Source organism: Bacillus sp. NPDC077411, assembly GCF_044543425.1.
GTDB classification, from domain to species: domain Bacteria; phylum Bacillota; class Bacilli; order Bacillales; family Bacillaceae_G; genus Bacillus_A; species Bacillus_A bruguierae.
On record NZ_JBITWA010000017.1, the window covers coordinates 1 to 97,551 of the forward strand.

Below are 97,551 nucleotides of genomic sequence, written 5' to 3' on the forward strand. Positions count from 1 at the left end.
ATTCAAGGCTTTGGACATGAGCCGCTAGGCTTGTGGATGAATTAGCAATAAAAGAGAAAGTCTTTTGACTTTTGAAGCCCCCACTTCAAACAGACAGTAAGGTCGTTAAGTGGTGGGTAGTTCACCAGATTAATACCAGCAAATCCTCCGCCTAAAATAACAATATGTTTCATCTTCATTCCCCCTTTACCCTTAAAACGATTTCACCTATTTACTTGTGACATATTGAAAGGAGAAATTTTTAAAAATGAAACAACCTGTCCCTTTTTCATGAAACAAAAAAACATCCCCTATACTAAGGGGATGTTACTATTTATTTTGCTTCTTTATACATAGCTTCTACTTGTTTCTGAAGCTCTTCGTTTTCTAAATACTCATCATATGTCGACTGTTTATCAACTAAACCGTTCGGTGTTACTTCAATAATGCGATTTGCAATTGTTTCAACAAACTGATGGTCATGTGATGTGAATAAAATTGTTCCTTTAAATGCGATTAAACCATTGTTTAATGCTGTAATAGACTCAAGGTCTAAGTGGTTCGTTGGATCATCAAATGTTATTACGTTTGCGCCGCTTAACATCATTTTGGAAAGCATACAACGTACTTTTTCTCCTCCAGAAAGAACAGAAACGTTCTTCTTCACTTCTTCACCAGAGAACAGCATGCGACCTAAGAATCCGCGTAAGAAACTTTCAGACTCATCTTGTGGCGAGAATTGACGTAACCACTCCACTAAGTTATATTCGCTATTTTTGAAGAACTCAGAGTTATCACGCGGGAAGTACGCCTGAGATGTTGTAACGCCCCATTTAAATGAACCGCTATCTGGCTCCATCTCACCTGCTAAAATTTTAAATAAAGTTGTAATTGCGATTTCATTACGACCAACGAATGCAATTTTATCACCTTTATTAACAGTGAAATACACGTTATCTAATACTTTCTCACCATCGATTGTTTTAGAAAGACCTTCCACTGATAATAAATCATTCCCTACTTCACGCTCTGGTGTAAAACCAACGAACGGATAACGACGAGAAGATGGTTTAATATCATCTAATGTAATTTTTTCTAATAATTTCTTACGAGAAGTTGCTTGTTTCGCTTTTGAAGCGTTCGAGCTGAAACGCGCAATAAAGTTTTGTAATTCTTTTACTTTCTCTTCTTTTTTCTTATTAGCATCTTGTGTTAACTTTAATGCTAATTGACTAGATTCATACCAGAAATCGTAGTTACCAACATAAAGTTGAATTTTACCAAAGTCAAGATCCGCCATATGCGTACATACTTTGTTTAAGAAGTGACGGTCATGGGATACAACGATAACTGTATTTTCAAAGTTCATTAAAAAGTTTTCTAACCATTGAATTGCTTTTAAGTCTAAATGGTTGGTAGGCTCATCCAGTAATAAAATATCTGGTTGACCAAATAGCGCTTGAGCAAGTAATACTTTTACTTTCTCTGCCCCTGTTAACTCAGACATTTTTTTCGCATGAAGGTCTTCACCAATGCCTAGACCTTTCAAAAGAATCGCAGCTTCTGATTCTGCTTCCCAACCGTTTAACTCAGCGAATTCGCCTTCTAACTCAGCTGCGCGCATACCGTCTTCATCGCTGAAATCTTCTTTCATGTAAATCGCATTCTTCTCTTGCATTACTGCATAAAGACGTGTGTGTCCCATAATAACTGTTTCTAAAACTGGGAATTCTTCATATTCAAAGTGGTTCTGTTTTAAAACAGCTAAACGCTCACCTGGTGTAATATGAACATCTCCTGTTGATGGATCAATTTCACCAGATAAAATTTTTAAAAATGTAGATTTACCAGCACCGTTTGCTCCGATTAAACCGTAACAGTTACCTGGTGTGAATTTTATGTTAACATCATCAAAAAGTTTACGATCTGCAAAACGTAAACTTACGTTACTTACTGTAATCATGTAGTTCCTCCTAATAATACCGCTGTTTTCAGCGTTTTCTCACACATTCATTCAAAAAGACAGATTACGATTCACGTATTTTAAACTGTATTCACATTATACAGTAGTAAATATAGGAAAGACAATAGATATATTAAACGCTTGACTTTACTGAATTATTAGCGAACTATTCATATCAATTACTACATACTAAATTCTATATCAATAGTTTACTAATCTCATATTTTCTGGGTATATTAAAGTTATAATATAGTAGGTTTTGCTAGTTTTATAAAAATATAGAAGGAATGATGGAGGCAGTTAATATATGAACGATGTTATACAGACTCTTCAAGAAAGAGTAAAATTACTTCAAAACGCTAAAAAAATTGAAGAATTAGCAAAAGGATACTCACCAGATAAAAAATATGTAGCTCATTTTGATAATGAAAAATTATTATTACGAGTAGGTGATATACAGGGCTATAAAAAGAAGAAAATAGAGTTCCGAATATTACAAAATATGAAAAATATTAGAATTAAATCTCCTCAGCCTATTGATATAGGTATGATTGAAGAATTCAACTCCTGCTATAATATATACTCTTTTATAGATGGCGTAGACGCAAAAGATATGATACAAACACTAACAAAGGAAGATCAATATAAAATTGGAATAGAAGCAGGAATACAACTATCTAGGATGCATTCGTATGAAGCTCCTTCAACAATTAATACCTGGTATGACCGCGCGATGGAAAAGCATTATAGATACCTAAGTGCTTACAAGTCTTGTGGTATAAAGATTAAAAATGATGAAAAAATTATTGATTTCATTGAGGAAAATAAACAGCATATAAAAAAACGTCCTAATCGATTTCAACATGATGATTTTCATCTAGAAAATATTATTGTGAAAGATAAAAAATTTGCTGGTGTCATTGATTTTAATAATTTTGATTGGGGAGATCCACTTCATGACTTTGTAAAAGTAGCTTTATTCCAAAGAGAACGAAGTGTCCCGTTTTCAATCGGACAAATTGATGGATATTTTAATAACAATGTTCCCGAAGATTTTTGGAGGCTTTATTCTATCTATTCTGGAATGGTTATCTTTTCATCGGTTGTATGGTCCTTACGTTTTGCACCAGAACAGTTAGAAGAAATGATAGGCCGATTATACGTTATACTGGAAGACCACAAAAATTTTGAAATTCTAAAACCTACATGGTACGAATCAAGTAGTTATTTAACTCATACATCAGTTATCCCAATAACATCCAAATAATGTTGTTGGGATAGATAAGGTTATTTGTAGTAAGAAGAGAATTTTCTTCTAATACGAAAGTTAAAAGGGTTGGTAACACGTAGCACCAACAATAAATGTACCCCAATACCAAACGCAATCAGACTGTGATTCTAAACTAAAATAATCGTTTAATTTTGTTAGCATTGTGTTACCCCTCATCTTGTACATTCATAGACAGTAACACGCTCAGTAAGCGTTCTTTTTATTGGAGAAATTTACCGTAATATTTGTTATCCTTAACGTAGATAAACTACGGGGAGATTTTCTGAATTATAAGTGGAAGCAAATTGTACGTAAAGGTACAGAAAAATTACTTGTAGTATCTGTAAAAAGTTAACTTGTATTGAATGACGATAGTGAATTGTAGCTATATTATTATCTATAAAGTAGGTGCATTATTATGATGATTTTGGATGACACGAATACGATAGGAGCTCTTGCTTTTCTATTTTTTATGATTTATCTTGCAACTGATCCGAGAGACATGAGCTTACTAGCAATTCCGGCTTACTTCGGTGGAATGTTAGTCACTCACTGGCTTATTGAAAATGGATTTCAAGATACATATATTTATACGAGTTGGATTGTAGCCTATTCCATCACAATGATTTACCTTATCATTGCTTCAATTCTTCTAGGTATAAATAACGTAATTTATATTAAGGAAAAAATAAGAAAACGCAGCGCTTTAAAGAGATAATATATAAAACCGCCTAACATAGGCGGTTTTATATATTAAGGGGGACTAGACTAGTAATGAAAAACAATTTAATCAAAACAGTGACAGTTGGAGCACTAATGACTGGAGTTCTTAATGCTTGTTCAAATTCAATCAAATATTAAATCTATACAATAATTGTTGGTCTCATCGTTTTAGACAACTACCCAATTATGCAAAGACAATCATCTAATATATACAGAACTCAATACACTATAACGAAACTAAGATTAAAACAAGGAGTGATAAACGTGTTTCGTCGTCCAACTTGTATGGAATCTTGTTTAGCACACGGAAAACCGTACCAAGAATGTGAAATATGGTGTTATCCACCTACTGCGATCCCTACCGATTCCTACTTAGTGCCAACGGCTTATACAGTACCTATAGCACCTTATAATTTAAATCAAGCCGTCTCTAACATTCCAACTACACAGCCATATCCGTATTATACCTATGGTAGTCCAATGGCCAACCGTTGGGAATGTTATCGCCGATGTATCCGAAGCGGAGGAAGTCCTGCAAGCTGTTGCTATTATTGCGAATTATGTTAATAGACACGCCTCCTAGTTATACGGATGCCCACTGCCGTAATATACAATCGATTTCAAGTTGGCAAAAGCATCCGTCATAATCTCACAACTGCTGACCGGCTGCACTCCTAATTTTCGCATAATCTCGTCAAACTGATTATGGTCCCAACGTTATTAACCACGTAATCTACTTCGAATGCCTCGACGTATCGCCGCGTATCATACGTTAAATCTTCCCTGATAAATACATCGCCAGCTTTTTCAGCACGCTCAATACTCAAGTCAACTACATCTCTGAATTAATTAGCTTTAAAATTATAAATCGGTTTTATAATACGTTTGATATCAATTGTATCTTTAGTATTTGCTACAATTTCATCCATTGGTTTATATACCATTGGTGCTTCATCTAAAGTACTTTCGGCAACAGAAGTGGTCCAAACATCAGTCATTGTATTCTGAAAGTCTTCTAAGTTAAGTACCGCTTTAGCTTTCTTTCGGCTCATAATACGCCCTGCTCCATGTGGTCCAGAGAAGTTCCAATCAGGATTCCCTTTACCAAATGCGATAATTGAACCATCTCTCATATTGATTGGAATGATTACTCGTTCATCTTTCTGAGCGGAAATAGCTCCTTTTCGTAGAATCATATTTTCCATGTCTATATAGTTATGGATTGTAGTAAATTGATCAGTTACTTTCCAATCCATTCTAGTGACGATTTCATCAATCATTGCTTTACGATTTAATTCAGCATACTTTTGAGCAATCTTCATATCATTCATGTAATCTTTGAATCCTTGACCTTCTAAATAAGCTAGTTCTTTGCGAACATTAGGCTTTTTAACTTCTCGTAAGGCTTCATGTATTTCTTTTTGTCTACCCTCTTTTGTCAATCGTTCAATGATTTCGTCTTTAACAGATTTAACATCTATAAGTTGCTCATATGCGAAGTTTTGATAGTACTCTGCTACTTGTTTACCTAAATTACGGGAACCACTATGAATAACGATATATACATTACCTTTATCATCCTCGTTAAGTTCAATAAAATGGTTTCCTCCTCCAAGGGTACCAATACTCTTTTGAGCACGTTGTAATGTAAATGGTGCTCTCACGCCGTCAAAATGAATCATTTTTGAAAATCTATGTTCTTTATCTCGGATATTGAAGCCGCTTGGAACGTATTTACGAATCGTGTCATCTAATTGATCAAAGTTAATCTCTTCTTTTTTCTTATTAATTACAACGACTTCCATACCACAACCTATATCTACACCTACGAGATTTGGTACGATTTTATCTTGAATTGTCATTGTTGTTCCAATCGTACACCCAGCTCCGGCATGTGTATCTGGCATAATACGAATCTTACTGTCTTTGACGAACTCCTGGTTACAAAGGTCAATAATTTGCCCCATAGCACTCTCTTCAACATGATTAGTAAATACTTTTGCTTCATTGTATTTTCCTTGTAAATTTAACATCTCTCATTCCCCTTTTCTTATAACTATTAAATTGTATTAATTATACGACATTTTATACGTTTGGCCCGGATTAGCGCCTCTATGTAGATTTCTATCCTGTAGCCCTTCACGTAATTGCATTCGTTTGTTTATTCTCCTATTTTCGGCACAAGTCGCTTTTATTTTTCTCAATATGATACATATAGACCTCTACTGACAAAAATGTTAATATGTGGTTACCCTATTCTTCTGACCTAATATTATTAGGTCTTTTTTTTATGAATTAACTCTTATTATTTCGTTATTCACCGTTTGATTTACGTTATGCATCAGTTCCCATTTCTCTTTTATCCCGCTACTTTAGGGCAGTAAGATCCCCACCTCAAGATTCAGAGAAAGCGAAGAAGATAGGCGGGGAATAACTGCCCGTAAGAGCCCGATTGGTGAGGGCTGATAATCAATGGGGGATGAAGAAAACCTCCACTGATAGAAGTTTCACTTTATCTGACGATGGTAATTGCGGATTTCCTTAACATTGTAAATTCGTATTTTTTGTTTTAAATAAAACAAAAGATACCCCTGCCGAGATACAGATTAGTGCAGCTCCAAACATATACACCACTCTAATACCTAAATATTCAGCTATAACTCCGACTATAAAAATAGAAATACTTGAAACTGTTGATAATAGAACGTCACGAGATGCATATACTTTCGGAAGCAATGACACATCTATATTTGTTTGAAATGCAGTCTGCTGTGCTACATCCCGTATTTGATATGCTGGTCCCATGGCAATACAGAGTATAAGCGATAAGAGAGGCATACTACTAAGCCCGTATAACAAAGTAAGAACGCTGAATAAAAAAGAACCAGCTGCCATACTAAGTACAAGATTTTTTTGAATCTTTTTCGCTAGATATATCGTTATAATTCCTCCTACAATTGTACCGATATAATAACTCGCGTTAATGTAACCCCACCATTGTTCTCCTTTGTGAAGTATTTCTTTTACATAAACCAATGTAATCGCTCCAACCCATATTTGACCTGCAATCCCCTCAATTACATCCATTAATGTAACGAATCGCAAAGTTGCGTTATTCCAAAGATGAATCCAACCTTCCTTCATAAGAATAGATTTAGATGTTCCTTGATTTTCTGTTAACTGATTGTAAAGAGAACGAATTGCTATGTATAAACAAACAATAGAAATCCATAACAAAACAGCCGTTATTAGTAAAGTAGGGGTATATCCTATTTTTACGACAATAAATCCTGTCAGCGTATAGCCACCAATTTGTACCGCTTGATTGGAGATAGATAACAAACTATTAGCTTTTACAAGTTCTTCTTTTAAAACAATTTTAGGAACGATAGAATTTAATAAGGGACTGCCCCATCCTTCAACAAAAGAAAGTATCAATATGTAAGTGAATAAAATATAAATATGAGAAGTTAAGAATGTAAATCCTAATAATAATAAAGTAATCAAAATGGCCTTAGTAATTTGTAAATTTACAAGCACTTTTGCCATAGAAGTATTTTGTAGAATCAATGGTGCTGATAAACCAGCTATTAATCTTGTAACGGCTTTTAAAAAAGGAAATAATGAAGCGAATAATATGGATTCCGTTTTCTGATAAATGTACGTCGTAATAACCATGATATATACAACATCCGCTAACGAAATGCTTGTTTGAGCGATCCAAAATGAATAAAATCTATAATTTTTCATTGTCACCTCCAGATAAGAAATACAATTTAATTAAAATAATTATAAAATAAATATTATTAAAAGAAAACAGGAACTAAAATAATAATAAGAGTATTCAAAATATAAACCCGAGAAATTAATCCATGACACCTATTTGAGATAATTCCCCTGGACTTTTGTAACTGAAAAACGCTGTAGACAGTGCATTAGTGTTTAAATGAACTCGCTTTCTCCTTTTGTTTTAAACCTTGCACGTGGCAGAAAAAGTCCCTGACCGCTTCTGTGCATGGCCAGATGCTCAACTCCCCCCCTAAAAAGAAAGAGGGTTTTTATGTCGTTTTTTTATTTGTATTTATATAACACACCAGAATATCTTTTCATAAATGAAAACCCGATAGATCTTCTATCAATCTACCGGGTTTCTAACTTTAATTTCTCAATCTCTTCAAAAAAACGTGGATACGATACTCCAACAGCTTCCGCATCAACGATCAGCGTTTCTCCATTCGCAATACATCCAGCAATTGCTAGCATCATTCCAATCCGATGATCACCATGACTATTTACGGTATTTCCCTTTAATGATGTTTTCCCATAAATCATCATCCCATCATTTGTTGCTTCTATACGTGCCCCTAGTTTTGTTAGTTCTTCTACAACTGTATCAATTCGATTTGTTTCCTTTACCTTCAGCTCATGTGCATCTTTAATAATAGTAACTCCTTCTGCTTGCGTTGCTGCAAGAGCGATAATTGGAATTTCATCAATTAATCTTGGAATCATATCACCACCAATCTCAACTCCCTTTAACTTTGATGTTTCAATTGTAAGATTAGCAGCGGGTTCTACAGCATCTATATCATATTGTTCAATTGTTAATTTTGCTCCCATTTTTATAAGAACATCGATAATTCCTGTTCTTGTTGGATTCATTCCAACGTTTTGTAATGTAAGCTTGCTATTTGGAGTAATCGCTCCGCCTACTAAGAAAAATGCAGCCGATGAAATATCTCCTGGTACATGAATATTCGTTCCTATTAGTTGTTGTCCACCTCCTATTGAAACTTTTGTTCCATCTCGCTTCACTTGCACGCCAAATGCTTGAAGCATTCGCTCTGTATGATCCCTTGATACATGAGGTTCTGTGACACTTGTTACCCCCCGCGCTCCTAGACCTGCTAATAAAATAGCCGATTTCACTTGCGCACTTGCAATTGGTGAAATGTAATCAATTGCTTGAAGATTCCCTCCTCGTATCGTTAGCGGTGTATACGTCCCGTCTTCTCTTCCGTCAATTGCTGCGCCCATTAAGCTGAGCGGTTTTGTAACACGTTTCATTGGTCGTTTTCCAATCGAATGATCACCTTGCAAACAAAAATGAAGGTTCGTATTCGCTAATATGCCAAGTAATAAACGAATCGTTGTACCAGAATTCCCAACATCAAGTACGTGCTCCGCTTCTTGTAAACCTTCAATTCCTGTTCCAATTACTTCTACTTCATCTCCATTTTGCGTTATCGATACCCCCATCTCACGAAAACAAGAGATCGTACTTAAACAGTCTGCTCCTGGTAAAAAACCCTTAATCGTTGTTTTTCCGTGGGCGATTGCACCAAACATGACAGAACGATGCGAAATGGATTTATCACCTGGAATGACAATCGTTCCCTGTAACCCTTCTATAGCTGCCTGTACAGTTTTCATATTTATGACACCTTCTTTCCTTTATATATTTTCATACGTTTGATACCGTTCGTGCTGTAAAGATTGCGTTGCTTTCATACGATCTTCCTCTGTTTGAAAACTAATACGTAATACTCCGAGTAACCCTTCGCGTGCTTCTAGTATTTGTAGGTTTGTAATACTAATTTGGTGCCTTGCAAGTATGCTTGTAATATGCGCTAACGCACCGACTTTATCTAAAACATCAACGTATAAATCGTGATAAGCGGGAATTGCTCCGCTTTTGCGGACAGGCATAGAATCACGATATTCTTTTGCCTTTGCGAAATAAGTGTGTAATACTTCGGCATCTCCTTCTGCAACCGTATGCTGCAGTTGCTTCATTTCTGTAATCCATTCCTCTAATAATTGTAATAAATGAAAACGGTTTTGTTTTACAATATCACTCCACATTTTCGGACTACTAGAAGCGATGCGGGTAATGTCTTTAAAACCACCAGCTGCCAGCATATGAATTAACGGATTATCTCCGGCATGTTTCTCTACTTGCTTAACTAACCCTGCTGCAATTAAATGAGGAAAATGGCTGACAACACCTGTTACATAATCATGCTCCTCTGTATTTAATACAAGAAAATGCGAACGCGTTCCTTTTAACCAATCTTTTAATTGTTCAACCTTCTCTGTCTGAACATGACACATCGGTGTTAAAATGTAGTATGCATTTTCAAATAAATGCGCCTTTGCACTTTCTACTCCCGTTTTATGAGATCCCGCCATCGGGTGTCCGCCAATAAACGTAACACCGTTTGTCAGTAACATTTCTGCTTTTTTCATAATTGTGCCTTTTGTACTACCAACATCTGTCACAATGACATCTTCACGTAATTGGTACGAAGTAAACTTTTTTAGTAACTTAGTTGTTTCTTCGACAGGAGATGCAAAAATAATCAAATGCGCTTCTTCACATATTGTCTGTAAGTTCACTCCCACCTCATCGATTACGTTCAATCGTTTTGCCCGTTCCACTTGCTCACTTTGAATGTCATAACCAGTAATGATTACATTGTGTTCACGCTTTATTGCTAAAGCAAGTGAACCGCCAATTAATCCTGTTCCAATTAATACAACTTTTTTACACATGTACCTCATCTCGAGACCTACTATTATTAAAGTGTTGTTTTAACACTGCAATCACTCCTTCATTTTGCTTACTCGTACCGATTGTAATGCGAACACCATTTGAAAATGGGCGAACGATATATCCAGCCTGTGCACAAAGTTCGTAAATTTCCTCGGCATTGTCTAACGGTAAAAAGATAAAGTTCGTTTGAGATGAATAAAATCGAATCTCATTTTCTTTACAAAAGCTTTCATATTGCTGCAAGCCTTCACGGTTTGCACGAATTGTCCTTTGTAAAAATGATTCATCATTCCATGCAAGTACCGCAGCTTTTTGTGCCAGTGATGACACATTAAAGGGAAGACGAACGACATTTAGTTTCTCAATAATTGTTTCATTTCCAATTGCATAACCAACTCGAAATGCTGCTAATCCATAAGCCTTTGAAAATGTTCTTAAGATAAGAAGGTTCTTATACTCTTTCAAAAGTGAAGTGGTATCTGGAAAGTCACAAGCTGTGACATATTCATAATACGCTTCATCAATTACAACTAATGTTTCTTTATGAACTTGCTTCATAAATTCACGTAATTTTCGGTCATTCACATATGTGCCTGTTGGATTATTCGGATTACAAATCCAAATAATTTTTGTTTTTTCATTCATGACTGCCGCAATTTCATCTAAGTGATAGACTCCATTTTGAAGGGGAACTTCCTTTACCTCACACCCTTCGATTACTGCGTGATGGCAGTATTGCGGGAATGTTTCTCCAGCCGTCACAATATTATCACCTTGGCAAAGCAGTGTTCGGCTAATAATTTGAATGACTTCATCAAGACCGCTTCCACATAAAATTTCTTCTTTTTTAACATGCAATGTTTCCGCAATCGTTTCACGAAGTTCTACTGCTCCCCCGTCCGGGTATAAAGCATGTTCATTCCACTCTTTTCGTAATCCTTCCATCACACAAGGTGAACAGCCAAATGGATTTTCATTTGAAGCTAATTTTACAAATGAATGGACACCATAATCTGCTTGCATTTGTTTTGTTGATTTACCTGGTTTATAGGGATGCAGCGCATGCAATTGTTCTTTTACTTTCATGAAAATCCCCCCTCTTCAAAATTCTTTCGCGTACTTTTTATGCTGAGCAATATTTTGTTTAATAAGATCCATACGATCTTGCCCAAATTGTTCTACTAACGCCGTTGCCAGTTCCCAAGCGACAACTGCTTCTGCCACTACACTCGCTGCTGGTACTGCACAACTATCTGAACGTTCGATACTTGCTTGAAACACTTCCTTCGTATCAATATCTACACTTGCTAGTGGCTTATATAATGTAGGAATTGGTTTCATAACACCTCTGACAACAATCGGCATTCCTGTTGTCATTCCACCTTCCAATCCACCAGCGTTATTCGTTTTTCGCGTGTAACCCGTTTCTTCATCCCACAAAATCTCATCATGTACAGCACTTCCTGGTCGCCTCGCTGCCTCAAAACCAATGCCAATTTCAACACCTTTAAATGCATTAATACTCATGACAGCCGCCGCTAGCTTTGCATCTAGTTTCCGGTCATAATGAACGTAACTACCAACACCAATCGGCATTCCTTCTGCAACCACTTCAACAGTTCCACCAATAGAATCTCCATTACGTTTCGCTACATCAATTGCTTCCATCATCGCTTTCTCTGCTTCTTGATCTAAGCAGCGGACAGGCGAATGTTCTGAAATCAGCTGCATCTCTGCTAATGATTTGTCTAAAACTTGCTTAGCTTTTACACCACCAATTTCAAGGACATGCCCTGCAATATTTACTCCTAATTCTGTTAAAATCTTTTTCGCAACAGCACCTGCAGCTACTCTCACAGTTGTTTCTCTTGCAGAAGAACGTTCTAATACATTGCGTATATCACGATGACCATATTTAATTGCTCCATTTAAATCAGCATGCCCTGGACGTGGTTTTGTAATCGTTCGTTTCATTTCTTTACTTTCTTGCTCAGAAATCGGCTGTGCCCCCATTACGTTTGTCCAATGTTTGAAATCATCATTTTTCACAACCAATGTAATCGGTGAACCAAGGGTATAGCCATGTCGCACGCCGCTTACAATTTCCACAGTATCCGTTTCAATTTGCATACGTCTTCCGCGGCCATAGCCCTTTTGGCGTCTGAATAGCTCTATATTTATATCTTCTGCAGTTAAAGATAGCCCCGCAGGAACACCTTCCAAAATAACTGTCAACTGCGGACCATGTGATTCTCCAGCTGTTATATATCTCATTTCTATTTCCCCTTTACGATTTTATATAAAAAACCCCTACTGATTCTGTTCAGTAGGGGCGACAGTAATCGCGGTACCACCCTAGTTATCGACAAATGTGTCTACCTCTTTTTATTGTTAACGATCATATTGACCGTCTTTTCCTTCATAAAAACTTCTGTCTTTACTACGAAAAAGATGCTCCAGAGTTGTAATTCACATATATCTCTGTACTGATTTTCACCACCCATCAGCTCTCTGGAACAAGAAGATACATGCTACTGCTTCCCTATCAACGCAATGTTTATTTTATTATGATAACTTATTTTTAAACCCTTTTAACTCTTCCATGAAGGCATGAAACTGCGGAATATCCATTTGCTGTGCTGAATCTGATAAAGCAACCGCTGGGTCTGGATGCACTTCTGCCATAACGGCATCTGCACCGATTGCTAATGCTGCTTTCGCAGTTGGTAAAAGTAAATCTTTTCGCCCTGTTGAATGCGTTACATCTACAACAACCGGTAAATGTGTTTCTTTCTTTAAAATTGGAACTGCGGAAATATCAAGCGTATTACGCGTTGCTCTTTCATATGTGCGAATGCCTCGTTCACATAAAATAATTTGATCATTTCCTTGTGCAATAATGTATTCTGCTGCATTCACAAATTCATCAATTGTCGCTGCTAAACCACGTTTCAGTAATACTGGTTTATTCACTTTTCCAACTGCTCTTAATAAATCAAAGTTTTGCATATTACGAGCGCCAACTTGAATGACATCAACGTAATCAAGTGCTATTTCTACATCATTTGGATTTAAGATTTCACTAATAATCGCTAAATCAAATTCGTCTGCTACTTGGCGTAAAATTTGCAGTCCTTCTACTCCTAACCCTTGAAAATCATACGGAGATGTTCTCGGTTTGAACGCACCGCCGCGCATTAATTTGATTCCTTGTTCTTTCATCGCCTGAGCAACTTGACGAACTTGATCTAAACTTTCCACTGCACATGGCCCCATAATGAACGTTTGCACGCCGCTTCCTAACAATTCACCTTTTACATCAACAATCGTATTTTCTTGTTTCTTTTTACGTGAAACTAATAAGGCTTTACGATTATCATCTTCTTGCAGTTCTAAGCTGGCTTTAAAAATTGTTTTGAAAATATGTTGCACTGTAGATGTTTCAAATGGCCCTTCATTGTTCTCTGCAATCATATCGAGTACTTCACGCTCGCGAACAGGATCAAAGCGTTTCGTACCTTGCAATTTCTTTTGCTGTCCGATTTCTTGTACAACCTTTGCACGCTCATTCAATAAGTGCAGAAGTTGTAAGTTAATCTCATCCACCTGTTTACGTAATTGTTCTAATTCATGATTTCCCATTGAAAATTCCTCCTTGTATCTTTTTAAATTTATATAATAAGGGATTGAAAATTCCCTATTTTCTGAACTTAATACTTATAACAAAACAAGGTTGATAACGATTTCTCATATGAAATATATAAAAAATCCCTACTGATCCAATCAGTAGGGACGATAATTATCGCGGTACCACCCTAGTTGCAGACACATTTGTCTACCTCTCTTTATTGTTAACGATCATTTTGACCGTCTTTCCCTTCATAAAGACATCGGCCTTTACTACGAAAAAGATGCTCCAGGATTGTAATTCATGCTTGTTTATGTACTGGTTCACACCAACCACCAGTTCTCTGTTACAGGGAAACAACCACTACTCTATTTCCTATCATTGCGCTTATTATTTTATTATCATGTAGGTCCGCGTATATGCAAAAAATCCCTACTGATCCAATCAGTAGGGACGATGATTATCGCGGTACCACCCTAGTTGTAGACACATTTGTCTACCTCTCTTCATTGTTAACGATCATTTTGACCGTCTTTTCCTTCATAAAGATATCTGTCTTTACTACGAAAAAGATGCTCCAGGACTGTAATTCATGTTTACCTTTGTACTGATTTCCACCAACCATCAGCTCTCTATAACAGGGAGGATAAACACTACTTTGTTCCCTTCAATGCTTTGTTTTTATTAAGTATGATTTGTATTATAAAATGTCATTTCAAAATATGTCAACACTTTTTCATTATTTTTTATATTTTCATTCTCACTGCATCGTATGTTTCATAATAACAAATGTGAATCATTTGCATTTCGATTGATCATTCCAATGCGCATCATCTCATTTTGAATACGTTCCAATAACGTACTTTCAAGCTTTGTCTCATCAAACAATTGCCGGAGATGAATCACTTCATTTTCAATACAATCTGCATCATTTATCTTTGTTAATAAAACGAAAAATAATGTTGCATATACTGTAGGACTTTGATGAATCAACTCGTTTTTTTCCAACAACTGTTTAAATAAATACTTCAATGCTTGTTTTTCTTCTTGCAGTGAAGATATAGAAAAATACGATAAAACAGTTTCAATCCCTTTTTCAGCAATAACATCCATGTATAACACAAACCGCAAAAAGATAATATATTCTTTCTCTGATATTATACTCATTTTAGGACGTTCTATTAAAAAATCTGCAAGCCAATCTTGCCAAAATTTTTGTTGTTCTCTTATGCTCAACGTTTTTACATAATACGATACATTTTCTACAAACTTTACTTTCTCTATCTCTTCTCCCTGTATAAAAAGAGTGTACAACCAATCTATTTGTTCATCCCAATATAAAATACATTTTAAAAAGACGAGACTTAGCCATTTCATAAATACTTCTTGTGTTTGTCCATTCAACAAATGTAAATACCGAACAGCAAAAGCAATATGTTTCTTTGTTTGTATAAATAAAGGCAAATTGATTTGTGTATTTACAAATCCTGCCCATGCATACTTTGTTTCCTCTTCATTTTTCTGCAAATCTAAATACGGAATCATATGCTTTCTACACCAATGCTTTTCGATATGATAGAGAAATGTTAAATCAGCTGTTAACCTCGCAATCATAATATTTACGTAGTATGATTTTTTCCGCATTTGCTCTTCAAATACACACAAATAAGCATGTATATTTCGATCATATAAATGTTCATATGCAAGAAGTTTTAATAAAACTGCTGTTATTTTCCCTACTGGATGCAAAGCAGCTTCATTATAGTAATCCGTTTGCTCTTTACCTCTTCCTTGCTCTCCTTTCATAACATGAGGAAACAATGAAAATGCAAGCTGTTTTACTGCTCGAATTGTGTCTTCTTGAAATTCCTCTAACTGATTGCTCTTTTCATACAGAAAACTACTAATAAGCCAATGGTAAGTGGTATGCCTTACAAATTGATGCAGCAGTGGTAAAAGCTCTTGTATTTGCTTATCTGTTAATTGTCGATTATTGCGCCACTCTCTCATGAATATAAACCATACTTCTTTACTCACTTCTTTATATCTAATTAACTGATACGCAAGTGAAATACTCCATTGTACATTTGTTTTACAAGCCTTTGAAAGCATTTCTAAAAAATGATGTTTCTCAAACAATCCTTCTTGTGAATATTGAAGAACTTGTCTTATCATTTCTTCCTCTTTCATATGTAATAAACTATCTGTTGTTAAATTGCATGTAATTGGTTGTAATGTTCGCTCTTCTTGTAAATCTGGAAACTGCCTCGATAAAAAATGAGGGAATTTCTGTTTCATGGATTCATATGTTTGTTTCGTAGATTCATGATTTGGATTGCACATATAAATCCAGTCGATTAAGTTGCAAGCTACATAACATGTCTTTTCTTCAAACTGTTTCACTATGGTTGTCAGAACTTTTTCCTTCGTGTGTTCAGATGCATGCTCATAATGATTCTTTAACAGTTGGAACACTTCATGCTTACAAGTGTCTTCAGTAAGCAATTGATGTTGTAACACCCATTCTATTTTTTCATTTTGCTTTCGGAAAACAGTATGGTTCATACTATGCACGGCAATTCGCTTTTGCAGAGTATTTCCAAATTCAATCATAAAAGAAATATAAAAATTTGCTTTATCTTCAAAATGAGAACAAACATAGTCCATACAATCTCTAACAATATTAATTAAAAAAGAAAATTCACGCGGTTGACTATCTTGCTCATGCGGTTCAATTGCACTTCGCGACTCACTAACTGAATCGTAGATCTGAAGCGCCTGTTGTTTTAGCGTTAATCTCTGGAGTTTTTCTAATCCAATCTGTAAAATTGGGATCGAAAAATAAGAAAGATGCGGCTTTACTTTCGCTTCCCATATGTGCTGCATCTTTGAAAAGGTTGCAGCCGATAGATGGTTTGTTTCTGCTAACTCTACAACATCTTGCATCTCTTGTTCCCATTGCCGAAGTCGCTTCAATTTTAGTTTTCCATCTAATATACAGGTTAGTAAAAGAACCATAATTTCTTTATGCTCTGGATACGTACATTTATGAAGCAAAGAAGGCAGATTTTCAATGAAAAATTCATTTCTTTTTGCCTTTTCTAACAATAATAAAAGCCACTTCGCAAACGAAACTATATGTATCGGCTGTTCCATCTCTACTAAAAATGTACATATCGTATTCCATAACAAGGCAGATATTTCTGTATTATTTTTATACATTAACTGAAATAATTCATTTTGGTGGCTTACTAAAAAATGATCAACAATCCACTTTGCAAGCAACTGATCTTTCTCAGAAGTCTCAGCTTCCTCCGAAAATAAATTTCGCAATTGTCCCTCTTTTTCTAACCATTCCACCCATTCGTAGTCTCTTGCAAATTCTACAAAATAACGAAGTGTTTCAATCTTTTTTATAGATTGCTTAATGTAAGACAGCTGCTCTTGTTCTAAAGATGGCGGAACCGTTACGATATCACGAATTCGTGTTCTTTTTGTAATATAATTATCTCCCATTAACTCTGCCCATCGCTGCACTGCTTTTGCTAATGATTGATGATTTTGCGCCTTATTCGGATATACAATGGGCTTCACCCCTAAATGTTCCCAATGATATGTATTTTCCCCGTGAGCCACAAAAGCATACCGCCTCGTACTCGGTGGTAATCCAGTTGCTAAATATTTCATAACAGGGTCATTATGACTATATCCAATAAACAAAACTGTATAATTAGAAAATAGATCAACTAAAAACCGTCTAGCCCATCCTTCTGTTAAGTAAGCCCTTCCGAAATCACCATCTGTCAAAATTAAATTTTCTTCCTCTTGTTCCACATTACCGTGAATATATGCCAATCCTTTAAAAGCTCTTCCTGTTGGAAGTGCCGGAGCATAGTATATATTTACTTTACGTTTTGATTCCTCAAGTACCGTTGTAAAATGTTTATCAAAATTTGTAGTAACAATCCGAACATTCTCATCAACTGCAAATAATTGCAAAATAGAATAATGCAATGGATTTGGCGTTGAATATGCTACATGAACAAGATTCTTCGCAACTTGATGAACATCTTTCGTTTTTGCAATTTTTCCAAGATAATAATCGTGCGGTTCATTTTCCTCACGTTTTTCTACATATAGAGCGTTCGCAATATCATCCACTAAATCATCAAAATTTGGTAAGTTTGAATTACCTTTCATAGATACTCCAGCTCCAACAAATAAAACCAGTTTCCCTTGTTCAAGTTTATCAAATAGTTCATCTGGAATTTCTACTTCTGAAGTAATCCACACCCCGATCCCTCCTTACCTAAAAATGTTAATTTTCTCTTTCTAATATAACATTTTCTTTGTATTTTTTTAATATTTAGACAAGTAAAATATAATAAAAATTTTAAATTTTTTATAAGAAATTGCACATGAAATAACTGTTAATAAAGGAAACAGAATAAGTACTAAAAAATCAGATTGATTTAACGTATTCATCTTCCTTCTTAAAAAACACCTTGCAAGTTGCAATTTTAAATTCCCATGCATAAAGTCCCTTTTTTCATTCAAACTAAATAGAAAAAGAGAGGCTCAAATGATGAATCATATTACGATTATGCTGATCAAATTTATATCCTGTATGATTGCTTTTGCAATTGGTTTGGATTTATTCTTTGATGCAACAATTGTTGACATCTTTTCTTTTAGTTTATTTGTTACAATCGCTTCATATATGCTAGGGGATCAAATTATCTTACCGCGAGCGGGAAATACTGCTGCACTCATGATTGATTTTCTTTTTACTTATATGAGTGTATGGATTTTCGGCGGTGTGCTTTTAGATAATTATATGCAAATTGCTTGGGGGAGTATTTTATCAGCAATTATAATTACAGGAGCAGAAATTTTTGTTCATCGCTATTTAATGGATCGCATTGCTACTTATCAAACGATTGAAAGAAAACCATTCACTTTCAACAGATCATTAGCTTATGGAACAGAGTTTGCTGAGGAGCAAGATGTTACTGATACGAAAAAACGGAAATGATGTAACGAATATAAAGATGTGAGTTAAACAATACTAAACTCTCTTGAACGAAAAGAAAAATCCTGAGAATTACTATTTCTCAGGATTTTTTGTCAAATTGAGATCATTTGTTTATCAAACAACAATTCATTCACTTCACATGTCTTTTATGAAGAAGCTGGTAATGAACGAAATACAATAGTGAGATATTATTAAAGAAACATTTTAAAAAACTTTTCATTTCAACATTTGAGGTTTTCTCCAATACCCTCTATCTTTATGATACAAAATAAGAGCAATCACTAAAATTCCTGATGCAATCCAAATAGCTCTGTACCCTATATGAGTGGTAGTAAATGTGCCTAACAGTGCACCAATTATAAAAGAAAAAATAATAACAAAAAATTCATTAAATCGTTTTTTCTCTTCCTGATCATGTTTTATAAACGCTAAATATGCAGCCTGCGTCAAAGTTCGAAGATTTCCTGTTGTCATCGTTGAATTGTAGGCCCACTTATCAAGTTTATTAAAAGTAGAGATCTGTAAAGATGATACAAACGAAATGCATACTGTTACCACTATGTTAGGAATACTTTTTGGCAAGAACCCTACAATGATTAAAACGATACATTCTAGAATAAGAATAGAGCGCCTATAACTATGCAATGCATGTCTTATATGAGGAATCTTTACTACTTCTGATATTAAAACTCCTAACATAAAAGCTAAAATAGGCGGGATATAAAGCAAAGCATTATGCCATTCTCCATTAGCTGCTCTTATAGCGAGTAATACTACATTCCCTGTTTGTGCATTAGCAAATACTCCGTCCCTACTGATGAAAGTATACGCATCTAAGAAGCCTCCAACTCCAGCTAACAAAACACCCAAATAAACAGAGTTTGAAGATAATGAGGGGATTGTACCTAGTTTGTCTTTCATATTATTATCTCCTTGTACCTTATGTTACAGATATTATCCATTTATATAAAAACAACACCCTTATGAAATCCTTCACAAGATATTCGCAATTTATATCTTGATGTCGCTTCCTTATACTTTTTCCTAATATGATATAATACCATACCAAGATTTTCACCTACAATCAACACAATTATTTAACATATTATAATTGTTTAATTTCGTTCATATTTTTCAATATAACCTAAAATGCGTAAATCGTGATAAAGAAATAGAACAATTTATAAAAAATAACCCAAAAAGGATTCTTATACAGAATCCTTTTTGGGTTACTCACGCTCGCTTTCTCCCTTTGTTTTACATCTAGCACGTGGCAGGAAAAAGCCCTGACCGCTTCTATGCATGACCAGGTACACTCGCCCCTCGAAAAAGAAAAGGGTTTTATGTTGTTTTTTCAATTTGTATTTATATATACATTAGAAAAAGGTTGTTTATCCTTTTTGATAATATTCTTCCATAATTTGCGGTGGTACCATTCCGCCACCTGTTGCCCACATAATATGCGTTGCTTGTTTCATTTTCTCTTGCATTTGATTTTCTTGCATATATTGCTGTTGCTTAAAGAGTTGAACTGGTCCGTATACACTTGCCAATGCTGACGGCTCTAATTTTATTCCTTCTGTATCAGCCAAAGCCTTTAGTAATCTATATAACTCTTGATCACTAACTGTGTAACAACCACTTAATAACGGTTCCATCACTTTTCCTACAAATCCTGATGCTCTTCCTACCGCAAGACCGTCAGCTTCCGTCACATTATCAATGCCAAAATCTTGAACAGAAATTTTATCATGAAGACCTGTCAGCAAACCAATTAACATACAAGGAGAATGAGTTGGTTCCGCAAAGAAGCAATGTACATGATCACCAAACAATAATTTTAAACCGAACGCTACACCGCCAGGTCCGCCGCCGACACCACATGGTAAATAAACAAATAACGGATGATCAGCATCAACAATAACGTTTTGATCTTGCAGTTGCTTTTGCAAACGAGAAGCCGCTACAGCGTATCCAAGGAAAAGGTTTTTTGAATTCTCATCATCAACGAAATAACACATTGGATCCGCTTCTGCTTGCCTTCTTCCTTCCTCGACTGCCTTACTATAATCCGCCGCATATTCAATAACGGTAACATTTTTACTGCGAAGTAAATCTTTTTTCCACTGTTTTGCATCAGCAGACATATGAACCGTCACATTAAATCCTAGTTTCGCACTCATAATACCGATGCTAAGTCCTAAATTCCCCGTTGAACCTACCGCGATTGAATATTGTGAAAAGAACGCGCGGAATGTATCACTATCTAAAATGGAATAATCATCTTGTTTATTTAATAATTGATGTTCCAAAGCTAGATCTTCTGCATGTTTCAGAACTTCATAAATGCCGCCTCTTGCTTTAATAGATCCTGATATCGGCAAATGACTATCACATTTTAGTAATACATTACCTGTAATATGGTGATCATATTCTTGTTCTAAATGTTGTTTCAAAGAAGGAGTTGCGACTAAAGGAGATTCAATGATTCCATCTGTATCTTTTGTTTCAGGAAAGGCTTTCGCAATATATGTCGCAAAACGTTTTAATCTTTCCTCCGCATCCTTTACATCATCTTTAGTAAGAGGTGCTTTTTGAATTCCTGTTTCGAATTCTTCTTTATTGGAATTCACCCAAAATACTTCCTCTGTCAAAACGAGTTGATTTAATAAAGGATGCTTTTCTTTTAACGTTTGTATAGCTTTGCTGTCATATTTCTTCATTTGAATGTTCTCCCTTCTTCATTCCTACCATGTTATCATTTCAAAGTTTAAATTTATTTATTATAATTAAAATAAATTTAACACACAAACGAAAATAATTAAATATAAATTAATAAATTTTAATTAAATTTAATTTAAACTATATAAATACAAATTAAAAATCGACATAAAAACCCGCTTTCTTTTTAGATGGACGAGAACATCTGGCCATGCATAGAAGCGGTCAGAGCCTTTTTCTGCCACATGCAAGGTTTACAACAAAAAGAAAAAGTAAGTAGCAGTCATGTTGTATTCTGCATAGCAGCGACTTACAAAGAAAAACGGAGCCGACTGTTTAGGCCCGTTGGCTAAGGTTCTTTCACACAGAAGGTGTTTTTTACCTTCTTGTGTGGAAGGTTCTTAGACATGAGGGCCTAGAAGGCAGAGCTAGACAAAAATGTCGAAAAATTAAAATGGATTTGTATAGTAAAAGGAGAGTAAATATGAATGATATAAATGTTGGAGAGAAAATAGCAGAATACCGAAAAGCACAAGGATTAAGTAGTCGAGAACTGGCAACACTCGTCAATATCACTCCTTCTATGTTAAGCCAAATTGAAAAGGGATCAGCCAATCCATCTCTACAAACTCTTAAATTAATATCCAACGCATTAAATATTCCTATGTTTAATTTCTTTTTGGAAGATACGAATGCTCAAAGTTTAGTTGTAAGAGCTGACAGGCGAAAAAAAATTACCTTTCCTGAAAGTGAAAGCTTATCATATGAGTTACTATCTCCCGATTTAAACGGAGCCCTCGAGCTTGCTCTGATGACTTTATTGCCGCAATCCTCTTCTTCTGAAGAACCAATCGAGCATAAAGGTGAAGAAATCGCATTTGTTTTAGAGGGAACTGTGACACTACAGTTAAATCAAGAGACAGTAACTTTATACAAAGGAGATAGTGTCAAAATTCCTTCTTATATGAAACATAAATGGGAAAATCCCTATAAAAAGAAAGCGGTAGTCATCTTTGCGATTACCCCTCCTACTTTTTAAGTATTTATCAAATGCATGAATAAGACTATATGAAAATCCCATTAACAAATAAGCCAACATTTCTAGAAGTTTATCCTAAAAATGTTGGCTTCATTTTTCTTCTAACCGAAAACATACGTAGCATGTCTAGGCTAACTTTACTTCTTTTATATCGACTATATCCGCAAACCATCCTAATATTGTTTGATGATGTTGAATAATCTCTTCTGCACGTAGTTGCTTCGAATCAAACGTACTATGCGTCCCTTGAATCAACGTTACTTTATATCCTTCACTAAACGCACGGCGAACAGTTGTATCTACGCAATATTCTGTTTGCAATCCACAAATGAACAGATGTTCAATTCCTTTTTCTCGCAAAACTTCCCGAAGATTTGTTTTATAAAAAGAATCTGGCGTTTCTTTTTCCACTACAGCCTCATTTGACATTGGAGCAATTTTAGAATGAATGTACCAACCTGCTGTTCCTTTTTCTAACGGATGTCCCTCAGATCCATTATGCTGCACGTAAATAACCGGAATATCATGCGCGCGACATTTTTGAATGACTTCCTGTAAATTTTGCAATAAGTCAGAGCCATTATGTACAGGTATACCTGCTGTATACATTCCTTCTTGTACGTCAATTACTACAAGTGCTTGCTTCATTACACACCAGTCCCTTCATTTTTATATTCCATCATCCAGCAATCTTCCACTACCCCTTCATGCAATTCATGTTCTTTTAATACTTTCACTTTTTGAAACCCACACTTCTCATAACAACGAATTGCTCTTTCATTACTCACTCTTGGATCCATTGCGATTGCGAATGCTCCTAATTGATTCTTCATATATGTAATTGCAGCCTGCACAAGTTCTGTACCAATTCCTCGGTTCCAGTACGCTGTTTCTCCGACAAATTGATCCATTCCCCACACATTTTCTCTCTCATCATATCCATATAACGCTTTCCATTCTGGATCTAAAGGCAACATTTGTATATATCCAATAGGCTTGTTTTGATATTCTACAATACACTTCTTCTTTTTATCTTCTGAATTACTTATATAACACTCTCGAACTTGCTGCGGTGATTGTGGTTTATCTCGTCCTTCATAAAGTGAAACTTCCATCAGTGGAGAGTTTTTTCATCTCCTACTGATGGTTAGTTGAACCAATCGGGCTTTTATGGACAGTTAGCTATCCCCCACCTGTCTTCCTCGTTTCTCTCTGAATCTTGAGGTGGGGGTCTTCTCGCCAGATATGATAAAGATTCTACTAAAAATTATATTTGTCAATATTATCCTTCGTAAACACAACCCGCTCTGGCAATACGATAATTCCATTTCCTTCTGCCTCATATTCATATCCTTGAATCGAATTTGGTTCTACTTTAACTTTTCCAACGCCAGGAACTTCAAAAGTATCACCTACTTTTAACTTTTTACCCTTCACCACCATCTCATTTGCAACATAAGTTGCAAGTGCACCTTGTTGCTTTACATCCCATAAACCAAACTGTTGAACTGTCCCGCGTTTTACGTAATCACGCATAACATTAGGGGTTGAAAATCCAGTAACAGCAACTTTCTTATCCATTTTCAAATTTTCTACAGCCTGTGCCATTGCTGGTAATGCAGTTGCATCAGGACAAATAACTGCATGAATGTCTGGATACGTTTTTAAAATACTTTCGCCTACTGCTAATGATTTTTGAGCATTGTTTTCACCATACTGGGTCGTCACAATTTCCCAATTTGGATATTTTTCCTTTATTATCTCTTTCGCTTTTGAAACCCATTGATTTTGATCCGTTACTGTTGGACTAGAATAGAAGAATGCTACTTTTCCTTTATCTCCAATTTGTGAAGCTGTCATTTGAATAAGCAAGTTCGCCAATTGCTCAGGTGTTCCTTGACTAATATAGAAAGAACGATCTTTCGGGTTTACATCAGAATCCCACGTTAATACGGTAATCCCCTTTTTCTTTGCACGCTGCAAAGCTTGAGATAAACCATCAACAGAAGTGGATGAAACCATAATTGCATCATAATTTTGGTTAATAAAGTTATTAATATATTTTACCTGTCCTGATACACTTGCTTCAGAAGGTCCATCATACTTTAAATTTACACCGAGCTTATCAGCCATTTCTTTTGCACCTTCTCCGCCCGATGTAAAGAATCCGACTCCAGTTAATTTTGGAATAAAGGCTAATTTCACATCTTTTGATTTTTTACTATTTGATTTTGTATTTGTACATGCCATAATAGAAGCAACAAACAACAATAGAATGATAAATATACTTATCTTCTTTTTCATGTTGTTTCCTCCTTATGTGAGACACTTTTTTTAGTGAAGAAATATCTTATATTTGAATGGCGCATTATAACTGAAAGAATTAAAATAATGCCAATTACTACATTAGATTGCTCATTTGTTAACCCCGTCATCTGTAATCCATATTGCATGATTCCAATAACGATACTGGCAAGAACGGTTCCTACTATACTTCCTTTTCCACCAGTAATAAGGGCACCGCCTAATACAACTGCTGTAATGACTGGTAAAATTGCTTCATTTCCTAAATCTGCTCGAGCTGATCCAAAATAAGCAGTTAGGAATATTCCCCCTAATCCACCTCCTAACCCCGAAAGCATATAGGCAAAAATGACAATGCGCTTCGTTTGAATTCCAGAATATTTAGCTGTTTTTTCATTTATACCTGTTAAAACTACATATCGACCGTATTTTGTATGCCGCAAGAGAATGGAGAACAAAATTGTCATAATAAGAAGTAACCAAAATAAATTCGGAATCCCTAATAATGCTCCATTTGCAAGTTGAACATACGAATCTGGCAACCCACTAATCCCTTCATATCCGGTTGCTTTAGATCCTCCTGAAATGACAAGAGCAATACCAGAATATAAAAACATTGTTCCTAAAGTTACAACCAATGGTTCGACAGTTGTCATTTGAATAATAAGTCCGTTTAAAAAACCAGCTAGTATACTTATGACAAGAGCAATCATTACAGCAATAACAATAGATATCCCATTCATCCACAATACACCAATAAGAATAGATGTAAGTCCCATAATTGATCCAACCGAAACATCGATTCCGCCTGTCATAATGACAAGTGTCATCGGTATCGCAGCAATTGTAATAAAAATAAAATCGTTCATACTAAACAATAAATTTCCTATATTAAAAAAATCAGCATTTAATAGGCTAAAAGCGATAAACTCGGTGAATAACAAAAGAAGGAGTGCTCCCTCCCACTGAAAAATCCAGCGAAAAGATTTCATATTTCAACCTCCCTTTGCTCCTGTTTCCTCCATTTTTGCACTACACTATCTAGAATAATAATGAGTAATAATAAAAATCCTGAAATTGCGTTGTTCCAAAAGGCTGGGATTTTCAAATATACTAATGAACTACTAATCACCTCTAAAAACAATGCTCCTAAAGTTGCACCAAAAACTGATCCAGTACCACCTTTTAAACTAATACCTCCGAGCACTGCAGCAGCGATTACTTGCAGCTCAATTCCTGTTCCTGTTTGATTCGGTACAAATCCAATATTCATAACAAATAAGCATCCAGCAATCGCAGCGGTTATTCCTGAAATCATAAAGGCCAAAATTTGCACTAACGCTACTTGAATCCCAATCAATCTTGCACCTTCTTTATTATCTCCTACCGCATAAAAATATCTTCCAAACGATATCTTTGTTAAAAAAAGATAAGTGGCTATTAACAAAAGTCCAATGAACCAAACCGTTATAGGAATCTCTAACCATGTTACAGAAGACAATTTTTTATAGTCGTATGGAATATCTTCAATCCATTTCCCTTCTGTATATATAATCATCAAACCTCGAATAATACCGAGCATACCGAGAGTCATAATAATTGCCGGGACACGAAATTTTGTCACACCTACACCATTTACAATTCCAATAAACGCACCAAGTAAAAGTGTAATTATAATTGCATAAAAAGAGTTATTCCCACTCTTCAAAAACATTCCGCATGAAGCAGCACATAACCCCATTATCGATCCAACTGATACATCAATATTTTTTGTAAATAATACAAACGATTGACCAATTGCAAGAACAATTAAAATAAGGCTTGATTTTAAAATAATCGAAAAAGAATCGAATTGAAGAAAATCTCGATTTATCATACTAACAAATATAATATAAAGAACTAACAGCCCTACAATAGAGGTTTCACGCATTTTGAGTGCATATGTAACATATTTCATTCTTTTGAAACCTCCTCTCCACCATAAGCAGTACGTGTAATGCAGTCTAATGAAATTTCTTTCTGTTCTAAATGTGAAACGATATTACCATTTCTCATTACATACACACGATTTGCTAAATTCATAATTTCTTCTAAATCTGAGGAGATCAATAATACAGCTAATCCATTTTCTCTTAGTTTATTAATTGTTTCATATATTTCTAGCCTCGCCTTTGCATCTATACCGCGCGTTGGTTCATCTAAAATAATGAGTTTTGGCTCGCAAGCGAGGTATTTTCCTAACACTATTTTTTGTTGATTCCCTCCCGACAAAGATTCTATTCTTTGGTTTGTATCATGAACCGTAATTCGAAATTTTTTAATATACTCGTTCGTTAAAGCGCTTTCTTTTTCTTGTTTTAAAAAAAATGTACTTAAACGATATAAGAGGACAGAAGTCATATTTTGCTGAACAGAAGCAATTGAGAAAATTCCATGCCCCGCTCGGTCTTCAGGTACATAGATCATTCCTGCATCAATTCTCCTTTTTGTTGTCCACGCTGTAATTTCTGTCTTCTCCAATAGTATATTTCCTGCTGTTACAGATGTAATACCATATAATGCTTCAGCTAGTTCCGTTCTTCCCGCTCCCACAACGCCTGCAATTCCAACAATCTCTCCTGCTTTTACTTCTAGTGAAATATCTCGAAATTTATGACTAGATAAACCATTCACTTGAAGTACTCGTTTTAACGCTGCTTTTTCTCTGTACAGATTCTCTTCCTTTTGCATTTCCTGGTATCCTTCCGGTAATAATCCTTTTAACAACATATCGTAAGTAAATTCATTTACCTTACCTTGATTAGAAATTACCCCATCACGTAAAATAGCTACTTGATTTGCAATTGCAAAAATTTCTGGAAGCCTATGTGTAATATAAATTATTCCAATTCCTTGTTCACTCAAATTTTTCATTACAACAAATAGACTTTTAATTTCGTTTGCTGTTAACGTCGATGTAGGCTCATCTAAAATCAGAATCTCTGCCTCTCTTATTAATCCTCTAACTATTTCTACTAATTGCTGCTGGGCAATAGACAACAATGACGCATGTTTCTCTAGCTGTAAATTCCAGCCAAGTTTCCTCATAAGTACATCTAATTTCGTCCGAAGCTGTCTCTTATTTTGCTTCATACCTAATAAAATATTTTCCTCAATAGTCATATTCGGAAAAATAAGCGGTTCTTGCGGAACTAAATAAATACCATTTCGATGAGCTTCAGATGGATTAAAAAATGTAACAGGTCTCCCTTTTATTTTGATTTCTCCTTCATCATATGTGTACAATCCTGTCAATATCTTCATAAACGTTGACTTTCCAGCCCCGTTACCACCAACTAATGCAAAAATATCCCCTTTCTTTACTGTTAAATCGATTCCTTTTAGTACTGGTTGCTGTAAGAATGATTTTTTTACATTTTTAACTTCCAATAAAGGAAATGGTTCCAAACTTCTTTCACCTACCTTTAACACGAAACAATTTTTCAAGCTCTAATGTTTTTCTCTACTTGTTTTGTAGCATTGTATATCTTTTTCTTCATATCTAGAACTTATCTTTCTCAAGTAATTTCCAACTGCTGACGGTATAAATAAAAATTTATATACATATGTTGAAGAGATGGCAAGCATGATGTAGCTAAACTTTGAAGAAAATTTGTGAACGAAAGCTGCTTGGCATTATTACAAAGATCATCTGATCAAACAAGAAGTTGTCTCCTTACTACATATATCTAGAAATAAGGTTGTCCGTTTACTATACCATTTTACTTTTTCGACATATCAGTCACTGCTATGCAGAATACAGCATGACCCGTACTCGCTTTATCCTTTTGTTTTAAACCTTGCATGTGGCAAAAAAGGCCCTGACCGCTTCTATGCATGACCAGATGCTCTCGTCCGCTTAAAAAGAAAGAGGGTTTTTATGTCGATTTTTTAATTTGTATTTATATAAAGAAGGAACGGACTGAAGGAGCGTGGAATATAATGGCTGCTCTATTAGCTTATGATGCCGGAACTGGTAGTATCCGAGCTGTCTTATTTGATTTACAAGGTAATCAACTTGCTGTTAGTCAACGAGAATGGGTTCACATAGAAAACTCCCGATATCCGGGTTCAATGGATTTTGATGTAAAGGAAAATTGGAAACTTATTCAAGACTGCACAAGAGATGTACTACAAACCAGTGGGATTCCTCCTTCTTTTATTCAAGGAATTAGTGCAACAAGCATGCGCGAAGGATTTGTTTTATATGACAAGAATGGTACTGAAATTTGGGCGTGTGCCAATGTTGATAACCGTGCGGCGGCGGAAGTTACACAACTTAAACAAATACGATCTCACCTTGAACAAGATGTATATACAATATCAGGGCAAACATTCGCTCTAGGTGCATTACCAAGATTAAAATGGATTGCGAAACATCAACCTGACATTTATGAAAAAGCACATTCTATTACAATGCTAAACGATTGGATTTTATATAAGTTGTGCGGTGTATTACAAATGGATCCTTCCAATGGATGTACGACGGGAATTTTTAATTTACATACTAGAAATTGGGCTCCAGAATTAATAGAGAAATGCAACCTCTCATCAGTACTCTCACCGAAAATAAATGAAGCCGGAACTATTATTGGAAACGTAACAAAACAATGCGCAGCAGAAACTGGATTATTCGAAGGAACGCCTGTTGTTACTGGAGGCGGAGATGCACAAATGGCTTCTCTCGGTTCTGGAATTGTCAAGAGCGAGCAAACATTTATTTGCGGAGGAAGCTTTTGGCAACAAGAAGTAAATATAAGCAATCCTGTACTAGATCCAAACGCTCGCATTCGTGTAAATTGTCACGTTCTTCCTACTCTTTGGCAGTACGAAACAATTGCCTTTTTTCCCGGTCTTGTTATGCGCTGGTTTCGGGACGCTTTCTGTCAGGAAGAAAAGCAACGAGCAAAAGAACTAGGTATCGATGCTTACGAATTATTAGAGGAACAAGCAAAACATGTCCCAGTTGGATCACACGGTATCATTCCGATTTTTTCTAATGTTATGAACTATATTTCTTGGCGACATGCATCTCCCTCTTTTATAAATTTAAACTTAGATTCTGAAAAGTGCGGGAAGAAAGAAATGTTTCGGGCAATTGAAGAAAACGCAGCTTTCGTAACATATGGAAATTTAAAGTTAATTGAAGAATTAACGGGACAATTCCCGAAAGAAGTAACTTTTGCCGGAGGGGCTTCAAAGGGAAAACTATGGTGTCAAATTGTTGCTGATGTATTAGGCGTTCCTGTAAAAGTACCAGTGGTCAAGGAAGCAGCTGCTTTAGGAACAGCAATTGTGGCGGGGATTGGTGTCGGTATTTATCATTCAATGGAATCTATTTCCGAACAATTTGCAAAATGGGAAACAACTTATATACCGAACAATGAAAATCATAAACAATATCAAAAGCTATACAAAAACTGGAAGGATGTATATCAGCAGCAACTCCAATTAGCTGATCAAGGATTTACTTCTCATATGTGGATTGCACCCGGCGCTCTGTAAATTGTTACAAAAAGGAGTGAAAAGTATGTTAAAGGTGAATGAAGAAGATTTCTCCTATCGCTTCGGCGATAATGGACCAAAATATTTAGTAAAGGGCCCTAATATTGATATAGGTGTAGTTGTCATTAAACCTGGGCAAGATTTTCAAAATCATTATCATACAACTTGCGAAGAAGTTTTCTACGCATTAGAAGGTGAGATAGATTTCTATATTAATCACGTAAAAGTTCCTATTAAACAAGGCGACGTCTTACAAGTTCATCCTCATGAATCTCACTATCTCATCAATCGCTCTTCTCAAAATTTTAAAGCGCTCTTTATTAAATCGCCTCATTTACAAGAAAAAGATACTGTACAAACAGAAAATCCAAACTGTAATTAAGGAGTGATACCCTATGACTTGGGGATTTCAAAATCGCCTAAACACTATTTTGCCTGATGGAAAAGCAGTTATGTTAGCAATTGATCATGGTTACTTTTTAGGACCCATTCATGGATTGGAACAGCCTCATGAAACAGTAAAAAGCTTACTTCCATATACCGACTCCCTCTTTTTAACGAGAGGCGTTCTTAATTCTTGTATACCTGAAGATTGTAAAACCCCTATGGTTCTTCGTGTATCAGGTGGTGCGACTGTAGTTGGAAAAGATCTTGCGAATGAAACAATCGTTACACCAATAAAAGAAGCTTTGCGTCATAACGTAGCTGGCGTGGGCGTATCTGTCTTTATTGGATCTGATTATGAAACACAAACTGTAACAAACCTTGCTAATGTTGTATCTGAAGCGCATGATTACGGCTTACCTGTACTCGGAATCACCGCAGTAGCAAAAGAACTTCAAAAACGAGAAGCACGTTTTTTGGCGTTAGCTTCACGTGTATGTGTTGAAATGGGTGCCGATATCGTTAAAACGTATTACTGTGAAGGCTTTGAAAAAATCACAAGTACATGTCCGGCTCCAGTTGTGATTGCAGGTGGGCCAAAGTTAGACACAATTGAAGCGGTGCTTACGATTACATACAATGCACTGCAAGAAGGGGCAGTCGGTGTCGATATGGGGCGGAATATTTGGCAATCTGAACATCCGGCTGCGATGATTCAATCGATTCATGGTATCGTAAAAAATAGATTAAATGTAAAAGAAGCTCTAGAATTATATAATACGATTATAAGTTAACCATTCAGATAGCATTTATGTTCACAATATAAGAACAAGTAATTTGCTTTATCCAAATTACTTGTTCTTTTCTAATTTCATATATTTTCTTACTTGTTGTATCAATCCTGTTGTCAATTTTCCCCTTTCTCCTCCGACATCTCAATAACTCTATCTAATTTCTTCTCAATTTCAACTAAAGAAGCTCTTTGACTAGATTGATTGATGAGTCGTGATCATATAAACGCTCCCAACGAAACAAAAAATAATACAATTAAACCGAAAAAGAGAATAATAACAATGATATTTATGATTGAAAAATGGTCTACCATCCTATCTATCCTCCTATTTCTTCTTAATTATTAGGGTATGTTAGTTTTTATTATTAATATTCTACTTAAAAGATCATTAAGTTAAGAGGTTATTCCCTTACAAAACTTTAATGTTGAGTCTAATTTTTCTTTCTCTTTCAGCAAGTCCATTAATTGACAAGCAGCTACTGCAAACTCTGCAAATGCAGTACCTTTTGCGGTTATTATTGTGTCTTCCACTTCAATATCTGTTCCTGTATATACCGATGTTTCAAACAGGGCTTTGTTATTCTCATATGTATGCTGAAGACACGTAAATTTTCTATCGTTAAGTACTCCTGCTTTTCCCAACAAAATGGCGGAAGCACATATAGAAGCAATGGGAATATGTAAGTTAAAGGCGTTCATTAATGTCTCACTAACAATTCCCTTATCTACTATTTCATGAACACCATCTCCTCCAGAAATAAGGACTAGATCAAATTCATTTACTGTAATTTCAGATAAAGAAGCTTCGACTTGAGTCCATAACCCACCGATACTTTCTACTGGTTTACCATCTACAGAGACGGTAGTAATTTTTGCTTTACCCACTTTTCTAAGCAAAAATAATGCGTGAGCTATTTCGAAATCAGCATATTGTGGATAGGCAAGAAATAATACTTTTTTCATACGATAATCCTTCTCCTTTACACTTGTTATTCAATTACTTATAAAACCTTAAACATTCCTATCAAATACTTTCAGACTATTATCTGCTCTTAAATTGCGAAGGTTTTCATTATCAAATTATTAGAATAGTCAATATAAAATCTTGTATAATGAAAGCAGTAATAAAAATCTACTATATCGGACGGTGTTATATATGAATGAAACTCTTACCTTACAAGAATACTCTTTTAATTATCAATCTCAAATTTTAGATTTAATCCTTTCCATCCAACAAGATGAATACAATATTCCTATTTCAAAAGAGGATCAACCTGATTTACTTAACATAGAAAGCGTTTACCAATCTGGTAACGGTAACTTTTGGGTTGCACTTTATCAAGGAGAGGTTGTAGGCACTATCGCTCTTTTAGATATTGGCAATCGTCAAGTAGCATTGAGAAAAATGTTTGTGAAAAAAGAGTTTAGAGGCAAAATATTTCAAACAGCTAGTCTTTTATTACATAATGCGATTGCATGGGCAAAGACAAAAGAAGTGAAAGAAATATACTTAGGAACGACGTTACAATTTGTCGCGGCCCATAAGTTTTATGAGAAACATGGTTTCGAAAATATAGAACTTAACAAGTTACCTACCAATTTTCCTATCATGCAAGTAGACAAAAAGTTTTATAAATACATCGTTTCCTAACGAAAAGACAATCTAAGACCTGAAACTAAAGGTTTAGATTGTCTTTATTTTTATGTGTTTAACGTACTTTTTGAAGTAATGTCGCCCATTCTTCTTTTAACAAAGAATACATAATCGCATCGTGCATCACATCATTTTGAATCATATATTTTCGAAGTAACCCTTCTTCCGCAAAGCCTACTTTTTGTAATAATTTACGGGATAATTCATTTTCCGGGTACACAACTGCTGAAATTCTCTCAAAATAAAGTGTTTCAAACCCATATGTAAGAATTGCTTGTAGTGCTTCTGTCGCATATCCTTTTCCCCAATACGTTTCATCAAGTTCATAGCCGATTTCAGCTCGTTTATGTCTGTTATTAATAAGATGAAAACCGCACGTTCCAATTAGTTGATCTGTTCCTTTTAATACAATTCCCCAGCGAAATGCAGAACCTTCTTCATATCTGTTCCTAAAATTTTTGATGACGTTTTTTACTTCTTCAATATTTTGAAACGAATCCATTCCAAAATATCGAATAACAGGTTCTTTTATAAAATATTGAAACATTGTATCTGCATCAACTAACGTTAATTCTCTTAACTGCAAACGATCTGTTTCTAAACTAGGAAATCTTTCCATTCTCTTTCCCCCTTAATCTAATGAACTGCAAATTTCAATAAAATTCCCGTCTGGATCAGAAACGTAAGAAACGGTTTATCCCCATGGCTTTATAACAGGCTCTACTAATACTGTTACACCATGTTTTTTTAGCGTATGTATTGTTTCATTCACATCACCAACCACAAATCCAATCTCAAATGTAGATGATTTTGATAACGTCTTCGGAATTGATAATCCCGTTAACTGTTGAACACTTTCTCTACTATTGATTGCCAAAATTGTGGAACCTGTATCGAACTCAACATATGTACCGTGCTCCCCCTTTATTGGTAACTGTAAAATATCACGATAAAAACGGATGCACTCCTCATATTGCTTCGCATATAAAGTGAAACTTCCATCAGTGGAGAGTTTTTTCATCTCCCACTGATGGAAAGCCCGTCCAATCGGGCTTTTACGGGCAGTTATCCCCCACCTATCTTTTTTAGAAAAGCGGAAGCGGCACGCTCAGAAGCGCAGGACGCCCATGTCCCTGACAAAGAGGCGCTTTTTGCCTCGTCGGAGGGGGCGAAACGACCGGAGGTTCTAGCCGCTAGAGCTGGACAACGTTTCTCTCTGAATCTTGAGGTGGGAGTCTTACTGCCCACGAATAGCGGGATAAAATGATATATTTCATTTGAAGTTTCGCGTTTCTCCCCCTCCTTCACATCCTTTCTACATTTGACAAGAAATACAAAAATCCTTTAATTTTTTCATGAATAAACATCCCTATAGTTACAAATGCTAACAATGGAGGTGTGTTAAGATGGAACCAATGCTTTGTCCAAGTTGCAAAACGAACCGTACACGATTCAACATTATTGAACAATCAGTAAAACCGGTAAAATTAAATCCACAGACTGGTCAGATTGAAGAAGAATATACAAATGATAATATAAGTGCATTTCATATGGCTTACCAAGGTCCTACATACCGTGTACAATGCGCTGCGTGTGGATTAATTGAAAACCCAGAGCAATTTATTAAACCCGCACAAAATCAATCTTTTTAATTGTTAAAATAATGCTGCCCCCAAAGGTTATTATTACACAACTTTGGGGGCAACTTCTTTTATTCCTTCTCGATACGTACAAAAAATTGTTGTCATTTTTCTTGCAGTATTCACAGATAAATTATCTTTGCACATTCATTATTATTTAATGTGTAGAGATGAGTTGAATCTTTTCAAAGAATGCTTGTAATCGTATAAATTCTTCTTCATTTCCACGTGTTGTAAAAATTTCTTGTTCCTGATGAAAAACAACAATAGCAGGAAACGTTTTAAAAAGCGCAAATACATGCTTCGTTTCTTTTATTTTATTAATTTGATGAAAAGGTATTTGTAATGAAATCGGGAGCTTTCCAAATATTTCACCGTAAAATAATAACTGCTGTTCAGTATAAGCTAAAATACCTTTCACAGGAATAGGATTTGCATTTGGTGTTCCTACTAAACCAGACATTCCATTTTGCATTTCGTAATAAGCTGAGGTCATTCCTTGTATATTTTCAGTTGAAGATATCCTCTCTTGAAATTCTTTCATTGCTTGTTCTTTTAGACCCATGTTTATCACTCCATTAATTAAGATGTATATGAAATATTTTACTAGAAAAGAGAAAATAAATATGGATAAAAATGTTACTTATTGACTGAAAATTTTCATCCTATATATTTATCTAAAACATCCCTTCTTCTTCGAAAGCCAATCTTCCCATGCATCTTCATGCTGTTTCACAAAGAGCGGCGGGAATTGGTCAATTGGAAAATACTTAAGCTCTAACGTTTCATTACCATCTGTTTTTAACGTTCCGCCTACTGTCTTGCATTGAAAAAAGAACACAATCGTCTGCGCTTGATCTCCATTTGGGTATTCATCGTAATATTTCGTATACACGCCAATTAAATGTTCAACTGTTACTTTTAATCCTGTTTCTTCATATACTTCACGAATGGCTGTTTCTTCAGCAGATTCACCAAGTTCCATCGCACCACCAGGAAAACCCCACGCATTTCTATCTCCTCGTTTTTGCAGAAGCACTTCGCCTTCTTCGTTACAAATAAGTCCACCTGCAAAATTAAGAAAGATTCGTTCAGACCCAACTTTCTCTCGAATAAAACGAATATAATCCAGCTTTTTAGTCATATACATCCCCCTATATTACTCCATACATTTTTCTAAATCGTACCAAATAAACATGATATAATCATAATATACAGAAAGGACTGAATACAATGTTAACATTACGAGATACAGTAAAAAATCTACTCCATGAAAATGAAACGATCCTTTATCACACACAATGTTCTCTATCTTTATTTCTACATAAAGGACCATCTGTACCGGGAGTTATACTAACAACAAATAAAAGATTGTTGTTTATATATAAAGAAAAAGATACCTCTAATCCTACACGATATGAAGAATACATTTACAAACATATTGAGGAAGTAAAAGAACACCCTTATTTTTTCAGCTTTCACATCGCTATTTACTACAACAATGATTGGGTACAATTTCGAGATATCTATGATAAAAATGCAAGAAAGCAACTTTGTTCCATTATACAAAAGCAAGTTACAAGTAGCCCTATATCCTAAGGCTACTTATTTATGTATCTCTTCACTAAAACATGTTCTACATTGTAGTATAACGAAAAATAGTTTTATTTTTTAGAAAATTTTGTTAAAATATTCAAAAAGATTGTACCGGAAAGGAAGAAACAAATGATACATAAATTAAAAGAAAATATCTCTTCTGTTTTTGTCGGAAAAGAAAATGTGATTGATCTCCTCTTAGTTTCTTTATTAGCAGATGGACACGTCTTATTAGAGGATGTACCTGGAACAGGAAAAACATTGCTGGCAAAAACAATTGCGAAAAGTATTGGCGGGCAATTTTCACGTGTACAGTTCACACCTGATGTATTACCGAGTGATGTAACGGGTATTGAATACTTTAATCCGAAAACAAGTGAATTTGAACTGCGCCTTGGTCCTGTTATGACAAATTTATTATTAGCAGATGAAATTAACCGTGCGATGCCACGTACGCAATCGAGTTTATTAGAAGCGATGGAAGAAAGACAAGTAACACTTGAAAAGCAATCCACACTTCTTCCGAAACCATTTTTCGTAATCGCAACGCAAAATCCAATTGAATCACAAGGAACATTCCCTCTTCCAGATGCTCAGCTTGATCGCTTTTTAATGACCGTTTCGATTGGTTACCCTTCTCCAGAAGAAGAGCTACAAATGATGCGACGTTTTCGAAAGAATAAACCGTTAGACGCTCTTCATCCGGTCATCTCACTAGAAGATATAATCCAATTACAAAATAAAGTAAAAGATGTTCATGTATCGGAACCTTTGGAAGACTACATCATCAAACTCGCTAACGCAACTCGTAATCATGATTTTATTGCAAATGGAATTAGTCCGCGCGGAACACTCGCTTTAGTGAGGGCAATTCAAGCTCTTGCCTTTTTACGTAATCGCGAATTTTGTACACCAGAAGACGTACAATTTCTACTTCCTTACATTTGGAAGCATCGTATTATTTTATCTATGGAAGGCGCTCTTCGTGCGACAAAACAAGAGATGATAGAAGCAATTTTGAAAGAAGTTGATGTGCCGGTGGAGATTGAGCAAACATGAATGGTCAACGTCTCGTCTCCGTCCCATTAGTATTTCAAAAACATATCGTTCAATTAACGATTCCAATTGCCCTGTTGTTCACATTTTACTTACCGCAATCACTTATCATATATCCATTTCTGTTTTACTATATATTTTCTTTTTTTATTTATCGATATGTGACTTACATAGAGAATCACTTTCAAATTATCAATAAGAAACAAACAACAAGGCTATTTCCTGAAGAAAACGGACAACTATCCGTTATGTTACAAAATGAAGCAAAATTACCGCTAGTGAATGGAAAATGTTTTTTTCATATAAATCCATCGCTCGTTATGCAACCAAGCAACAGTCTAGATCAAATATCAAAAACGCTCTTTTCTTTCCCATTTTCACAACGCGCTCGCTCACAGAACATATGGGATTTAACGTTCACAGCGACAAGACGAGGCGTTTTCCAAATTGAACAGTTTGAATGCATCATTGGTGATCCCTTTAACATCATTCAAGTTCATTTACCAATTATGCATAAATTAAAAACAGAAATTATTGTCTATCCTACCCCGAAGCAAGTTGCAGGGCTACAAGAAATACAGCAACTAGTACTAGGCTCTTACAGAACAAATTTTTCTTTTTTTCATGATGAAACGTCCATTGTCGGAGTAAAACAGTATGAAAGGGAATCATTTCGTGCCATCCATTGGAAGGCATCAGCAAAAATGCAAAGTTTGCAAGCTAAGCAATATGAAGCAGTAAAAAATTACAGCTGGACAATTTGTATCTGCCTTGCCTCAGATCGAGGACTTGGATGGAGAGAAAATATGGAAGACTTGATTTCTTATGCAACATATATTTGTCAAATTGCAACAGAAAAGAAAATTCCCTTTGAATTATTTATTAGTATTTTAGTAGCAGATGGACCGCTGCACTTGACGTTGAATGATGGTCCCACGCATTATGCAAAAGTATTGGAAGAACTTGCACGTATTTCAGAAGATAGTACATTACTGCCGCGAGATGGTTTTCTGCATTATATGCTGCGAAAAAGAGCGAGGTCGTCTACACTATTTTTCCTTGGCGTCCCTAAGCACCATATCCCTCATACAATGCAGCCAACATATATTGTTCACGATGAAGGAGTGGTGGAACAACTTGAATACATGGCTACGGTACGTTAATAATTTTATTCTTCTTCTCCTCCTTTCCTTATTAACTGAAAAAGGAGAAGTTGTACACATAGTTTTGTTTCTTCTAGTCAGTCATATTTGCTTGCTGCCTATTATGAAAATTAGTAAAAAGAAAAATAGTTGGCTTACAGCACTATTTATTCTACAAGTCATTGTTTGCTATTGGTTGGCGTTATTTTCTTCTATAAGTTCCGTATTATTGCCGTTTTTCTTTTTTCTTATGTACGCAAAAGATGATGTTTCACCCTTCCATAAATTATTAGGAGCATTTCTATGGTCTTTTTGTTCCTTTCTCCTCCATATGCAATTTCCATCCATATGGGAAATAGGATTACTTATTTTGTATACACTTCTAACATTATGGATTACAAGTTTTAATCGAAACCAACAAATGTTGCGTTTGTTCTCAATTACAGCTATCGGGATTTTGGGTTTTTTATTCATCCCCATACTCTCTTACGTACGAACTGGTATCGCTTATGCTCTGCAATGGATTGCTTTAGGATTAGGATATATTTTAAACCCACTATTTCTATCGGCTGAACGGAAGCAGAAAGATGATTCTTTGAATCTTAATTTAGGTCAGGGTAATTCGCCGCCTCCACCGGTTCCAGAAAAAGAATATGATCCATTCATTTTACAATCTATTACCATCCTTATCATAGTAGTTGCTGCCATATATGTGATTCGGAAACTATATAAGAGGCGTCATGAAATCAAATTTGGGCGTATGTCTTCCTATGACCCTATCGTTGTTGGTCCAGAACAAGGAAATATACAAAAGCGAAACCGAAAGTTACGACCACCAAACAATGCAATTCGCAAAGAAATTTTTAAACTTGAAAAAAATTAAAACCGCCCTTAAATCGGCAACGTGGTGAAACAGTGGAACAGTGGATGGAAAGACTTGGCACTGAAGAAGACATATATATTCAGTCCAACATTATTATAGAAGCATATAGTACTGCCAGGTATGGAGAGAAAGAAGATAACACCCTTCTTCAGCAATTCAAAACAGAAGCGCATACATTATATAACTACAAAAAGGTAGCTAATAAGAAAAAATAATATAAAAAGCTTTCAAGACCTCCATGAAAGCAATGTAAAAAATAAAGGAGAGTATGCATTAGTCATTTACAACATGTGCTCTCCTTTATTTTATTAAGTGAAAACTACCATCATTATTTTTTTGTTTATTGCTGTCTAAATTTAGAAATTAAGATTTAATCAAAACATGCTCTAATTTATTATCTTTCTCCTTCTAAAATAACAGCCACTAAAAAAAGAATGAATTTCCCTACAATTCCTCTTGCGTAATTCCTTTCTTGTAGTTAGAATGAATTATAGTTAGGTAATCTAATTAAAGGAGTAGACATAAAGAAAATGCGTAAGAACGGAAAAGGAACATATTCAGATGATACCTTACCAAGATTGGGTATTCACCCTTATTTAGACCTTATTAATCACTCTGCATCATCAAGTACAAACCGTAATGATGCCTCTATGGGCTTAATCATGTTATGGTTAAGCGATAATATCTTAGATGTAATGGATCAAGAGTTAGCTCAATTCGGGATTACAGAAAGCAAACTTGATTTGCTAATCTTAATAACTCTGCATGATAACAAAGTGATAACTCCTTCAGCAATAGCTGAACGTTTAGGAATTAGGCGGGCATCTGCAACTTCTATGATTGATTGGTTGGAAAAAAGAAACCTTGTTACACGAAAACCCAGCTCGTTTGATCGTAGAAAAATCTATGTCAGTATTACCGAAGAAGGCCGTACGTTTGTTGAAAAAGTATTGCCAACATATTGGTCCGTTTGTGCCTCTATTTTTGATGAATTAGATCCTACTGAGCGCCAAGTATTTGAGAAAATCATCAAGAAATTAAATGAAAATATGCAAGTACGACTTGGAGTTGGGCGATAAATAACAATTAACAGCTACCTATCCAAAGCGATAGTAGCTCTTTTTCAACTATTTAATTAGGTTATCTAACTATAAGTTAATATAATTAAAATAAAGGTGAAGGTGATTTTATGATCGCGATCGATTTTGAAAAACAGCACAACTATAATCTTATGACACTCATATTATGTTGGACTGGAATGGTTGTTATGTCCAGTTTATATGTAAGTATCCCACTCATTACCATGTTTAGTGATAATTTTCATGTTTCTCTATCGCAAGCAGCTACAACTTCTAGTATATTTTCAATAGGTTTTGCTAGTGGATGTTTTATTTACGGTGCGATTTCTGAAAAATATGGCCGCAAAAACGTTATATGCATTGGACTAATTTCTTTAAGTGTCATTTCATTACTGCTTGGAATGGTTCATTCTTTCTCATATATTGTTATATTAAGAGGTCTACAAGGTTTAGCTGCTGCAACATTTTCACCAGTAGCGTTAGCGTACACACTAGAAGTATTCCCTAACGAAAGAAAGGTTGGTGCTGTTGGTTTTATTAGTACAGGATTCCTCGTTGCCGGAATCGTCGGTCAAGTGTTTAGTGCTTACGTAAGCCAACAATTTCATTGGCAATTTGTTTTTTACTCCCTTTCTGCAGTTTATATTCTTACTGCATCAATAGTGTTCTGGTTACTACCAACAAGTATAAGTCATAATCAAAAGAAAAATATTTGGGAGCCAATGAAGCAACTCGGCATTGTCTTTACTAATAAAAATCTAATATTTAGTTACGTAATAGCGTTTGTTCTACTCATGTCTTTCGTTAGTATGTACACCACCTTAGGACAATATTTAACTAATCTACCTTTCAAAATGAACAATCACGAACTTCTTTATATTCGTTCATTCGGGGTCCTAGGAATGATATTGTCTCCACTAGCAGGTAAATTAGCAAAACGTTTTAGCGTTCTGTTTGTACTTCGGTGGGCGCTACTTCTCTCCATTTTCGCCCTAGCTTCGATGGGCTTTCTTACAAACATATTCTTTTTAACAGTAATGAGTATAGTCTTTGTAAGTGGCATTGCACTCTCCGTACCTTCTTTAGTTTCTCTTGTTGGTCAATTAGGAGGTAAAGCTCGTAGTATTGCAATATCAATGTACACAGTCATTTTATTTGCTGGAACAAGTTTTGGTCCAATTATCTCTTTTACATTTATGAAAGCTTTCAGTTTCACTACGACGTTTATTCTATTTGCAGCCATACTCGGTCTAGGCTTACTTGCAGCTTGTCTCGTTAAGCATGAAAATTCACCAATAGTTGAAGTGAAATAAAGAGATTTCCGCTACTTTTAATATGTAATGATTCATTCCATCACATAAAAAAGAGGATACCTTTATATCCTCTTTTTTATCATACATTTCCCTATTTCTTTACGCTGTCACAATATGTTCCACACACTCAGGTAAATGTTTGAGCTTTGTTTTTAAAAAGGCCGGTTGTGTATTAAACAGATGTAATTCTTCTATTGATACCCACTGAAATTCAAACTCTCGACCACCATCTTCTCTTATAAAAGAACCCGTTTTCGGAATAACGCAATCTTCTAAATGAGTTTCATAGTAAAAACCAATTTCATGAAACTTATGATTATCATATGTAAAAAACTTCTCCACAATCCAGATTAATCGTTTTACATTTGCATTCGCTTCTAATTCTTCTTGAAGCTCTCTTTTCAAAGCAGACTCACTACTTTCCAGCATTTGAACTCGTCCGCCAGGTAAACACCAAAAATTATCTCCCTTCCCGCGATGAAGAAGAACCTGTCCATTCTCTATACATACTGCCACTACGCGATAATTAAAACGTTTCCCATCCTCTGTAAAAACAATATCCATCCCGATTTCCTCCTCATATCTATCTGATCAATAAAAAACCCACAAATTCCATTATAAGAAATTTGTGGGTTTTTTCCTAATTATTCCGCAAAATTTTTCGCAACTTCTCTCGCTTGTGCAATTGCTTTTTCTTTAATACTCTCTGCTTCATTCGGCATTTGATTCATACCTTCTACAAAAATAGATTGCACATCTGTAATTCCAACAAAGCTCATAATGGCCCGAAGATAACGATCTCCAAATTCCATTTCTTTTGCTGGTCCTTCTGAGTATATACCACCGCGTGCTTGAATATGAACGGTCTTTTTACCAGATAACAAACCAACAGGACCCTCTGCTGTATACTTGAATGTTTTTCCTGCAATACAAATTGTATCAATATACGCTTTCATAAGCGGTGGAAAACTAAAATTCCACATCGGTGTTACAAATACATATTTATCCGCTTCTACAAATTGATCTGTTAATTTATTAATTGCAGCGACCTTACTTTGTTCTTCAGCAGAAAGATTTTCAAACGCTGTCCCTTGTTGTAGCTTTCCCCATCCACTAAATACATCCGCATCAATGTACGGAATATTAGTTGTATATAAGTCAAGTTCAATAATTTCATCATTTGGAGCCTCGTTACGATATACTTCTAAAAAAGCTTGTCCAACTGATAGTCCATATGATTGATCTGGTGTTTTTGGATTTGCAGTAATGTATAAAACTTTGTTCAATTGCGATCTTTCCTTTCGAAATATAAATTCAACCCTCCTTATATTTCCTTTTATATTGATTTTTATTAAAAATTTTATATCGTTTTGCTATTTACATCATTTATATACTTTACAAATAACACGCGACTTCCACCTTTTCCGTCATAGTTTGTATGTACAGATACTCCATCCACTTCATCATCCCCTCTTTCAATTTCAAATCCAATCTCACGATGAAATTGAATAGACTTTTTGTTAGCTGGAGATGTTATTGCTTTAACAACGTGACAGCCATTGGAACGAACTGCATCAAAAAAGGAAGAATACAATGCCGATGCAATCCCTTGTCTTCTAAATTGCGGATTCACACCAATGAAATGAACATATGCCTCATCCTCAAAAGTTTGCGAGAAAAAGCCACATAAAAATCCCGCAATTTCACCATCCTTTTCAATAATAAAACTTGTTTCTTGAAAATGAACAAAAAAGAGCTTTGGCAGCATATCTGCCATCGGTCTCCCGCCCCACCAGTCATTCATAACAGAATGAATTGTAGTATAATCCTCAGGTCTAATTTTCCTAACGTGCATATGTCATACCTCTCTTTTTCCATCAATGTTTATATTATTAGATATTAAAATACATATTCCTTTTTAACTTCCAGATTCATATGAGATAATTAAATTAAAATAAATGAAATTAGGTGAAAAATATGTACAAAAAGCCTTCTTTTGGCGAGAAAAAGCAGCATATAGAATACATCTCACGCCCAAGCTCTTATGCAATTATTTTTAAAGAAGATACTAGTAAAATAGCCGTTATCCAAAATGGAGTAAGATACTTTTTACCTGGCAGTGGAATAGAAAATGGTGAAACAAAAGAAAGCTGCTTACATCGCGAACTATTAGAAGAATTAGGCTGGGAAATTGAGGTGCAGCAGTATATTGGAAATGCCGAGCGTTACTTTTATGCTGAAAAAGAAGATATACATTATTTAAATGATGGTCACTTTTACATATGTAGCAAAATACGAGATTATCATGTTCCTACAGAAGATAGCTACATTTTACATTGGGTATCTTCTTCTGAAGCACAGCAGTTGCTTGTTCACGATCATCAACAATGGGCTGTGAGGCAAGCAATGTTAGTACACAAACAAAAATAATTACCTTTTTCGACTCTTTTATTCCACAAAAAGTAAAATTAATCTTTAATCACCATATTTAACCAATACTTTTATTGGTTTTATTTTTTCTTCACTCAATTCTTGAAAACAATGAATTAATTCTCGATGTGTTATTTCATGTTCAAATAGCTGACTTATAAATCGAGTATGCTTCACATACTGTAAGAACCAGTTTGCATGTCTTTTATAATCTAATCCATCACTAGAACCAACTATACGTAGTTCCTTTTCATAGAACTCTGATGTTAAATAAAATTCTTCTTTTTTCCATTCAAGATGCCTTTTTCCGCATAAAACAAGCGAATGTTGTTCCATCTTTCCCCATCCTTTAATAACTATAACTGTCTTCAATTAACATAGTTCCTTTTTAAATAAGTGCATACCATTTCGTATATGATACAACTCGTATTCTCTCTGAAACTCAACAGAAAATAGAATTATATTCCACCCATTCCATTGTATTACTTTTTGCTTATTTTCTTCAATTCAAAAAATTAAAACTGTTTTTCATAACATTATTTACACAATCTGAACACAAAAAAAATGACCACACCTCTCTCGGTGTAGTCATTTCCATACTAACTTACCTTCTTTAAATTCAATACTGGCTTCTTCACTGTTCCTTTTTTCACAATATATAACCCAGCGAAAATAACAAATCCACCGAACAACTGCATAATGTTTACCTGTTCGCCAATCGTTACGGCCGCAAATATAACAGCAAATAACGGAACGAGATACATATAAACCATTACTTTCGTTGAACCAATTTTACTAATTCCAACGTACCACATTGCAAGTCCAAAAATTGTGGCAAAAACAATAGAGTAACCTAATGATCCCCAGCTTAACATGTCAGTTGGCCATGTTAACGATTCGACATTTATAAAGCAGTATAATACAAGTGGCACAATTCCTAACAAAGTCGACCAAGCAGTTACGCGCATTGCAGAATATTTCGTTATAAGCGGCTGAGCCAGAATCGGATACCAGCCCCATGCAATCGACGCGGCTAATCCAATAAGATTTCCAATCCATGCATATTCATATGCAGATTGATTCGTATGCCCTGTTAATAACACAAGTGCTGCACCGCTAAAAGATAGTATAGATCCGATTTGTATTTTTAGAGAAAAGCGTTCTTGTTTATGTAATACCGCTAAAATCCCCGTAAAAATTGGCGACATTGCAATTAATAATGATGCATTCGTCGCAGATGTGTATTTTACGGAAAGCATAAACAGTGTTTGATATAAAGTCGTCCCAACAATACCTACCACTAACAGTCTAAGCCAGTCTTTCTTCTCTATACGTAATGAGCGTTCCACAATAAAGGTAATAAGCAACAAAACTGGAGACGCCACTAAAAAGCGCATACTATTAAATTGAATGGATGACATATACGCCACTCCATATTTTCCTATCGTATAGTTTGCTCCCCATACTAAAGCAACTAACATCAGGAGCACTTCCATTTGCCTTTGTTTCATCAAAACCTCTCCTTCCCTCATTTAGCATAGTAAAATTGGCCCAATGTAACACCATCCAATTGGCTGTTTTTTTACCCAGCCAATTTGCTATAATGATGATAATGAAGTAACAAGGAGAGACGTTACAAATGAAATGGACATTAGATACTGATAGTAAAATCCCAATCTATCAACAAGTTGTTGATTATATTGAAAGACGTATTGTGTACGGAGAGCTTCCACCTGGCAGTTTTCTTCCGTCAGAACGCAAGCTAGCAAAGCAACTTCATGTGAATCGAAGTACAATTACAACAGCCTATAATGAACTACGTGCAATGGGAATTGTTAAAAGTACAACAGGAAAAGGAACGCGTGTAAGCACACATATGTGGGGCGTATCTCCGAAATTCACACCAAATTGGAGGGGGTTTGTAGAGGGCGGGACATTTTTACCTAATTTACCACTCCTTCGCTACATTCGTGAGCAAGTGCAGCAAAATGACAATATCATTGATTTTGCAAATGGGGAGCTTGGATGCGATTTGTTCCCGCACCAGCAATTACAAGCGATTTTACGCGAACAACCGTTAACACAATCGTTAAGTTATGATCATCCTCAAGGCTATCTTCCTTTACGACAAGCTGTAGCTACATATATGAAGGAGCACTTACAAATTGATGCAACTGAACAATCCATCATGATTACTTCCGGCGCCCAGCAAGCACTGCATCTTATTGTGCAATGTTTATTAAATCCAGGCGATGCTGTAGCATTTGAAAGTCCATCACATTGTTATTCCTTGCCTCTTTTTCAATCCGCAGGCATTCGAATTTTCCCATTACCAGTTGATGAACATGGGATTCATCCAGATGATGTACATGAGCTACACAGAAAGCATCGGATTAAAATGATTTTCTTAAATCCAAATTATCAAAACCCGACCGGAACGCTCCTTCATCCGAAGAGAAGAGAAACTCTTTTATCTTTATGTGCCGATTTACGTATTCCAATTGTTGAAGATGATCCGTCTAGCTTATTAACATTAGAAAAAAAAGAACAAGCATATTCAACCTTAAAATCAATTGATACAAATGGAACGGTCATTTATGTCCATTCTCTATCCAAAATGATAGCACCAGGATTACGAATTGGCTGGCTCGTTGCTCCGCAGTCCGTTGTTGAACGCTTATCAGATGCACGGCATCAAATGGAATTAGGCTTAAGCATTTTTCCGCAATGGCTTATGCAGCAATTTTTTGAAACAGTTCCATTTGAAGCACATTTACAACAGTTACGGTCTGAATTAGTACAAAAAAGAAATATGTTAGCAGATGCACTGCAACATTCACTCCAGAAAGAACTCTCATTTTCCTTGCCAACAGGAGGAATTTATATATGGGGAAAATTACAACAACCTATCAATGAAAAACAGTTCATAATGCAAAGTTTAAAACAACAAGTTGCCTTTATGCCCGGCAGTATTTTTGGCGCAAAAGATGGTTACATTCGTCTATCTTATGGAAAAGTAGATATAAACCACATTACTGAAGGGATCTCTCGTCTGCAACAAGCGATTAAGTTGTCTCATACATAAAATTATTTCTGACATCTCTCTAACCAACTACTAGCCACTAAACGCATGTAAGTTATTTGTATATATACAAGTTAAAAAAACGACATAAAAACCCATTTCCTTTTAGGGGAGACGAGAGCATCTGGCCGTGCATAGAAGCGGTCAGGGCCTTTTCCTGCCACATGCGAGATTTTAAAACAAAGAGAGCAAGTAGCGGTCATGTTGTATTCTGAATACCTATTATTTATATATCAGAATATCAAAATGTATTTATATATGAGATAATCTACCTTTTGTCCTTTTCCAAATTACTCAGAAGTACAGTAGGTTTCTGTACTTCTGGCAATTTTCATTCAGTTTAATTCTTCCTAAAATATGTACATACCATTCCGTATATGACATACATTCATATTTTCTTCCTTTCCTTGAAACTCTACAGCAAATGGGAATTCACCGTAATTCTTTAATTGATTTTGAACGACACCATTTCCAATCGGTTCGCAAAATTGAATCGTTATTTTCCCAAGAGAAAAACCTTGCGATATCGCATTCCATTCCTTATTTATTTTGGGCGGACTCATTTCTATATGCAGTAAATCTTTCCATCGTTTGCTTGTTTCATTTACATTAGTAACAGCATAGAACACTGTTTTCATTCCAATTATGTGATTATTATGGGGCGAGATTACTCCTTTTTTCTGTAAATCATCCCTTCTTTTTTCATCCGATTCACTCCACTCAATGAAAAATGGGAACCTGGGGCCGTCTCCCTCTTGTTCAATAAATAGCATTTTCCAGCTTAATAGAGTTCCATCATCCCTCATACGTTTCCCTTCCAATGGACCGTTTATATGAAATCCCTTTGCCACCAGTCTCTCAGTAAGCTCTTCCATCTGTTCTGTACGCAGTGCAATTTGAAGCATTCCTTCCTCTATTTGTAACTTATGAATAGATTGTTGAATAAGGGGATTCTCTGCTTCAATTGCAACCTCTTGATTTTGCACTGCTAAAAACTCAATGTATGCTAAATCAAAATAACATAAACTATTATGTGTCCCCCAATTCGTATGCTCTCCTCCTTGAACTACATGAAATCCATGTCGTTTCATTTGATTTATCACCTCAGCTGGAGAACACCTAACTACATGAACAAGATGATCAAACTGTAACATCTCCTCACCACCCTTACTTTTATTCTTTTAGTGTATTATCTTTCAATTATTTCTTGCAATTTAAATCTTCTGAAAATATGTTAATTCATGTTTATTATAACGAAAAAAATAAAGCTAATTGAAAGACTAAAGGATCTTTTCCACTAGAAAGAGGAGCCTTTAATTTTAATACGATTCTTCCTGGAAATAAGAATTTCATCTCAAATAGCTTTGTCGAAAAATATTTTTCTGAATTTTCTATTAATTTTGAAGGATTTTTTGAAACACAATGCGAAACCATTGTATAACCTTTTTTCAATAGGTTACCTATTACATACTTTTTAGGATCGGGATGAATTTTGAAAGCACTTTTCTTAAATAGCCATTTTTTTCTATAAAAAAATCCTTGCAATATTTTCAGAAAATCATTACAATTGCCATATATTAAAAATCATAGTAATAGAAAAATCCTCATCAATCCGATGAGGTAGAGGTCGCGGCTTTTATTAGTAATCTAGACGAGACGCAGAGAACGTCAATAACTCTGGATAAAAGGAAAAGCTGCCGAAGTTTATACTTCTTCTCTGGAAGTATATGCTGGGGCTGTTTTCGAATAGGAACAGAACTGTCACGTTTACAAAATTACCGTGTAAACGTGGGGCGCTATCTTAACGGAAGGTATGATGGGGTGGCTATTTTTGAAATGCTCCGCTAAAGTCCTTTGGCGGTTTTTTTTATTCCCCCCGCTCCTTCCTATCTTACAAGAAAAGGAGTGTTGAACATGAACGGCGCAACTACTAACGTTACCTCTACAGCTACAAATCAATCTGCACAAACAACTAACGAACTTCGACGCGGATTAAAATCTCGTCACCTTACAATGATTTCTCTCGGTGGTACAATCGGTACCGGACTATTTCTTGCTAGCGGTGGTGTCATTCATACAGCTGGCCCTGGTGGAGCTCTTGTAGCATACGCTGCAATTGGAATTATGGTTTATTTTTTAATGACAAGCTTAGCTGAATTAGCAGCGTACATGCCTGTTGCTGGATCTTTTAGCACATATGCGACAAAATTTGTTGATCCATCGCTTGGATTCGCATTAGGTTGGAATTACTGGTATAACTGGGCAATTACGATTGCTGCTGAACTTGCAGCCGTAACATTAATTATGAAGTTTTGGTTCCCAAATACACCTTCCCTTCTTTGGAGTGGCATTTGCTTAGTCATTATGTTTCTTTTAAATTACTTATCTGTTAAAGGATTTGGTGAAGCTGAATATTGGTTCGCACTTATTAAAGTAGTTACCGTTATTATCTTTTTAATTGTTGGATTTATGATGATTTTTGGTATTATGGGTGGCGAGCCTGTTGGATTTAAAAACTTTACTGTTGCAGACGCACCATTTAACGGTGGTATTATGGCAATCATCGGCGTATTTATGGCGGCTGGTTTTTCATTTCAAGGAACTGAATTATTAGGTGTAGCTGCTGGTGAAACTGCTGATCCAGAGCGTAGTATTCCAAAAGCAATTCGCTCAATCTTTTGGCGTATTCTATTATTTTACATCTTTGCAATTCTTGTTATCGGTCTATTGATCCCTTATACAACTGATAGTCTTGCAGCAAGTGACGTAACAGTAAGTCCATTTACACTTATATTTGAAAAAGCAGGGGTTGCATTTGCTGCTTCTGTTATGAACGCTGTTATTTTAACTGCAGTTTTATCTGCCGGTAATTCAGGAATGTACGCATCAACTCGTATGCTTTGGGATTTAGCAAGACAAGGAAAAGCACCGAAATTTTTAGGGAAATTAAATAGTCGCGGCGTACCTGTTAACGCGTTAATCGCAACTTCAGTAGTTGGTTGTGTCGCTTTCCTAGCTTCCTTATTTGGCGACGGTGTAGTATATATTTGGTTATTAAATGCATCTGGAATGTCTGGATTTATTGCATGGGTCGGAATCGCTATTAGTCATTATCGTTTCCGAAAAGCATATATTGCACAAGGAAAAGATTTAAATGCTTTACCGTATAAAGCAAAATGGTTCCCATTTGGTCCAATTTTCGCATTTGCACTTTGTGTCATTGTCATTTTAGGACAAAATTACGGAGCGTTTATGGGCGAGTCTATCGATTGGAACGGTGTACTTGTTTCCTATATCGGCCTACCTCTCTTCCTTGCGCTGTGGTTAGGATATAAATTTACAAAGAAAACAAAAGTAATTCCTCTTGATAAAGTAGAACTTTAATCCGGTGGAGATTCTTCATCCCCTGCTGATTATCGGCTCCTACTATCTGTTAATATAAGTGATAAAGGTTAACCAACACAATGGTGTTGGTTAACCTTTTTTTATCTGAACGAATCCTTGTTCAAAGGTTATAGTTACTTTATGTCGAATAGTGTACTATATATAAATTTTTCTAAAAAAGGATGAGATTAAAATGAATATCGCATTAGAAATTGTCTCCACAGAACAACTAGAAATATTAAAGAATTTTTATGCCCTATACTTACATGATTTATCCGAATTCTCACCTACCCTTCATCCAAATGAAAATGGATTTTTTGAATTTGATGCTTTTGAACTGATTTGTAATCGAGATGAGCTTTCTCCTTACTTTATTACATATGAAAGAAAATATGTCGGATTTCTCCTATTCGCAAAAACACCATTCACGGCACCAGAAACAGACTTCTGCATTAACGACCTTTTCTTATTAAAAGCGTACCGCGGAAAAAATATCGCAGATCAAGCAATCTTAGAACTGTTAAAACAAAACAAAGGAACTTATTATGTAATGCAATTAAAAAGCAATAAAACAGCGATTCATTTCTGGGAGAAATTTTACCAAAAGAATGGGTTTCAGTATCAAGCAGCTGAGAAAATGGATGGAGATGATTTATGCTTAACACAAACATTTACAGTACCATCATTACTTTCCAAGCTGTAATCCCTTTACTCTTATCATTCATCGAATCCCTTTACTTCCCTATTTCTCATGTTTTTACAATAATAGAATAAGAACTATAAACAAAGGTTGGGGTTTCATGAACATTCGTGTAACTGATGGAGCAAAAACAATACTACGGTGCGTTTATGAGAAAATCTATCGATTGGCGCGGTGTACGCGTTTCCTATATCGGCTACCTCTCTTCTTTGCGCTGTGGTTAGGATATAAATTTACAAAGAAAACAAAAGTCATCTCATTAGATAAGTGTGAGCTTTCACAACAAAAAACCTGTCAATTCATATTATCAAGACATAAATATGAAAAATACTTAAAAAATAAAGCCTCCAACATATTATATATGACTAATATGTTGGAGGCTTTTGTTTTGTTAGAAGTACTGCCCAATGGCTATAAATGTTGTAAATAATAAAAAACAAACGTATCGATAGACCTTCTATCTATCAAATCATTTCCAATAATTTTTCATTAAATCGATAGACCAATTTGCTTGTCTAATTTCATTCTTTGGAAGAAACTCCTTCATTACAGGTTTAATATCAATGATAGGTGTTCCATCAATTGCATCTAATCCTTTCACCACTAATTTCTTTCCAGTATGCTCTATTAATTCAACTGTAGTTACACCTAATTTATTCGGTCTATTTTTTCCTCTCTGCGAAAAAATTCCGACTTTCGGAAAGTTAAGATTATTCCTCGGATGCCTTGCTTCATACTGAATTTTATCATCAGATACTTTGTCAAAGTAAAAAATTATTTCTAAGTGTGAAAAATCTTCTATTCCTTGTAATGCAGATTCATTTAATTCATCAGTTAGTTCGACTTCTGACACAACACTCCCCCAATTATCATCTTTCATTTCTTTACGAGAATTATGAACGTATGCAACTGGATTCATTATAATTTCCATATAAATCCCTCCCAAAACTTCTTTTTTTAATTATATAAGAGATTTAACTATAAAAAAATTTTGTTTTTTTAAATTAACTTAATAAGTTTTGCTAATAATCTACTAAAAAAATGCTTACTAAAAAATCCTTTCCAACAATAATTGACATCATCTCACCGATAGAACGTCTTCCTTATATAATTTGTTGTCATAAGTTATTTTAATTTTTTACTTAAAACAATGCTTCTGTAATTTGTAATTTCCCAATTGACATATTCAATAAAACGATATCCTTTATCACCGTAGTATTTAATAAGATGACTAGCTCCCTCAGCCGTATCTAATGCGAGTTCCTCTACCCCTTCTTTTGTTGCCGTTTCTTCAGCTAATTCAAGCAATTTTCTTCCAACTCCCATTGATTGATAAAAAGGATGGACTCCAAACTGACCTATTCCTGCTACATTGCTTTTGTTATACCAATTGCACCCTTTATTATTCTCTGGTGAGTAATAGGAAATTGTACCGATAATTTTATTATCCCAAATGGCAATAAAACATAATGCCTTATCAATTCTTTTAAGAGTAACACTAGAGTCCTGATAAGCAGCCAAATAATTAAAACCTACATCCAACAGTTTTTTATATGACTTATTTATTACTTTGGTTAACTCTTCAATATCATCTTTCTTACGATCGAAAGCACGAATATGTATCATATTATAATTAGTAAAAATATTGTTTTGAACTGTGCTCATATATATCCCCCTTTTATTTATGGTTTATCATTAAAAAAAATTATAATCTATATATATAGATTATAATTTTTTTAAAACACAGCACAAACAACGCATGGAGAAATGAAATGGTCATGCGTTGTTTATTTTATCCTATCCTTTTAGAACCAAATCTGCATTTTTGTCAGGAGCTTCTGTGTTTACATAAAATTCTTCAGCTTTCCAATATCTATTCTCAAACTTTGTCATGTTCTTTTGTGTATCTTCACTTTCACGAAGAAATCTCTTACTTCTCGGACAATCTAGATATACAACATAATCATAGAAGCTTCTCCACTCTTTCCGCTGCAGAAAAACACCTTCTACTATAATAACAGAAGGATCAGAAAGTTGAACTTCCTGCTGACTATGTGTATTAAATTCATCATCATAAACAGGAAGAATAAGATGGTTAGCGGATTTTAGTTTACCGAAAAAATTGCGACTTAACCAATCCGTATCCCATTGTAAGTTATAATACTCATACCATTCCTCATTCCCCGTATTGTAACGTTTTTCACGCTCTACAATATAATCATCTATGTGAAAGACATGAAACGAGGTCTTCTTTTCTTTCATTTTATGACTAAGTTTTTTCACGAGTGTTGTTTTGCCAGAACGGCTTAAACCATCTATCCCTAAAATAAACCGACTGCCCACGCCGTTATTTTCAATTATTTCCAGTAATATTTTTTCATTCTCCCCCATATTACTCTCCCCTTTGAAACAAATCTCTTTTTTAGTAGCTACAATGAAATTTTAACGAGATTCAAACATATAAGCTATATGCCTTAACAATTTTGGTTTCCGTACAATCACTCTTCCCTATCTTTACCTACTAAAATTCCATTTACAAATTCACCAATTGTTTCATGAAACGCATAATCAAAATATTGCTCTTGTCCTGTTTGTTCATTATTAACAAGTATTGTTGTTGCTCCTATTTCTCGTTTTGCTATTTGCGGAAAGGATGCCACAGGCTGTACTTTCAATGACGTTCCCATCACAAGTAATACATCCGTTTCATACAACCTTTCAACTGCCATTTGAAATTGCGGCAATGTATCTCCGTATAACACAACATCAGGATTCAAAATGAAATTACACTTTTCACAGCGCGGTACTTCATGTTCAATCATATATTGTAAGTTATATTTTGCACAGCACTTCGGACAATGAGCAGATTGAAGCGTACCATGTAAGTCAATGACATGTGTACTCCCGCTCAATTGATGAAGTCCATCAATATTTTGTGTTAACACTACAATATCTTTTCTCGTCTGCTCTAACTGCGCAAGAAACGTATGTCCTTTATTTGGTTTATATTGATGGAATGTATCAATTTGAAAAATTGCCTTATAATGTTTCCAAAATTCTTTCGGATTTCGATTATAGTATCCTCTTGATAAATACATTTCTACGTTTGCATCTGCATACAAACCATTTGCTGATCGAAAGTCTGGAATTCCACTCTCTGTACTTGCACCTGCTCCGGTTAACACTGTAATCTTCTTAGCATTGTTAATAATAGAACGCACTTCTCCATAATGCTGCACAATATTCACCTCTATGTATCATTCTTTTTTCATTATAACAGGCATACGCAATAACTTGGAAATTTTTCCTTAATAACTTATCCTGACTACTATATAAATATCGATTGCACATTCGTTTGTTCTAATGAAAATAAAAGAAGGAATCAAAACAGCAAATGAGTTTTGATTCCTTCTTTCAAAAATTATTATAACGCTCTAGCATGCTGCAATGGCCAAAATACTGCCGAACCTTTTCCTACAATTTGTTTTTCAGAAACAAAACCAAATCGTCGGCTATCCTTAGATACTTGACGATTATCCCCTAGTACAAATACAGAACCTTTCGGAACAGTTTTCTCGCCAGTTAGTTCTTCTAACGTAAAATCAGGAGTTAACATCTCTCCAGATAATTGCTTTTTAAATTCATCTAAATACGACTCATCCATTGCTTTACCATTTACATATAAAATATCATGTTTGTACTCTATTGTATCTCCTGGTAACCCAATTACTCGTTTTACTAAGTCATGCCCTTCATTTCCGTGAAAAACAATAATCTCAAAACGATCTAACCCTTGTAGGCTAAATCCTATCTTATTTACAACCATCCTCTCATTATTCTCTAAAGTTGGCATCATCGATTCACCTTGGACAAGCGATGGTGTAAATAAAAATGCCCGACAAACAAATGCAATAATTAAAGCTAAAGCAATACTTTTAACCCATGACATAATCTCACTTTTTTTCATATATTCACTATCTCCTTTAATAACTATATGTATATAAGTTTAAAAAACGACATAAACCCCTTTCTTTTTTTACAGGAGAACGAGAGCAACTGGCCGTGCATAGAAGCGGTCAGGGCCTTTTCCTGCCACATACGAGGTTTTCAAACAAAGAGAGCAAGTAAGTGCAGGTCATGATGTATCCTGCATAGTAGCAACTTATATGTCTAAACATTAAAATGAACTTATATAGTCATTTTTGCGATTTCTCGTACAGTTTGAACAACAACTTCACCAAAGCACGATTTTTCTTCTCTCACCGCTGTACCAACGTGAACTTGTGTAATCCCTGTCTTATGCAGTAATTGTTGTACATTCTCTTTCGTCACACCACTACCAACGATCATTTCTATTTGCCCTTCACTTGCCTCGTGCATATGGCGTAAGACCGAAATGTTATCTTCTATTTTTCCTTGTCCGCCAGATGTTAAAATATGCGTGACCTCTTTAAACTTCCGCAATATTTTAACGGCTTTCACTAAATCTTCCATTTCATCAATTGCACGATGAAACGTCACATTCATTCCCTCTACTACTTCTAATAATTTTGCTAACTTTTCTTCATCAATTTCATTCTCTTCATTTAAAACACCTAATACAACACCAGTTGCACCAAGCTCTTTTGCCACTCGAATATCTTCTCTCATTAATCCTATTTCTTCATTAGAATATATGAAAGACTTGGCATGCGGACGAATCATTACATGCACTGGAATAGAAATAGCAGTTATCACATTTTTTATTAACGCATAGCTTGGCGTAAGACCACCTTCTGTAAATGCTGTAATCAATTCTATCCGTTTCCCACCGCCACGTTCAATCCGTTTGGCATCTTCTAAACATGTAGCGATGACTTCTAGCATTTATTAACTCCTTTTCGTACATTTTCTATTTTAATTATATACGAAAAGAAAGAATTGTACCTATTTTTTAACATCAAAATCTTGCAAAGCATGCTGTGCTAATAGCGAAATTGTCACATCATCCATTGGAGGATTATGAAGTCCAGCGCGTACATGTAAGTAATAACGGTGTAATGGATTTTTTTCAGATAAGCTCCTTGCTCCGACGATGCGCATCGCCTTATCAACAATAGAAATCGCTGCGTTTGTCACAACATACTTCACCGCAGCCATCTCTGCTTGCAAACTCTGTATTTGTTCTTCTTCATATCGCTTTGCAACGCTATATAAAAAAGAACGAGCTTGCATGATTTCTAATTCTATTTCTCCTATTAATCTTTGCACATTTGGTAGCATCGCTATTGGTGCTTTCAAGCTATTTGGTTGATACGTTGCTGCAAACTGTAGAGCATACTGGCGTGCAGATAGGGCAATTCCAAGATAACAAGCCGGAATATGCAGAAGCCATCCTCTTCTCTTTTCTATACTACGCGGAGAAATTTTCTCAACAAAATATTTATATGGAACTGCTACTTGTTCTAAAATCAAATCATGACTTGCTGTACCACGCATAGCTACACTATCCCACGTTTCTTCAATGGAGACACCTTCTGTAGTACGCGGAACAAGAAATTCACCTATTTCTTCCGTTCCTTCTATAGATGCGGAAACAAGAAAATAATCTAATACCGGTGCCATCGTTGTAAATGTTTTTCTGCCTGAAATAATCCACATATCTCCTTTTTTTACTGCTGTTGTCTCTGGCTTTCCTCCTCTTGTCGGACTTCCCGTATTTCGTTCTGTTGCTGCTCGGTTTACAAGCGCTCCGTCCTTCACCTTCTCACAAAGCCAAGAAAACATTTCCTTATCCCATAAACGATTTTCAGAAAGCTCATATATAATTCCAAGGTGCCATCCCATACATAGTGCCGTTGCACCATCGCCCTGTGCAATATATTCTTGAAATAGTAAAAAATCATATAAGGACATTCCTAAACCGCCTTCGTCCTTTGGAACTGTCCATGATGTATACTCAATTTCTTTTAAATCTTCTATATTTTCAAAAGGAAATGAATACAATTTATCTAACTGCTGTTCTCTCTTTGAAAATAGAGTGATATATGGTTGTAATTCACTAAGTCGCTCTTGTTGCTCTTTCGTTCTTACAAAATCCATTTCATCAGCCCTTTACACATTCTTTTTCTTAAACATATTAATCTACACCTCAATTGTTGCACTATTCCGACAGAAAAACAATGCTTTAAACAAAAAAAGATTTCCTAATACATTAGGAAATCTCACTTATCCATCCCCCTTCACAAACCGGACAGGTAAGGATGCAACATAACCAATATAAGAACACAATTCTTTAAAAAAGAACGGTAACTCTGTGTCTAGACTACGGTAAGCAGACGTTGGTGTTGGTGAAGAATATGCATTCATACCGAGATGCTTAGCGATTCGCATCGCTCGTTTCATATGAAGCGGATCGCTTACAATTGTATACGTTTGTAAGCCATGTTCTTTTCCAATCTGCAGAGCATTTTTCAAATTTTCTTCTGTAAAACGCGATTCCGTTTCAATTAAAATGTCTTCATCTCTCACACCATGCTTTAATGCATATATTTTTGACGTACGCGCCTCTTCTAATTCTGCTTCAAATTTCGTACCACCTGTAAAAATAATTTTTTTAACACTTCCATTTTGATAGAGAGAAATGGCATGATTAATTCTCTCGCGAAGTACCGGTGACGGTTTCCCATTCCAAGAAGCGGCCCCTAACACAATTGCCGCATCTGTATCAACTTGATCTGTCTTAGAACGATAATGCCAAATATCATACGCCGCATAGCTCACAAATACAATAATGGAACCAAGTATGAATAAGAGTGCCTGCACCATCCTTATTTTAATACTTCTTTTTTTCTTCATAAACTGATAGCCCCCGTATTTCATACATACTTTATACAAAAATTCATTTAATTGAATAATTGGTTAATTCGTTATTTGAATTCATTTGAAAGAAGGTAGTTTTCTTAATAGCAGTTCTATAAAAGAGGTTGAAATAAAAAAGAGATTTTTATATCTCACACTGATATATATTCATTTTTTCGCCATCTAAGTCGCTGCTATGCAAAACATAACATGACCGCTACTCGCTTTCTTCTTTTGTTTTAAACCTTGCATGTGGCAGGAAAAGGCCCTGACCGCTTCTATGTACGGCCAGCTGCTCTCGTCTCTCCTAAAAGGAAAGAGGTTTTTATGCCGTTCTTTTAACTTATATATATAAGTAGTCTATTTACAATAACAATTTATATTTCTCTCAAATTCTTAACCTCTATATTGTAGCGAATTTTTCTGCAGAATGGAATCATGAAACAAAAGTATATAAAATCCGTAATCGTTTTGTAAGAAAAAATGCCCCCTAACATGCTAGGGAACATTTCTCTTAAACTATTATTTTAAAATCCAATATTTCATATGCTCTTCCTGTAACACACAACAAAAACCGGATTTTTCTAATACCCTCGCAGAAGCAGTATTACTTGTTAAACATTCCGCTTTAATCGTCGTTACATTTTGTTGATTTAATAACCACTGCACAAGACCTTTTACCATCTCTGTAGCATATCCTTTTCCTTGATAATCCGGAACAATACTGTAGCCTATTTCAACAATCCCATTTACATCTGGACCACCTTTACAGCCCATATCACCAATAATTGTATGATCCTCTTTATGAATAATAAGACCACTCCACCTACTACTTTCCGGTTTTTCTTGTAGTTGCTCTGCTTTCCACGGTAAAATTTCCGCATAATCAGGCATAGGCCATTGCTTAGAAATTTTATAAGGAATTATTTTCGAAAGCTCCTCATTTCCTTTTATAGTAGCCTCTACTAATTCTAATGTGAAAGAAATCATTTTTAAACGCTCTGTTTCTATATACGGCAACTTTATCCCCCTCTACCTATAACACATTAATTTATTTTCTAATCGTTCTTTTACACTTGACCAATCTGATGAGATAATACTATAAACAACTGCATCCCTCACATATCCATTTGGAAGTAGCCGTTCATTTCGCATTACTCCCTCTTTTACTGCCCCTAGCCTTTCGATTGCTCGCTGAGACCTTTCATTGCGAGCATCTGTTTTAATTTGTACACGCAACATTCCTAGCTCTTCAAATGCATAGCGAAGCGTCATATATTTGCACTCTGTATTTACACTTGTACGTTGAACGCTTGGACTGTACCAAGTATGTCCAAGCTCGATTGTTTTGCAATCATTTGATATGTTGTATAGCCGCGTCGTTCCTACAACCTCATTTGTCGTTTGATCAATTACAGTAAATGGAATGTCAACTCCCCTTTTATACTTTTCTATTGACTCTTCAACTAATATTTCCATATCTTCTAAGCAATCCATTTTCGCTATTAAATATGTCCAAATATCTGGGTGTTTTTCAATAATGGCATACAATGGTCCTACATCATTTATAGATAATAATTGCAATTTTGCTCGATTATATATAAATTCCATAAAACAGTCCCCTTTTCTTTCCATCTCTATTATATAATAGTATTAATTGTATAAATTTTCAAAAGTATCGAACTGAAGCGACTTAGGGGGAATATATTTTGAAACACTATTTTATCAACAATGGAAAAACAGATATACATATTACAGAATGGGGCAATGAAAATAACCCTGTAATCTTTTGTTTACACGGATTAGGCAGTACGAGTCTTAGCTTTATCGAAATTGCCGAGCAACTTAAAGAGGAGTATAGGTTTATTGCAATTGATGCGCCTGGACACGGTAAAACTTCTCCATTTGAACAAGCTGAAGAATACGAAATGCCTCGTTTGGCAACGTGGCTAAACGACTTATTGGATCGTCTTGAGATTGGTCAATTTTATTTCTTATCACATTCTTGGGGAAGTTTTTTATCATTATTTTATTTAGCGGAATATCCAGAAAGAGTAAAGGGTTCCATTCTTATTGATGGTGGCTATCAAACGAAAAGACTTAAGGAACAAACTATGGAAGAAGAGATCGCTTACCATGAAAAAGATTTTGAGGAATATGTATTTGATGATTGGAAAGGTTTCTTCAAAAGTGAAAAAGAGGCATATACAAGGTGGTCTCCACTCATAGAAATGGCAGTAAAGGATCTTGGCCTAGAAAAGAATAATAAAGTGTGTTGGCACGCAAGAGGCATAACAGCTGGAAATATTATTAAAGCTATGCATAAACACGAAACAGCAGATATTTATGAAAACCTGCCATCCAATATTATTTTACTCAGAGCTACATTACCGAGCAGCATGGATGAATATCGAGATAAGACAGCAAACATTTTTGAGCAGAAAACAAGCGGAACAGTAAAACAAATTCCTAACACTACTCATTTGTTACATTGGGATAATCCAGAGGTTGTAGTAGAGGAAATAAGAAAAAATTGGCCTTGTTCTTAATTCACTATCCCCACCTCTCTTTTTTGCTTTTGTCTATATCTTGAGGTGGGAATCTTATTGTCCGTTAATGCGGGATAAATGTAAAACTATAGTCTGTTACTTCCTTGAAACCAAGTTTTTCGTACAAACTTCTAGCTGATATATTATTAGAAGATGTTTGTAAAATAGGGATTTTACCACAATTCAAGCAATCCGAAATCATATGAGACAATAATATTTTTCCACATTTTTGCCCACGAAATTTTTCTTCAACATAAAATGTTGTGAATTCAATGTAATTCTTTGTATAACTTCCATATCTCCCCATTCCGATTGGCACATTGTCATGCATAACAAAAAAAATCCCTTTCTCAATATCATTGCTTATTTTTTCTTTATTGATCAAACGCTGCAACTGTTCTTCATTACTCGGCTGAAAAAAGTGAATGAAAAATTTATGAATGAACGATATATCATATTCATTATGAATAGCTTTTCTAACTATTGGAACATCTGTATCTTTCGTACATTTCTGACTATATACATAATGAATATCCCTACTAATCTCCTCCTTTATCCCTAAATACTTAAAAATATTTTCTACATATTCACTCTTCCCAGCAAGAAGTATAGAGTTTCTTTTCAAACACTCGATCTGTTTTGCGATAACTAAAAGTTTGGTTTTGTCTTTTATCCAAAACGTAGTAAAATATGTATTCCCTTCATCTTTTATATACAAAATGCTAGTTATTTCATTGTCATCCTTCTCCACATACCATTCTCCAAGTTGTTCATTTTCCAAACCTTGAATCGCTAATGTTTGAAACATCTCTTCCCTATATAAACAACATCGTATTTCTTCTTTACAACTTTCATCTATTTCTGTTAACAATTCCATTTCTTTCACCTCATAACATTTATTCGACAAATTCGAAGTCATTCCTTTACAACCTATGTTTAACCAAAATAACCTCAGACACTTTTGTCTGAGGTTATCTTTGATTTATTTCCCATACTATATAAATCCATTTTGAAGAGAACTCTATATTTTTATATCTAAAAACCCTTTTAGTACTCCAATTGTTTGCGGAGCTTGTAGTCTTGCTGTTATATACGGAAATTCTGGACTACCATCAAAGATCATCTGAGATGTTAATGGGGCACCTACCCACATGATATCGTCATCGATAATAACAAATGGCATTACTTTATTTTGACGATGCACTTGTACGTTTTTTATCGGAACTTGACCTTCTGTATAGATCATTACCGACGCTTCTGCACGCGCTAATACTTGCCATACTCTTTTATCTATACGACTTGAATTAGGAATAGATACAATGATTTTCTTTTTCGCTGAGATTATATCTTTTAATAATACTTTCGTTTCTTCTTTGCTTGTTTGTACAAACCACCGCAATCTTTTCGTAATCTTCCGCTCTAGAATCGCCCTCAATGTTGTACGATCATACACATCTCCTTGCCTTTGTATATGAGACGTTAAATGAGATAAAGCTTGTTTTCGCGAAAGATTTCGCCTCATATATTGACAATCTGATAGTTGAATAAATTTCCCTCTCGCCCTCGTAACTGCGACGTTAACGAGACGGTGGTTTTTTTGATCAAAGAAGAGCACACCCGGTCGTTCTTGCGGATAGCTATCAACTGTATCGAACAAAATCATATCACGCTCAGATCCTTGAAATTTATGAACGGTTGCCGCTAGTACCGGCGCATTTTTGAACTTTGTTTTTTGAAGAAATTCCCTTATGCACGTTGATAAAAAGCGCGACTGAGCACGGTATGGTGTTACAATACCAATTGACGGTATTCCATCCAGAAAGCCAATTAGCGTAAGCTGCATCGCTATTAATCCAGAAAAAATATTATAACGTGAACTTGATGCTACGTCTTTTAATGAATAAGCGCCCATATTACTTGTATCTAGTAAAACCGCTGCTTCTTTCATGAAAGGCTGTAAAGTCGCTATTTTATCTCGCTCTATAACAGAAGGATGATCGAACACTTCGTTTTTATAAATAAATTTGTTCGTAAAGCTTGAAATATGTGGATGCATACGCCGCTGCTCTTGCAGCATGTATAAATTCGGATGCTTTTTACGTTCATTTACCACTTCTACTATTCCCGCATGATAAAACATATCTTCTTTTAACCACTTATTCACAAGCTCATGATTCGATAAAGCAATTGGCGGTAATTGTAGAAAGTCCCCGCACACAACAATACGCTTTCCTAAAGAAGCTGCTAAGGCAATTTGCGGAACATATGCCATACTTACTTCATCGACAACCACAAGATCAAACGTTCTTTCGTAAACAAGTGAATCGATTGCACATTTCGATAATGTTGCCCCAATGACTTTTGCATTTTCAATATACTCTTTTTCAACTTCTTTCACTTTTGCTTTTTGCTTGCGAAGATCTCCTTCTATTTCCTGCATTTTTCTCTTTTCAGCAGAAGTCGCTTTATAAGAAAGAATTTTTTGCCTTAATTCTTGTCTTAATTCTTCTAAATAGAGCCTCTCTTCTTCCCATTCTTCATTTGTTGATTCAACTAATCGCGTAGTTAATAACGTTTCATGATTGCGAATTTGTTCATTTTGACTAAAACCATACCGAATCACATCTCCCGGTACCCACTTCTCTTTTTTCTCAATTTGCTTTGTTACTTCGCTCATTAATACATCAACCGCTGCATTACTATGTGCTAATACAAGAACAGATTTCCCGCTTTGATAATGAGTTGCAATAATGCGCGATAAATTGTATGATTTTCCGGTTCCCGGCGGTCCCCAGACGTACGTTGTTGCATTGTAAAAAGCTCGGTATGCAAGTTCATTTTTCACTGTTTTCATTTTCACAATATGTTTTGGTTCACTAGTTCCTTGTAATAACCGTTTCACACGCTGACGCTTTTGTTTATCTTTCCTTACTTCCTTTAAACGTTCTTGCAATTGTTCTAACAGCTGCCACGGCTCACTATATAACACCGCTTCCTGTATATGTTGCTGCATATAACAATTAAGTTTGACTTCAATGTCCAATCCTTGAACAGATAGTACTTCCCCTGTTGCTTCTTCACCGTCAAATTCAATTCGAATCGGTGTTCCGTCTGGTAAACTCACCTCAGAAATAAGCTGAAATACATAGACACTACTTTCATAGTCCGTATATAAAAACCTTCCATTTATAATAGATAATTTGCTTCCACCAACTGTCTTCCAATGTTTAATTTCATATGTTAACGCTTCATGCCACTCTTTCATCGTTTCTGTTAATGAAGAAGTTTGCGCAGATGTAATCATGTTTAAATCTCCTTCCTCTACTGCAAACATACTTTCTCACTATACCATAAATCTATAGCTTGATTAAAAGTGAAATGCTTCCTGATGAAGAATAGATTAAGTGTTTTGAAATAGAACGTAAAAAAAACGCTGTAACATTTTACCGCGTTTTTTCATTTTATCAATTCTTTTTGTACAAGCTTTCTCCCTTTGTTTTAAACCTCGCACGTGGCAGGAAAAGGCCCTGACCACTTCTATGCACGGCCAGATGCTCTCATCCCCCTAAAAAAGAGATGGGTTCTTATGACATTTTCAACTCGTATATACCTTAAACATTACTAGTTATTTTCGGAAGATAAATTGTAAACGTAGTTCCTTCGCCTTTTACACTGTGTACAGTAATACTTCCTTCATGAAGGTCAATAATTTTTTTCACAATCGAAAGCCCCAGTCCACTGCCTTCGATTGTTCTATTTCGCGCCTCATCCACTTTGTAGAATCGGTCAAAAATCTTGTCAATCTCATCTTCGCTCATACCGAGCCCTGTGTCAGAAATCGCGAGATACAATTCCGTTTCTTTCTCTTCTCCATAAAATGAAATGGTCCCGCCACTTTCTGTGAATTTAATACTATTCGTCAGTAAATTTGTCCACACTTGATGGAGCAAATTTTCATCTCCGTGCACTTGCATACTTGGAACATCCAATTCAATTGCGACATCTTTCTCACGCCATTGCCACTCTAACATAAAAATAACATCTCTTATTTGCTTACCTACATCAAATGTTTTCTTATTTAAAACCCTCTCTTCTTTATCAAGAGATGCAAGCGTTAATAATTGTTTACACAAAGTAGACATACGTCTACTTTCTGATTCAATTATTTTCAAATAACGCTTACGCTCGGGTTCACTCATCTCATTTGTTTGTAACGTCTTCGAAAACCCTTGAATTGATGAAAGTGGAGATTGAAATTCATGAGAAACGTTTGAAACAAATTCTTGTCGCATCCGATCTAAATCCTTTAGGCTTTTTGCCATTTTCCGAAAGCTGACAGCCAGTGTTCCGATTTCATCTTTTCGATATTCTGGCAGAGCTACTTCATACTCTCCATTTGCAATTTTTTTAGTTGCACTTGTAAAAAGCTGAATAGGACGTACAATAAACCGTGCTGCAATTGCAATACAAATAATACTTAATCCGACCATTAAACATAATAATACAGCAAAGAAAATACGCATTTCACCAAATTGCTGCTGAATATCTGGGCGAATAAAGAGAGCATATTGCTTTCCATCATGTTGAATTGGAATCCCAATACTATTTAAGAGTTCATTATCAAAAAAACCTGTTATAAATAACCTTGTAGGATACGTCGAAATACCGTTGTATGTATGACCCTTTAATACACTCTCTATCGTTTCGTCACTCACGTTAATTTTTCGAAATGCATTTCCATATCGTTTTCCTTGTTTTTGATCATCTACCACATAAATTTCAAAACCAAGATTAGAAATAGATTGCAAATACTCCTCTCGATTTTGTTCATCGGACTGCTCATATAAATGTTTTACTTCTTGTGCGTATTTTAAAATCTTTTCACTATTATACGGTTTCAAATAAAGATGATAATACACATTTGATAATAAAAACCCAATCGTACTACTAACTAGCATAATGACAATCGAAATGATAACAAATCGTGAATATAATGATCTCATTTTATTTCAACTCCAATTTATATCCAAGACCACGCACCGTCTTAATTTGAAAATCATCTGTTCGTTTCGAAAAACGATCACGTAATCGTTTAATATGGACATCTACAGTGCGCTCATCTCCTGAAAAATCAACTCCCCACACAAGTTCAATTAATTCTTCACGAGAAAAAATCCGCCCTGGGTAACTCGCTAGCTGTGATAACAACTCAAATTCTTTTAACGGTAACAAAATGGTTTGTTCCTGGCAACGTACTTCATAGCTTTTTCGATCGATTGTCGTTCCATGCAATTGAATGACATCTGCACTTAACATTTGATAACGGCGTAATAATGCTTTCATTCGAAATAATACTTCAGCAGGTTCAAATGGCTTTACAATATAATCATCTGTCCCGACAGAAAAGCCCTTCTCCTTATCTACTAACTGATCCTTTGCTGTTAACATAATAACTGGTATATCATAATATTTTCTAATTTCTTCACAAAGTGTGTAACCATCTACATGTGGCATCATGATGTCAACAATTGCCAAATGAATCGTTTCTTTCTCTAATATAGCCTGTGCTGCTTTTCCATCTTCAGCTTCCCACACTGTATATCCTTCTTTTTGAAGGTGATAACGAAGGAGCTCTCTTATATGTAAATCATCATCAGCTAACAAAATATGTATCATATATATCAAACCCTTTCCTTCAGTCAGTACGACTATACATTATAAGATAGGTACATAATATGCAAGAAAAAAAGAGAAAGCAATTTGCTCCCTCTTCTATTCCAACGAATGAATAAATAAACCGCTGCGAAGTTTTGGTTCAAACCATGTTGATTTTGGCGGCATTACTTCCCCTGCATCTGCAATAGCTAATAAATCTTCCATTGTTGTTGGATACATTGAAAAAGCAACGGCCCATCCTTCCTCATCAACCATTCGCTCTAACGCTTTCAGTCCTCGTATTCCTCCAACAAAATCAATTTTGTCATTTGTACCTGGATCATCAATTTGTAAAATGGTATGCAATAATTGATCTTGTAAAATTGATACATCTAATCTATTTACGACATCCTTTTCATCAACCCTATCTTCTTTTACAGTCAATTTATACCATACTTTATTCAAATACATTCCAAACGTATGACGCTCTGTCGGTTTAAAAGGTGCTACTTCTGCTTTTTCTACATAAAAAGCTTGAGATATCGCTTGTAAAAATTGTGCTTCTGATAACCCATTTATATCTTTTACAATGCGATTGTAATCCCAAATTGATAATTCCTCTTTCGGAAAAAGTACAGATAAAAAGTAATTAAACTCTTCTTCATCTGTATAGTCTGCATGCGTATCGCGGCGCATCATTCCAACTTTCACAGCCGATGCAGAGCGATGATGACCATCAGCAATATATAAAGAAGGTATGTCCTCAAACAATTCGATTAATGTAGCGATAACTCTTTCTTCATGAATAATCCACACTTTATGTCCAATTGTATCATCTGCTGTAAAGTCATAAACAGGGCTATGCGTTATTTTCCAATTCGCGATTACATTTACAATTTCATTGTTCCCGCGATATGTTACAAAAATAGGCCCTGTATGAGCATTACAGACATCAACATGACGGATACGATCTTTTTCTTTTTCAGCTCTTGTCCGCTCATGTTTCTTAATTGTGTCGTTTATATATTCATCAATTGATGTACAAACAACAAGTCCAGTTTGAGAACGACCATCCATCGTAAGTTCATAAATGTAAAAACATGGTCGGTCTTCTTGTATAAGCACACTCTCTTCGATCAAATATTGTAAATTTGCCTTCGCTTTCTCATATACCGCATTATCGTATAGAGAAACAGATGGATCTAAGTCAATTTCTGCCTTGTCAATATGCAAAAACGAATACGGATTATCTTTCGCAATTTCTCTTGCTTCCGTACTATTGAGTACATCATATGGAAGAGCAGCTACTTCTTTTGCACGCTCTTGTATAGGACGAATTGCCCGAAATGGTTTAATTGTTGCCACTGAAATCTCCTCCTTATCTATATTAACGGGTAGTAAGCTCGATTCCCATCAACAGGGGATGAATTCCCTACTGATGGAAAATTCACTTTATACAATCATTCGTACTGCTACGACACCTGCAATGTCTCTAATATTTTCTACAACATCTTCTTTAATAATATCATCTATGCCATTATCAATATCAATCATTGTATATGCAAAAGAGCCCTTACTACGGTTAATCATATCTGCAATATTAATATGATGCTCTGCCAAGCATGCCGTAATTTGTCCAACCATGTTTGGAATATTTTGATGCGCAATTGTAATTCGGTTCTTGCCGATATACGGCAATTCTACATTTGGATAATTAACTGAATTGCGGATATTACCCGTTTCTAAAAAGCTTCGCAATTGCCGGGCAGCCATAACCGCACAATTTTCCTCTGATTCGTATGTAGATGCCCCAAGATGCGGCGTTGCAATCACATTTTTCATTTGCAACACACGCTCGTTTGGAAAATCTGTTATATAATGCTTCACAACCCCTATATGAAGCGCTCGTTCTAATGCATCTTCGTCAACAAGCTCCCCTCGAGAAAAATTTAAAATACGAACTCCTTTTTTCATCACTTGAAATGCATGTTCATTTATAAGACCTCGCGTTTGTTCTACTAATGGAACATGCAAGGTAATATAATCGCACGTTGCAAAAACTTCTTCTAAACTAAACGCTCGCTGCACTTGTCTAGATAATCGCCAAGCTGTTTCAACAGAAACATATGGATCATAACCAACAACGTCCATTCCTAATGATAAGGCATCATTTGCAACAAGAGCACCAATTGCACCTAGTCCAATAATCCCAAGACGTTTCGAGGAAATCTCTGAACCAACATATTGCTTTTTCCCTTTCTCGACAAGTTGCGGCACTTCTTCACCTTGCAGCTCTTTTGTCCATACAATACCGTCTACAACATTACGAGATGACATAATTAAACTTGCAAGTACAAGTTCTTTTACAGCATTTGCATTAGCCCCTGGTGTATTAAAAACAACAATCCCTTTCTCTGTACACCGTTCCACTGGTATATTATTTACACCTGCCCCCGCTCTTGCAATTGCTTTTAAATCACTTGAAAACTCCTCGTGATGCAATGAGTAGCTTCGCAATAAAATACCATCAGGATTCTTGGTTGTTTCTCCTATTCTATATCTCTCTTTTGAAAACGCAGCAATTCCTTTTTCAGCAATTTGATTCAACGTTTGAATATGAAACATTTTCTCATCCCCTTATTTGTACTTCTTTTCAAATGCATACATGAAATTCACAAGCGTTTGTACGCCTTCCACTGGCATTGCGTTATAAATACTAGCACGCATGCCGCCAACTGAGCGATGCCCTTTTAATTCTTCAAGACCATGCTTTTTCGCTTCTTGAAGAAACAATGCATTTCGTTCATTAGAAGACGTTGTAAATGGAATATTCATTAAAGAGCGGTATGTAGTATGTACTGGTGAAGTGAACACACTTGATTCGTCTAAAAAGTTGTATAGAATTGCTGCTTTTTTGTAATTTCTTTTTTCAATTTCCTGCACGCCTCCTTGCTCTTTCAGCCACTGTAAAACTAGCTTTGTTACATAAATACTGAAAGCTGGTGGCGTATTATAAAGTGAATTATGTTTACTGTAAGTTTCATAGTTTAACATAACCGGGCAAGAAGAATGCGCAGCACCAATTAAATCTTTACGAACGATGACAATCGTTAACCCTGCAGGTCCTAAATTTTTCTGTGCTCCAGCATAAATAAGACCGAACTTTGCTACATCATACTTTTCAGATAAAATATTTGAGGACATATCAGCAACGAGTGGGATTTCTCCTGTCTCGGGAATGTTTACATAACGTGTACCTTCAATTGTATTATTCGTTGTAATATGCATATAATCTATTTCTCGAGAGAGAAGTGTACGATTTATTTCTGGAATAGATGTAAATCGGTCATTCTCAGAAGATGCAACAACTGAAACCGTTCCGATTTTTTCTGCTTCTTGAATTGCTTTCTTTGACCAGGAACCTGTATGTACATATGCGGCTTGTTTATATCGGTGCATTAAATTTAGTGGAATCATGGAGAATTGTAAAGATGCGCCTCCTTGTATAAAAAGTACTTCATAATTTTCAGGGATATTCATTAATTCGCACAGTAGACTTTTCGTTTCGTCTATAATATCCTGAAAAGTTTTAGATCTGTGACTCATTTCCATTATAGACATGCCTGTTTCCTGATAGTTCAATAATTCTTTTTGTACTTGCTCTAAAACAGGAATAGGAAGTGTAGATGGTCCCGCGGAAAAATTGTATACTCGATGCATCTTATTCCCCTCTTTCTTTTATATTTATAAATTTTAAAACTTTCTGAATTATAACTCATATAAAATACTCGGTCAAATTGTTTTCTCCATTTTATTCTAAGAAGCATTGGAACCGTTCTCATGAGCAGTTTTTATGAAGCTCTTTCCTTTCGTATTAATACAAAAAAGTGTTAAGCACGTCTGCTTAACACTTAAAATAATAATTGTATAATTGCTAACTACTTGCAAAAAAACGGTCGTAAATTTGATATAGTGCAGAAAGACCAATAAGCCAATAAACGGTATCAACAAGTGCCGGTACAGAACCAAAAAGTTTTTCCACTAGATTAAAATCTAGCGCAACAAATAACCAGTTTAAACCGCCAATAATCACCAGAATTGCTGTAAGGTACGACAAAAATTTCATTATGATTGCCCCCTTGGTGAAAAATGGTGAAAGGCCTTTCGCTATATTATATGCATGGAATTCTTGAATTTTCCCATTTTTATTTTTATTTTTTCTCTTTAAAAAAGTATTCATACCTTCTTCGTATGAAATGAACACTCCCGCCATTTATCTCCTTCGAATCTTAAAGTGGGTGGGCTTGCCAGCTTTCCGATAAAAACCATGCAAACTATATATCCATTTTCATTTTTCGACATCTTTGTCTAGCTCTGCCTTCTAGGCCCTCATGTCTAAGACCCTTAGTCAACAGGCCTAAACAGTCGGCTGCGCTTTTCTTTATAAGTCGCTGCTATGCAGAATACACCATGACCACTACTTGCTTTCTACTTTTGTTTTAAACATTGCATGTGGTAGGAAAAGGCCCTGACCGTTTCTATACGCGGCTAGACGCTCTCGTCCTCCCTTAAAAAGAAAGGGGGTTTATCTTGTATATATAGCATTGCATATTATACCGTTTTTATCTTTCCTTCAAATATTATTTTTCGTCCACAAGGCTCTACAACCGTTTTTCCATCTCTTTTCACCTCATGAAAAATAGGCTCTTCCATGCGGCGGGACGGTGCATACCCTTCCTTTTCCATTCTTTCGAGGCACTGTGCAATTGTTTCATCTGGTAATACTTCAAATTTCTTCTTTTTTAATTGCTTTGTCATTGTTTTACCTACTTTCTACTTTCCTTATCATTGCTTGACTTTTCATATATATCACATAAACAATCGATATTACTGCCATAATGATCATAACGGCAAAGAAAAAGCTTGTATATTGTATTTTCTCTATAAATATTCCACCTAATACAGGACCAGTAATACTTCCGATACTAAAAGCAATTCCGCACAAAATATTTCCTGCTGGCAATAAATGCTTAGATAATAAATCTGTCATATAACCGAGTCCAAGTGAAAAACATGATCCAATAACCATGCCAGCAAATAACATACATATAAATACAAGCCCATAATATTCATCGAATATAGCTGCTAATAGAAAAATCACTGTACTGACGCTAAATGCCCATGTTAAAATACGCTCTCTTCCAAGACGATCACTAAGTATACCAAGTGGTATTTGCGTAACAATTCCACCAATCGAAAACGCTGGCAATAAAAATGAAATTTGTTCAACTGACCAACCTTTCCTCATCGCATATACAGGTAAATTGCTATTAAGCATCCCTTCTAATACACCATAAGCTAACGGTGCAAGTAACGCAATCCATCCGATTATCCACACTTGCTTATAGCGCTGCAAAGATGATTCACTTTCTTGATTCGCTTCTCCTTGATCAGGAAATGCGTTTTGCGTTGGAATTAACAATAACCAACCTATTAAGCAAAGGACAGTTGATACAATAAATGGTGTTGCAATACCGTATTTTACTGTACTTGCTAAGTAAGGTCCCATTGCAAAACCAATACTGAAAAATGCTCCGTATATAGAAACTTGTTTTCCTACCTTGTGCGGACTAGCAGTTGTAGTAATCCACGTCTGTGTTCCAACATGAAGCATATGATCCCCTACCCCAACTAAAAAACGAAGAACAAACCATACCCAAAAAGAAAATGTTTGCGTAAATACAAATAATGCTCCAACAACAATGAATCCTCCAATTACAATAAGAGGTTTCATTCCAAACTTTTGCATCGGTTTCTCAAGCCAAGGTGAAATAACAAGAATACCAATATATAATGCCGTTGCATGAATGCCATTAAAGCTTGAACTAATTCCCTCCTTCTCAAAAATCATTGCGATTGCTGGTAACAGCATGCCTTGTGAAAGTCCAGAAATCGCAACAATTCCAACCATGATCCAAAACGTATACCTTTTTCCCATTTTATTACGCTCCCTCTACAAACTCACATCCTTTATTATAGCTGGTTAATCCTTAAATCGTATACTTTCAATTTCCACAAAAATAAAGCTAGAAGTCCAGACTTCTAGCTTTCATCCTTCCCCTATTTGAGCTTTTACATATGGCTACACAACTACACCTTGTACTAGATGCAAATAAGAATAGGTCATATAATATTTTGTCCCACACACTAGAAGGAATGTCTAAAAATACAATTGTTGAATATACGTATACCAAACTTTATAACTAATTGATTGAGAAACCATTACTTCTGGAATCAATATCTGTACGAAAGTAGCTGGTTCTGTATAAAAAATCTCCATAATCTTTCTCTTTTTCAAAACGCCCCTATTACACATTTCTTATTTACAGGTAGGAAACAACGCAGCTACTCTTTCAAAAATTCGGTTACTTCATTGATAAATGCTTCTAAACAATCGATAAATGGAGAATGCCCACAATTTTCTAACACGACCAATTTCGCATTTGGCAAATGCTTTGCCAACTCTTCACCAACTACTTTAGGCACCACATAATCACGATTACCTTGAAGAACTAATGTTGGCACTTGAATACGATTCATATCCCCGTTCCCGGCTACAACTCCATTATGCTCATCGGATATATTAAATGTTACAAGTCCATAATTTACATCAACAAAATTGCGCTGCGTCAACATATCATTAAGATATTTTTCATAGCGATCTGGGCTAGGTTGATGATGCGTATAAATAAGTAAATTCCAGATATTACGATAATACTGCTTATCCTTTTGTTTTAAAGCTTGGACAACTGGTGCAATTTGAACAGGATCTTTAGCTATTTCTTCTTTTGTTTTTAAAAGATTAGATACAATCGGTTGACCATTTATGTCCTTCTTAAAAATTGGATATCCTTTCACTCCTACTGATTCTACCAATATGAGTTTATTCACATTCATCGGATAAGCTGCTGCAAACTGCATAGCAACTCCTCCCCCCATTGACCATCCGACCAATGAAAATTTTTTTAATTGCAGTTCATCCACGAACAACTTCACATCTTCTGCAAATTCATTCAATGAATCAATCGGATGATGATAAGTCGAAAATCCAAAACCACGTAAATCAAGGGCATAAATATGATAAGAATCTTGCAGTTGTTCTATAACTAAATCCCAATGCTGTGAAGATGTCATATTTCCGTGAATAAGCACCAATATTTCTGTTCCATTTCCCGCTTCTTGATAAGCAATTGTTTCTCCATTTGATAATGCTACCGATTTCATAATGGCAGGTTTCATCATTCTGTTTCCCCCTCAAAATTATCAATAACACACATTACAAAAGACAGAAAATTCTAACTCAATAATACCACACAGAATATATGTTCTCAATCTGAATTAACTTATTTTTACATAAGCATAACGATGGACTACTAGACAATTCAGAAAAAAACAGATATAGTTAGCTAGGTAACTAATTAGAAAGGACAAAAATATGGACGAAAAACAACACTTTTTTCACACTGTCAGCCAAACCGCTCGGAAATTTTCCAAGAGATTCAATGAACGTGTTTCCCCAACTGGTTTATACAGTGCGCAGTGGGCTGTAATCTTCAGACTAAATCAAACTGGATCTTGCACGCAAACAGAATTATGTCAATACTTAAACGTTGAGTCACCAACAATGACTCGTACTTTAAAGCGTATGGAATTAATGGGATGGATTGCTCGAACAGAGGGAACAGATCGACGCGAGAAGCTCATTTCTTTATCAGAAACAGCAATCGCAATGATACCGAATTGGCAAGAAGAAGTAGACTCATTTGAGAAAAAGACATTGCAAGATATTAGCGAGGAAGAGCTTCGCCTTGCTTTTCACGTACTACAAAAAGTAATTCGTAATCTTGATTAAAAATTGGAGGGATGACTATGGAAAGTCAAAGACTTTGGACGAAAGACTTCATTGGAACATGTTTGAGTAGTCTATTTCTCTTTTTAACATTTTATATGCTGATCACAACCTTGCCTGTATATGTTATTGACGGATTAAAAGGAAAACCTGAAGAAATGGGTCTTGTCGCAACAGTGTTTCTTATTTCCTCTGTAATCTGCCGACCATTTACAGGTAAATGGCTTGATGATTTAGGAAGGAAGAAAATTTTATTCATCTCCCTTTCGTTATTTTTAGCTGCAACAGTAATGTACTTCGGTACGCAAAGCTTATTTTTACTGCTTGCTCTTCGCTTCTTTCATGGTATCGGATTTGGAATGGCAACAACAGCTACTGGTACAATCGTAACAGATGTAGCACCGCCCCACAGGCGCGGTGAAGCACTTGGTTATTATGGAGTGTTTATGAGCTTACCGATGGTTATCGGTCCTTTTTTAGGTTTAACGATTATTTCTAAATTCTCATTTACAGGTTTATTTATCATTTGTTCTATATTTTCTATACTTGCTTTTCTATGTGGACTATTAGTAAATATCCCTAACGAAAAAACAACTGTCAACAGCGAAAAGAAACAGATGCAATGGAAAGATTTAATTGAGCCTTCCACAATTCCAATTGCTCTCACAGGTTGCGTACTTTCCTTTTCCTATAGCGGTATTCTTTCATTTATTCCCGTTTATGCAAACGAGCTTGGTATGGCTGATATTGCAAGTTATTTCTTTGTTGTATACGCAGTTGTAGTTGTTATTTCCAGACCATTTTCAGGAAAATTATTCGATCGGTTCGGAGAAAATGTTCTCATTTATCCATCTATTATTATCTTTATGATTGGAATGTTTGTTTTAAGCCAAGCACAAACGCCATTTTGGTTACTTGCTGCTGGCGTACTTATTGGCTTTGGATATGGAACTCTAATTCCAAGCTTCCAAACAATTGCAGTTAGTGTCGCACCAAATCACAGGCGCGGATCTGCAACAGCCACTTATTTCTCATTCTTCGATACAGGGATCGGTATTGGCTCTTTCGTACTAGGAATTATCGCAGCACATTCGAGTTATCATCATATGTATTTTATTTCTTCGATTATCGTTGCATTTACATTACTGATTTACTATTTTCTTCATGGACGTAAACAAAAGTTCCAAAAGCAAACAACACAAGAAAAATTATCTGCTTAATACTATAAGAGAGAGTAAACTTCTACGTTTACTCTCCTTTTTTTTGCTTCTTTATAAGCTTATCTCTTATAATAAAATGAGAAGGAGGCTTATTATGAGATTTAAAAAATCCTCGCTTATTTTAATCATTTTAATTTTTGTATGTATATTGACTGGTATGGGATTTACATTATTCAATCCAAATAAAAGTTTTTCTTCAAGACAAACAGCAACGAAAAACAACTGGTTACAAGATCCGTATCTTCGCTGGTCATATTCACATATGCGCGAATTTACTTTAACAAAGATTGTCGCTAAAAATCCAAATTACATATCATCAATCCGGGCTAATTTGCAAAATCTAGATAATCTACAAATTACAGATGAAAATGACCATAATACAACGGTTCAGCAATTATTAGAAAAACATAAAACAGATGCTTTCATTGTTTTGCATGATGGAAAGCTTGTGTACGAACGGTACTTTCATGGATATAAAGAAAACGAACCACACGGTATGGCATCGGTAGCAAAAGTATTTACAGGGTTGCTCGTTAATACCCTCATTGAAGAAGGAAAGCTACAACCTAACGCAACTGCAGAAACTTATGTAAAAGAATTAAAAGGAACACCATTTGGAATAGCAACAATTCAACAACTATTAGATATGCAAGTTTCAGTAGAATATCCAACTCACGGTTTCAAACAAGCTGGATTAGAAAATCAAGATGCACAATTATATTTAGCAAGCAACCTTCTTCCTCGCAGTAAAAACTATGATGGACCGGTAACAATTTATGACATGTTGCTAGAAGCAAATGAAACCGCTGCTCCAGGAGAAACATTTTCATATAATAATGGTTCTGCTGAAACACTCGCATGGATTATTCGTACTGTAACAGGAAAATCACTCGCAGATCTAATAAGTGAACGTATTTGGTCGCCGATTGGCGCAGAAGAAAATGCTTATTACGTTGTTGACGAAACAGGAGTGGAACAGGCAAGTGGAGGATTAAATACCACCGCTCGAGACATGGCAAGATTCGGGAAGATGATTATAGACAATGGCGTATATGACGGGAAACAAATTATTTCTTCTTCTATTATTGAAGAAATTAAGCATATACAAAAATACGAACTCCCAGTTGGTGATGGTGAGGGATATTCTTACCATAATCAATGGTGGATCTCCCATAACGAGCACGGAGCATTCGAAGTATTTGGCAGTTATGGACAAAGATTATATATCGATCCAACTGCACATATGGTTATCGTTCATTTTTCTTCCAATGCTAATCATAATGGAGAAATACACTCCGCATATGGAAATATGTATTTACAAATCGCGAAGCACTTACAGAAAGAGCCCTCTAATTAAGTTGAAATTTTCGAAGTTTTTGTTACGAAAAGAGCTGTCTCATGACAGCTCTTTCTCTATAATTGAAATTACATATTTCCATTGTTCTTCTGAAAAACATAACGGTTTTAACTGAAATACCATTGAACAGATCTCTTCTATATAATGAACATTTTCCTGTAAAAATTCCCATCGGAGCAACTTAGGTATATGCAAATCTGCAACTTGTTCACTTTGTTCTACTAAAATGTCTACCTCTCTCTTACAAATACCTCTTATAAGATACTCTTCTCGCACTTCTTGTTTGACTTTAGAAAATTGCTTGCTATTCTCCTTTATACCAAATAAACAATCAAGATAAGAACAAAACAAATCATCATCTCTTTTACATACATTCGCAATTTTGTAGATCAGTTCCCTATTTTTCATAATCTTATTGCCTTTTTATATATCTTTTGCAGCCATTTCTCTCTTTTTTCTCGTTTACTATTTTTCACTTGTTTCAAAATTGCACCGTTGAAACTATAAGGCTTTGGATGTGCATATACAATTAATATGTTCATTGTAAACAACACCTTCCTTTAATTCCCTTTTGACTTTTTCTATACTCACATGCTATTCTAATACATGTCGAAGGGCAAGCCCCTTTTACAAAGCGACAGACACCTATTCGGCGATGGTGTCTTTTTTATTTGCTAGCCGAGAACGCCCATCTTTCGGGGCACATTTTATTTTTGAACACTACACACTCAGCACCATTTCCTTTTAAAAAGACTGCATAGCACAGTCTTTTTAACTACATAACACTTATCAAATAGAATTAATTTTCAAACAAATATTACTATAAAAAAGGGAGAATAACTCCCTCTATATTATTTTACCGTGTAGTAAATACCTTTATCATCTATATATTTGTGTGGCTCTGCTAAAGTAATTTTCCCATCCAACTTTAACTCATCTAGCAGTCGTAGTAAGTAAAATTGCTGCAGCATCTTCTTCGCAAATTTCCCTTTATGTTCAGTAGCGATATGTTGTTGAATATCCAATAATGTAATCGGCTCTTCCTTTTCTTCCATATATTTATAAATTGCATTACGTAGTGTAATATATTTTTCAAGCGTCATAGTCCACCTACTCCTTTCTTCTCGTTGCCCATCTTTCATTATCGGTTTTTTTACAATAAAAAAACCTCTTCGATAAGAAGAAGTGGATCATATCTCTTCCTTCTTATCTTTCAGAACAAGACTGTTCTGCTGGAATTAGCACCTGCATCGCGGTTGCTGGGTTTCATCGGGCCAGTCCCTCCACCTCTCTGGATAAGAAAATATTCACTTTATCTCTTACTATAATGAGTGTAATTCAAAAAGTCAATTCTTATAAGAATAATCAGGATTTATTTTTTAGATTACTATGATATTTTATTTCGTTTTGCTCATACTACAAATGTATACGACCAAAGGAGGTGTGCACTCATGCAAAAAAATGCACGCGGTCACGTTCAAGATTCTTGCCAAGCTTTACAAGAAGCAAAAAACTGTTTACAAAATGCCTTACAAACAGTTGAGAAATCAGATAATCGTCAACGGATTGAACAATCTTTGCAAGCTGTTCAACATGCACTGCAACAATGTGATAGTACAGCGGAAGTTTTGGCTCAGGAATAAAAAATCTACACCAAAAAAGTAAGCACGTATGAATCATGCTTACTTTTTAACTCATGAACTTACTATCAGCCCTTTAATTGAAATAATACTGTAGTAGCAATGAAAAAATAAACTGAATTGACGATTTCCCACACACCAGCTTTTAAAATAGTTACTTTTATCTATCAACGTCATACCATAGTATGAAAGATTGTAAGTTTCTAAATAAAAAAGACACCTCCTACAAGATGTACGAAGTGTCTCCAAAGGCAAACGAATATGTAAGTCGCGATCCTACTGTATATATGTATGCCTTACCAAAAGAACTTATTCACTATTTACGTAAGAAAGCGTGTATGGTATATCCTTATTCTAATATGCCATACTTCTTCTTAAAGCGTGTCAATATTTTAAGCCAAGATGTACTAAACAACCATAGAAAAAAGACATTAGAAAGGGCATGCGCCAAATCAAAGTAAAAGCTTGTAATGTATGCTTTTATAAAAGTATCCCATGTTAATTCCTTCAAAAAGCCAATAAGGAACCATACATTCATAATCCAGTTAAAAGCAAATCCTGCGATAAAGCCAAAGAGAACTCTACCCCATAATGTTTTCATCATCCACGTATGCCGCAATAGTCCTGCAAAAAATCCCATCATACCCCAGCAAAACATTTGCCACGGCGTCCAAGGTCCTTGTCCTAAAAATAGATTAGAAACAAGTGCAGCTGTTGCGCCGATAAGAAAACCTGTCTCACTGCCAAATACAATTGCTGATACGATAATGACAAACGACGTTGGTTGTACACTTGGAATGATGGAAAACGGAACACGGCTAATCGCAGCAATTGCCGCTAGGACAGCTACAAGTACAATTTCACGTGAAACAAACGCTTTTTTCTCAAAACGTACATAAAATGGCAGCATGATCACAATTAAAAAGAATAGACTGCACCATATATAGTATTGATCCGTCACAAAAGACGTAAATAAAAGTGTACTGATCAATACGAACAAAACGGCTAAAACGATACAAGCATATCTTTTGGACACGCCTCAAACACATCCTCCCACGTTAAAGCATACGGCAATTGTTTACGAATAAACCGATTAATAGACGTTGTATAAAAAAAGTTCTCACTAAAAAAGCGCGCCGGTGTTTCTTCCATGATAATTTTCCCATCAAATAACATAATACAGTTATCCACATATTTTGCTGTGAATTCAATATCATGCGTCGCCATAACAATTGTCGTTCCTTCTCTTTGTAATTGTTGAAACAACTTGCCCAGTTCTTCTTTCTTCCCTGGATCTAGTCCCTTTGTCGGTTCATCTAATACTAAGAGATTTGGCTTTGATAATAATACTGTACAAAGAGCAATTAATTGCTGTTCCCCGCCGCTGCAATCATGCGGATGGCGATTACGAATATGAAAGATTGAAAACTTCCGAAGCATTTCTTCTACTTTTTCATTTGCTTCCCTTTTATATAGTTCTTCTGCACGGCTAAGCAACTCGTCCCAAACGGTATCATGCGTAAAATGATAGTAAGGATACTGCGATACATAACCGATTTTTTTAAAGCGCTCTTTCGCTTCTACCTTATGAATAGGCTTTCCTTCCCAAACTACTTTTCCTCTGCGACATTTTTGCACTCCTGCTAGAAGCGTTAATAGCGTTGATTTTCCAGTGCCATTTTTTCCAACAAGCGCTGTCCATTGCCCTTGTTTAACATCCAACGTCAAATCCTGTAAAATGAACGGTCCATTCTTTTCATATTGAAATGAAACATGTTTTGCTTGTAGTATTACATCCCTTTTTTCTATATGCTGTAATGGTATGTCACACCGAAACTCATTTAAAATAGGACGAATTTGTTTCTGTGCATCACGAACGGTAAACGGAACATGTTCAGCCTTCCACTCTAAAAACAACCGTGGAATTTGCGGAATATATGGGCGGAATGCTTCTATTTTCCACATTTCTGGTATCACTTCATTTGGTTTTCCATCATACACAACGGTTCCTTCATCCATAAAAACAATTCGATCGGCAAGAGGAACTACTTCGTCTAAACGATGTTCACTCATAATAATTGTAATTCCTAATTCTTCATGAATTCGTTTCAATAGTCCTAAAAAATCTTTTGCTGCAATTGGATCTAACTGTGCTGTCGGTTCATCTAACAACAACAATTTAGGTTGTAAAACAAGTACAGCAGCTAAATTTACAAGCTGCTTTTGCCCTCCAGATAACGTATGTACAGATTGATGCAACATATCTTGAAATCCTAAAAAACTAATTAATTCAGCAATTCTTTTTTGAATGACAGTTGTTTCATAGCCGATGTTCTCTAATGAAAATGCAAGTTCTTGAATTACCGTATCCATCACAAGCTGATTCTCTGGATTTTGAAATACCATACCGATTTCCTGAGCCGATAATAGGTCTGGTATTGCTTCTAAGGATGCTCCATCATAATACATGTTGCCCTCTCTCATACCAATTGGGAGAAGTTCTTTTTTGAAATGTTTTAATAGCGTCGTCTTACCGCAACCAGAACGGCCTGCTAATACAACAAATTCTCCATGGGAAATAGATAAAGATACATTACATAAAGCAGCAGACTCCTCGTCTGTATATGTAAATGACAACTCTTTTATTTCTGCATGCGCCACCATAACCACTCCCTTCCTTCTATTAGAATTGGTAGACTTATATACATAAGAAATGGAAGCAATACAAATACATCATTTTTCTCTAAAAAGAACGATTCTACTTTTGGATAGATTGTTAAAATACCATATCCCTTACTTACACCGAACAGACAACATACAAATAAGATTACGAACAAACTAAGGATTAACCAATCTCTATGTTCCATACGATACCGAATATATGTACTTCGTTTCGTCACTCCAAATCCACGCGCTTGCATAGAATCAGCCGTTTGAAGTGCTTCTTCTAATGAACAAACTAATAATACTTGTAAGAGCTTCATACCATTCCGTGCCCTTTCTTTCAAGGAACCCGCATCCACTTGAACTCCCTTTGTTCTTTGTACAAGTGTAATATGAGTAAGGCGCCTCATAAATAAAGGTACAAAGCGTACTGTAATCATCGTGAGCAATGCTGCTTTTGGTGAAATACGAGAAAATAAATATAAAAACTTATGACTCGAAATCATTTCATTATAAGAGGTGAACGTAAACATAATGACAACCAACGATAACGCCATTGTGCATCCATATGTTACAGCTTCTAATGTAATTGGATTATAACCAATATAAAATAAAATCGTACTGCCTCGATGCGTTAATAACGGATTGGCTATTGTAATAATAAAAGCGAAAAAAAGTGAACTAGGTAACATTTTTCTCAATTTTTCTCCATTACCTTGCGTAATATTTAATATAAGGATCATACAAATTGCACCAATTAAAAAAACAGGGTGAAGACATACCATACATAGTATCATCACCCCTGCATAATATAGAAAATTGACGAATGGATGCATAGAAGAAAATGCTAGTTTCATTGCCCTTTACCGCTCTTCTTTCCTATAATCTAACGTATAAAACCATTCAATTTTATCTCCTTGTTTCACTTTATACCTACCCGCACCCATATTAGCAACAATGCCATTTACACTATATTTCCATCCACTCCCGGCACCTTTAGCTTTCTCGTATAAGTTATTAATCCCTTGAACATATACACTACTTCCTGAACCTGTATATTCCATTTGAATTCCTTTTTTCTTCAATGTCCGTCCTAACACTTTAAACACAGTATCTCCGTCTTGAAGTTCTACTTCTGTATCTCCTAAAATTGTACCTTGATCATCCCGTACAGATAACGTAACTATCTTTTTCTCTGGTTCTGGTTTCGGCTCCGGTTTTGGTTCTGGTGAAGATACTGGATTTACTTGTGTCTGCTGTACATTTTCCTGTTTCGGTGTTTCTTTCGGTTCATTTACAACTTTGGATTGTTCTTTTTGATTTTGAGATGGTTCTGCCGTTTTCGTTTTTGACTGATTTTCTTCTATCGATTTTGGTTCTGCCGTTTTTTCATCTTTTCGTTTCTCTTCTTGTTTCTGTTCTTCTGCTGGCTTTTGTTCTTGCTTACTATCTTCTTGTTTATGCTCTTCCTGTTTATTCCCTTCTTGCTTCTTCTCATCTTTTTTCTCTGTTTGTTTTGTAGTTGTATCGGTTTTCGCCTCATTTTGACTACATCCAGCAATAAAGCTAAATGAGAAAACTAACAAGACAAGCCATTTCATCATTTTCATCTTTCTCACACCTTTCATAACAAAATTAGGAGCAAATATTTGCTCCTAATTTTGTCAAGCCGCTTTTCTTCTCCATAATACATATGCACCGGTCATACATAATACGCCTAGTGCAGTTGACGTAGCAATGTCTCTGCCTGACATACCTGTCTCTGGTAAGTAGCGATTCTCTACTTTCGTATCTTTTTGTACAGATTGGTTTTCATCGTTTGAAGCAGAAGGTTCATTTGTTTTCTTTTGTGGTTCTTCTACTTTAGGCTGTTCATTTATTGGTTGCTTTGACTCGTCAGTTGGTTTATTTCCTTCGTTTGTTGACGTTTTTGTCCAATCATAAACAGAGCCTTTCCCCGTTAGAAAGTTCTTATATTGCACAAGTGCTAACATTGCTTGTTCCGTGGTCATGCCATTTTCTTCCGTATCAGCTGGCAACCATTTAAACCCACCATTTTCCAGTTGATAAGATAATAGATTTTGGACCGCATTATAATTATTCTTTGTATATGTAGCACTTGTTGGATCGATACCAGCTGCTGCAAGTCCAAGTACAGCTTGCGCTACACTGTTGGCATTTTCTACACCACCAGATAAAAATCCACCTTTACCTGTTTGGACACGAGCTAAATATTGTTTTGCTTTTTCTAACGCTTGTTTTACTTCTGCTTGTTCTTGATATGGTGCTAATGCGACAAGAGCCATCCCTGTTATATCAACATTGCCTGGTTCCTCTAATTCCCCTATATACGCCCAGCTACCGTCTGTATGTTGTAATTTTAAAATACCTTTAATTAAGGCGTCACGGTTCCATTTCGCATTCGCTGGCACTTCGTATTTTTTTGTATCTAGCGCTATTAAACTAAAAATATAATCTGTAATAGATTCTGTTTTTTCAAAGTTATATAGCTTTGAAATTAAGTTGTTATTAGCAATGTTTGTTGGATCTCCTTCTACTGCTGTAACTGCTAAAATTGTACGTGCTAATTCAGTAGAAGAAAATTTATTTTCTTTTTCTTCAACACGTTCTACTAACGATTGTAAGTAACTAGACTTTACATCTTTAGAAACTTCTTGGTCTGATTGAGTAAGTCCAATCATTACCCAGTCACCATCAATACCATCTTGCATCATCTTTTGAGCAGTTTTTGCAATCGCTTCATCAACTTTCTTTGTTACATCAACCTTTGTAGGTTCTTGTGGTTTTGGTGCATCTGGCTTATCTGTATTTGGTTTTTCCGTATCCGGTTGTTTCTTACATGTACCAAGTTTATCTAACACTTGCTGCAAAGTTTCTTGACTCATATTGTTCCAATCAACAACATAGCGATACGCTACAACATCTCCAGCCTTTAATTTATAGCTATCTGCTCCAACCATTGGCGACTGATTATTCACCTCATATGTCCACCCGCTTGTTGCACCAGCCATTAACCCATCAATACCTTTAATATATGGACCGTATTTTGTATTTTCTGCTGTTACTTTATTTCCCTTTTCTTTTTGCAGTAAACTATAGGCTGTTTCCCCATCTTGAATTGCAACTTCTTTTGGACATAACATAATTCCTTTTTGCGAATCCCCAACTATTGCTAACGTTGCTGTATTTCCTTCAGCAAACGTAATATGTACAGTATTTGCAAAGGACAAGACAACCAATGCAACTGTCATAAATGACGTTAATAACCACTTTTTCATTTTCGTCATACCGCTGAATCCTCCCCTCTCTTGTAAATCACATAAAAAAATGCCCACAATGGGTACACATAAACACGCGTCTAAACGAGTATTCAATATGTGCATCCCCCCTGCTGCTTCCTTTACATAGGAAACAACAACTTTTTACATCATAAAATCTTTTGCTCTTACAAATCCATAATGTTACAAAATTCTGTACTATTTTACTATTTATATATTTTTTTGTCTATCATTTCTCACATTTCCTTCTTAGGAATAACTATATTTTTATTCGACCATTTGCAGACAGTAAGCTCCTCATTTTTTATATCATAATCCATGATGAATTTCTTTTTCACTTACGATTACACCATCTTCGTCAACATAAACATAATTTCCTGGAATCCAAGAAACTCCGCCAAAAGACACCGGAATATTTGTTTCTCCATTCCCTTTTTTCACACTTCGCTTGGGCATCGTCGCAATTGCTAAAATACCAAGTTCAATTTTCTGTAGCTCCACACAATCACGAACACATCCGTAAATAATGATGCCTGATAAATTCCGCTGTCTTGCTATGTTTGCTAAGTTATCCCCAAGTAATGCGCAATTTGTTGAACCCTCTCCATCCACAACTAATACCGTTCCCTCTGATACCATCTCTAGCGCCCTTTTTACGAGTACGTTATCATCTTTAACTTTTACCGTTGCGATTTTTCCGTGAAACTGTTTTTTCTTTCCATACGATTGAAATAATGGTTTACATACTTGCACTTCCATTTCATTTGCATCATAAAGATCAGTCGTTCTCCACATCATTTTCCCTCTTTCCTTTTCACGATTTATGTTACATATTCTTGTCCATTCCTATTTTCCCTGTCTTAATTTGCGAAATTTTGTATACTAAAAAGAAGAAATAAAAAAGGAAGTGTGGAAAATGAGTAGTAAAACAAATGCTTGTCGTTTATTAGATAAGCACAAAATCGCATATACAGTTCACGAATATGAATGGGATGAGGAGAACTTAGATGCGAAACATGTCGCTCGGCAAGTTCATTTACAATTAGAACAAGTCTTTAAAACACTCGTCCTTCGCGGCGATAAAACTGGGATAATTATGGCTTGTATCCCTTCACATAAAGAGCTTAATTTAAAAGCGCTAGCATCTGCAAGTAAAAATAAAAAAGTTGAAATGGTTCCAACGAAAGAAATACTCGGATTAACAGGATACATACGCGGCGGTGTGTCACCACTTGGTGTGAAGAAAAATTATCCACTCTTTATTGACGAATCTGCTGCAAATTTAAATCCAATTAGCATTAGTGCTGGAAAAAGAGGATTACAAATTTTTATGAACGGCGCTGACCTAATCAAAATTAGTAACGCAACACCTACTTCCATTGCTTCTTAACAAAACCTGTCTCAACAGATGAGACAGGTTTTGTTTATTTAATTTAAAGTTTGACACCTCTTGTTTTATAGAATTATTTCGTAACTACTCAGCTATACCTTTTAGAAATTTAGAAAAGGGTATGATTCTAGTGAAGATGTGTCTCGCTATTACTTATAAATTCATTTTTTGGCATATAGACTGCTGTCATGCAAAAAGGGCAGGGGCCTGCAACTTATTGGCTACTTTTGTTTTCAAACCTTGCACGGGGCAGGAAAAGGCACTGACCGCTCCTATGCATCGCCAGTACCTCTCGCCCACTTAAAAAAATGCTTTTCTGTCGGTTTTTCATAAAGTAACTGAGTAGTTACATTATTTCTAAATAAAAAAGTTTGATAATTCAAACATCAAGTAGTATACTACTTAAAAAGCTATAGGAGAGATTGCTTATGTTTAGAATAGATTGTTCTTTCCAACTTCATCATCATACATAAAGCCTTGTATCCGAAGAATTTTTTCTTCGTGGGTACAGGGTTATTCCTGTTTACCCACGAAGCGACTATAAAGCTATGTGGGTATTTTCATACCCGCATAGCTTTTTTATTTCAAAAAGGAGTGATAAACATGAACTTGCAAAATGTAAAAGGAACAAAAGACTATTTACCTGAAGAACAAATGCTGCGTAATACAATTAAACGGACTTGTGAAGAAACATTCGAAGCTTATGGCTGCAAACCACTAGAAACACCTATTTTGAACATGTATGATTTGATGGCTTATAAATACGGAGGAGGATCCGAAATTTTAAAGGAGATGTATACGCTTCAAGATCAAGGGAATCGCGAACTTGCACTGCGTTATGATTTAACCATTCCCTTTGCAAAAGTTGTCGCTATGAATCCAGAAATCCGCCTTCCTTTTAAACGTTATGAAATTGGGAAAGTATTTCGAAACGGCCCAATTAAGCAAGGGAGATTTCGAGAATTCGTACAGTGTGATGTAGATATTGTTGGCGTTGAATCCGTCTTAGCAGAAGCAGAATTAATGGTAATGGCTCTTGATATTTTTAACAAATTGAACTTAGACGTAACCATACAATATAATAACCGAAAACTATTAACAGGATTGTTACAAGCGATTCAAATCCCTGAATCACAGGTACAAGATGTTATTTTATCTGTAGATAAACTTGAGAAAATCGGCATTGACGGTGTAAGAAATGATTTAATAAATCGAGAGATACAAAGTGAAACGATTGATATATTATGTAAGACGTTAGAAACATGTACATCTATGCCACTTTCTGAATTTAATAAAGCGTTCCCTAATCCTCTTGTTAAAGAAGGAGTTACTGAACTTCAAGAACTTAGGCAATACTTAATTGCACTTGGAATACAATCTAATACAATGTTTTCTCCTTTTCTTGCACGAGGGCTCACAATGTATACCGGAACGATTTATGAAATTTTTTTAACCGATGGCAGTATTACTTCTAGCATTGGTAGTGGTGGGCGCTATGATCACATTATTGGCGCATTTCGAAGTGATAATAAATCTTATCCGACAGTTGGAATCTCATTTGGTTTAGACGTCATTTATACTGCTCTTATCCAAAAAGAATGTGCCTCCTCTTCTGTCGATATCTTTATCATTCCACTCGGAACACAGGAAAAGTGTTTAAAAATTGCTCACACATTGCGAACAAATGAAAATTTAAAGATAGAGCTTGAACTAACAAATCGTAAACTAAAACGAGCTCTTAACTATGCAAACAAAGAAAACATTCCATATGTACTTATTATTGGTGAAGAAGAAATAAATAACGATGTAGCTGTTTTACGAAATATGAAGGAAGGAACAGAACAAACGATTCCTCTTGCTTGTATTGAAAATGGAACTTTCAAACAATATTTATGTCGTTAATTGAATCCTCCCACACATACTTGATTTTTTTATGTATTTGTTGCAACTAATAATAAAAGGAGAAACGTACACATCTGCTACGTTTCTCCTTTTACTACATAGGGGCTATATATAAGATAAAATCTAATTTTGCATTCATTTTTTATTAAAGCTTATTCAAAAATTGATTTAAATCTTGCTTTGTTTTCGTCGTTAACGTCTTTAGCTTCTTTAAATCTTGTTTTTGTTTTCCCATTTCAACAAGGAGTGGATATAAATTTTGCTCAATTGTTTTATAATCGGTTGCATGCTGCGCCTCAACTTCTTTCTCAACTACATCCCATTTATCAGTAAGTTGCTTGCCAAGTTTATTTACAGCTTCTTGTTTTGGAGTTGCTTTCAATTGCTTATCCACTTCTTCTATTAACTGTACAACTTCTTTTACTCCACTCTTCATACTAGCATTTTGCTTTGCATTTGTTGATTTTGTTTCAGTTGTTCCGTTTTTCTCATTTTTTGTTTGTTCTGCATTTGTTGATTTTGTTTCAGTTTTCCCATCGGCACTTGTTGTTTTTGATTCCTTTTCCTCATTTTTACCCGTATTTGTCTGTTCTGCACTTGTTGTTTTCGCTTCTTCTTGATTGTTTGTTTGTTCCTTTTTACTTTGATTTGCTTGGTCTTTTTCTGTTGAGGTACCGCAAGCTGTAATGGAGAGCATCGCTCCAATTGCCAATGAAGCAATCGATATTTTTTTCAATTTCATAATAAGCCTCCTAATATTACAATTTCGCCTCCCAAATAGTTTTCTATATACTTCCAAAAATCCCTTTTTATTATTTATTGAAAATATAAATTTCTTAATAGAATCCTCCAGTCGAATGAATAACCTGTCCCGTCACCCACACTGCTTCTTCACTTGCTAAAAAAGCAATCAACTGAGCTACACCCTTTGGCTCACCAATTCTTCCTGCTGGAAATCTTGTTACAAGATGCTGTCTCACCTCTTTATTCATCCCCCCTGTATTCGTTACTCCTAGATTAACCGCATTTACTGTAATTCCTTTTTTGGCAGCAACTGGTGCAATCGAAGTCGTAAATGTTTCAATTGCACCCTTTGTTACGGCACATGCAAGTTCATCTGGTAACAAATTTAATGATTGCCCCGACGTAAGGTTAATAATTCTTCCACCGTTTTCTTTTGTAAAGTGCTTTATAAATAGTGAACTTAATAAAATTGGCGCTCTTACATTCCATGTATAATGCGAATCTAGCTTTTCCACATCGATTGATTCGTAATTTGTATTTACAGAATGCGCAGCGTTATTGACTAAAATTCCCGGCTCTCCGAAACGTTCTGATACCATATATAACAAACGATTCGGTGCATAAGACTGCGCCAAATTAACCTCAGCCATATCACAACGTACGCCATAACTTTCAACTTCTTCTTTTAATAAAAACGGTTCATCTCTTTTCATTTCCCAAGGTATCGCTTTATCATAGCGGGAACAATAAGTAAAAAAGATATCTGTCCCTTTCTGAGCTAATTCTTTGCAGACCGCTGCTCCAATACCATGTAACCTTGTTGCACCTGTGACTATTGCAATTTTCCCCATAGCGACTTCTCCCCTTCATATAATAAATCCTCTGTATAGTAACAGAGGATTTACGATTTATTTAATATTTGCTAGGATGCGTTCAGCACCAAGTTGTAAACTACGAGACACAATAACATTTACTATTGTAAAAATAACTAGGATACTGAAAAACATACCCCACATTCCAACTCCTAATGAGAAAAATAACGCACATACTCCGCCAACAGTAAGACCGACTAATAATATATTCGCAAAAAAATTCCAAAGCGTAGTATAACGACCTTTAAACATTTTCTGTTCAGAATCCCAATGAATATCAGCTGTTTGTGCATCCCAGCGTGTACCAATTAAATTGTTTAACCATAACCCATTTGCACAAAGCAAAAACCAAAGTAAGATAAATACTGGTGACACACCGCCTACAATGATAAGCACTAGACCAAAGATCGCTAAAATAGTGGTATTAATGAGCCAAGCTGTAAATACTTTCGCAAAGAAAATACCTTCTGCCTTAACGGGCAAATAACGATTGATAAACCAAGTGCGACCTTCTCTTGAAAAAGATGTTGTCGCAATAACATTAGATCCCATTAAAAACATACCTGCACAAAAAGCAAGACCAAGCGCAAGAGCTGTTGTTTCACTATCTTTTATAAATTTATTTAACCAAGCTAAATTCCCGTCTTGTACAAAAATAATAAAGAAAAACATAATTGGCATCACAAAAGTATGCACAATACAATTAAGAAAAAATTGTGGCGTGCGAGTTAAAATACGAAACTCTTTTTTCACATATGCTTTCCAATGTGAATTTTGCACAGTAGCTTTATTAAAATTCTCGGCAGAAATCACTTCTTTTTTCGCAGTACTATTTGAAATTCCAATAACCCCTTTTAAATATGTACGCTCTGCAACATAGAAAAACAATACATAAAATGCAAACGAAATCGCAGCGAAAAGAAGTAAATATAAAAATCCTTTCCACGAAGCACTTTCTGTTAACGCCATTGCTCCAAAGTATGTCGTCGGAAAATAGTTTGTCATTTCTACTAGAAATGAAGATTGATTATTTGTAAGAAAGTCTGCTGCTGTTTTCCCAGAAGCAGCACTTCTATTTTTCCATTGGATAAATATATTAATGCCGACAATTAGCAATAAAGTAAATAAACCCATTAGCATATTACTTCGATCTTTATTTTTTGCGATATTTGTATAACGCATAATGATTGTCATAAGAAGTGAAGCGAGAACTAACGGAATAATCGGGAAAAATAAGTAAACAATTAAAAAGTAAACATAATATGTAATAAAAGCACCACTTTGTAATCCATACACAATGAAGATTGGAAATAAGATAAACGAAGCCATCACATATTGTGTAATTAAAACAGTAATAAACTTCGCCGTAATAATGTGGGCTGGCTTAAGTGGTAGTGGTAATAACATTTCAACGTCATCGCTATAATAAAAGACTGTTAAAATTGTCGTAATACTAAACAAAAATACCCAGATACTTCCAAACGCTAATCCCATACCAATTAGTAAGTTTTCCTGGTCAACTTGTTTTAATACGCCATACATACCATTCGCAAGTGGACCTATAAATAAAAATCCAACAAACAAAAGACCCAATAATGAAAGTAAAGATACAACACGCTTCTTCTTATCAGTTAACATATCAGCATAGTTCATCTTTAATAAAACTTTAGTTAACATCCAAATTTTATTCATTTTCCGTCATCTCCAAGAACATTTTTTCAAGAGATTCATTAGATTCAAAATGTTCTCGTATTTCTGCTAAATTCCCTTGAAATTGAAGTGTTCCTTTATTAATAATCGCAACTCGATCACATAATTTTTCAGCAACTTCTAACACATGCGTCGAAAAGAACACCGTTTTCCCTTTATCAGCATGTTCACGCATCATCTGTTTTAATATAAATGCCGATTTTGGATCTAATCCAGTCATTGGCTCGTCTAAAATCCAGACATCTGGATCATGCAAAAGAACTCCAATAATAATAATTTTTTGGCGCATTCCATGTGAATAACTTTGAATTTGATCAGACAATGCTTCGTACAAACTAAAGCGTTCTGCTAGTGTTCGGATCTTTTCCTGACGCACGTCTTTCGGAACATCATACATATCCGCCATAAAATTTAAATATTCAATCCCTTTTAAGCGTAAAAACATATCAGGACTGTCAGGAACATACCCAAATAACTTTTTCGCTTCAAGCGGCTCTTTCGTAATATCTTTTCCATTTACAGAAATCGTCCCGCTATCAAGAGAGTGAATACCTGTTATCATCTTAATTGTCGTTGATTTCCCTGCACCATTTGGACCTAAAAAACCAAATATCTCTCCGCTCGGGACTGTTAAATTCAAATCTTTTACCGCAAATTTGCTACCATTATAGCTCTTTGACACATTAACAATTTCAATCATCCATATCCAGCCCTTCTCTTATTTTCCAATAATTACATTTTAATTATAACATAATACGTTTCTGTATTTTATAATCTTTTAGAATTATCAAACACAAAAGAATCTTCTTTGTGACTTAACCTATAAATTTGCATAAAAGCACATACTTGAAGTTCAAATGCTGTACCAAAATAATCAATAGCTTAATGAAAAAAAATTAGATATACCGATTGAATACTAGAATGCAATCATAGAAAATGATTCCTCTTATGATGTATATTCTTTTATGGTGTAAAAACAACTAAAATATTTTGCCGTCCATCTTGCAAATCCAGAATTCCCAACATAGAAAACGTATATATTTTTCATAATATTAAACAAGCTCAATTCAAAACTTTCCGTCCGTGTAAAAGATGCAAGCCAGATAGTTTATGTTTACCTAATGAAGAGTGGATCCAGCAAATCGTTGAATATATTAATCAAAACTATCACGAACAATTTACCTTAAATAAGCTAGCAAATACATACCACGGAAGTCCCTACCATTTGCAACGTACATTTAAAAAAGGAAAAGGAATTAGTCCACTTGCATACATTCAACAAGTACGTATTACTAAAGCCATGTTTTACCTTGTAACCTCAAACAAAAATATAATAGATATCGGAATAGACATAGGGATACCAAATCCAACTTATTTCATAACATTTTTTAAAAAGAAAACAGGTTAACACCGACTGATTATCGAAAAAAAAAAACAACTGATGAAAAGATCCAAACATTAGATTAAACTCAAAACAATTTTAAGAAAGCAGCTCCTTATATAATCCAAAAGGAAGCATAAGTTTGCATTTTATGCAATGTTATGCTTCTTTTCACATTCTTTTTCTTTATCCCACATTATCAAATAGTAATACCTCTTCACTTTCTACTACCCTATGTTTCCTTATCCATAAAAATATATATACGAAGCTACCCCAACTGCTAAAACGACCCCTAAAAGAAGATAAATGATTGAAAGTCTTGTAATATTTCCTTTCGTTGAAGTTCCATAATTTTCTTCTTCACTTTTTCCTACCATTATTGTCACGATAACTGTCACTACTACTATGATTAATACCCCTAATATCCATGCTAACATTTCTACATCTCCTCCCTTCATTTCTAATTTTACGTTATTTATACTATTTATAACGTGGATATCTTTGTAATTATTTTAACAATTTTCAAACTAATTTCAAAATAAAGAAAAGCACTCGAAAAAAGGACAATTTCCTCCAGCCGAAAAGTAATCGTATATAACCTAAACAAAGGTCCAGTGCATATCCCAAGCACTGGACCTTTGTTTGATATTAGAATTGATGATGAAGATAATACATTCGTCATCAGCGTGGATTACAAGTTAACCATTTCATAACCATTTACAAAGTACTCTATTGTTTCTAACTCATATTCGTTTAATTCTCTATCAAGTTCTTGTTTATACGCTATTTTTATTTTTTCTGCATCGCCTTTATGTGTTTCCGTGTAGGTACCTACTGTTTTCAGCAAACGAATCTCTTGCAAAAATTCATTTCTATCAATTGCTTTCCCGTGTGAAAGAATATAAGTCTCAGCATCAAATTTCTCTAATTCTTGTATTAATTCAAACGTTCGTTTTGTTGTATAGTTCCACTTCGAAGAAAAAATATCTGCATAGATACAATCTCCTAAAAACAATATCTTTTCTTCTTTAATATAAATGACAACGGAGTCATGTGAATGGTTCCCTCCTACATGCTTTAACACACATGTCACATCACCAAGGTCTAATTCAAGTTGTTTCTGAAACGTTAATGACGGTAAGACAATTTGAATATTTCTTGGTTGTTCACTGAATTCTTTTTTTATACAAGTAGCACAAAATTCAATTTCTGTACCTTCTTTTACTCGTGCGTCCAAGGCCTCATCTGTCCATTCATAAGGAACGAGTGTATTCATCTCTTTTTTTGTTTCACTATGTGCGATAGACAAAGCATTTTTTAATACAGGTAATCCAAAAATATGATCCCAATGCCAGTGTGTTAATGCAACGAAATCAGGATTTGAGATGTTCTGTTCGTTTAGCATTTCTAAAAACAAATGTGCATGTGCTTCTGAATTACCTGCATCTATCATCAAAGTCTTTTCTTTTCCAACTACCATTCCTAAAATAGGTCTATCTGTTTCAGAAACAGGTGTCATATACCAAAATGAATCTCCTATTTTTTTTATTTGCTGCATAACTATTGCCTCCATTTATGACTGTATAAGAATTGCCAGCCAAGAAATTTCTTGGCCTTGTATTTTGATTACTAGTAAACGAATACATCAAAAATAAAGTGAAACTTCCATCCGTGGGGGTTTTCTTCATCCCCCACGGATGGAAAGCCCGACCAATCGGGCTTTTACGGGCAGTTGTCTCCCATCTATCTTCTTTAGAAAAGCGAAAGTGGCTCGTCCAGAATGTGAGGAAGAAGCGAAGCCACCGAACATTCTAGCCACTGGAACTGGACAATATTCTCTCTAAATCTTGAGGTGAGGGTCTTACTGCCCACGAATAGCGGGATAAAATCATTCTTCATATTTTTTATCTAATGCAATACAAATACTAATGATAATTTTGCCGTTGGACAAAATTTGACGCTTACAAAGAAAATAAAAAAATAGAGATTCTAAAAAATAATCGTATGACTCTTTAAACTCTCTACCTTCTATTTTATTTTTCTTCTAACAATAAAGCACGCAAAGCGTCTAACTGTTCTTTCGTAAGTCCAATTCCTTTTTCAGCATATTGCTCCGCAGAACCATATACGTTGTGAATTTCATCAAATGCCGCTTGTAAATATTCAACCCTCGCTTCAAACATTGCACTTAAAATTGCAATACTTGCTTCATCTTTAAGCCGCGCTCCTAAAAAAGCCATCATTTTCTCATTCAACTGTTCACGAAATCCATTACTCAGTAAATAATCTTGCATGACTGTCTCTTCTGGCACACCTAGTAACAGTAATAATAAAGCGGATGCAAAGCCAGTTCGATCTTTTCCTGCTGTACAATGGTTCAAAAGCGGTAAGTTGTTTGCGTCTTGTATAAGTTCTAAAAATGTCACAAATGCCTCATTACCAGTTACAAAATCTCGATTCATCTTCACTAAATATTCTCCTGGCTTGCCAAGCATTGATAAATCTCCTAAATGGAAAAATTCATTGATATTTAAGTCTTTTGCTAAATCTTGTATAACTGGTAAAGAAACTTGACGAACATCTTGTATTTCTGGATTTGGTTTATGTTGCACTTCGAAATCTGTACGATAATCGCAAACAACTTTCAAGCCCAAATTATGTATATAACGAATATCTTCTTCTGTTAACCCTGCTAGCTCTTCAGAGCGATACAATTTCCCCCATTTCACTACGCGTCCATCTTTTGTTTCATACCCGCCTAAATCACGAAAGTTAAATGCACCTTGCAGCGGTAAGCGGCGCTCTGCTACTGTAATACGCTCTCCTTCGTTCGTAACTAATCGAAAATAAACTCGCATAGCTGGATTCGGATCTTCGATTGTAACGGAAGAAGCATCTGTTACAACCGTTAATAATTGTCCATTTTCTTCAATATTCTCTGAGGATGTACTCCAATAAACACGCACTGATTCTTCTGCACTGCCCCAGTTTATAGATAAAGTGTTAGCGTTTTCTCGCTCTACTGTTACATCTAAGCCTGTTCGTTTCATGTTCGTTTTCATTTTTTCACCTATCACTTTCTCTATCGTTTCTACCCCCTATTGTATACCACATCATGTAACGCGTCTTACATATTTCATGACATTTTGCAATCAATTTATAAATACAGAGAAAACATTTCTTGTATATCTGTAAAAGATGTACAAGGTATTCCTCGAAATACATAGGCAATTTGTTCATTCCCCAAATCTTGATATACAACTGTACCTCTTTGCGGGTGCACATAGTATTCACAGTTTCCAATCTTTTGCGGGGAACTATAATTTCTTATCCATGAGGATACAGGGTGATAGCTATAATTAGTATGCCGACATGCCCATAGTGTATATAACTGCTCTTTTGCATCCCAATATACATACTGCGTTTCGTTGTCACCAAAACCAACAGACTCTAATTCCCATGAACAGGGAACTAGAAGCGGTAATGATACAAACTCCTTTTCTTTAGGAGAACTCCATGCAAAGCAACGACTGATTTCGCCTCCGCCCTTTTCTATATGAGCCTGAAAACTTAAACGATGAAATGGTAATTTCATTTGTTGTTTTGCTTTCTCTAATTCAAGTGGCTGTAAACCATATAAAAATTCCTCCATCTGATGCTGCTCAATAACTCCATCATCAATAGAAATTTCAATTTGTGTTTTCCACTTAGAAGTGACGTAACTATCGCACCCTTTATAATTTATACCACGCCAATATGTAAGTTTATTATATTGAAAACACTCGCCCTGTGCATGAGACAAACAACTGTCTGGAAAAGTCGGTTCCATAATATCCAGAAAAAACTGTTTCACGCGAAACATTCCTGTAGGAGTAATCACCTGAAACCAAAGCGTTTCCCACTTTTCACTCTCCTGCCGCTGTGATATGTGCTCTACATGCCAGTCTGGAAATAAAACTTCCGGATATAACGGAACCATTCTTTTAAATACTTGTTTTATCATCAAATTCCCCCTTGAGTTATTTCTTCAATAATTCGAGAGGGATCTTCATTTACCCTTTTCTGATCACTCTTGTGTATTTCTCTATCTTCCCTAACTGTATACAGTTGTTGTTAGAAAACACTCGTTTCATGGCATCGTTCATTTCGTCAGTACTCCCCACATAATATGAAGCACCGATTTCTTTTAAAATGTATAACGCTTTTTCATGAAGCATTGTCCCGTATCGTTTTCCACGCATATTCGGGACAATACCAAGATAAAACAATCTCCCTTCTTCTACCGTACCTGGCTCAATATGCGGCAAAATAACCCCTACTGGATTTTCTCCTTGAAAAGCGACTAAGCAATGTTCGTTCCATCTGCCGCCAATTTCTGTTTGAAAAGCATATAATAATTGGTCTATAGATAATGTTTCTTTCGTATGTGAACTACCCACCACTTAACGACCTTACGGTCTGTTTGAAGTGGGGGCTTCAAAAGTCAAAAGACTTTCTCTTTTATTGCTAATTCATCCACAA

Annotated in this window: 95 protein-coding genes, 5 pseudogenes, 2 riboswitches and 3 other annotated features; of the genes and pseudogenes, 31 read left to right on the plus strand and 69 right to left on the minus strand. The window is 35.4% G+C overall.

The window, feature by feature from the left end:
• Window positions 1–41: 41 nt before the first annotated feature.
• Window positions 42–173, minus strand: a complete 132-nt coding sequence (locus ACIGHG_RS19030) for a hypothetical protein (RefSeq protein ID WP_336472983.1) — start codon at window positions 171–173, stop codon at window positions 42–44.
• A 140-nt stretch (window positions 174–313) separates the two neighbouring features.
• A complete protein-coding gene (locus tag ACIGHG_RS19035; RefSeq protein WP_336472984.1) occupies window positions 314–1,942 on the minus strand; it encodes an ABC-F family ATP-binding cassette domain-containing protein in 1,629 nt (542 codons plus the stop codon).
• Window positions 1,943–2,249: 307 nt separating this feature from the next.
• On the opposite strand from ACIGHG_RS19035, the gene ACIGHG_RS19040 reads away from it, so the two are divergent.
• The 3 genes from ACIGHG_RS19040 (at window position 2,250) to ACIGHG_RS19050 (ending at window position 4,502) form a co-directional block, all read left to right on the plus strand.
• Window positions 2,250–3,209, plus strand: coding sequence for an aminoglycoside phosphotransferase family protein (locus tag ACIGHG_RS19040; protein ID WP_396549956.1), 960 nt, complete (start codon window positions 2,250–2,252; stop codon window positions 3,207–3,209).
• A gap of 424 nt (window positions 3,210–3,633) precedes the next feature.
• Window positions 3,634–3,930 (plus strand): hypothetical protein, encoded by a 297-nt coding sequence (locus ACIGHG_RS19045; protein WP_336473167.1) that lies wholly within the window; start codon window positions 3,634–3,636, stop codon window positions 3,928–3,930.
• 269 nt (window positions 3,931–4,199) lie between these two features.
• The gene (locus tag ACIGHG_RS19050) at window positions 4,200–4,502 is read left to right on the plus strand and encodes a hypothetical protein (RefSeq protein ID WP_139207640.1); all 303 of its coding nucleotides are present in this window, start codon (window positions 4,200–4,202) and stop codon (window positions 4,500–4,502) included.
• A 278-nt stretch (window positions 4,503–4,780) separates the two neighbouring features.
• Here ACIGHG_RS19050 and ACIGHG_RS19055 read toward each other — a convergent pair whose 3' ends face one another.
• The 8 genes from ACIGHG_RS19055 to ACIGHG_RS19090 form a co-directional block, all read right to left on the minus strand.
• Window positions 4,781–5,968 carry an RtcB family protein gene (locus ACIGHG_RS19055; RefSeq protein ID WP_396549958.1) on the minus strand — a complete coding sequence of 396 codons (1,188 nt, stop codon included), beginning with the start codon at window positions 5,966–5,968 and terminating at the stop codon, window positions 4,781–4,783.
• A gap of 508 nt (window positions 5,969–6,476) precedes the next feature.
• Entirely contained in the window at window positions 6,477–7,685 is a 1,209-nt protein-coding gene (locus tag ACIGHG_RS19060; RefSeq protein WP_336472987.1) for an MFS transporter, read from the minus strand.
• Between the two features lie 390 nt (window positions 7,686–8,075).
• The gene (gene aroA, locus ACIGHG_RS19065) at window positions 8,076–9,368 is read right to left on the minus strand and encodes a 3-phosphoshikimate 1-carboxyvinyltransferase (RefSeq protein ID WP_336472988.1); all 1,293 of its coding nucleotides are present in this window, start codon (window positions 9,366–9,368) and stop codon (window positions 8,076–8,078) included.
• A gap of 21 nt (window positions 9,369–9,389) precedes the next feature.
• Window positions 9,390–10,490: a prephenate dehydrogenase gene (locus tag ACIGHG_RS19070; protein WP_396549961.1), complete on the minus strand. Its 1,101-nt coding sequence runs from the start codon at window positions 10,488–10,490 to the stop codon at window positions 9,390–9,392.
• Complete coding sequence (gene hisC, locus ACIGHG_RS19075; RefSeq protein WP_396549963.1) at window positions 10,483–11,577, minus strand: histidinol-phosphate transaminase; 1,095 nt, start codon at window positions 11,575–11,577, stop codon at window positions 10,483–10,485. The genes ACIGHG_RS19070 and hisC overlap by 8 nt, the downstream gene beginning before the upstream one ends.
• Window positions 11,578–11,592: 15 nt before the next feature.
• Entirely contained in the window at window positions 11,593–12,765 is a 1,173-nt protein-coding gene (gene aroC / locus ACIGHG_RS19080; protein WP_396549965.1) for a chorismate synthase, read from the minus strand.
• Window positions 12,766–12,816: 51 nt separating this feature from the next.
• Window positions 12,817–13,049: a binding site (T-box leader), on the minus strand.
• A gap of 7 nt (window positions 13,050–13,056) precedes the next feature.
• Window positions 13,057–14,133 (minus strand): bifunctional 3-deoxy-7-phosphoheptulonate synthase/chorismate mutase, encoded by a 1,077-nt coding sequence (locus ACIGHG_RS19085; RefSeq protein ID WP_396549967.1) that lies wholly within the window; start codon window positions 14,131–14,133, stop codon window positions 13,057–13,059.
• Between the two features lie 143 nt (window positions 14,134–14,276).
• Window positions 14,277–14,510: a binding site (T-box leader), on the minus strand.
• A gap of 55 nt (window positions 14,511–14,565) precedes the next feature.
• Window positions 14,566–14,799: a binding site (T-box leader), on the minus strand.
• A 97-nt stretch (window positions 14,800–14,896) separates the two neighbouring features.
• Window positions 14,897–18,412: a DUF4020 domain-containing protein gene (locus tag ACIGHG_RS19090; RefSeq protein ID WP_396549969.1), complete on the minus strand. Its 3,516-nt coding sequence runs from the start codon at window positions 18,410–18,412 to the stop codon at window positions 14,897–14,899.
• Between the two features lie 292 nt (window positions 18,413–18,704).
• Here ACIGHG_RS19090 and ACIGHG_RS19095 point away from each other — a divergent pair, with 292 nt between their 5' ends.
• Window positions 18,705–19,154 (plus strand): YndM family protein, encoded by a 450-nt coding sequence (locus tag ACIGHG_RS19095; protein ID WP_396550069.1) that lies wholly within the window; start codon window positions 18,705–18,707, stop codon window positions 19,152–19,154.
• 216 nt (window positions 19,155–19,370) lie between these two features.
• Here ACIGHG_RS19095 and ACIGHG_RS19100 read toward each other — a convergent pair whose 3' ends face one another.
• Both ACIGHG_RS19100 and ACIGHG_RS19105 read right to left on the minus strand, forming a co-directional pair.
• Window positions 19,371–20,075 (minus strand): YoaK family protein, encoded by a 705-nt coding sequence (locus tag ACIGHG_RS19100; RefSeq protein WP_336472994.1) that lies wholly within the window; start codon window positions 20,073–20,075, stop codon window positions 19,371–19,373.
• Window positions 20,076–20,545: 470 nt separating this feature from the next.
• Window positions 20,546–21,877, minus strand: a complete 1,332-nt coding sequence (locus ACIGHG_RS19105) for a D-serine ammonia-lyase (RefSeq protein WP_396549971.1) — start codon at window positions 21,875–21,877, stop codon at window positions 20,546–20,548.
• A 482-nt stretch (window positions 21,878–22,359) separates the two neighbouring features.
• On the opposite strand from ACIGHG_RS19105, the gene ACIGHG_RS19110 reads away from it, so the two are divergent.
• Window positions 22,360–22,914 (plus strand): helix-turn-helix domain-containing protein, encoded by a 555-nt coding sequence (locus tag ACIGHG_RS19110; RefSeq protein ID WP_336472996.1) that lies wholly within the window; start codon window positions 22,360–22,362, stop codon window positions 22,912–22,914.
• A 126-nt stretch (window positions 22,915–23,040) separates the two neighbouring features.
• Here the strand turns inward: ACIGHG_RS19110 and ACIGHG_RS19115 are convergent, their stop codons facing one another.
• The 6 genes and pseudogenes from ACIGHG_RS19115 to ACIGHG_RS19140 form a co-directional block, all read right to left on the minus strand.
• Entirely contained in the window at window positions 23,041–23,562 is a 522-nt protein-coding gene (locus ACIGHG_RS19115) for a cysteine hydrolase family protein (protein ID WP_396549973.1), read from the minus strand.
• Window positions 23,562–24,014: pseudogene (locus tag ACIGHG_RS19120) on the minus strand (GNAT family N-acetyltransferase); the annotation flags it as partial. The gene ACIGHG_RS19115 and the pseudogene ACIGHG_RS19120, both read right to left, overlap by 1 nt.
• A gap of 160 nt (window positions 24,015–24,174) precedes the next feature.
• Window positions 24,175–25,164, minus strand: coding sequence for an autoinducer 2 ABC transporter substrate-binding protein LsrB (gene lsrB, locus ACIGHG_RS19125; RefSeq protein WP_396550071.1), 990 nt, complete (start codon window positions 25,162–25,164; stop codon window positions 24,175–24,177).
• Between the two features lie 50 nt (window positions 25,165–25,214).
• On the minus strand, window positions 25,215–26,210 hold the full coding sequence (locus tag ACIGHG_RS19130) for an ABC transporter permease (RefSeq protein ID WP_336473001.1): 996 nt from the start codon (window positions 26,208–26,210) through the stop codon (window positions 25,215–25,217).
• Window positions 26,207–27,175 (minus strand): ABC transporter permease subunit, encoded by a 969-nt coding sequence (locus ACIGHG_RS19135; RefSeq protein ID WP_336473002.1) that lies wholly within the window; start codon window positions 27,173–27,175, stop codon window positions 26,207–26,209. The genes ACIGHG_RS19130 and ACIGHG_RS19135 overlap by 4 nt, the downstream gene beginning before the upstream one ends.
• Window positions 27,172–28,665 (minus strand): sugar ABC transporter ATP-binding protein, encoded by a 1,494-nt coding sequence (locus ACIGHG_RS19140; protein WP_336473003.1) that lies wholly within the window; start codon window positions 28,663–28,665, stop codon window positions 27,172–27,174. Before ACIGHG_RS19140 ends, ACIGHG_RS19135 begins: the two co-directional genes overlap by 4 nt.
• 205 nt (window positions 28,666–28,870) lie before the next feature.
• Between ACIGHG_RS19140 and ACIGHG_RS19145 the strand changes: the two are divergent.
• The 4 genes and pseudogenes from ACIGHG_RS19145 to lsrF all read left to right on the plus strand — a co-directional run.
• A pseudogene (locus ACIGHG_RS19145) lies at window positions 28,871–28,972 on the plus strand (sugar-binding transcriptional regulator); the annotation flags it as partial.
• 227 nt (window positions 28,973–29,199) lie between these two features.
• Window positions 29,200–30,762 (plus strand): autoinducer-2 kinase, encoded by a 1,563-nt coding sequence (gene lsrK, locus ACIGHG_RS19150; RefSeq protein WP_396549976.1) that lies wholly within the window; start codon window positions 29,200–29,202, stop codon window positions 30,760–30,762.
• 25 nt (window positions 30,763–30,787) lie between these two features.
• Window positions 30,788–31,144, plus strand: a complete 357-nt coding sequence (locus ACIGHG_RS19155) for a cupin domain-containing protein (RefSeq protein WP_336473005.1) — start codon at window positions 30,788–30,790, stop codon at window positions 31,142–31,144.
• Window positions 31,145–31,157: 13 nt separating this feature from the next.
• Window positions 31,158–31,940 carry a 3-hydroxy-5-phosphonooxypentane-2,4-dione thiolase gene (gene lsrF, locus ACIGHG_RS19160; protein ID WP_396549978.1) on the plus strand — a complete coding sequence of 261 codons (783 nt, stop codon included), beginning with the start codon at window positions 31,158–31,160 and terminating at the stop codon, window positions 31,938–31,940.
• Between the two features lie 392 nt (window positions 31,941–32,332).
• On the opposite strand, the gene ACIGHG_RS19165 is transcribed toward lsrF, so the two are convergent.
• On the minus strand, window positions 32,333–32,902 hold the full coding sequence (locus tag ACIGHG_RS19165) for a DJ-1/PfpI family protein (RefSeq protein WP_396549980.1): 570 nt from the start codon (window positions 32,900–32,902) through the stop codon (window positions 32,333–32,335).
• Window positions 32,903–33,095: 193 nt separating this feature from the next.
• On the opposite strand from ACIGHG_RS19165, the gene ACIGHG_RS19170 reads away from it, so the two are divergent.
• Complete coding sequence (locus ACIGHG_RS19170) at window positions 33,096–33,590, plus strand: GNAT family N-acetyltransferase (protein ID WP_336473009.1); 495 nt, start codon at window positions 33,096–33,098, stop codon at window positions 33,588–33,590.
• Between the two features lie 58 nt (window positions 33,591–33,648).
• On the opposite strand, the gene ACIGHG_RS19175 is transcribed toward ACIGHG_RS19170, so the two are convergent.
• Together ACIGHG_RS19175 and ACIGHG_RS19180 are read right to left on the minus strand one after the other, a co-directional pair.
• On the minus strand, window positions 33,649–34,212 hold the full coding sequence (locus ACIGHG_RS19175) for a GNAT family N-acetyltransferase (RefSeq protein WP_336473010.1): 564 nt from the start codon (window positions 34,210–34,212) through the stop codon (window positions 33,649–33,651).
• A gap of 12 nt (window positions 34,213–34,224) precedes the next feature.
• Window positions 34,225–34,614 (minus strand): annotated as a pseudogene (locus ACIGHG_RS19180) (VOC family protein).
• Between the two features lie 385 nt (window positions 34,615–34,999).
• Between ACIGHG_RS19180 and ACIGHG_RS19185 the strand changes: the two are divergent.
• Complete coding sequence (locus ACIGHG_RS19185; protein WP_090914988.1) at window positions 35,000–35,245, plus strand: DNA alkylation repair protein; 246 nt, start codon at window positions 35,000–35,002, stop codon at window positions 35,243–35,245.
• A 145-nt stretch (window positions 35,246–35,390) separates the two neighbouring features.
• Here ACIGHG_RS19185 and ACIGHG_RS19190 read toward each other — a convergent pair whose 3' ends face one another.
• Together ACIGHG_RS19190 and ACIGHG_RS19195 are read right to left on the minus strand one after the other, a co-directional pair.
• Window positions 35,391–35,798 (minus strand): hypothetical protein, encoded by a 408-nt coding sequence (locus ACIGHG_RS19190; RefSeq protein ID WP_336473011.1) that lies wholly within the window; start codon window positions 35,796–35,798, stop codon window positions 35,391–35,393.
• Window positions 35,799–35,906: 108 nt separating this feature from the next.
• Complete coding sequence (locus ACIGHG_RS19195) at window positions 35,907–36,377, minus strand: NUDIX hydrolase (protein WP_336473012.1); 471 nt, start codon at window positions 36,375–36,377, stop codon at window positions 35,907–35,909.
• Between the two features lie 89 nt (window positions 36,378–36,466).
• On the opposite strand from ACIGHG_RS19195, the gene ACIGHG_RS19200 reads away from it, so the two are divergent.
• The 7 genes from ACIGHG_RS19200 (at window position 36,467) to ACIGHG_RS19230 (ending at window position 42,302) form a co-directional block, all read left to right on the plus strand.
• Window positions 36,467–36,832 carry a PH domain-containing protein gene (locus ACIGHG_RS19200; protein ID WP_396549984.1) on the plus strand — a complete coding sequence of 122 codons (366 nt, stop codon included), beginning with the start codon at window positions 36,467–36,469 and terminating at the stop codon, window positions 36,830–36,832.
• Window positions 36,833–36,958: 126 nt separating this feature from the next.
• Window positions 36,959–37,888 (plus strand): AAA family ATPase, encoded by a 930-nt coding sequence (locus ACIGHG_RS19205; protein ID WP_396549986.1) that lies wholly within the window; start codon window positions 36,959–36,961, stop codon window positions 37,886–37,888.
• Entirely contained in the window at window positions 37,885–39,048 is a 1,164-nt protein-coding gene (locus ACIGHG_RS19210) for a DUF58 domain-containing protein (RefSeq protein WP_336473015.1), read from the plus strand. The genes ACIGHG_RS19205 and ACIGHG_RS19210 overlap by 4 nt, the downstream gene beginning before the upstream one ends.
• Complete coding sequence (locus tag ACIGHG_RS19215) at window positions 39,023–39,910, plus strand: DUF4018 domain-containing protein (protein WP_396549988.1); 888 nt, start codon at window positions 39,023–39,025, stop codon at window positions 39,908–39,910. Before ACIGHG_RS19210 ends, ACIGHG_RS19215 begins: the two co-directional genes overlap by 26 nt.
• 32 nt (window positions 39,911–39,942) lie before the next feature.
• Window positions 39,943–40,125, plus strand: a complete 183-nt coding sequence (locus ACIGHG_RS19220; RefSeq protein WP_396549990.1) for a hypothetical protein — start codon at window positions 39,943–39,945, stop codon at window positions 40,123–40,125.
• 315 nt (window positions 40,126–40,440) lie between these two features.
• Window positions 40,441–40,989 (plus strand): MarR family winged helix-turn-helix transcriptional regulator, encoded by a 549-nt coding sequence (locus tag ACIGHG_RS19225; protein WP_336473017.1) that lies wholly within the window; start codon window positions 40,441–40,443, stop codon window positions 40,987–40,989.
• A gap of 110 nt (window positions 40,990–41,099) precedes the next feature.
• Window positions 41,100–42,302, plus strand: coding sequence for an MFS transporter (locus ACIGHG_RS19230; protein WP_336473018.1), 1,203 nt, complete (start codon window positions 41,100–41,102; stop codon window positions 42,300–42,302).
• A 99-nt stretch (window positions 42,303–42,401) separates the two neighbouring features.
• Here ACIGHG_RS19230 and ACIGHG_RS19235 read toward each other — a convergent pair whose 3' ends face one another.
• The 3 genes from ACIGHG_RS19235 to ACIGHG_RS19245 form a co-directional block, all read right to left on the minus strand.
• Window positions 42,402–42,866 (minus strand): NUDIX hydrolase, encoded by a 465-nt coding sequence (locus ACIGHG_RS19235; RefSeq protein WP_336473019.1) that lies wholly within the window; start codon window positions 42,864–42,866, stop codon window positions 42,402–42,404.
• 80 nt (window positions 42,867–42,946) lie between these two features.
• Window positions 42,947–43,588 (minus strand): FMN-dependent NADH-azoreductase, encoded by a 642-nt coding sequence (locus tag ACIGHG_RS19240; protein ID WP_336473020.1) that lies wholly within the window; start codon window positions 43,586–43,588, stop codon window positions 42,947–42,949.
• A 74-nt stretch (window positions 43,589–43,662) separates the two neighbouring features.
• Window positions 43,663–44,157, minus strand: a complete 495-nt coding sequence (locus tag ACIGHG_RS19245; RefSeq protein WP_336473021.1) for a GNAT family N-acetyltransferase — start codon at window positions 44,155–44,157, stop codon at window positions 43,663–43,665.
• 122 nt (window positions 44,158–44,279) lie between these two features.
• On the opposite strand from ACIGHG_RS19245, the gene ACIGHG_RS19250 reads away from it, so the two are divergent.
• A complete protein-coding gene (locus ACIGHG_RS19250) occupies window positions 44,280–44,732 on the plus strand; it encodes an NUDIX hydrolase (protein WP_396549994.1) in 453 nt (150 codons plus the stop codon).
• A gap of 45 nt (window positions 44,733–44,777) precedes the next feature.
• Here the strand turns inward: ACIGHG_RS19250 and ACIGHG_RS19255 are convergent, their stop codons facing one another.
• On the minus strand, window positions 44,778–45,068 hold the full coding sequence (locus ACIGHG_RS19255) for an MDR/zinc-dependent alcohol dehydrogenase-like family protein (protein ID WP_336473023.1): 291 nt from the start codon (window positions 45,066–45,068) through the stop codon (window positions 44,778–44,780).
• A 263-nt stretch (window positions 45,069–45,331) separates the two neighbouring features.
• Window positions 45,332–46,243 carry a DMT family transporter gene (locus ACIGHG_RS19260; RefSeq protein ID WP_336473024.1) on the minus strand — a complete coding sequence of 304 codons (912 nt, stop codon included), beginning with the start codon at window positions 46,241–46,243 and terminating at the stop codon, window positions 45,332–45,334.
• A 128-nt stretch (window positions 46,244–46,371) separates the two neighbouring features.
• On the opposite strand from ACIGHG_RS19260, the gene pdxR reads away from it, so the two are divergent.
• Window positions 46,372–47,817, plus strand: a complete 1,446-nt coding sequence (gene pdxR / locus ACIGHG_RS19265; RefSeq protein ID WP_396549997.1) for a MocR-like pyridoxine biosynthesis transcription factor PdxR — start codon at window positions 46,372–46,374, stop codon at window positions 47,815–47,817.
• A gap of 347 nt (window positions 47,818–48,164) precedes the next feature.
• Here pdxR and ACIGHG_RS19270 read toward each other — a convergent pair whose 3' ends face one another.
• Entirely contained in the window at window positions 48,165–48,968 is an 804-nt protein-coding gene (locus ACIGHG_RS19270) for a VOC family protein (protein WP_396549999.1), read from the minus strand.
• 94 nt (window positions 48,969–49,062) lie between these two features.
• Window positions 49,063–49,359, minus strand: a complete 297-nt coding sequence (locus tag ACIGHG_RS19275) for a hypothetical protein (RefSeq protein WP_396550001.1) — start codon at window positions 49,357–49,359, stop codon at window positions 49,063–49,065.
• Between the two features lie 68 nt (window positions 49,360–49,427).
• A riboswitch (Lysine riboswitch) is annotated at window positions 49,428–49,621 on the plus strand.
• Window positions 49,622–49,728: 107 nt separating this feature from the next.
• Here ACIGHG_RS19275 and ACIGHG_RS19280 point away from each other — a divergent pair.
• From ACIGHG_RS19280 to ACIGHG_RS19290, 3 genes and pseudogenes are all read left to right on the plus strand, one after another.
• Window positions 49,729–51,198, plus strand: a complete 1,470-nt coding sequence (locus ACIGHG_RS19280; protein ID WP_396550003.1) for an amino acid permease — start codon at window positions 49,729–49,731, stop codon at window positions 51,196–51,198.
• 193 nt (window positions 51,199–51,391) lie between these two features.
• Window positions 51,392–51,901: a GNAT family N-acetyltransferase gene (locus ACIGHG_RS19285; protein ID WP_396550005.1), complete on the plus strand. Its 510-nt coding sequence runs from the start codon at window positions 51,392–51,394 to the stop codon at window positions 51,899–51,901.
• A gap of 128 nt (window positions 51,902–52,029) precedes the next feature.
• Window positions 52,030–52,175: pseudogene (locus ACIGHG_RS19290) on the plus strand (amino acid permease); the annotation flags it as partial.
• 192 nt (window positions 52,176–52,367) lie between these two features.
• Here ACIGHG_RS19290 and tsaA read toward each other — a convergent pair.
• The 10 genes from tsaA to ACIGHG_RS19340 all read right to left on the minus strand — a co-directional run bounded on the left by tsaA (window position 52,368) and on the right by ACIGHG_RS19340 (window position 60,349).
• Window positions 52,368–52,829, minus strand: a complete 462-nt coding sequence (gene tsaA, locus ACIGHG_RS19295) for a tRNA (N6-threonylcarbamoyladenosine(37)-N6)-methyltransferase TrmO (protein WP_396550007.1) — start codon at window positions 52,827–52,829, stop codon at window positions 52,368–52,370.
• Between the two features lie 194 nt (window positions 52,830–53,023).
• Window positions 53,024–53,563, minus strand: a complete 540-nt coding sequence (locus tag ACIGHG_RS19300; RefSeq protein ID WP_396550009.1) for a GNAT family N-acetyltransferase — start codon at window positions 53,561–53,563, stop codon at window positions 53,024–53,026.
• 132 nt (window positions 53,564–53,695) lie between these two features.
• Window positions 53,696–54,289 carry a kinase gene (locus tag ACIGHG_RS19305; protein ID WP_396550011.1) on the minus strand — a complete coding sequence of 198 codons (594 nt, stop codon included), beginning with the start codon at window positions 54,287–54,289 and terminating at the stop codon, window positions 53,696–53,698.
• A gap of 107 nt (window positions 54,290–54,396) precedes the next feature.
• Window positions 54,397–55,137: an NAD-dependent protein deacylase gene (locus ACIGHG_RS19310; protein ID WP_396550013.1), complete on the minus strand. Its 741-nt coding sequence runs from the start codon at window positions 55,135–55,137 to the stop codon at window positions 54,397–54,399.
• 185 nt (window positions 55,138–55,322) lie between these two features.
• The gene (gene lepB, locus ACIGHG_RS19315) at window positions 55,323–55,865 is read right to left on the minus strand and encodes a signal peptidase I (RefSeq protein ID WP_336473034.1); all 543 of its coding nucleotides are present in this window, start codon (window positions 55,863–55,865) and stop codon (window positions 55,323–55,325) included.
• Window positions 55,866–56,086: 221 nt separating this feature from the next.
• The gene (locus ACIGHG_RS19320) at window positions 56,087–56,764 is read right to left on the minus strand and encodes a copper homeostasis protein CutC (RefSeq protein WP_396550015.1); all 678 of its coding nucleotides are present in this window, start codon (window positions 56,762–56,764) and stop codon (window positions 56,087–56,089) included.
• A 60-nt stretch (window positions 56,765–56,824) separates the two neighbouring features.
• Window positions 56,825–57,979: an acyl-CoA dehydrogenase family protein gene (locus ACIGHG_RS19325; protein ID WP_396550017.1), complete on the minus strand. Its 1,155-nt coding sequence runs from the start codon at window positions 57,977–57,979 to the stop codon at window positions 56,825–56,827.
• Between the two features lie 126 nt (window positions 57,980–58,105).
• Window positions 58,106–58,735, minus strand: coding sequence for a YdcF family protein (locus ACIGHG_RS19330; protein WP_396550019.1), 630 nt, complete (start codon window positions 58,733–58,735; stop codon window positions 58,106–58,108).
• A 525-nt stretch (window positions 58,736–59,260) separates the two neighbouring features.
• Window positions 59,261–59,758, minus strand: coding sequence for a GNAT family N-acetyltransferase (locus ACIGHG_RS19335; RefSeq protein WP_336473038.1), 498 nt, complete (start codon window positions 59,756–59,758; stop codon window positions 59,261–59,263).
• A 12-nt stretch (window positions 59,759–59,770) separates the two neighbouring features.
• Window positions 59,771–60,349 carry a GNAT family N-acetyltransferase gene (locus ACIGHG_RS19340; RefSeq protein ID WP_396550021.1) on the minus strand — a complete coding sequence of 193 codons (579 nt, stop codon included), beginning with the start codon at window positions 60,347–60,349 and terminating at the stop codon, window positions 59,771–59,773.
• Between the two features lie 98 nt (window positions 60,350–60,447).
• On the opposite strand from ACIGHG_RS19340, the gene ACIGHG_RS19345 reads away from it, so the two are divergent.
• Window positions 60,448–61,287 carry an alpha/beta hydrolase gene (locus tag ACIGHG_RS19345; protein ID WP_396550023.1) on the plus strand — a complete coding sequence of 280 codons (840 nt, stop codon included), beginning with the start codon at window positions 60,448–60,450 and terminating at the stop codon, window positions 61,285–61,287.
• Window positions 61,288–61,351: 64 nt separating this feature from the next.
• Here ACIGHG_RS19345 and ACIGHG_RS19350 read toward each other — a convergent pair whose 3' ends face one another.
• From ACIGHG_RS19350 to phaZ, 11 genes are all read right to left on the minus strand, one after another.
• Complete coding sequence (locus ACIGHG_RS19350; RefSeq protein WP_396550025.1) at window positions 61,352–62,206, minus strand: GNAT family N-acetyltransferase; 855 nt, start codon at window positions 62,204–62,206, stop codon at window positions 61,352–61,354.
• 102 nt (window positions 62,207–62,308) lie between these two features.
• Window positions 62,309–64,621 (minus strand): AAA domain-containing protein, encoded by a 2,313-nt coding sequence (locus ACIGHG_RS19355; protein WP_396550027.1) that lies wholly within the window; start codon window positions 64,619–64,621, stop codon window positions 62,309–62,311.
• 277 nt (window positions 64,622–64,898) lie between these two features.
• Complete coding sequence (locus ACIGHG_RS19360; protein ID WP_396550029.1) at window positions 64,899–66,290, minus strand: sensor histidine kinase; 1,392 nt, start codon at window positions 66,288–66,290, stop codon at window positions 64,899–64,901.
• Between the two features lies 1 nt (window position 66,291).
• The gene (locus tag ACIGHG_RS19365) at window positions 66,292–66,969 is read right to left on the minus strand and encodes a response regulator transcription factor (RefSeq protein WP_396550073.1); all 678 of its coding nucleotides are present in this window, start codon (window positions 66,967–66,969) and stop codon (window positions 66,292–66,294) included.
• Between the two features lie 90 nt (window positions 66,970–67,059).
• On the minus strand, window positions 67,060–68,307 hold the full coding sequence (locus tag ACIGHG_RS19370; RefSeq protein ID WP_396550031.1) for a DUF1015 domain-containing protein: 1,248 nt from the start codon (window positions 68,305–68,307) through the stop codon (window positions 67,060–67,062).
• A gap of 87 nt (window positions 68,308–68,394) precedes the next feature.
• Window positions 68,395–69,567 carry a 3-phosphoglycerate dehydrogenase family protein gene (locus ACIGHG_RS19375; protein ID WP_396550033.1) on the minus strand — a complete coding sequence of 391 codons (1,173 nt, stop codon included), beginning with the start codon at window positions 69,565–69,567 and terminating at the stop codon, window positions 68,395–68,397.
• A gap of 12 nt (window positions 69,568–69,579) precedes the next feature.
• Window positions 69,580–70,662 carry a 3-phosphoserine/phosphohydroxythreonine transaminase gene (gene serC, locus ACIGHG_RS19380; protein ID WP_396550035.1) on the minus strand — a complete coding sequence of 361 codons (1,083 nt, stop codon included), beginning with the start codon at window positions 70,660–70,662 and terminating at the stop codon, window positions 69,580–69,582.
• A gap of 214 nt (window positions 70,663–70,876) precedes the next feature.
• Entirely contained in the window at window positions 70,877–71,068 is a 192-nt protein-coding gene (locus ACIGHG_RS19385) for a DUF378 domain-containing protein (RefSeq protein WP_090917139.1), read from the minus strand.
• Between the two features lie 485 nt (window positions 71,069–71,553).
• The gene (locus ACIGHG_RS19390) at window positions 71,554–71,760 is read right to left on the minus strand and encodes an NETI motif-containing protein (RefSeq protein WP_090917069.1); all 207 of its coding nucleotides are present in this window, start codon (window positions 71,758–71,760) and stop codon (window positions 71,554–71,556) included.
• Between the two features lie 4 nt (window positions 71,761–71,764).
• Entirely contained in the window at window positions 71,765–72,940 is a 1,176-nt protein-coding gene (locus ACIGHG_RS19395) for an MFS transporter (RefSeq protein WP_396550038.1), read from the minus strand.
• Window positions 72,941–73,347: 407 nt separating this feature from the next.
• Window positions 73,348–74,244, minus strand: coding sequence for an intracellular short-chain-length polyhydroxyalkanoate depolymerase (gene phaZ / locus ACIGHG_RS19400; RefSeq protein ID WP_336473048.1), 897 nt, complete (start codon window positions 74,242–74,244; stop codon window positions 73,348–73,350).
• 193 nt (window positions 74,245–74,437) lie between these two features.
• On the opposite strand from phaZ, the gene ACIGHG_RS19405 reads away from it, so the two are divergent.
• The 3 genes from ACIGHG_RS19405 to ACIGHG_RS19415 all read left to right on the plus strand — a co-directional run bounded on the left by ACIGHG_RS19405 (window position 74,438) and on the right by ACIGHG_RS19415 (window position 77,428).
• Window positions 74,438–74,854 carry a MarR family winged helix-turn-helix transcriptional regulator gene (locus ACIGHG_RS19405; protein WP_090917063.1) on the plus strand — a complete coding sequence of 139 codons (417 nt, stop codon included), beginning with the start codon at window positions 74,438–74,440 and terminating at the stop codon, window positions 74,852–74,854.
• 17 nt (window positions 74,855–74,871) lie between these two features.
• Complete coding sequence (locus tag ACIGHG_RS19410) at window positions 74,872–76,071, plus strand: MFS transporter (protein WP_396550041.1); 1,200 nt, start codon at window positions 74,872–74,874, stop codon at window positions 76,069–76,071.
• 94 nt (window positions 76,072–76,165) lie between these two features.
• Window positions 76,166–77,428, plus strand: coding sequence for a serine hydrolase domain-containing protein (locus ACIGHG_RS19415; RefSeq protein WP_396550043.1), 1,263 nt, complete (start codon window positions 76,166–76,168; stop codon window positions 77,426–77,428).
• Window positions 77,429–77,467: 39 nt separating this feature from the next.
• Here the strand turns inward: ACIGHG_RS19415 and ACIGHG_RS19420 are convergent, their stop codons facing one another.
• The 3 genes from ACIGHG_RS19420 to ACIGHG_RS19430 all read right to left on the minus strand — a co-directional run bounded on the left by ACIGHG_RS19420 (window position 77,468) and on the right by ACIGHG_RS19430 (window position 78,531).
• Window positions 77,468–77,836, minus strand: coding sequence for a group-specific protein (locus tag ACIGHG_RS19420; RefSeq protein WP_336473051.1), 369 nt, complete (start codon window positions 77,834–77,836; stop codon window positions 77,468–77,470).
• Window positions 77,833–77,970, minus strand: a complete 138-nt coding sequence (locus tag ACIGHG_RS19425; RefSeq protein ID WP_396550045.1) for a hypothetical protein — start codon at window positions 77,968–77,970, stop codon at window positions 77,833–77,835. The genes ACIGHG_RS19420 and ACIGHG_RS19425 overlap by 4 nt, the downstream gene beginning before the upstream one ends.
• A gap of 309 nt (window positions 77,971–78,279) precedes the next feature.
• A complete protein-coding gene (locus ACIGHG_RS19430; protein WP_396550047.1) occupies window positions 78,280–78,531 on the minus strand; it encodes a hypothetical protein in 252 nt (83 codons plus the stop codon).
• Window positions 78,532–78,631: 100 nt separating this feature from the next.
• Window positions 78,632–78,730: riboswitch (SAM riboswitch) on the minus strand.
• 149 nt (window positions 78,731–78,879) lie between these two features.
• Here ACIGHG_RS19430 and ACIGHG_RS19435 point away from each other — a divergent pair.
• Window positions 78,880–79,071, plus strand: coding sequence for a hypothetical protein (locus ACIGHG_RS19435; RefSeq protein ID WP_396550049.1), 192 nt, complete (start codon window positions 78,880–78,882; stop codon window positions 79,069–79,071).
• Between the two features lie 346 nt (window positions 79,072–79,417).
• Here ACIGHG_RS19435 and ACIGHG_RS19440 read toward each other — a convergent pair whose 3' ends face one another.
• From ACIGHG_RS19440 to rraA, 6 genes are all read right to left on the minus strand, one after another.
• Window positions 79,418–80,104 carry an ECF transporter S component gene (locus tag ACIGHG_RS19440; protein ID WP_396550051.1) on the minus strand — a complete coding sequence of 229 codons (687 nt, stop codon included), beginning with the start codon at window positions 80,102–80,104 and terminating at the stop codon, window positions 79,418–79,420.
• Complete coding sequence (locus ACIGHG_RS19445; RefSeq protein WP_396550075.1) at window positions 80,074–81,732, minus strand: ABC transporter ATP-binding protein; 1,659 nt, start codon at window positions 81,730–81,732, stop codon at window positions 80,074–80,076. The genes ACIGHG_RS19440 and ACIGHG_RS19445 overlap by 31 nt, the downstream gene beginning before the upstream one ends.
• A complete protein-coding gene (locus ACIGHG_RS19450; RefSeq protein ID WP_336473055.1) occupies window positions 81,711–82,589 on the minus strand; it encodes an energy-coupling factor transporter transmembrane component T in 879 nt (292 codons plus the stop codon). Before ACIGHG_RS19450 ends, ACIGHG_RS19445 begins: the two co-directional genes overlap by 22 nt.
• 6 nt (window positions 82,590–82,595) lie before the next feature.
• Entirely contained in the window at window positions 82,596–83,342 is a 747-nt protein-coding gene (locus ACIGHG_RS19455; protein WP_396550053.1) for a DUF4430 domain-containing protein, read from the minus strand.
• Window positions 83,343–83,396: 54 nt separating this feature from the next.
• The gene (locus tag ACIGHG_RS19460; RefSeq protein WP_396550055.1) at window positions 83,397–85,040 is read right to left on the minus strand and encodes a DUF4430 domain-containing protein; all 1,644 of its coding nucleotides are present in this window, start codon (window positions 85,038–85,040) and stop codon (window positions 83,397–83,399) included.
• A gap of 300 nt (window positions 85,041–85,340) precedes the next feature.
• On the minus strand, window positions 85,341–85,826 hold the full coding sequence (rraA, locus tag ACIGHG_RS19465) for a ribonuclease E activity regulator RraA (RefSeq protein ID WP_336473171.1): 486 nt from the start codon (window positions 85,824–85,826) through the stop codon (window positions 85,341–85,343).
• A gap of 121 nt (window positions 85,827–85,947) precedes the next feature.
• On the opposite strand from rraA, the gene ybaK reads away from it, so the two are divergent.
• On the plus strand, window positions 85,948–86,421 hold the full coding sequence (gene ybaK / locus ACIGHG_RS19470) for a Cys-tRNA(Pro) deacylase (protein WP_336473058.1): 474 nt from the start codon (window positions 85,948–85,950) through the stop codon (window positions 86,419–86,421).
• Window positions 86,422–87,024: 603 nt separating this feature from the next.
• A complete protein-coding gene (locus ACIGHG_RS19475; RefSeq protein ID WP_336473059.1) occupies window positions 87,025–88,323 on the plus strand; it encodes a histidine--tRNA ligase in 1,299 nt (432 codons plus the stop codon).
• Window positions 88,324–88,468: 145 nt separating this feature from the next.
• On the opposite strand, the gene ACIGHG_RS19480 is transcribed toward ACIGHG_RS19475, so the two are convergent.
• The 4 genes from ACIGHG_RS19480 to ACIGHG_RS19495 all read right to left on the minus strand — a co-directional run bounded on the left by ACIGHG_RS19480 (window position 88,469) and on the right by ACIGHG_RS19495 (window position 92,349).
• Window positions 88,469–89,065: a hypothetical protein gene (locus ACIGHG_RS19480; protein WP_336473060.1), complete on the minus strand. Its 597-nt coding sequence runs from the start codon at window positions 89,063–89,065 to the stop codon at window positions 88,469–88,471.
• A 94-nt stretch (window positions 89,066–89,159) separates the two neighbouring features.
• Window positions 89,160–89,918 carry an SDR family oxidoreductase gene (locus tag ACIGHG_RS19485; RefSeq protein WP_396550058.1) on the minus strand — a complete coding sequence of 253 codons (759 nt, stop codon included), beginning with the start codon at window positions 89,916–89,918 and terminating at the stop codon, window positions 89,160–89,162.
• A gap of 57 nt (window positions 89,919–89,975) precedes the next feature.
• Window positions 89,976–91,631 carry a putative ABC transporter permease subunit gene (locus ACIGHG_RS19490; RefSeq protein ID WP_336473062.1) on the minus strand — a complete coding sequence of 552 codons (1,656 nt, stop codon included), beginning with the start codon at window positions 91,629–91,631 and terminating at the stop codon, window positions 89,976–89,978.
• Window positions 91,624–92,349: an ABC transporter ATP-binding protein gene (locus tag ACIGHG_RS19495; protein ID WP_336473063.1), complete on the minus strand. Its 726-nt coding sequence runs from the start codon at window positions 92,347–92,349 to the stop codon at window positions 91,624–91,626. The genes ACIGHG_RS19490 and ACIGHG_RS19495 overlap by 8 nt, the downstream gene beginning before the upstream one ends.
• Window positions 92,350–92,575: 226 nt before the next feature.
• Between ACIGHG_RS19495 and ACIGHG_RS19500 the strand changes: the two are divergent.
• Window positions 92,576–93,116: pseudogene (locus ACIGHG_RS19500) on the plus strand (Ada metal-binding domain-containing protein).
• Window positions 93,117–93,272: 156 nt separating this feature from the next.
• On the opposite strand, the gene ACIGHG_RS19505 reads toward ACIGHG_RS19500, so the two are convergent.
• The 5 genes from ACIGHG_RS19505 to ACIGHG_RS19525 form a co-directional block, all read right to left on the minus strand.
• Window positions 93,273–93,467, minus strand: coding sequence for a hypothetical protein (locus ACIGHG_RS19505; protein WP_396550061.1), 195 nt, complete (start codon window positions 93,465–93,467; stop codon window positions 93,273–93,275).
• A gap of 254 nt (window positions 93,468–93,721) precedes the next feature.
• Complete coding sequence (locus ACIGHG_RS19510) at window positions 93,722–94,588, minus strand: MBL fold metallo-hydrolase (RefSeq protein ID WP_336473065.1); 867 nt, start codon at window positions 94,586–94,588, stop codon at window positions 93,722–93,724.
• Between the two features lie 475 nt (window positions 94,589–95,063).
• A complete protein-coding gene (locus ACIGHG_RS19515) occupies window positions 95,064–96,092 on the minus strand; it encodes a tyrosine-protein phosphatase (RefSeq protein ID WP_396550063.1) in 1,029 nt (342 codons plus the stop codon).
• A gap of 95 nt (window positions 96,093–96,187) precedes the next feature.
• Window positions 96,188–97,033 (minus strand): hypothetical protein, encoded by an 846-nt coding sequence (locus ACIGHG_RS19520; protein WP_396550065.1) that lies wholly within the window; start codon window positions 97,031–97,033, stop codon window positions 96,188–96,190.
• 49 nt (window positions 97,034–97,082) lie between these two features.
• The gene (locus tag ACIGHG_RS19525; RefSeq protein ID WP_396550067.1) at window positions 97,083–97,469 is read right to left on the minus strand and encodes a GNAT family N-acetyltransferase; all 387 of its coding nucleotides are present in this window, start codon (window positions 97,467–97,469) and stop codon (window positions 97,083–97,085) included.
• Between the last annotated feature and the right edge of the window lie 82 nt (window positions 97,470–97,551).

Bases quoted from the DNA above. Each gene is read 5' to 3' on its own strand.
- ACIGHG_RS19390 (WP_090917069.1), bottom strand. From the start codon at position 71,760: ATGACAAAGCAATTAAAAAAGAAGAAATTTGAAGTATTACCAGATGAA.
- ACIGHG_RS19405 (WP_090917063.1), top strand. From the start codon at position 74,438: ATGGACGAAAAACAACACTTTTTTCACACTGTCAGCCAAACCGCTCGG.
- lsrF (WP_396549978.1), top strand. From the start codon at position 31,158: ATGACTTGGGGATTTCAAAATCGCCTAAACACTATTTTGCCTGATGGA.
- ACIGHG_RS19100 (WP_336472994.1), bottom strand. From the start codon at position 20,075: ATGAAAGACAAACTAGGTACAATCCCCTCATTATCTTCAAACTCTGTT.
- ACIGHG_RS19060 (WP_336472987.1), bottom strand. From the start codon at position 7,685: ATGAAAAATTATAGATTTTATTCATTTTGGATCGCTCAAACAAGCATT.
- phaZ (WP_336473048.1), bottom strand. From the start codon at position 74,244: ATGATGAAACCTGCCATTATGAAATCGGTAGCATTATCAAATGGAGAA.
- ACIGHG_RS19115 (WP_396549973.1), bottom strand. From the start codon at position 23,562: ATGAAGCAAGCACTTGTAGTAATTGACGTACAAGAAGGAATGTATACA.
- ACIGHG_RS19445 (WP_396550075.1), bottom strand. From the start codon at position 81,732: ATGGTGGCGCATGCAGAAATAAAAGAGTTGTCATTTACATATACAGAC.
- ACIGHG_RS19355 (WP_396550027.1), bottom strand. From the start codon at position 64,621: ATGTTTGCAGTAGAGGAAGGAGATTTAAACATGATTACATCTGCGCAA.
- serC (WP_396550035.1), bottom strand. From the start codon at position 70,662: ATGCATCGAGTATACAATTTTTCCGCGGGACCATCTACACTTCCTATT.
- ACIGHG_RS19285 (WP_396550005.1), top strand. From the start codon at position 51,392: ATGAATATCGCATTAGAAATTGTCTCCACAGAACAACTAGAAATATTA.
- ACIGHG_RS19260 (WP_336473024.1), bottom strand. From the start codon at position 46,243: ATGAAACAAAGGCAAATGGAAGTGCTCCTGATGTTAGTTGCTTTAGTA.
- lsrB (WP_396550071.1), bottom strand. From the start codon at position 25,164: ATGGCATGTACAAATACAAAATCAAATAGTAAAAAATCAAAAGATGTG.
- ACIGHG_RS19045 (WP_336473167.1), top strand. From the start codon at position 3,634: ATGATTTTGGATGACACGAATACGATAGGAGCTCTTGCTTTTCTATTT.
- lepB (WP_336473034.1), bottom strand. From the start codon at position 55,865: ATGAAAAAAAGTGAGATTATGTCATGGGTTAAAAGTATTGCTTTAGCT.
- ACIGHG_RS19175 (WP_336473010.1), bottom strand. From the start codon at position 34,212: ATGGAAAGATTTCCTAGTTTAGAAACAGATCGTTTGCAGTTAAGAGAA.
- ACIGHG_RS19230 (WP_336473018.1), top strand. From the start codon at position 41,100: ATGATCGCGATCGATTTTGAAAAACAGCACAACTATAATCTTATGACA.
- ACIGHG_RS19255 (WP_336473023.1), bottom strand. From the start codon at position 45,068: ATGGAACAACATTCGCTTGTTTTATGCGGAAAAAGGCATCTTGAATGG.
- ACIGHG_RS19375 (WP_396550033.1), bottom strand. From the start codon at position 69,567: ATGTTTCATATTCAAACGTTGAATCAAATTGCTGAAAAAGGAATTGCT.
- ACIGHG_RS19300 (WP_396550009.1), bottom strand. From the start codon at position 53,563: ATGAGCACAGTTCAAAACAATATTTTTACTAATTATAATATGATACAT.
- ACIGHG_RS19425 (WP_396550045.1), bottom strand. From the start codon at position 77,970: ATGAACATATTAATTGTATATGCACATCCAAAGCCTTATAGTTTCAAC.
- ACIGHG_RS19330 (WP_396550019.1), bottom strand. From the start codon at position 58,735: ATGAAGAAAAAAAGAAGTATTAAAATAAGGATGGTGCAGGCACTCTTA.
- ACIGHG_RS19455 (WP_396550053.1), bottom strand. From the start codon at position 83,342: ATGAAAATGATGAAATGGCTTGTCTTGTTAGTTTTCTCATTTAGCTTT.
- rraA (WP_336473171.1), bottom strand. From the start codon at position 85,826: ATGTGGAGAACGACTGATCTTTATGATGCAAATGAAATGGAAGTGCAA.
- ACIGHG_RS19040 (WP_396549956.1), top strand. From the start codon at position 2,250: ATGAACGATGTTATACAGACTCTTCAAGAAAGAGTAAAATTACTTCAA.
- ACIGHG_RS19490 (WP_336473062.1), bottom strand. From the start codon at position 91,631: ATGAATAAAATTTGGATGTTAACTAAAGTTTTATTAAAGATGAACTAT.
- ACIGHG_RS19105 (WP_396549971.1), bottom strand. From the start codon at position 21,877: ATGAAGAAATATGACAGCAAAGCTATACAAACGTTAAAAGAAAAGCAT.
- ACIGHG_RS19475 (WP_336473059.1), top strand. From the start codon at position 87,025: ATGAACTTGCAAAATGTAAAAGGAACAAAAGACTATTTACCTGAAGAA.
- ACIGHG_RS19280 (WP_396550003.1), top strand. From the start codon at position 49,729: ATGAACGGCGCAACTACTAACGTTACCTCTACAGCTACAAATCAATCT.
- ACIGHG_RS19170 (WP_336473009.1), top strand. From the start codon at position 33,096: ATGAATGAAACTCTTACCTTACAAGAATACTCTTTTAATTATCAATCT.
- ACIGHG_RS19305 (WP_396550011.1), bottom strand. From the start codon at position 54,289: ATGGGGGAGAATGAAAAAATATTACTGGAAATAATTGAAAATAACGGC.
- ACIGHG_RS19245 (WP_336473021.1), bottom strand. From the start codon at position 44,157: ATGCACGTTAGGAAAATTAGACCTGAGGATTATACTACAATTCATTCT.
- ACIGHG_RS19210 (WP_336473015.1), top strand. From the start codon at position 37,885: ATGAATGGTCAACGTCTCGTCTCCGTCCCATTAGTATTTCAAAAACAT.
- ACIGHG_RS19420 (WP_336473051.1), bottom strand. From the start codon at position 77,836: ATGAAAAATAGGGAACTGATCTACAAAATTGCGAATGTATGTAAAAGA.
- ACIGHG_RS19070 (WP_396549961.1), bottom strand. From the start codon at position 10,490: ATGTGTAAAAAAGTTGTATTAATTGGAACAGGATTAATTGGCGGTTCA.
- aroC (WP_396549965.1), bottom strand. From the start codon at position 12,765: ATGAGATATATAACAGCTGGAGAATCACATGGTCCGCAGTTGACAGTT.
- ACIGHG_RS19035 (WP_336472984.1), bottom strand. From the start codon at position 1,942: ATGATTACAGTAAGTAACGTAAGTTTACGTTTTGCAGATCGTAAACTT.
- ACIGHG_RS19165 (WP_396549980.1), bottom strand. From the start codon at position 32,902: ATGAAAAAAGTATTATTTCTTGCCTATCCACAATATGCTGATTTCGAA.
- ACIGHG_RS19485 (WP_396550058.1), bottom strand. From the start codon at position 89,918: ATGGGGAAAATTGCAATAGTCACAGGTGCAACAAGGTTACATGGTATT.
- ACIGHG_RS19350 (WP_396550025.1), bottom strand. From the start codon at position 62,206: ATGACTTCGAATTTGTCGAATAAATGTTATGAGGTGAAAGAAATGGAA.
- ACIGHG_RS19135 (WP_336473002.1), bottom strand. From the start codon at position 27,175: ATGAAATATGTTACATATGCACTCAAAATGCGTGAAACCTCTATTGTA.
- ACIGHG_RS19450 (WP_336473055.1), bottom strand. From the start codon at position 82,589: ATGAAACTAGCATTTTCTTCTATGCATCCATTCGTCAATTTTCTATAT.
- ACIGHG_RS19190 (WP_336473011.1), bottom strand. From the start codon at position 35,798: ATGGGTCTAAAAGAACAAGCAATGAAAGAATTTCAAGAGAGGATATCT.
- aroA (WP_336472988.1), bottom strand. From the start codon at position 9,368: ATGAAAACTGTACAGGCAGCTATAGAAGGGTTACAGGGAACGATTGTC.
- ACIGHG_RS19110 (WP_336472996.1), top strand. From the start codon at position 22,360: ATGAATGATATAAATGTTGGAGAGAAAATAGCAGAATACCGAAAAGCA.
- ACIGHG_RS19095 (WP_396550069.1), top strand. From the start codon at position 18,705: ATGAATCATATTACGATTATGCTGATCAAATTTATATCCTGTATGATT.
- ACIGHG_RS19270 (WP_396549999.1), bottom strand. From the start codon at position 48,968: ATGTTACAGTTTGATCATCTTGTTCATGTAGTTAGGTGTTCTCCAGCT.
- ACIGHG_RS19235 (WP_336473019.1), bottom strand. From the start codon at position 42,866: ATGGATATTGTTTTTACAGAGGATGGGAAACGTTTTAATTATCGCGTA.
- ACIGHG_RS19320 (WP_396550015.1), bottom strand. From the start codon at position 56,764: ATGCTAGAAGTCATCGCTACATGTTTAGAAGATGCCAAACGGATTGAA.
- ACIGHG_RS19480 (WP_336473060.1), bottom strand. From the start codon at position 89,065: ATGAAATTGAAAAAAATATCGATTGCTTCATTGGCAATTGGAGCGATG.
- ACIGHG_RS19185 (WP_090914988.1), top strand. From the start codon at position 35,000: ATGGAACCAATGCTTTGTCCAAGTTGCAAAACGAACCGTACACGATTC.
- ACIGHG_RS19340 (WP_396550021.1), bottom strand. From the start codon at position 60,349: ATGGAATTTATATATAATCGAGCAAAATTGCAATTATTATCTATAAAT.
- hisC (WP_396549963.1), bottom strand. From the start codon at position 11,577: ATGAAAGTAAAAGAACAATTGCATGCGCTGCATCCCTATAAACCAGGT.
- ACIGHG_RS19360 (WP_396550029.1), bottom strand. From the start codon at position 66,290: ATGAGATCATTATATTCACGATTTGTTATCATTTCGATTGTCATTATG.
- ACIGHG_RS19410 (WP_396550041.1), top strand. From the start codon at position 74,872: ATGGAAAGTCAAAGACTTTGGACGAAAGACTTCATTGGAACATGTTTG.
- ACIGHG_RS19250 (WP_396549994.1), top strand. From the start codon at position 44,280: ATGTACAAAAAGCCTTCTTTTGGCGAGAAAAAGCAGCATATAGAATAC.
- ACIGHG_RS19205 (WP_396549986.1), top strand. From the start codon at position 36,959: ATGATACATAAATTAAAAGAAAATATCTCTTCTGTTTTTGTCGGAAAA.
- ACIGHG_RS19385 (WP_090917139.1), bottom strand. From the start codon at position 71,068: ATGAAATTTTTGTCGTACCTTACAGCAATTCTGGTGATTATTGGCGGT.
- lsrK (WP_396549976.1), top strand. From the start codon at position 29,200: ATGGCTGCTCTATTAGCTTATGATGCCGGAACTGGTAGTATCCGAGCT.
- ACIGHG_RS19415 (WP_396550043.1), top strand. From the start codon at position 76,166: ATGAGATTTAAAAAATCCTCGCTTATTTTAATCATTTTAATTTTTGTA.
- ACIGHG_RS19460 (WP_396550055.1), bottom strand. From the start codon at position 85,040: ATGACGAAAATGAAAAAGTGGTTATTAACGTCATTTATGACAGTTGCA.
- ACIGHG_RS19495 (WP_336473063.1), bottom strand. From the start codon at position 92,349: ATGATTGAAATTGTTAATGTGTCAAAGAGCTATAATGGTAGCAAATTT.
- ACIGHG_RS19505 (WP_396550061.1), bottom strand. From the start codon at position 93,467: ATGTTAGCATGGATATTAGGGGTATTAATCATAGTAGTAGTGACAGTT.
- ACIGHG_RS19055 (WP_396549958.1), bottom strand. From the start codon at position 5,968: ATGTTAAATTTACAAGGAAAATACAATGAAGCAAAAGTATTTACTAAT.
- ACIGHG_RS19130 (WP_336473001.1), bottom strand. From the start codon at position 26,210: ATGAAATCTTTTCGCTGGATTTTTCAGTGGGAGGGAGCACTCCTTCTT.
- ACIGHG_RS19030 (WP_336472983.1), bottom strand. From the start codon at position 173: ATGAAACATATTGTTATTTTAGGCGGAGGATTTGCTGGTATTAATCTG.
- ACIGHG_RS19435 (WP_396550049.1), top strand. From the start codon at position 78,880: ATGCAAAAAAATGCACGCGGTCACGTTCAAGATTCTTGCCAAGCTTTA.
- ACIGHG_RS19155 (WP_336473005.1), top strand. From the start codon at position 30,788: ATGTTAAAGGTGAATGAAGAAGATTTCTCCTATCGCTTCGGCGATAAT.
- ACIGHG_RS19430 (WP_396550047.1), bottom strand. From the start codon at position 78,531: ATGACGCTTGAAAAATATATTACACTACGTAATGCAATTTATAAATAT.
- ACIGHG_RS19395 (WP_396550038.1), bottom strand. From the start codon at position 72,940: ATGGGAAAAAGGTATACGTTTTGGATCATGGTTGGAATTGTTGCGATT.
- pdxR (WP_396549997.1), top strand. From the start codon at position 46,372: ATGAAATGGACATTAGATACTGATAGTAAAATCCCAATCTATCAACAA.
- ACIGHG_RS19200 (WP_396549984.1), top strand. From the start codon at position 36,467: ATGTTAACATTACGAGATACAGTAAAAAATCTACTCCATGAAAATGAA.
- ybaK (WP_336473058.1), top strand. From the start codon at position 85,948: ATGAGTAGTAAAACAAATGCTTGTCGTTTATTAGATAAGCACAAAATC.
- ACIGHG_RS19195 (WP_336473012.1), bottom strand. From the start codon at position 36,377: ATGACTAAAAAGCTGGATTATATTCGTTTTATTCGAGAGAAAGTTGGG.
- ACIGHG_RS19510 (WP_336473065.1), bottom strand. From the start codon at position 94,588: ATGCAGCAAATAAAAAAAATAGGAGATTCATTTTGGTATATGACACCT.
- ACIGHG_RS19225 (WP_336473017.1), top strand. From the start codon at position 40,441: ATGCGTAAGAACGGAAAAGGAACATATTCAGATGATACCTTACCAAGA.
- tsaA (WP_396550007.1), bottom strand. From the start codon at position 52,829: ATGGAAATTATAATGAATCCAGTTGCATACGTTCATAATTCTCGTAAA.
- ACIGHG_RS19085 (WP_396549967.1), bottom strand. From the start codon at position 14,133: ATGGGAAATCATGAATTAGAACAATTACGTAAACAGGTGGATGAGATT.
- ACIGHG_RS19515 (WP_396550063.1), bottom strand. From the start codon at position 96,092: ATGAAAACGAACATGAAACGAACAGGCTTAGATGTAACAGTAGAGCGA.
- ACIGHG_RS19520 (WP_396550065.1), bottom strand. From the start codon at position 97,033: ATGATAAAACAAGTATTTAAAAGAATGGTTCCGTTATATCCGGAAGTT.
- ACIGHG_RS19325 (WP_396550017.1), bottom strand. From the start codon at position 57,979: ATGGATTTTGTAAGAACGAAAGAGCAACAAGAGCGACTTAGTGAATTA.